The 115343-nt window shown below is 61.2% G+C and carries 105 protein-coding genes, 1 tRNA gene and 2 pseudogenes (2 of these 108 cut by a window edge); 59 read left to right on the top strand and 49 right to left on the bottom strand.

Annotated elements, in window-relative coordinates:
• Positions 1-264, top strand: the 3' portion of a protein-coding gene (locus HNQ36_RS15680; RefSeq protein ID WP_184086626.1) for an HlyC/CorC family transporter. Its footprint begins 1086 nt before the window's first position; the window shows 264 of its 1350 coding nt (coding positions 1087-1350); its start codon lies beyond the left edge, outside the window; the stop codon is at positions 262-264.
• Between the two features lie 107 nt (positions 265-371).
• Here HNQ36_RS15680 and HNQ36_RS15675 read toward each other — a convergent pair whose 3' ends face one another.
• A complete protein-coding gene (locus HNQ36_RS15675) occupies positions 372-647 on the bottom strand; it encodes a BolA family protein (RefSeq protein ID WP_184086624.1) in 276 nt (91 codons plus the stop codon).
• Positions 648-787: 140 nt separating this feature from the next.
• Here HNQ36_RS15675 and HNQ36_RS15670 point away from each other — a divergent pair, with 140 nt between their 5' ends.
• Positions 788-1441, top strand: coding sequence for a J domain-containing protein (locus tag HNQ36_RS15670; RefSeq protein ID WP_184086621.1), 654 nt, complete (start codon positions 788-790; stop codon positions 1439-1441).
• Here the strand turns inward: HNQ36_RS15670 and HNQ36_RS15665 are convergent.
• Positions 1413-1967 carry a DUF1801 domain-containing protein gene (locus HNQ36_RS15665; protein WP_184087116.1) on the bottom strand — a complete coding sequence of 185 codons (555 nt, stop codon included), beginning with the start codon at positions 1965-1967 and terminating at the stop codon, positions 1413-1415. The two genes, HNQ36_RS15670 and HNQ36_RS15665, sit on opposite strands and share 29 nt — an antisense overlap.
• On the bottom strand, positions 1964-2599 hold the full coding sequence (locus tag HNQ36_RS15660) for a VTT domain-containing protein (protein ID WP_184086619.1): 636 nt from the start codon (positions 2597-2599) through the stop codon (positions 1964-1966). The genes HNQ36_RS15665 and HNQ36_RS15660 overlap by 4 nt, the downstream gene beginning before the upstream one ends.
• 276 nt (positions 2600-2875) lie before the next feature.
• Between HNQ36_RS15660 and cobS the strand changes: the two genes are divergently transcribed.
• The 3 genes from cobS (at position 2876) to HNQ36_RS15645 (ending at position 6996) form a co-directional block, all read left to right on the top strand.
• Positions 2876-3871: a cobaltochelatase subunit CobS gene (gene cobS / locus HNQ36_RS15655; RefSeq protein ID WP_046827914.1), complete on the top strand. Its 996-nt coding sequence runs from the start codon at positions 2876-2878 to the stop codon at positions 3869-3871.
• Between the two features lie 38 nt (positions 3872-3909).
• On the top strand, positions 3910-5808 hold the full coding sequence (gene cobT, locus HNQ36_RS15650; RefSeq protein ID WP_184086617.1) for a cobaltochelatase subunit CobT: 1899 nt from the start codon (positions 3910-3912) through the stop codon (positions 5806-5808).
• A 162-nt stretch (positions 5809-5970) separates the two neighbouring features.
• Positions 5971-6996, top strand: a complete 1026-nt coding sequence (locus HNQ36_RS15645) for an esterase-like activity of phytase family protein (protein ID WP_184086609.1) — start codon at positions 5971-5973, stop codon at positions 6994-6996.
• 113 nt (positions 6997-7109) lie between these two features.
• Here HNQ36_RS15645 and rpmB read toward each other — a convergent pair whose 3' ends face one another.
• Positions 7110-7403, bottom strand: coding sequence for a 50S ribosomal protein L28 (gene rpmB, locus HNQ36_RS15640; protein WP_184086607.1), 294 nt, complete (start codon positions 7401-7403; stop codon positions 7110-7112).
• Positions 7404-7776: 373 nt separating this feature from the next.
• Between rpmB and HNQ36_RS15635 the strand changes: the two genes are divergently transcribed.
• From HNQ36_RS15635 to HNQ36_RS26225, 5 genes are all read left to right on the top strand, one after another.
• On the top strand, positions 7777-8643 hold the full coding sequence (locus HNQ36_RS15635) for a DUF3108 domain-containing protein (RefSeq protein WP_184086605.1): 867 nt from the start codon (positions 7777-7779) through the stop codon (positions 8641-8643).
• Positions 8644-8993: 350 nt separating this feature from the next.
• Positions 8994-12344, top strand: a complete 3351-nt coding sequence (locus HNQ36_RS15630) for a helicase-related protein (protein WP_184086596.1) — start codon at positions 8994-8996, stop codon at positions 12342-12344.
• A gap of 1 nt (position 12345) precedes the next feature.
• Entirely contained in the window at positions 12346-12615 is a 270-nt protein-coding gene (locus tag HNQ36_RS15625) for an RNA-binding S4 domain-containing protein (protein WP_184086594.1), read from the top strand.
• A 93-nt stretch (positions 12616-12708) separates the two neighbouring features.
• The gene (gene fdxA, locus HNQ36_RS15620) at positions 12709-13047 is read left to right on the top strand and encodes a ferredoxin FdxA (RefSeq protein ID WP_046827907.1); all 339 of its coding nucleotides are present in this window, start codon (positions 12709-12711) and stop codon (positions 13045-13047) included.
• 409 nt (positions 13048-13456) lie between these two features.
• Positions 13457-14248, top strand: a complete 792-nt coding sequence (locus HNQ36_RS26225) for a CarD family transcriptional regulator (RefSeq protein WP_283809698.1) — start codon at positions 13457-13459, stop codon at positions 14246-14248.
• A gap of 81 nt (positions 14249-14329) precedes the next feature.
• Here the strand turns inward: HNQ36_RS26225 and HNQ36_RS15610 are convergent, their stop codons facing one another.
• Genes HNQ36_RS15610 through HNQ36_RS15595 form a run of 4 tightly spaced genes read right to left on the bottom strand, consistent with a single transcriptional unit; the run spans position 14330 to position 18961 of the window.
• Positions 14330-15817 (bottom strand): M48 family metalloprotease, encoded by a 1488-nt coding sequence (locus tag HNQ36_RS15610; protein ID WP_184086590.1) that lies wholly within the window; start codon positions 15815-15817, stop codon positions 14330-14332.
• 4 nt (positions 15818-15821) lie between these two features.
• Entirely contained in the window at positions 15822-16622 is an 801-nt protein-coding gene (locus HNQ36_RS15605) for a thermonuclease family protein (protein ID WP_246395414.1), read from the bottom strand.
• A gap of 49 nt (positions 16623-16671) precedes the next feature.
• A complete protein-coding gene (locus HNQ36_RS15600) occupies positions 16672-17994 on the bottom strand; it encodes a flavin-containing monooxygenase (RefSeq protein WP_184086587.1) in 1323 nt (440 codons plus the stop codon).
• Entirely contained in the window at positions 17987-18961 is a 975-nt protein-coding gene (locus HNQ36_RS15595; protein WP_184086585.1) for an NAD-dependent epimerase/dehydratase family protein, read from the bottom strand. The genes HNQ36_RS15600 and HNQ36_RS15595 overlap by 8 nt, the downstream gene beginning before the upstream one ends.
• A gap of 239 nt (positions 18962-19200) precedes the next feature.
• Between HNQ36_RS15595 and HNQ36_RS15590 the strand changes: the two genes are divergently transcribed.
• The 5 genes from HNQ36_RS15590 (at position 19201) to HNQ36_RS15570 (ending at position 25117) form a co-directional block, all read left to right on the top strand.
• Positions 19201-20346, top strand: a complete 1146-nt coding sequence (locus HNQ36_RS15590) for an ABC transporter substrate-binding protein (protein WP_430641374.1) — start codon at positions 19201-19203, stop codon at positions 20344-20346.
• 68 nt (positions 20347-20414) lie between these two features.
• Positions 20415-21203: an enoyl-CoA hydratase gene (locus tag HNQ36_RS15585; RefSeq protein ID WP_184086581.1), complete on the top strand. Its 789-nt coding sequence runs from the start codon at positions 20415-20417 to the stop codon at positions 21201-21203.
• Positions 21204-21292: 89 nt separating this feature from the next.
• Positions 21293-22042, top strand: coding sequence for a VOC family protein (locus tag HNQ36_RS15580; protein ID WP_184086579.1), 750 nt, complete (start codon positions 21293-21295; stop codon positions 22040-22042).
• A gap of 8 nt (positions 22043-22050) precedes the next feature.
• Entirely contained in the window at positions 22051-24177 is a 2127-nt protein-coding gene (locus tag HNQ36_RS15575; protein WP_184086577.1) for an acetate--CoA ligase family protein, read from the top strand.
• 136 nt (positions 24178-24313) lie between these two features.
• Positions 24314-25117: an SDR family NAD(P)-dependent oxidoreductase gene (locus tag HNQ36_RS15570; RefSeq protein ID WP_184086575.1), complete on the top strand. Its 804-nt coding sequence runs from the start codon at positions 24314-24316 to the stop codon at positions 25115-25117.
• A gap of 37 nt (positions 25118-25154) precedes the next feature.
• On the opposite strand, the gene HNQ36_RS15565 is transcribed toward HNQ36_RS15570, so the two are convergent.
• Both HNQ36_RS15565 and HNQ36_RS15560 read right to left on the bottom strand, forming a co-directional pair.
• Positions 25155-25427: a GlsB/YeaQ/YmgE family stress response membrane protein gene (locus HNQ36_RS15565; RefSeq protein WP_046827897.1), complete on the bottom strand. Its 273-nt coding sequence runs from the start codon at positions 25425-25427 to the stop codon at positions 25155-25157.
• A gap of 87 nt (positions 25428-25514) precedes the next feature.
• Complete coding sequence (locus HNQ36_RS15560; RefSeq protein WP_184086573.1) at positions 25515-26114, bottom strand: YidB family protein; 600 nt, start codon at positions 26112-26114, stop codon at positions 25515-25517.
• A gap of 321 nt (positions 26115-26435) precedes the next feature.
• On the opposite strand from HNQ36_RS15560, the gene HNQ36_RS15555 reads away from it, so the two are divergent.
• The gene (locus HNQ36_RS15555) at positions 26436-28748 is read left to right on the top strand and encodes a DUF6311 domain-containing protein (protein ID WP_184086571.1); all 2313 of its coding nucleotides are present in this window, start codon (positions 26436-26438) and stop codon (positions 28746-28748) included.
• Positions 28749-28770: 22 nt separating this feature from the next.
• Here HNQ36_RS15555 and HNQ36_RS26455 read toward each other — a convergent pair whose 3' ends face one another.
• From HNQ36_RS26455 to HNQ36_RS26445, 4 genes are read right to left on the bottom strand one after another with little or no spacing between them, the layout of a single operon-like run.
• The gene (locus tag HNQ36_RS26455) at positions 28771-29712 is read right to left on the bottom strand and encodes a WxcM-like domain-containing protein (protein ID WP_184086569.1); all 942 of its coding nucleotides are present in this window, start codon (positions 29710-29712) and stop codon (positions 28771-28773) included.
• Between the two features lie 4 nt (positions 29713-29716).
• The gene (locus HNQ36_RS15545) at positions 29717-30697 is read right to left on the bottom strand and encodes a glycosyltransferase family 2 protein (RefSeq protein ID WP_184086567.1); all 981 of its coding nucleotides are present in this window, start codon (positions 30695-30697) and stop codon (positions 29717-29719) included.
• A gap of 1 nt (position 30698) precedes the next feature.
• Positions 30699-31415, bottom strand: coding sequence for a DegT/DnrJ/EryC1/StrS family aminotransferase (locus HNQ36_RS26450; protein WP_347339978.1), 717 nt, complete (start codon positions 31413-31415; stop codon positions 30699-30701).
• Positions 31363-31878, bottom strand: a complete 516-nt coding sequence (locus HNQ36_RS26445; RefSeq protein WP_210312049.1) for a DegT/DnrJ/EryC1/StrS family aminotransferase — start codon at positions 31876-31878, stop codon at positions 31363-31365. Before HNQ36_RS26445 ends, HNQ36_RS26450 begins: the two co-directional genes overlap by 53 nt.
• A gap of 484 nt (positions 31879-32362) precedes the next feature.
• On the opposite strand from HNQ36_RS26445, the gene HNQ36_RS15535 reads away from it, so the two are divergent.
• The 3 genes from HNQ36_RS15535 to HNQ36_RS15525 all read left to right on the top strand — a co-directional run bounded on the left by HNQ36_RS15535 (position 32363) and on the right by HNQ36_RS15525 (position 34941).
• A tRNA-Arg gene (locus HNQ36_RS15535) sits at positions 32363-32439 on the top strand.
• Between the two features lie 282 nt (positions 32440-32721).
• Positions 32722-33978 carry an Hsp70 family protein gene (locus HNQ36_RS15530; protein ID WP_184086565.1) on the top strand — a complete coding sequence of 419 codons (1257 nt, stop codon included), beginning with the start codon at positions 32722-32724 and terminating at the stop codon, positions 33976-33978.
• A 285-nt stretch (positions 33979-34263) separates the two neighbouring features.
• Positions 34264-34941, top strand: a complete 678-nt coding sequence (locus HNQ36_RS15525) for a nitroreductase (RefSeq protein ID WP_184087093.1) — start codon at positions 34264-34266, stop codon at positions 34939-34941.
• A gap of 107 nt (positions 34942-35048) precedes the next feature.
• On the opposite strand, the gene HNQ36_RS15520 is transcribed toward HNQ36_RS15525, so the two are convergent.
• Together HNQ36_RS15520 and HNQ36_RS15515 are read right to left on the bottom strand one after the other, a co-directional pair.
• Positions 35049-35966 (bottom strand): response regulator transcription factor, encoded by a 918-nt coding sequence (locus HNQ36_RS15520; protein WP_184086563.1) that lies wholly within the window; start codon positions 35964-35966, stop codon positions 35049-35051.
• Complete coding sequence (locus HNQ36_RS15515; RefSeq protein WP_184086561.1) at positions 35956-39342, bottom strand: ATP-binding protein; 3387 nt, start codon at positions 39340-39342, stop codon at positions 35956-35958. Before HNQ36_RS15515 ends, HNQ36_RS15520 begins: the two co-directional genes overlap by 11 nt.
• Positions 39343-39503: 161 nt before the next feature.
• On the opposite strand from HNQ36_RS15515, the gene urtA reads away from it, so the two are divergent.
• From urtA to HNQ36_RS15480, 7 genes are all read left to right on the top strand, one after another.
• Positions 39504-40766 carry an urea ABC transporter substrate-binding protein gene (gene urtA, locus HNQ36_RS15510; protein WP_184086559.1) on the top strand — a complete coding sequence of 421 codons (1263 nt, stop codon included), beginning with the start codon at positions 39504-39506 and terminating at the stop codon, positions 40764-40766.
• A gap of 108 nt (positions 40767-40874) precedes the next feature.
• A complete protein-coding gene (gene urtB / locus HNQ36_RS15505) occupies positions 40875-41801 on the top strand; it encodes an urea ABC transporter permease subunit UrtB (protein ID WP_184086557.1) in 927 nt (308 codons plus the stop codon).
• 12 nt (positions 41802-41813) lie between these two features.
• A complete protein-coding gene (gene urtC / locus HNQ36_RS15500) occupies positions 41814-43010 on the top strand; it encodes an urea ABC transporter permease subunit UrtC (protein WP_246395397.1) in 1197 nt (398 codons plus the stop codon).
• Positions 43011-43019: 9 nt separating this feature from the next.
• Entirely contained in the window at positions 43020-43775 is a 756-nt protein-coding gene (gene urtD, locus HNQ36_RS15495; protein WP_184086555.1) for an urea ABC transporter ATP-binding protein UrtD, read from the top strand.
• A 23-nt stretch (positions 43776-43798) separates the two neighbouring features.
• Positions 43799-44488, top strand: coding sequence for an urea ABC transporter ATP-binding subunit UrtE (gene urtE, locus HNQ36_RS15490; protein WP_184086553.1), 690 nt, complete (start codon positions 43799-43801; stop codon positions 44486-44488).
• A gap of 32 nt (positions 44489-44520) precedes the next feature.
• The gene (gene fmdA, locus HNQ36_RS15485) at positions 44521-45750 is read left to right on the top strand and encodes a formamidase (protein ID WP_046827887.1); all 1230 of its coding nucleotides are present in this window, start codon (positions 44521-44523) and stop codon (positions 45748-45750) included.
• Between the two features lie 88 nt (positions 45751-45838).
• Positions 45839-46177, top strand: coding sequence for an FmdB family zinc ribbon protein (locus HNQ36_RS15480; protein ID WP_184086551.1), 339 nt, complete (start codon positions 45839-45841; stop codon positions 46175-46177).
• Positions 46178-46239: 62 nt separating this feature from the next.
• Here HNQ36_RS15480 and HNQ36_RS15475 read toward each other — a convergent pair whose 3' ends face one another.
• Positions 46240-47037, bottom strand: coding sequence for an enoyl-CoA hydratase/isomerase family protein (locus HNQ36_RS15475; protein ID WP_184086549.1), 798 nt, complete (start codon positions 47035-47037; stop codon positions 46240-46242).
• Between the two features lie 166 nt (positions 47038-47203).
• Between HNQ36_RS15475 and HNQ36_RS15470 the strand changes: the two genes are divergently transcribed.
• The 9 genes and pseudogenes from HNQ36_RS15470 (at position 47204) to HNQ36_RS15430 (ending at position 56170) form a co-directional block, all read left to right on the top strand.
• Positions 47204-47998, top strand: coding sequence for a crotonase/enoyl-CoA hydratase family protein (locus HNQ36_RS15470; protein WP_184086547.1), 795 nt, complete (start codon positions 47204-47206; stop codon positions 47996-47998).
• Positions 47999-48088: 90 nt separating this feature from the next.
• A complete protein-coding gene (locus HNQ36_RS15465) occupies positions 48089-48808 on the top strand; it encodes a TetR/AcrR family transcriptional regulator (protein WP_184086545.1) in 720 nt (239 codons plus the stop codon).
• 88 nt (positions 48809-48896) lie between these two features.
• Positions 48897-50102: an ABC transporter substrate-binding protein gene (locus tag HNQ36_RS15460; protein ID WP_184086542.1), complete on the top strand. Its 1206-nt coding sequence runs from the start codon at positions 48897-48899 to the stop codon at positions 50100-50102.
• A gap of 23 nt (positions 50103-50125) precedes the next feature.
• Positions 50126-51703 (top strand): class I adenylate-forming enzyme family protein, encoded by a 1578-nt coding sequence (locus tag HNQ36_RS15455; protein WP_184086541.1) that lies wholly within the window; start codon positions 50126-50128, stop codon positions 51701-51703.
• A gap of 44 nt (positions 51704-51747) precedes the next feature.
• Positions 51748-52899, top strand: coding sequence for an acyl-CoA dehydrogenase family protein (locus HNQ36_RS15450; protein ID WP_184086539.1), 1152 nt, complete (start codon positions 51748-51750; stop codon positions 52897-52899).
• A gap of 442 nt (positions 52900-53341) precedes the next feature.
• Positions 53342-53726 (top strand): annotated as a pseudogene (locus HNQ36_RS15445) (ABC transporter permease subunit); the annotation flags it as partial.
• Between the two features lie 210 nt (positions 53727-53936).
• On the top strand, positions 53937-54503 hold the full coding sequence (locus tag HNQ36_RS15440) for a hypothetical protein (protein WP_184086537.1): 567 nt from the start codon (positions 53937-53939) through the stop codon (positions 54501-54503).
• A gap of 108 nt (positions 54504-54611) precedes the next feature.
• Entirely contained in the window at positions 54612-54875 is a 264-nt protein-coding gene (locus HNQ36_RS15435; protein ID WP_184086535.1) for a hypothetical protein, read from the top strand.
• A gap of 131 nt (positions 54876-55006) precedes the next feature.
• Positions 55007-56170: an ABC transporter substrate-binding protein gene (locus HNQ36_RS15430; protein WP_246395396.1), complete on the top strand. Its 1164-nt coding sequence runs from the start codon at positions 55007-55009 to the stop codon at positions 56168-56170.
• Positions 56171-56286: 116 nt separating this feature from the next.
• On the opposite strand, the gene HNQ36_RS15425 is transcribed toward HNQ36_RS15430, so the two are convergent.
• Positions 56287-57267: a tripartite tricarboxylate transporter substrate-binding protein gene (locus HNQ36_RS15425; RefSeq protein WP_184086531.1), complete on the bottom strand. Its 981-nt coding sequence runs from the start codon at positions 57265-57267 to the stop codon at positions 56287-56289.
• Between the two features lie 455 nt (positions 57268-57722).
• Between HNQ36_RS15425 and HNQ36_RS15420 the strand changes: the two genes are divergently transcribed.
• The 9 genes from HNQ36_RS15420 to HNQ36_RS15380 all read left to right on the top strand — a co-directional run bounded on the left by HNQ36_RS15420 (position 57723) and on the right by HNQ36_RS15380 (position 69091).
• A complete protein-coding gene (locus tag HNQ36_RS15420) occupies positions 57723-59870 on the top strand; it encodes a TonB-dependent receptor (protein ID WP_184087090.1) in 2148 nt (715 codons plus the stop codon).
• Between the two features lie 63 nt (positions 59871-59933).
• On the top strand, positions 59934-60629 hold the full coding sequence (locus HNQ36_RS15415) for a sulfite exporter TauE/SafE family protein (RefSeq protein ID WP_184086529.1): 696 nt from the start codon (positions 59934-59936) through the stop codon (positions 60627-60629).
• 125 nt (positions 60630-60754) lie between these two features.
• Positions 60755-61516, top strand: coding sequence for an N-acyl homoserine lactonase family protein (locus HNQ36_RS15410; protein ID WP_430641373.1), 762 nt, complete (start codon positions 60755-60757; stop codon positions 61514-61516).
• A 179-nt stretch (positions 61517-61695) separates the two neighbouring features.
• Positions 61696-63186, top strand: a complete 1491-nt coding sequence (gene tcuA, locus HNQ36_RS15405; RefSeq protein WP_184086525.1) for an FAD-dependent tricarballylate dehydrogenase TcuA — start codon at positions 61696-61698, stop codon at positions 63184-63186.
• A 98-nt stretch (positions 63187-63284) separates the two neighbouring features.
• Positions 63285-64430, top strand: coding sequence for an ABC transporter substrate-binding protein (locus HNQ36_RS15400; RefSeq protein ID WP_347339974.1), 1146 nt, complete (start codon positions 63285-63287; stop codon positions 64428-64430).
• 62 nt (positions 64431-64492) lie between these two features.
• Positions 64493-65389, top strand: a complete 897-nt coding sequence (locus HNQ36_RS15395; protein WP_184086523.1) for an NAD(P)-dependent oxidoreductase — start codon at positions 64493-64495, stop codon at positions 65387-65389.
• A 4-nt stretch (positions 65390-65393) separates the two neighbouring features.
• Positions 65394-66137, top strand: coding sequence for an IclR family transcriptional regulator (locus HNQ36_RS15390; protein ID WP_184086521.1), 744 nt, complete (start codon positions 65394-65396; stop codon positions 66135-66137).
• A gap of 154 nt (positions 66138-66291) precedes the next feature.
• Positions 66292-67164 carry a patatin-like phospholipase family protein gene (locus HNQ36_RS15385; RefSeq protein ID WP_184086519.1) on the top strand — a complete coding sequence of 291 codons (873 nt, stop codon included), beginning with the start codon at positions 66292-66294 and terminating at the stop codon, positions 67162-67164.
• A gap of 250 nt (positions 67165-67414) precedes the next feature.
• Complete coding sequence (locus HNQ36_RS15380) at positions 67415-69091, top strand: FMN-binding glutamate synthase family protein (protein ID WP_184087088.1); 1677 nt, start codon at positions 67415-67417, stop codon at positions 69089-69091.
• 2 nt (positions 69092-69093) lie between these two features.
• Here HNQ36_RS15380 and HNQ36_RS15375 read toward each other — a convergent pair whose 3' ends face one another.
• The 3 genes from HNQ36_RS15375 to HNQ36_RS15365 all read right to left on the bottom strand — a co-directional run bounded on the left by HNQ36_RS15375 (position 69094) and on the right by HNQ36_RS15365 (position 72646).
• Positions 69094-71103, bottom strand: a complete 2010-nt coding sequence (locus HNQ36_RS15375; protein WP_184086517.1) for a carbohydrate porin — start codon at positions 71101-71103, stop codon at positions 69094-69096.
• A 314-nt stretch (positions 71104-71417) separates the two neighbouring features.
• On the bottom strand, positions 71418-71690 hold the full coding sequence (locus HNQ36_RS15370; protein WP_184086515.1) for a hypothetical protein: 273 nt from the start codon (positions 71688-71690) through the stop codon (positions 71418-71420).
• A gap of 137 nt (positions 71691-71827) precedes the next feature.
• Positions 71828-72646 (bottom strand): creatininase family protein, encoded by an 819-nt coding sequence (locus tag HNQ36_RS15365; protein ID WP_184086513.1) that lies wholly within the window; start codon positions 72644-72646, stop codon positions 71828-71830.
• Positions 72647-72743: 97 nt separating this feature from the next.
• Here HNQ36_RS15365 and HNQ36_RS15360 point away from each other — a divergent pair, with 97 nt between their 5' ends.
• The 5 genes from HNQ36_RS15360 to HNQ36_RS15340 are packed head-to-tail and all read left to right on the top strand — an operon-like array spanning position 72744 to position 77119.
• Complete coding sequence (locus HNQ36_RS15360) at positions 72744-73772, top strand: ABC transporter substrate-binding protein (RefSeq protein ID WP_184086511.1); 1029 nt, start codon at positions 72744-72746, stop codon at positions 73770-73772.
• A 19-nt stretch (positions 73773-73791) separates the two neighbouring features.
• The gene (locus HNQ36_RS15355; RefSeq protein WP_184086509.1) at positions 73792-74607 is read left to right on the top strand and encodes an ABC transporter ATP-binding protein; all 816 of its coding nucleotides are present in this window, start codon (positions 73792-73794) and stop codon (positions 74605-74607) included.
• On the top strand, positions 74604-75404 hold the full coding sequence (locus HNQ36_RS15350) for an ABC transporter permease (RefSeq protein WP_184086507.1): 801 nt from the start codon (positions 74604-74606) through the stop codon (positions 75402-75404). Before HNQ36_RS15355 ends, HNQ36_RS15350 begins: the two co-directional genes overlap by 4 nt.
• Complete coding sequence (locus HNQ36_RS15345) at positions 75405-76388, top strand: 2-hydroxyacid dehydrogenase (protein WP_184086505.1); 984 nt, start codon at positions 75405-75407, stop codon at positions 76386-76388.
• A 2-nt stretch (positions 76389-76390) separates the two neighbouring features.
• Positions 76391-77119, top strand: coding sequence for an AprI/Inh family metalloprotease inhibitor (locus HNQ36_RS15340; RefSeq protein WP_430641372.1), 729 nt, complete (start codon positions 76391-76393; stop codon positions 77117-77119).
• A 183-nt stretch (positions 77120-77302) separates the two neighbouring features.
• Here the strand turns inward: HNQ36_RS15340 and radC are convergent, their stop codons facing one another.
• From radC to HNQ36_RS15320, 4 genes are all read right to left on the bottom strand, one after another.
• Positions 77303-78022 (bottom strand): RadC family protein, encoded by a 720-nt coding sequence (gene radC / locus HNQ36_RS15335; protein WP_046829640.1) that lies wholly within the window; start codon positions 78020-78022, stop codon positions 77303-77305.
• 136 nt (positions 78023-78158) lie between these two features.
• The gene (map, locus tag HNQ36_RS15330; protein ID WP_184086503.1) at positions 78159-78983 is read right to left on the bottom strand and encodes a type I methionyl aminopeptidase; all 825 of its coding nucleotides are present in this window, start codon (positions 78981-78983) and stop codon (positions 78159-78161) included.
• A gap of 116 nt (positions 78984-79099) precedes the next feature.
• Positions 79100-79846 carry a DNA/RNA nuclease SfsA gene (sfsA, locus tag HNQ36_RS15325; RefSeq protein ID WP_184086501.1) on the bottom strand — a complete coding sequence of 249 codons (747 nt, stop codon included), beginning with the start codon at positions 79844-79846 and terminating at the stop codon, positions 79100-79102.
• 1 nt (position 79847) lies between these two features.
• The gene (locus HNQ36_RS15320) at positions 79848-81161 is read right to left on the bottom strand and encodes a mechanosensitive ion channel family protein (protein ID WP_184086499.1); all 1314 of its coding nucleotides are present in this window, start codon (positions 81159-81161) and stop codon (positions 79848-79850) included.
• Between the two features lie 255 nt (positions 81162-81416).
• Between HNQ36_RS15320 and HNQ36_RS15315 the strand changes: the two genes are divergently transcribed.
• Positions 81417-83213 carry a potassium/proton antiporter gene (locus tag HNQ36_RS15315; protein ID WP_184086497.1) on the top strand — a complete coding sequence of 599 codons (1797 nt, stop codon included), beginning with the start codon at positions 81417-81419 and terminating at the stop codon, positions 83211-83213.
• A gap of 5 nt (positions 83214-83218) precedes the next feature.
• On the opposite strand, the gene HNQ36_RS15310 is transcribed toward HNQ36_RS15315, so the two are convergent.
• Together HNQ36_RS15310 and HNQ36_RS15305 are read right to left on the bottom strand one after the other, a co-directional pair.
• Entirely contained in the window at positions 83219-84004 is a 786-nt protein-coding gene (locus HNQ36_RS15310) for an ABC transporter ATP-binding protein (RefSeq protein WP_184086494.1), read from the bottom strand.
• The gene (locus HNQ36_RS15305) at positions 84001-85023 is read right to left on the bottom strand and encodes a FecCD family ABC transporter permease (RefSeq protein ID WP_184086492.1); all 1023 of its coding nucleotides are present in this window, start codon (positions 85021-85023) and stop codon (positions 84001-84003) included. Before HNQ36_RS15305 ends, HNQ36_RS15310 begins: the two co-directional genes overlap by 4 nt.
• An 80-nt stretch (positions 85024-85103) precedes the next feature.
• Between HNQ36_RS15305 and HNQ36_RS15300 the strand changes: the two genes are divergently transcribed.
• Positions 85104-85976, top strand: a complete 873-nt coding sequence (locus HNQ36_RS15300) for an ABC transporter substrate-binding protein (RefSeq protein ID WP_184086490.1) — start codon at positions 85104-85106, stop codon at positions 85974-85976.
• A gap of 13 nt (positions 85977-85989) precedes the next feature.
• Here HNQ36_RS15300 and modC read toward each other — a convergent pair whose 3' ends face one another.
• The 4 genes from modC to mepA form a co-directional block, all read right to left on the bottom strand.
• A complete protein-coding gene (modC, locus tag HNQ36_RS15295; RefSeq protein ID WP_184087083.1) occupies positions 85990-86661 on the bottom strand; it encodes a molybdenum ABC transporter ATP-binding protein in 672 nt (223 codons plus the stop codon).
• Between the two features lies 1 nt (position 86662).
• The gene (gene modB / locus HNQ36_RS15290; protein WP_184086488.1) at positions 86663-87358 is read right to left on the bottom strand and encodes a molybdate ABC transporter permease subunit; all 696 of its coding nucleotides are present in this window, start codon (positions 87356-87358) and stop codon (positions 86663-86665) included.
• Between the two features lie 6 nt (positions 87359-87364).
• On the bottom strand, positions 87365-88183 hold the full coding sequence (modA, locus tag HNQ36_RS15285; protein WP_184086486.1) for a molybdate ABC transporter substrate-binding protein: 819 nt from the start codon (positions 88181-88183) through the stop codon (positions 87365-87367).
• Between the two features lie 177 nt (positions 88184-88360).
• Positions 88361-89299, bottom strand: a complete 939-nt coding sequence (gene mepA / locus HNQ36_RS15280; protein ID WP_184086484.1) for a penicillin-insensitive murein endopeptidase — start codon at positions 89297-89299, stop codon at positions 88361-88363.
• Between the two features lie 339 nt (positions 89300-89638).
• Between mepA and HNQ36_RS15275 the strand changes: the two genes are divergently transcribed.
• Positions 89639-91849 (top strand): sensor domain-containing protein, encoded by a 2211-nt coding sequence (locus HNQ36_RS15275; protein WP_184086482.1) that lies wholly within the window; start codon positions 89639-89641, stop codon positions 91847-91849.
• Positions 91850-91990: 141 nt separating this feature from the next.
• On the opposite strand, the pseudogene HNQ36_RS15270 reads toward HNQ36_RS15275, so the two are convergent.
• The 4 genes and pseudogenes from HNQ36_RS15270 to lepA form a co-directional block, all read right to left on the bottom strand.
• A pseudogene (locus HNQ36_RS15270) lies at positions 91991-92179 on the bottom strand (YegP family protein); the annotation flags it as partial.
• Between the two features lie 105 nt (positions 92180-92284).
• Entirely contained in the window at positions 92285-92764 is a 480-nt protein-coding gene (locus HNQ36_RS15265; protein WP_184086478.1) for a cupredoxin domain-containing protein, read from the bottom strand.
• 563 nt (positions 92765-93327) lie between these two features.
• Complete coding sequence (locus HNQ36_RS15260; protein WP_184086476.1) at positions 93328-93996, bottom strand: hypothetical protein; 669 nt, start codon at positions 93994-93996, stop codon at positions 93328-93330.
• A gap of 66 nt (positions 93997-94062) precedes the next feature.
• Complete coding sequence (gene lepA, locus HNQ36_RS15255) at positions 94063-95868, bottom strand: translation elongation factor 4 (protein WP_184086474.1); 1806 nt, start codon at positions 95866-95868, stop codon at positions 94063-94065.
• Positions 95869-96161: 293 nt separating this feature from the next.
• On the opposite strand from lepA, the gene HNQ36_RS15250 reads away from it, so the two are divergent.
• Positions 96162-97871: a glycosyltransferase family 39 protein gene (locus HNQ36_RS15250; protein ID WP_184086472.1), complete on the top strand. Its 1710-nt coding sequence runs from the start codon at positions 96162-96164 to the stop codon at positions 97869-97871.
• Between the two features lie 149 nt (positions 97872-98020).
• Here the strand turns inward: HNQ36_RS15250 and HNQ36_RS15245 are convergent, their stop codons facing one another.
• The 5 genes from HNQ36_RS15245 to HNQ36_RS15225 all read right to left on the bottom strand — a co-directional run bounded on the left by HNQ36_RS15245 (position 98021) and on the right by HNQ36_RS15225 (position 102016).
• Positions 98021-98335: an HPr family phosphocarrier protein gene (locus HNQ36_RS15245; protein WP_184086470.1), complete on the bottom strand. Its 315-nt coding sequence runs from the start codon at positions 98333-98335 to the stop codon at positions 98021-98023.
• Positions 98332-98733 carry a PTS sugar transporter subunit IIA gene (locus tag HNQ36_RS15240; protein ID WP_006022367.1) on the bottom strand — a complete coding sequence of 134 codons (402 nt, stop codon included), beginning with the start codon at positions 98731-98733 and terminating at the stop codon, positions 98332-98334. Before HNQ36_RS15240 ends, HNQ36_RS15245 begins: the two co-directional genes overlap by 4 nt.
• Positions 98734-98941: 208 nt before the next feature.
• Complete coding sequence (locus HNQ36_RS15235; protein ID WP_184086468.1) at positions 98942-99388, bottom strand: HPr kinase/phosphorylase; 447 nt, start codon at positions 99386-99388, stop codon at positions 98942-98944.
• Entirely contained in the window at positions 99385-101214 is a 1830-nt protein-coding gene (locus HNQ36_RS15230) for a sensor histidine kinase (RefSeq protein WP_184086466.1), read from the bottom strand. Before HNQ36_RS15230 ends, HNQ36_RS15235 begins: the two co-directional genes overlap by 4 nt.
• Positions 101215-101314: 100 nt before the next feature.
• On the bottom strand, positions 101315-102016 hold the full coding sequence (locus HNQ36_RS15225; protein ID WP_184086464.1) for a response regulator transcription factor: 702 nt from the start codon (positions 102014-102016) through the stop codon (positions 101315-101317).
• Between the two features lie 229 nt (positions 102017-102245).
• Between HNQ36_RS15225 and HNQ36_RS15220 the strand changes: the two genes are divergently transcribed.
• Positions 102246-102986: a HugZ family pyridoxamine 5'-phosphate oxidase gene (locus tag HNQ36_RS15220; RefSeq protein ID WP_184086462.1), complete on the top strand. Its 741-nt coding sequence runs from the start codon at positions 102246-102248 to the stop codon at positions 102984-102986.
• A 32-nt stretch (positions 102987-103018) separates the two neighbouring features.
• Here the strand turns inward: HNQ36_RS15220 and HNQ36_RS15215 are convergent, their stop codons facing one another.
• Positions 103019-103414 carry a RidA family protein gene (locus tag HNQ36_RS15215; protein ID WP_210312047.1) on the bottom strand — a complete coding sequence of 132 codons (396 nt, stop codon included), beginning with the start codon at positions 103412-103414 and terminating at the stop codon, positions 103019-103021.
• 432 nt (positions 103415-103846) lie between these two features.
• Here HNQ36_RS15215 and HNQ36_RS15210 point away from each other — a divergent pair, with 432 nt between their 5' ends.
• Positions 103847-105463, top strand: coding sequence for a phosphoenolpyruvate carboxykinase (locus HNQ36_RS15210; protein ID WP_184086460.1), 1617 nt, complete (start codon positions 103847-103849; stop codon positions 105461-105463).
• A gap of 76 nt (positions 105464-105539) precedes the next feature.
• Here the strand turns inward: HNQ36_RS15210 and HNQ36_RS15205 are convergent, their stop codons facing one another.
• A complete protein-coding gene (locus tag HNQ36_RS15205; RefSeq protein ID WP_347339973.1) occupies positions 105540-105800 on the bottom strand; it encodes an adenylate/guanylate cyclase domain-containing protein in 261 nt (86 codons plus the stop codon).
• 9 nt (positions 105801-105809) lie between these two features.
• Between HNQ36_RS15205 and HNQ36_RS15200 the strand changes: the two genes are divergently transcribed.
• Positions 105810-106724, top strand: coding sequence for an ABC transporter ATP-binding protein (locus tag HNQ36_RS15200; RefSeq protein ID WP_246395395.1), 915 nt, complete (start codon positions 105810-105812; stop codon positions 106722-106724).
• Here HNQ36_RS15200 and HNQ36_RS15195 read toward each other — a convergent pair.
• Entirely contained in the window at positions 106655-107542 is an 888-nt protein-coding gene (locus tag HNQ36_RS15195; protein ID WP_184086458.1) for a hypothetical protein, read from the bottom strand. The genes HNQ36_RS15200 and HNQ36_RS15195 overlap by 70 nt on opposite strands.
• Positions 107543-107722: 180 nt before the next feature.
• On the bottom strand, positions 107723-108565 hold the full coding sequence (locus HNQ36_RS15190; protein WP_184086456.1) for an acyl-CoA thioesterase: 843 nt from the start codon (positions 108563-108565) through the stop codon (positions 107723-107725).
• Positions 108566-108709: 144 nt separating this feature from the next.
• On the opposite strand from HNQ36_RS15190, the gene HNQ36_RS15185 reads away from it, so the two are divergent.
• On the top strand, positions 108710-109159 hold the full coding sequence (locus HNQ36_RS15185) for an SgcJ/EcaC family oxidoreductase (RefSeq protein ID WP_184086454.1): 450 nt from the start codon (positions 108710-108712) through the stop codon (positions 109157-109159).
• Positions 109160-109291: 132 nt separating this feature from the next.
• Positions 109292-109723 carry a hypothetical protein gene (locus HNQ36_RS15180; RefSeq protein ID WP_046827844.1) on the top strand — a complete coding sequence of 144 codons (432 nt, stop codon included), beginning with the start codon at positions 109292-109294 and terminating at the stop codon, positions 109721-109723.
• A gap of 200 nt (positions 109724-109923) precedes the next feature.
• Here HNQ36_RS15180 and HNQ36_RS15175 read toward each other — a convergent pair whose 3' ends face one another.
• The 4 genes from HNQ36_RS15175 to pyrE all read right to left on the bottom strand — a co-directional run bounded on the left by HNQ36_RS15175 (position 109924) and on the right by pyrE (position 113922).
• Complete coding sequence (locus HNQ36_RS15175) at positions 109924-110703, bottom strand: DUF2865 domain-containing protein (RefSeq protein WP_184086446.1); 780 nt, start codon at positions 110701-110703, stop codon at positions 109924-109926.
• A gap of 129 nt (positions 110704-110832) precedes the next feature.
• Positions 110833-111738: a ketopantoate reductase family protein gene (locus tag HNQ36_RS15170; protein ID WP_184087077.1), complete on the bottom strand. Its 906-nt coding sequence runs from the start codon at positions 111736-111738 to the stop codon at positions 110833-110835.
• A 52-nt stretch (positions 111739-111790) separates the two neighbouring features.
• The gene (locus HNQ36_RS15165; protein ID WP_184086444.1) at positions 111791-113200 is read right to left on the bottom strand and encodes a sodium:proton antiporter; all 1410 of its coding nucleotides are present in this window, start codon (positions 113198-113200) and stop codon (positions 111791-111793) included.
• Between the two features lie 158 nt (positions 113201-113358).
• On the bottom strand, positions 113359-113922 hold the full coding sequence (gene pyrE, locus HNQ36_RS15160) for an orotate phosphoribosyltransferase (protein ID WP_046827841.1): 564 nt from the start codon (positions 113920-113922) through the stop codon (positions 113359-113361).
• Positions 113923-114030: 108 nt separating this feature from the next.
• On the opposite strand from pyrE, the gene HNQ36_RS15155 reads away from it, so the two are divergent.
• Positions 114031-114657 (top strand): glutathione S-transferase family protein, encoded by a 627-nt coding sequence (locus HNQ36_RS15155; protein WP_184086442.1) that lies wholly within the window; start codon positions 114031-114033, stop codon positions 114655-114657.
• A gap of 177 nt (positions 114658-114834) precedes the next feature.
• On the opposite strand, the gene polA is transcribed toward HNQ36_RS15155, so the two are convergent.
• On the bottom strand, positions 114835-115343 hold the 3' portion of the coding sequence (gene polA, locus HNQ36_RS15150; protein ID WP_184086440.1) for a DNA polymerase I. 2593 nt of this gene lie beyond the right edge of the window; only the last 509 of its 3102 coding nucleotides appear in the window; its start codon lies off the right edge, out of view — the gene reads right to left on this strand; its stop codon occupies positions 114835-114837.

The following is a 115343-nucleotide window of genomic DNA, read 5'->3' as shown; positions in this document are numbered from 1 at the left end:
GTGGTCGATGGCTCGGTGCCGATCCGCGATCTCAATCGCGCGATGGACTGGCATCTGCCGGATGAGGAAGCCACCACCATCGCCGGCCTCGTCATCCATGAGGCGCGCTCGATTCCCGACCGCGGCCAAAGCTTCACGTTTCACGGATTCCGCTTCAGGGTGCTCCGGCGGGAGCGCAACCGCATCACAGCGCTGCGGATCGTGCCGCTGCCGCGCGACAGCGAGATGCCCGAGAAGAAGCCGCGGGCCGGAACGTCGTTTTAGATCGCTTACGATTCGTTGGAATTAAATCGCACGATTCGTTTGAATTTGCAGGCGCACCGGTGTGACCCGATCGGAAGCCGGTTCCTGCTTGTCCGCGGAGTGCGTCGCTACGCCTTGTTTTCGCCAGGCGCATAGGCCTTGATCGCCAGTGCATGGACCGGGCCGGACAGTTCCGGCGCCAGCAGCGAATTTATCATGCGGTGGCGGTCGATCCGGCTCTTCCCTTCGAACGCTTTCGACACGATATAGAGCCTGAAATGCGTTGCGCCGCCCGGCCTGTGGCCTGCGTGGCCTTCATGCAAGTGGGATTCGTCCACGACGTCGAGACTTTCAGGGATGAAAGCTTCGCTCAACTTTTTTGTGATCTGATCTTTTACGGTCATGATCTGCGCAATATCGCGCGTTATTCGCCAAGGTCAATCACCGTTTCAATTGCGGTTCACCGGCGCGGCGATGTATACTCCGCGCTCGCGAAAATTCGCGTGAAGACTTGCAGCTTCTCACAAGGCGTTATCAGACAGCCATGGCCATCGACTCATCCAAATTCTTCGACAGCATCCGCATCAAGCCCAACAAGCTGAGCGCGAAGCAGCAGGCTGCTGCACGCGAAGAAGCCGTGATGTGCGAGGCGCCCGGCTGCAAGAACAAGGGCGGACATCGTGCGCCCAAGGGCCGCGGTCATGAGAAGGAATACTGGCATTTTTGTCTCAACCACGTTCGCGAATACAATCAGGGCTACAATTTTTTCCAGGGCATGGCGCCGGATGCGGTCGCCAGCTACCAGAAGGATGCGCTGACCGGCCATCGTCCGACCTGGAAGATGGGTGCGAACAGCGGTAAAAAATCAAAGTCCGATCTCGACATGGACGCGGCTTTGGATCCGCTCAAGATGTTCGACGAGATGAACGGGCGCGGCAAGTGGCGTCCCGGTCCGGGCAGTGCCAGGGCGGAGCCGAAGGCGGAAACGCGAAAGATCTTCAACGCCGAGAAGAAGGCGCTGCTGGTCATGGGCCTCGGTCCCGACGCCACGCTGGAAACGGTGAAGGCCAAATACAAGCTGCTGGTGAAGCAGCATCACCCCGACGCCAACGGCGGTGATCGCTCGACCGAAGATCGCCTGATCGAGATCATCAAGGCCTACAACTATCTCAAGACAGTCGTGCGCGGCGCGTCCTGAGCGCCGGCCTTTTCGGCGTGGCGGGTTCACGCTTGTGCTTTGAAACCGTCTTCTTCACCGAAACCGTCTTCTTCGCCGAAACTGATTTGTTTTTTGTGACGCCCTTGCGCGCGTGATAGGTCAGCGCCAGCCCGATGCAGTGGCGCAGCGCCTTTTCAGGAATTTTCGCGGTCGTCTCGAACAGGATGCTGCGGTTGCCGCCGTACTCCATCTGCGCTGGATACAGTTCGCGGAATGTTGCGACCAGATCGGTCTGGCAGTGGAAATACATCGCGACGCGGTCATCGGCTGGTTTCACGCGGTCGATCCGGATCGTGCTGCCGGTGCCGGACTGCGCGGTGAGATAGCTCGGCTGGCCCCATTTCAGCGTTTCCTCGAGCGGGCCGACGCCGTCGAGTTTGGTCGCGGTCTCCAGGATCATCGCGCGCAGTGTCAGCAGCTTTGCGCGAACGGCATCCGGATAGGCGTCAAACACCTTTGCGACATTGCGGTCGGTGAACGCTCTGTGTTCGCTGGCTCGCTTCACCCGACCCTCCCGTTCGCCTCGCGCCGACTGCGCCAGTGATACACGCCCACAGCGATTATCCCGATGGCGATGATGCCGCCCACCAGCGGCAATCCGTAGTGTTCGATTTTCATGCCCCATCGCTCCGCAGCGGAGCCGGCGAGCGCGCCCGACAGCACGTGTGCTGACGCCCACACCAGCACGGCGGCGGCGTTGACCGGATAGAATCGCTGCGGCGGCATGCCGAGCGCGCCGGCGGTGATCGGCACGACGGCGCGGATCGGCGGCACGAAACGCGCAAGAAACACCGCAAGCGTCCCATAGCGATGGAAGAAGGCCTCGCTCTTCGCGACGAGCGCCGGGTAATTCGACAGCGGCCAGGAGGTCAGCACCTTGCGCTGGCTGGCGCGGCCGATCCAGTAGGCTAGCCCGTCACCGAGCAGCGCCCCGGCGATTGCCGCCATCAGCACCGGCGTCAGGTGAAGGCTGCCGGCGGGCACCAGCGCGCTGAGCGCCAGAATCACGGTCGAGCCCGGGATCAGCGAGCCCAGAATGGGGACGGCCTCAAGAAAAGCGGCAAGGAAAATCGCTGCATAGGCCAGCAAGGCATGAAGCGAGACAAACCCGATCAATTGATGGAGATGCGAATTCACCTGAGGCCCACTGCTGGCGCGATTCCGGGAACGCCACCATACACCGGGAAATCCGGGGCCAACCGCCGATTGGGCCCTCCGAATCGGCGTGGTCCCCGGCAATCGCAGGGCAGACCTACCAAAGCTGCGAAAATGGCTTATCTCAATGAAAATACGATGGAACTTTCATTGCGCAGTGGGCTTCTGCCATTGGCATCTGTCTGCTACGTTGCAGCACGCACCCCACCCGCAGCAAGCACGTCTGGTTTCGGGAGCATCCGGGACCACGGAGGATTGATGACCGCCGCCATGACCAAGTCGCAGGAACCCGCAGGCCTCCCAGACATGAAAGTGTCGGTTCGTCAGGTCTTCGGGATCGACAGCGACCTCGAAGTCCCCGCCTATTCCAACGGCGATCCGCATGTGCCCGATGTCGATTCGGATTATCGTTTCGACCGTGCCACCACGCTCGCTATCCTCGCCGGTTTCGCGAAGAACCGCCGCGTCATGGTCACCGGCTTTCATGGCACCGGCAAGTCGACCCATATCGAGCAGGTCGCAGCACGGCTGAACTGGCCCTGCGTGCGCGTCAACCTCGATAGCCACATCAGCCGTATCGATCTCGTCGGCAAGGACTCCATCGTCGTTCGCGACGGCAAGCAGGTCACCGAATTCCGCGACGGCATCTTGCCGTGGGCGCTTCAGCACAACATCGCGCTGGTGTTCGACGAATACGACGCCGGCCGCCCGGACGTGATGTTCGTGATCCAGCGCGTGCTCGAAGTCTCGGGCCGCCTGACGCTGCTCGACCAGAACAAGGTCATCAAGCCGCATCCGGCGTTCCGCCTGTTCTCGACCGCCAATACGATCGGTCTCGGCGACACTTCGGGCCTCTATCACGGCACCCAGCAGATCAACCAGGGCCAGATGGACCGCTGGTCGATCGTGACCACGCTGAATTATCTGCCGCACGACGAGGAAGTGGAGATCGTGCTCGCCAAGGCGAAGCACTATCGCACCGATGCCGGCCGAGACACCGTCAACAAGATGGTCCGCCTCGCGGATCTGACGCGCAACGCGTTCGCCAACGGCGATCTGTCGACGGTGATGTCACCGCGCACCGTCATCACCTGGGCGGAAAACGCCGAAATCTTCGGCGACATCGGTTTTGCCTTCCGCGTCACCTTCCTGAACAAGTGCGACGAGCTTGAGCGTCCGCTGGTGGCGGAGTTCTATCAGCGCTGCTTCAATGCGGAGCTGCCGGAATCCGCGGTCAATGTCGCGTTGAGCTAGGATTTGCCTCTCCCCGTCGCGCGGGGAGGAAAGGTTGCATGAGCACGTCGAATATCAAGTTCAGGACCGGGTCGAAGGAATCGCCGACGGAGCCGTTCAAGCGCGCGGTGACGTCAGCACTGCGCGCCATCGCCAAGCAGCCTGAACTTGAGGTGACATTTGCCGCCGAGCGCCCGGGCCTGTCGCCCGGCAAGGCGCGGCTGCCGGAGCCGGCGCGAAAATTGACCCGCAAGGATGCGGCCATCGTGCGTGGCCATGCCGACTCCATTGCGTTGCGTGTGGCTTGTCACGATCCGAAGGTTCACCGCAAGCTGGCGCCGGGCAATCCGCAGGCTCGCGGTGTGTTCGACGCCGTCGAGCAGGCTCGCGTGGAAGCCATCGGCGCCAAGCGCATGAGCGGCGTCGCCAAAAACCTCACCGCGATGCTCGACGATCATTTCCATCGCGGCAAATTCGACGAGATCACCGACCGCGCCGACGCGCCGCTGGCCGATGCGCTGGCGATGATGGTGCGCGAACGGCTCACCGGCCTCGCGCCGCCGGCCGCGGCGCGCAAGATGGTGGACCTCTGGCGGCCTGTCCTTGAAGACAAGATCGGCACGCGTCTCGATGTGCTGAAGAACTTCACCGAGGATCAGGCCCGCTTCGGCGACGCGCTTCACGACGTGCTGCAGGCGCTCGAACTTGGCGACGACCGCAATGCGGATCAGGACGAGGACGACAATCAGGACGAGAACCGCGACGGCGAAAAAGACCAGTCCGGAGCGGATGGTTCGCCGGAGGGCGAATCCGCCGAGGAGATGAGCGCCGAACAGTCGCAATCCTCCACCGAGGAGATGTCGGAAAACGCCATGGAAAGCGCGCAGGCATCCGCCAGCGACGCCTTCGACGACAGCGAGATGGGCGAGGACGAAACGCCTGGCGAAGCGCATCGGCCGCCCGGCCGCGGCGGCAACGAGCCGCGCGGGCCGGAGTATCACGCCTTCGCGCCGAAGTTCGATGAGGTCGTCTCGGCGGAAGATCTGTGTGAGCACGACGAACTGGAGCGGCTGCGCAGCTATCTCGACAAGCAGCTCGCGCATTTGCAGCACATCGTCGCGCGGCTGGCCAACCGGCTTCAGCGAAAGCTGATGGCGCAGCAGAACCGCGCCTGGGAATTCGATCTCGAGGAAGGCATCCTCGACCCCGCGCGGCTGTCGCGCGTCGTGACCGACCCGTATCATCCGCTCTCGTTCATGCACGAGAAGGAAGCCACCTTCCGCGACACGGTGGTGACGCTGCTGCTCGACAATTCCGGTTCGATGCGCGGGCGGCCGATCACGGTGGCTGCGACCTGCGCGGATATTCTGGCGCGGACGCTGGAGCGCTGCGGCGTCAAGGTCGAGATTCTCGGCTTCACCACGCGGGCGTGGAAGGGCGGTCAGTCGCGCGAGGCGTGGCTGGCGGCGGGCAAGCCCGCCAATCCGGGCCGCCTCAACGATCTGCGCCACATCATCTACAAGTCGGCGGACGCGCCATGGCGGCGCGCGCGCAAGAACCTCGGCCTGATGATGCGCGAGGGCCTGCTCAAGGAAAACATCGATGGCGAGGCGCTCGACTGGGCGCACAAGCGCCTGCTCGGACGCTCCGAGCAGCGCAAGATCCTGATGATGATTTCGGACGGCGCGCCGGTGGACGACTCGACGCTGTCGGTCAATGCGGGCAACTATCTCGAGCGGCACCTGCGCCACATCATCGAGGAAATCGAGACCCGCTCGCCGGTCGAACTGATCGCCATCGGTATCGGCCATGACGTGACGCGCTACTATCGCCGCGCCGTGACCATCGTGGATGCGGAAGAACTCGGCGGCGCCATCACGGAAAAGCTGGCCGAGTTGTTCAGCGAAACCCATGTCGAGACCTCGTCGCCGTCGCGCCGCCGCAGATTGCACTCCTAGTGTCCCGTATCCGACGTTCGCTTTACTCTGTAGCGGCTCCCGAGCGAACGTCGGATACGAAAGGACACTAGCAGACTATAATTCGAGTGATCCTTTGGTTCTGACATTCGTAAAAGGTGCCGGCCGAGAAGTGATACGAATGTCAGAACCGGATCACTCGACATGACCACCGACATCAGCCGCCGGCGGTTTCTGGGGAGCGCCGCGGTTGTGCTGCCCGCGTGCATGGCCGGTCTGGGTGCAACCCCCGCTGCGGCGCAGACCGCCGCCGTCGAGGTCAAGGCGCGCCCGATCGAATCCTTCGATCCGCGCGATCCGACCCACATTCGTTATGGCGCGCTGGAGTTTCGCAGCGGGCTCATCCTCACTTCGTCGTTTCGCGGTTTCGGCGGCCTGTCGGGACTGCGGCTCGACAAGAAGGGCGAGCAGTTCATCGCCATCAGCGACAAGGGCAGCTGGTTTACCGGACGCATCGCCTATCGGGGCAAGCGCATGGCGGGACTGGCCGATGTGAAATCCGCGCCGATGCTGGACAGCGATGGCAAGAAAGTCACTGCGCGTAGCTGGTTCGACAGCGAGTCGCTCGCGCTCGACGGGTCCACGGCTTATGTGGGCTTTGAGCGTGTCAATCAGATCGTGCGGTTCGATTTCAGCAAAGGCGGCATCCGCTCGAGAGGCGAGGTGGTGCCGCTGCCGCCCGGGATGAGCGAGCTGCCCTTTAACAAGGGACTCGAAGCCCTCGTGTTCGTCCCGAAGGGGCAGCCGCTTGCAGGAAGCCTGATTGCGATTTCGGAGCGCGGGCTCGATCCGTCGGGAAATATCCTGAGCTTCCTGATCGGTGGACCGTCGCCCGGTCCGTTCACGGTCAGGCGCACGGACAATTTCGACATCAGCGATGCGGTTCTGTTGCCGTCCGGCGATCTGCTGCTGCTGGAACGAAAGTTTTCACTGCTCGAAGGCGTCGGCATTCGCATCCGCCGCATCCCGGTCAAATCCGTTGTTCCGGATGCGGTGATCGACGGGCCGACGATCTTCGAGGTCGATCTCGGGTACGAGGTCGACAACATGGAGGGCATCGACGCGCACGTCACCGACAAGGGCGAGACCGTACTGACCATGGTGTCGGACGACAATTTCTCGATGATCCAGCGCACCCTGCTGCTGCAATTCACGCTGGTCGGGGAGTGAGTGCCGTCATCCTGAGGTGCGAGTTCGCCCCGTAATGACGGCAGAAGATCTTCAAAACAAAAAAAGGCCGGACAAAAGCCCGGCCTTTTGAAATCCTGTTGCGGATCGAACGATCAGCTCGCGACGGCGAGCTTCTTCTTTTCGATCTGGCGCTTCAGTTCGACCGCCTTCGGCGACAGGTCGTCGGCGCTGGCCTTGATCAGGAATGCGTCGAGGCCACCGCGGTGATCGACCGACTTCAGCGCATTGGTCGAAATACGCAGGCGCACCGAGCGGCCGAGCGTGTCCGAGATCAGGGTGACGTTGCACAGGTTCGGCAGGAACCGGCGCTTGGTCTTGTGGTTCGAGTGGCTGACCTTGTGGCCAACCTGAGGGCCCTTGGCCGTCAATTCGCAGCGCCGAGACATAGCGTAATCCTTTGGCGAAATCTTGTGTCGCCCCGGACCACCGGAACGGGGTCGCGTGGGGGTTTGAAACCGTCCATTTCAGGAACGGCGGAGCTATAAGGGGCTAGCCGCCTAGCGTCAAGGTTGGGAGGCGATTTCAGCAACTTATCTGCGGGTCAGGGCGAGAGGCCGCCGTCGGCAAAAATGACAATTTTCCCCGTTAAACCAGTGATTTCCTAACATATAATCGACGTAATCCCTGACCAGACAAGTTACCACAGGCTTTCGATAGCGACTTTCGCGGCCTACGCGGGATAGCCGTCCCGCCGACGCCGTGCTCCGGGGGCGCCGGTCAATCGCCGGTCATCGTGTGCAAGGATTTTCGTCGGTGGACATGCCCCGGTTCCCAGAATTCGCCCGGAAACGCTTCCGGATCGTCAGGCTAGGGCTTTGCCTGTCGGGGGCGCTGGCTCTCTGCGCGTCGCTGGCCGTGCCTGCGACGGCCCAGGGACGTTTGGACGCCAAGTATGAAGCTTCGCTCGCCGGCCTCCCCATCGGCAAAGGCGCTTGGATCGTCGATGTTTCCGAAGACCAGTATTCGGCCGCCGTCAGCGGCGCCACCACCGGGCTGATGAAATCCATCGGCGGCGGCAATGGCACCGGCACCACACAGGGCCGTATCACGGCGGGTCAATTCGCTCCGCTCAGCTACGTTTCGACCGTCAATTACGGAAAGAAAGCTGAAGTCATCCGCATCGCGCTGGGCGGCGGCAACGTCAAGGACTCCACGATCGAGCCGCAGCCGCCGGAAAGCCCGGATCGTATTCCGGTGACCGACGCGCATCGCCGCAACGTGCTCGATCCGATGACGGGCTCGCTGCTGAAAGTCGCGGGCACCGGCGATCCGGTTGGTCCCGAAGCGTGCCGCAGGACGCTGTCGGTGTTCGACGGCCGGATGCGTTACGATCTGCGGCTTGAGTACAAGCGCATGGAAACGGTCAAGGCCGAAAAGGGCTATCATGGGCCGGTCGTGGTCTGTGCGGTCTATTTTACGCCGATCGCGGGCTACGTTCCGGATCGCGTTTCGATCAAGTACGTCGCGGCCCAGCGCAACATGGAAATCTGGTTCGCGCCGATCGCCGGGACGCGTGTGCTGGCGCCTTTCAGGATCACCATTCCAACGCCGCTCGGCACCGGCATGATCGAAGCGACGGAATTTGTTTCGGCGCAGAAGACCGCCAAGACGAACTCGACGAACTGACCCGGTCGGTCCGGGTCCTGCGGCCGCCGCCGCGCTGATTCAGCCGCGAATCTCACCATGAATCGTGTTGACTCTTCGGCCAATCCGATTCGACTCCGGACTTAACGATTTCATCCCGATCGCGACATGCGCGGAGCATCTTCAAACCCCATATAGTATCGTTGACCGACGAATTGTGCGACATGTTGAGGCCTTCGAGGCAATCACACCGCGAGTCAGCGATTCGGGCTTCTTTCGTTCCTTAACCGTTCCAAATCTTAAGTTGCGGCGTGAATAGCGTCGCATTGTGAGACACTTCCAGTCACTGCCTGCGGCGTCCGCGTCGTGTGCGTTATGCGGACCTTGTGATTATGCCCTTGTCGTCTTCCGCCCCGCTGTTTTCGAATGAGCGTGCTCCTGGCGCCGGTGTCACTGCGGTGCTCGGCCCCACCAACACCGGCAAGACCCATCTGGCGATTGAGCGGATGCTGGCTCATTCGTCGGGAATCATCGGTCTGCCGCTGCGGCTGCTGGCGCGTGAGGTCTACAACAAGATCGCTGCGCGGGCCGGTGCCGATGCCGTGGCGCTGATCACTGGCGAGGAGAAGATCAAGCCGCCCAGGGCGCGGTACTGGGTCTCCACGGTGGAGGCGATGCCGCGCGATCTCGATGTGTCGTTTCTCGCGGTAGATGAAATCCAGATCGCTTCCGATCTGGAGCGCGGTCACGTTTTCACCGACAAGATACTGAACCGGCGCGGGCGCGATGAAACCCTGCTGCTGGGTGCGGCCACCATGCGGCCGATCATCGAGCGGCTATTGCCCGGCGCCAACATCGTCACGCGGCCGCGGCTGTCGCAGCTCGAATTCGCCGGCGACCGCAAGATCACGCGGCAGCCTAGACGTACTGCGATTGTCGCGTTCTCCGCCGACGAAGTTTACGCCATTGCCGAACTGATCCGACGTCAGCATGGCGGCGCCGCCGTGGTGCTGGGCTCGCTGTCGCCGCGCACCCGCAATGCGCAGGTGGAGATGTTCCAGTCCGGCGACGTCGATTATCTCGTTGCCACCGATGCGGTGGGGATGGGTCTCAACCTCGACGTCGATCATGTGGCGTTCGCATCCGACCGCAAATACGACGGCTATCAGTTCCGCCGGCTGACGCCTTCGGAGTTTGCGCAGATCGCGGGCCGCGCCGGCCGCGCCACGCGCGATGGAACATTCGGGACCACGGGGCGCTGCGCGCCGTTCGAGCCCGAACTGGTCAATGCGCTGCAGAATCACACCTTCGACAGCGTCAAGATGCTGCAATGGCGGAACACGCGGCTGGATTTCTCATCGCTGGGCGCGCTTCAGGTGTCGCTCGCGCTGGTGCCGAACCATGAGGTACTGACGCGCGCGCCGATTGCCGAGGATATCCGCGTGCTCGAGCACGCGGCGCGCGACGAGGACGTCCGCGACATGGCCAAGGGCGCCGCCGCCGTCGAGCGGCTGTGGGAGGCCTGCCAGATTCCGGATTACCGCAAGCTCTCGCCAGCTGCGCACGCCGAGCTTGTCACCACGCTGTATGGGTTTTTGATGCGAAAGGGCCGGATTCCGGACAACTGGTTCGAAGCCCAGATCGCGCAAACCGACCGCACCGACGGCGATATCGACACATTATCGGCCAGGATTGCCCAGATCCGGACCTGGACATTCGCGGCAAATCGTCCCGATTGGCTGGTGGACCCCGAACGCTGGCAGGGAATTGCCCGTGGGGTCGAGGATAAATTGTCAGATGCCCTGCATGAACGGCTAACTGAGCGTTTCGTTGATCGCCGGACCAGTGTATTGATGCGGCGCTTACGGGAAAACACGATGCTGAATACTGAGATTGGGAAGACGGGCGAAGTGATCGTAGAGGGCCATATGATTGGCCGTCTCGATGGATTCATGTTCGCGCCGGAGTCGGCGGAAGCGGGCTCCGATGCCAAGGCCTTGCAGGCTGCTGCACTGAAGGCGCTGGCTGGCGAGATCGATGCGCGCGCCGAAAAGCTGTCGAAGGCGCCGGACGATCAGTTCGTGCTGACCTCCGACGGTACGTTGCGCTGGACCGGCGATGCCGTCGCCAAGCTGGTCGCTGCCGACGACGTGCTGCATCCCCGCATCCGGATCATTGCCGATGAGCGCCTGACCGGCCCGTCGCGCGAGGCTGTGCAGACGCGGCTGGATCTATGGCTCAAAACGCATATCGAAAAAATTCTCGGCCCGATGTTCGAACTGTCGAAGGCCGAAGACATCACCGGCATCGCGCGCGGCATCGCCTTCCAGTTGATCGAAGCGCTCGGTGTGCTGGAACGGCCGAAGATCGCCGCGGAGATGAAGGATCTCGACCAGCCGTCGCGCGCATCCTTGCGCAAGTACGGCGTGCGGTTCGGCGCGTATCATATTTTCTTCCCCGCGCTGCTCAAGCCGGCGGCGCGCGGACTGGCGTCGCTGCTCTGGGCGCTGAAGCGCGATGACGTGGACTGGTCGGCGCTGACCGGCGGGCAGCATCTGGCCGCCAGCGGGCGCACGTCCTTCCCTGCAGACAAGGCGCTGGATCAGGAAGCTTACCGCACGCTTGGCTATAAGCTGTGCGGCGACCGTGCGGTGCGCGTCGACATTCTGGAACGCCTCGCCGATCTTATTCGTCCTGCGCTGTCGTGGCGTCCGGGCTCATCGGGTGAGAAGCCTGCGGGCGCATTCGATGGCCGCTCGTTTATCGCCACGCAGGCGATGACATCGCTGACCGGTTCTGCCGGTGATGATTTCGCCTCGATCCTGAAGGCACTCGGCTACCGCATGGAAAAGCGGCCGCCGCTGCCGGTTGAGGTCGCGCCGCCTGTGGCGCCCGCAGAGACGCCCACAGAAGCTGTTGCAGGCTCTGAAGCCGTTCCGACCGTCGCTGTTGCGACGGAAGCGGAAGCGGTTGCTGTTGAGCCGGAGGCGGCTGCGGCAACGGAGTCGGTCGCCGACATCACCAATGACGTTGAAGCTGCTGCCGAGACAGTGGCTGCGGATGCCACAGCAACGCGGTTGCCGGAGGTTGAGTTCGCCCCGGTAACGGAAGCTGCGGAGCTCGCAGTTGAAGCCGCAGCGAGTGACTCTGCCGCAGAACCAGTTGCTGCAACCGAAACTGCGCCCGACGTTGCTGCGGCCGAAGCGACTGAAGCCGTCCCCGCAGAACCGGTGCTGGTTGAAGTCTGGCGGCCGGGCGGGCGTTCCGAGGAACGCCGGCCGCGTCATGATCGCAGCCGCTACAAGGGACCGGACAAATCCGCTGCACCGGCAGCCGAAGGTGAAGCCGCTGCCGAAGGCGACAAGCGCGAACGCCATGGCCGTCATCGCCGCGATCGCAGTAACGAGCATCGCCGTCCGCGCGGTGACGCACCGGTGGTTGCCGCAGAAGGCGCTGATGCCGCACAGGCGCGTCCGCCGCGCGACGACAAGGGCGGCCGGCCGCCGCGTGACCATTTCAAGGGCAAGGACCGCAATCAGGATCGCGGCCAGGACCGCAGCAAAGGCAAGTTCGACAAGCGCCGCGACAACCGCAAGGACGATCGTGATCGCAGCGGCGGTGCGCTTCGGACCTACGCGACCAGCGCCGCTCCGCGCGAACGCGATCGCCCCGCGGATCCGAACTCGCCTTTCGCAAAACTGGCGGCGCTCAAGGAGCAGCTCGCGGGTAACCGCAAGGACTGATTTGGATCGGCAGCGTCTCGACAAGTGGCTGTGGCATGCGCGGGTCGTGAAAACCCGAACCGATGCTGCGGCTCTGGTCGCCAGGGGCCGCGTCCGAATTAATGGAGCGCGTCAGACTTCGCCGGGGCATGCGGTGAAGGCAGGCGAGGTTCTCACCATCGCGCTCGACAGCCGGGTGCGGATTCTGAAGATCACCGGATTTATGGATCGGCGCGGAGATGCCACCGCCGCGCGAACCATTTACCTCGATTTGCAATCGCCTCCGGAATGACTAATTGCCAATGGTGGCCATGACGGCGTCCCTTGCAGCGCCGCACATCCTGCGCTACGCCAAACCAGAAAATGAGACTGTCCGGAGCCTTGGATGACGTACGTCGTCACTGAAAACTGCATCAAGTGCAAGTACATGGACTGCGTGGAAGTTTGCCCCGTGGATTGCTTCTACGAGGGTGAGAACATGCTGGTGATCCATCCGGACGAGTGTATCGACTGCGGCGTGTGCGAGCCGGAATGCCCTGCGGACGCGATCAAGCCCGATACCGAGCCGAGCCTCGAAAAATGGCTCGAGGTGAATGCGGACTACGCCAAGTCCTGGCCCAACATCACCCAGAAAAAGGACGCGCCGGACGACGCCAAGGAATTTGACGGCGTCGAAGGCAAGTTCGACAAATATTTTTCTGCCAATCCGGGTTCCGGCGACTGATTTGACCTGCTGAGGTGTCCGATGTGCGGGTGTCGGCAGTTCCGCAGCGCGGATAACTTTTAACCCTACCGGCGATGAATACCGGCGCCGAGGCCGTCCAAGGCGCGCCGCGGGCCATAAATCATTGATTTTTGCGGGAAATGTGCTATTTTGGGCACATTCTAACGCCGAACCCCTTTTGCCCCGCGTTTAGGGCCCCGATGGGTTCCCGAGAAACCATTAAACAGGGGCGTGGCGGTTTCCACGCATGGGCGCTGTGTCAGACAAATCGCGTCATAAAAAGAACTCCAAAACAAACGACAAGGGTTCCAAGGATAAGGGCACCAAGAAGACGCTCGCGGCGAGCCGCAGCGCGTCCAAGAAGGATGCTCGCGCGTCCGCCACACCCTCAAAAAACAAAAGAAGCACAATGCCGAACAAAAAACCTGCCAAGACGTCCGCGAAGGCCCCCGCAAAGCCCGTTGCGAAGCCTTCGAAGACGGTGACGAAGCCTGTTGCCAAGACCGCTGCACCCAAGGCCCCCGTGAAGACCGTTGCCGGCAAGCCTGCCGCGAAGCCGGTTGCTGCTGCACCGCGCGTGGAGGAGCCGAAGAAGCCGTTGACCCAGCGTCAGGGCTTCAAGACCAATGAATTCGTGGTGTATCCGGCGCATGGCGTCGGCCAGATTCTCGCGATCGAAGAGCAGGAAATCGCAGGCGCACGGCTTGAGCTTTTTGTGATCAACTTCATCAAGGACAAGATGACGTTGCGGGTGCCGACGGCGAAGGTCGCCAATGTCGGCATGCGCAAGCTGTCGGACCCCTCGCTCGTCAAGCGCGCGCTGGAAACCCTCAAGGGCCGCGCGCGCATCAAGCGCACCATGTGGTCGCGCCGCGCGCAGGAATACGAAGCGAAGATCAATTCGGGCGACATCGTCGCGATTGCCGAAGTGGTGCGTGACCTGTTCCGCTCCGAGTCGCAGCCCGAGCAGTCCTACAGCGAACGGCAGCTTTACGAAGCCGCACTCGATCGCCTGTCGCGCGAAATCGCCGTGGTTCAGCACGTCACCGAGACCGAAGCGGTCAAGGAGATCGAAGCCAACCTTGCCAAGAGCCCGCGTCGCGGCGCCAAGGCGGATGCTGACGCAGGTGCGGATGCAGCGGCTGATGAATCGGACGATGGCGACGGCGACGACTCGGTGTCTGCCGACGAAGCCGCCTGATCGGCCTCTAGCAATAATTTGGAATAAGAAAAGCCCGGCCTTTGCGCCGGGCTTTTTGCTGAATGATGCTTGTCCGAAGATTCAGTCGACCACGATCTTCACGCGGTCGCGCGGCTTCAGTGTCGAGCGGGAATCAAGACCGTTCAGGACGCGGAATCGGTCGACCGGGCGATCGACGCCCTGCATCCGGTGGGCCACCGATTCCACGGTATCGCCAGGCTGCACAGTGACGACCTTGATCCGCAGCGGCCGGGCCGCCTGGATCTCGGCCAGCGTCAGTCGCCGGAACGAATTCACCGTGTCGCGGAAGCTGCGATCGCCTTCCGGCGTTTTCTTCTTGGCCGCGAAAATGAAGCGATAGACGTCGCTGCCGAAACGCAGGGCGTAGATTCTGAACTGCCACTGATCGCCGCTGGCCGTCGCAGTCGCGGACGGGAAGCCGTTGATGCTGGTGTCCTCGGTCGACGACTTGTCGACATTCTCCATCCAGCCGGAATTGAGGTAGTCGCCGAGCGTCTGTTCCGCGGGGACCCGCACCACGTCGAAGCGCATCGCCTGTGCGCCGCCTTCGCGCACGCCGACAACGGCCTGCGCCGTGTTCTCAAGCACGAATCCGTCCGGAACCTGGAACGTGAAGCCCAGCTTCGGATGCAGGAAGCGCCGCCCGCGCACAAAGCCTTCGCTCGGGTCTTCGCCGTAAACAAGATTGTCGATTGCGGAGAGATAGGCATCGCGATCACGTTCGCCGCCTTCCGGCGACGAGTACTGACGCGCGCTGGACTGTGCGTTCTGCACACGCTCCGGTGTCGCCGGGTGTGACGACAGGAAGTCCAGCGAACGCGGGTCGGCGGGCGCGCGGCCGGCCTTCAGCGCGGCGTTGCGCTCCATCGCGGTGAGAAAACGGGACGCGCCGAACGGATCGAACTTGGCGCGCGCGGCGATGCCGACGCCAATGCCGTCGGCTTCGAATTCCTGCGAGCGTGAAAAGCTCGCCATGGTCAGTTTGGTCTTCGCCAGCGCTAGCGCATTCATATCGGAATCGCTGCCCATGTCGGCGACCACGCGGGTGACGACGGCGGCCTGCTTGGCCTGATCCTCGCGGATCGCCGCATGCTTGGCCAAGACATGCGCCATCTCATGCGCGAGCACCGACGACAGTTCGGATGTGTCGCTGGCGAGCGCGATCAACCCGCGCGTGACGTAAAGCTGCCCGGTCGGCAGCGCGAAGGCGTTGACCGCGCCGGAATTCAGGATCGTCACCTTGTAGGCGAGATCGGGCCGCTCGGACGCCGCGACGAGGCGATCGACGGTTTTGGTGATCAGGGCTTCCAGCCGCGGATCGTCATAGGATCCGCCATAGGACGCGAGTATGCGGCTATGCTCGCGTTCGGTCGCCGGAGTCTGGGCTGCGGGCTTGTTCGGCTTGATCGGTGCGAAGCTTGCGTTCGATGCGGTCTGGAATCGGCCGAGGTCGCCGCAGGCGCTCAAACCCAACGACGCGCACAGGGCTGCCGCCGCGAAAACGCGGGGGGAGTTCCGTGGGTCTCGTTGGCTTGCAGATACCGCCACGTCTCTATTTACCCTCATCCTCAGGCACAAATTTCTTTACGGCCAGATCACCCGAGATCGTCCTGGCTGCGCCGATCAACTCGAGTTGCCCCGGGTGGGTTATCTCGATCCGCGGCCCGCCGCGCTTCTCGATCCAGCCCCGAACCCGAACTCTCTTGTCCTTCAGGGACTTAAGGTCAATTCCAGCCGCCTCGACAGACGGCATCATGCGCCTTGAAATAGTCACGGCAAAGTCCCGTGTCCATCGGCGTCCGAAATTGACATAAAATGTCGCGCCGGCCAGTCGGGCCGACGAAACCGTCCCCTCCACTATAGTAAAGCGTCCCAATCGAGCCAAAATATCGTCGGTGCTTTCCGCGTTTTTTAAGGCAGCGGAACCGGTCCAGATGCCGCGTCTTGCCGCACGCGCGGCAGCCTCGGCGGCCAGCAGCGCGCGGGAACATGCCGGGTCGCTGACGGTGGGTGACGCCAGGGCTTCGCCACGCGAGAGCATCTCGAACTGGACCTGTGTCCCCGATCCCTTCAGGGCGACAAAAGCCGGTTGGCGCCCGTAGCGATCCGGTGTGTCGTCAGAACCGTGCAGCGAGACGTCGCGGCTTTCGATCAGCGCGGCCAGCATGGCCTTGCCGCGATCCGCGCTGTCTGCAGCAAGCTCGATCCCGGCGAGACGCACCTCGCGTCCGTCCTCAAGCCGAAAGGTCTTCGCGTCAAGCACGCGGCTTACGCGGCCATCGCCCTGCAGCGCGAACGCGCATGCGGCAAGCGCCGGTTGAACGCAAGTACAGATGATCAATGCGACGCTCATCGCAAGTCCTGCGACACGCTCCCCGCGCTTGCTCATCGGCATCTCGCCATCAGAGGCCTGCCTGATTGCGCTCCATGTCCTTGCGAAGCGCGCCAACGTAGCTCTTGAAATCCACTTCCAGAGTGTATCGCGCCGAGTTCAGCCACGTCCGCTGCTTCTGCTCGTGGTGCGATCTGACTTCGCGCGCCATGTCGGCGGCGGAGGGCAGCGCCATTCTATCCGCAAGCGCCGCCGCGATCCATCGCGCCTGCACCTCGACCAGCGGAATTGTTGCACCGATCGGCTGCACCAGGCCGGCGAAATAGAGCCCAGGCAGGCCGGGCGGCGTCATACGGCGATAGAGGTCGACCATTTCGCCGTCGGTCACCGAGAACAGTGACGGCGTCAGAAACGGGAATGTCGTCTTGTATCCCGTCGCATAAATGATGGCGTCGAATGGATTGCGCGACCCGTCCGCGAATTCGACCGCGGCGCCGGCAAGCTTCACGACATTCGGTTTGATGCCGATCCAGCCGTGCCCGAGATAGGGCAGCAGTTCCTGACTGATGGTCGCATGCTCGCGCCACATCGGATGTTTCGGCTTCGGAATTCCGAACCGGCACTGATCGCCCACGGCGAAGAAAGCTAGCCGCGCCATGATCATGCGCGTCAGCAGCGTCGGGAATTTCAGCTTGCGGGAAAAGAACGCCGACCAGCGGTCGGTCGGGATTCCCATCATGTATTTCGGCATCACGTGAGCGCCGGTTCGCGTCGACAGCGTGACGCTCTTTGCGCGCTTGCAAAGGTCGACCGCAATATCGACGGCGGAGTTGCCGATGCCGACCACCAGAACGTTCTTGTCGTCGAACGGCGCGGCGGTGCGGTATTCGCTGGAATGGATGGCGACGCCGTCGAATGTGCCGGGAAATGATGGCCAGCGCGGATTCCACAAATGCCCGTTGGCGACCACGACAGCGCGGTAGTTTCGCGGACGGCCGTCGGCGGTCACAACCCGCCAGCGGCCGTCATCGATTCTCTCAACGGAGGTCACTTCGGTGTTGAATGCGATCGCTGAGCGGACCTTGAAGTGATCGGCATAGGATTCGAGATAGGTCAGCAGCTGCCGATGCGAGAGAAAGTCCGGCTGATCGGCGGGGATGGAAAAATCCGGATAGCCGAGATTGTTACGGCTGGTGTCGATGTGAAGGCTGCGATAGGCGCAGGACACGCCATTGTCGTTCTCGTAGCGCCACATGCCGCCGAGATTCGATCCCTTTTCGAAGCAGTCGAATGACAGTCCCTGGTCGCGCAAGGCCTTGGCGACCGCGACGCCTGACGAGCCGGCGCCGATGATGCAGATGTCCGGTGAAGCCGCCGCCGTCGTGTCATGCATTGCCGAGACTCGCGATGTAATGCCGGGCGATGCTTTCGAAGCTGGCATCGCTTGATATGCCGACGGCGGATGCTGTGCGCGAAACAAAGCCCTTGGGCCAGCTATCGACAATGGCTTCCAGCGTCGCGTCGGGCGCGAAGGTGATTTTCCCCAGGCGAGATGGGTCCACGGTTCTCCTCAGTGCGGCAACGATGTCCGCCATGCTCACCGTCAGCGCCGGAAGGTTGATCGCGGTGATGCCGTTGAGTTTTGCGGATGTGACGTCATGCATAGCCATTAACCCTGCCACGACGGCGGCAACCGACACGACCGGGATGTGTGTCTCGCTTTTCAGCGGCACGGTGACATCGCGTCCGGCGACGGCATCGCGGACGATGGCAGCGACGCGATCCGAGACGGACGATGTCGGCGGGCCTGGATGAACCAGCACGATCGGCAGCCGCAGCGATCTGCCTTCGATCTCGCCGCGCCGGGTGGCATCCGCGAGCATCAGTTCCGCGATCGACTTGTGCGTGCCGTATGACGTTTGCGGATGCTGAACCAGATCGTCGTCCACGACATCAGGCAGAGCGCCGCCAAACACGGCGATCGAACTCGGGAAAATGAACTTCGGCGGCGCCGTCTGCGATCCGACCAGGGCGATGAGTTGCGCCAGCGCCGAGACATTCACATGCAGCGCGCGGTCAGGCTCATTGGCGGCCGCGCTGGTAAGCATGGCGGCGAGGTGGAACACACTGTCCGGCTGCCAATCCGCGATGCGCCGCAGGACGGCGTCATCAGATATGTCGCCCTGGATACGTTCAACCCAGCTCTCGCCTGAGCCGATGGGCAGATATGAATCGACCAGCAACACGCGATCGATCGCGCGCGGGACTCCGTGTCTGTCGATGAGTTGCCCTGTGCTCAGCAGTGCGCGCACAAGTTCGGATCCGATAAATCCACCCGCTCCGGTAATCAAAACCCGCATGTCATTCCGTCTGGCGAAACGCGCGCCCGCGAAACGGGGCTGTCGGTTCGCAAACTTGTAATTTCACCGGCGTGAGTCAAGGGCGAAGGCCGCATGGCCTTGTCGCTGGCGCATCGTTGCGCCATGATGAAATCCAAGGAAGATGCCGCCGGCGAAGGCGCGCATAACGGGAGACTGCATTGAAGAAAATTATCGCAACTCTTATTTCATCCGCTGTCGTGCTCGGCTCAGGCGCGGCCATGGCGCAGGGCAAGCCGCCTCTGAAGCTCGGCGCGATCCTCGACATGTCGGGTTTGTACGCCGACATCACCGGCGTCGGCAGCGAGACTGCAGCGAAGATGGCGGCGGAGGATTTCGGCGGCGAAGTGCTCGGCCGCAAGATCGAGATCATCGCGGCGGATCACCTGAACAAGGCGGACCTGTCGTCGAGCATCGCCCGCGACATGTTCGACAATCAGGGCGTCGAAGCGATTATCGACGTCGCGGCATCGGCGACGGCGCTCGCCGCCAACGAGATCGCCAAGGCGCGTAACAAGATCATCATGTTCAACGGTCCGGGCTCGGTTCGCTTGACGAACGAAGCCTGCGGTCCTTACACAGTGCATTATGTGTTCGATACCTTCGGGCAGGCCAACTCGACCGGCCTTGCTGCCGTGAAGGCGGGTCTCGACACCTGGTACTTCCTTCAGGCCGATTACGCGTTCGGACAGGATCTTGAAAAGGATACGTCCGCTGTTGTGACCAAGATGGGCGGCAAGGTGCTCGGCACCGTCAAGCATCCGCTCAACACCTCGGACTTCTCCTCGTTCCTGCTGCAGGCGCAGGGATCGAAGGCGAAAGTCGTCGGTCTTGCCAACGCCGGCGGCGACACCATCAACGCGATCAAGCAGGGTGCGGAGTTCGGCCTGATGAAGGGCGGACAGAAGATGTCGCCGCTGCTCGCCTTCGTCACCGATATCGACAGCATCGGGCTTGAGACCGCGCAGGGTCTCGTGCTGGCCGAAGCCTGGTACTGGGATTTGAATGACGAGACGCGCGCATTTTCGAAGCGCTTCATGGACAAGATCAAGCGCGTGCCGACCTCCGCGCAGGCAGGCGTGTACTCCTCGGTCACTCACTATCTCAAGGCGGTGAAGGAAGCGGGCACCACCGACCCCGCCGCTGTGATGAAGATCATGAAGTCGACGCCGATCAACGACATGTTCGCCAAGGGCGGCAAGATCCGTGAAGACGGCCGCATGACCCACGACATGTATCTGTTCGAGGTGAAGAAGCCGTCGGAATCGAAGGGGCGTTGGGACAACTACAAGCTGCTCGCGACGATCCCGGGCGACCAGGCCTTCCAGTCGCTGGACGCGTCGCGCTGCCCGCTGATCAAGAAGTAGCTCTATCCTAGTTGCATAAAGCGCCGGCTTCGGCCGGCGCGTTATGCTGTCCAACACAGGAGGTCTCCATGAGCGGCACGGTTCTGCAGAGTCTCGATCGCGGTCTGTTGACGATCACCATGAACCGGCCGGAGCGGCGCAACGCGATCAACGCGGAAATGTCGGCGGATCTCATCGAGGCGGCGCGGCGGGCGGCGGACGACACCGAGGTTCGCGCCGTACTCCTGCGTGGCGCCAACGGTACGTTTTGTGTCGGCGGCGACGTCAAGTCGATGGCCGAGAACAAGTCGGAACTTACATATGAGACGAAGCGCGCCAATCTGCGGCGCGGTATGGAAGTTTCGCGACTGCTGCATGAACTGCCGAAGCCGGTCGTGGCGCAGATCGACGGCGCGGCGGCGGGCGCGGGTCTGTCGATCGCGCTGTCCTGCGATCTGCGCGTCGCCGGCGTATCGGCCAAGATCACGACGGCGTTTGCCAAGGTCGGCTTCTCGGGCGATTACGGCGGCACATATTTCCTGACGCAAATGCTCGGCAGCGCCAAGGCGCGCGAGCTTTATCTGATGTCGCCCGTCCTCACGGCGCAGGAAGCCCTTGCGCTCGGGATGGTCACCAAGGTTGTCCCGGATGCCGATGTGGCCGACGCGGCGACTGAACTTGCCATGTCGCTGGCGCAGGGACCGACTGTGACGCTGGGCTACATCAAGCGCAACATCAACAATGCTGAAACCCTGTCGCTCGAAGCCTGCTTCGACGCCGAGTCCGCGCATCACACCCGCTGCTCGGAAACCGCTGATCATCGCGAAGCCGCGAAGGCCTTCATGGAAAAGCGCAAGGCGGTGTTCAAGGGACATTAAGGCGTGATCGCGAGAGCTCTGGCTTTCGAGGATCGTGCTCGCCGAAAATCTCGCCTATCAATGAATAAGAGCGACATTGGAGCGCCTGCATGACTGACGCGACACGAATGCGGCAAATCTGTCTGGTCGCGCCGCACCTTGAGCCGGTGGTTGGCGACATCGCGGCGATCATGGGGCTGACGGTCCGCTACCGCGATCCCAATGTGGCGCGCTACGGCCTGGAGAATGCGCTGCTCCCGGTCGACACAATCCTGCTTGAGGTCGTCGCCCCGTTTCGTGAGGGCACCGCCGCCGGGCGGTTCATCGACAAGACCGGCGGCCGTGGCGGCTACATGGCGATCCTGTCCTGTCCCGATCCGCGCGAACGGCAGAAGAATGCTGAAGCCATCGGCGTGCGGATTTCTCACGTCATCGATCGTCCACCCTATCTCGGCGTCCAGCTTCATCCGCGCGATTGCCGCGCCGCTTTCATCGAGTTCAATCACACCGCCGACAGCGACAACATTCGCGGCGCCTATCCGCCGGCCGGCCCTGACTGGGACAAGTCGATCCGCGACGATGTGACGACGGCGCTGACGGAGGTCATCCTGACAAGCCCTGATCCGCGCGGACTCGCGGACCACTGGAGCCGCATCATCGGTGCTCCCGCAACCGGCACCGAGATTGTTCTGGTCAATTGCCGGATCCGGTGTGTCGAAGGCGACAGCGAGATCATGAGCGGACTCACTTTTCGTGTTCGCGACCCGGCCGCCGTGTTGCGCGCCGCGCAGGAAAGAGGCCATGCGGTGACCGGAAGTTCGTTCGGCCTCGGCGGCGTCGATTTTCGTATCACCGCGTGAGCCAAGACGTGCCCCAACACCCGCTGGACACATTCTTTTCACCGAAAAGCATCGCCATCATCGGCGCGTCGCGGGACGACAAGAAAATCCCCGGCATGTTGCTGACGTTTCTGCGCAGGAATGGATTTGCCGGAGAGATCTATCCCGTCAACCCCTCCTATGACAGCGTCGGCGATCTTCGGTGTTATCCGTCGATCACGGCGATTGGAGCGCCGGTCGATCTCGCCATCGTGATCATTCCGGCGCGTGCGGTTCTCGGTGCCCTGCAGGAATGCGCGGCAGCGGGGGCGAAGAACGCGATTGTGATTTCCTCAGGCTTCGCGGAGGAGGGCGGTGAGAGCGCCGGCATGCAGGCCGAGATCGCGCTGCTTGCGAAGCGCACCGGCATGCGCATCTCGGGGCCGAACGCCGAAGGCTTCTACAACGAGCCGCAGCGCATCGCCGCCACTTTCAGCCCGACGGTCGATGTCAATCCGGATGCGCCGCGGCTGCTGGCGACACCGCGCCGCGTCGGTATCATCGCCCAAAGCGGTGGCATCGGCTTTGCGATCTACAACCGCGCCAAGGCGATGGGCGTTGCCGTCAGCAATGTCATCAGCACCGGGAACGAGTCCGATCTCGCCGCCGGTGAATTTCTCGACTACATGGCGCAGGACGCGAACACCGACGTGATCCTGATGTTCATCGAGGGCATCCGCGATCCCGGGATGTTTGTCTCGGCCGCACGCCGCGCTGCCGAGGCCGGCAAGCCGGTGATCGTTACCAAGGTCGGGCGCTCGGGCGCAGGCGAGCGCGCCGCCGCGTCCCACACCGCCAGCATGGCAGGCTGGACGGCGGCATACGATGCCGTGTTCGCCAAATACGGTTTCATCGTTTCCAACGATCTCGATGAGGCGGTTGCGATCGCCGCCGCATTCGCCACAGCGCCGCTGCCACGCGGCGACCGTGTTGCCATCGTCACCGTATCGGGCGGCGCGGGCGCGTGGGTGGCGGACACGCTTGCGGCGGAAGGCCTGCAGATTCCGGAGCTTTCGCAAACGCTGCAGACGCAGGTGCGCGCGCTGATCCCGTCCTATGGATCGCCGCGCAATCCCGTCGACATCACGGCGCAGGCGGTTCACAGCGGCGGCCTGCAGAAGGTTGTCGAACTGCTTGAGCAATCCGATGACGTCGACGCGATTGTCGTCGTGGTGTCGCTGGCGAGCGAAACGCGCATCCCGGTCAAGCGCGACGAGATCAAGCCGCTGATTGACGCCCAGCGAAAGCCGATCCTGTTTTTCACCTACACCTTGCCGTCGCAGTTCGCGCGCACGGAACTGGCTGCCTCCGGTATCGTGGCGTTTTCCGGCATCGCCGCGCTCGGCCGGGCGGTCAGCCGCCTTGTGAGCCGGAGCAGGTTTACACTCTCGCCCTGCGCGGAGGCTGCTTCACCGCGTCTGGCGATTCCCGGAGGCACCGTACCGGAGCGCCTCTCGGAGCATGAGAGCAAGGCGCTGCTGCGCGAGGCTGGAATTGCCGTGCCGCAGGAAAGTCTGGTGCGGGATCAGGCCGAACTGGCGGCAGCACTTTCCGGCATGGATTTCCCGGTGGTGATGAAAATCCAGTCGCGTGATATCCCGCACAAGAGCGAAGCCGGCGGCGTGCGGGTCAACGTCCGCGATGCCGATGACGCGGCTGCGACCTTCAGCGATTTGATTGCGAACGCATCGCGGTTCAAGCCGGAGGCCAGTATTCAGGGCGTGCTGGTGGGGCCGATGGCGCGGCAGGGCGTCGAAATGATCGTCGGCACGGTCAATGACGCGACGTTCGGCCCCATCGTGATGGCCGGGCTTGGAGGTATCGCGACCGAGCTATTCAGGGACGTGGTCTATCGGCCGGCGCCGGTCGATCAGTCGGAAGCCGCCGCGATGATCGGTGAGCTCAGATCAGTGGCGCTGCTCCACGGATTCCGCGGGGCCGCGAAAGCCGACACGGTCGCGCTCGCAAGGCTGATCGCGCAGATGTCCGAATTGGCCGTTGCGTTGAAGGATCGTGTGTCGGAGATCGAGATCAATCCGGTCCGCGTGCACGAGGAAGGTGCCGGCATCACTATCGTCGATGCGTTGATTGCCGGAAAGGCCGCAACTCCAGGCTGATTTCGGCGGACGAACATTGGCGCGGCCGTTGCGCATCTGCCATTCGCATGCCGAAGCGGCCGGAAAATCGCTGTCACGGCCGGAATTTGGCCGCTAGATTGCGCGCGCAACGACAGCCTCGCAAGAAGGACATGAGATGGCCAAGGATGGATTGACGGTAATTGTAACAGGCTCCGCATCGGGTCTCGGTGCGGCCTCCGCCGCATTGCTGGCGAAACAGGGCGCACGCGTCGTCATCAACTATTCGTCGAGCCAGAAGGAAGCCGAACAGACCGCGGACGAATGCCGAAGCGCGGGCGCAGAGGTTGTAGTGGTGCAAGGCGACGTGTCGCGCGATGAGGATTGCAGGAAGATCGTGGCCGCGGCGGCCCCATGGGGGCGGCTTGACGGCCTGATCAACAATGCCGGCACGACAAAGCATGTGGATCATGGCGATCTCGAAGGCCTGTCGGCGGAAGACTTCCAGCGCATCTATGGTGTCAACACCATCGGGCCATTTCAGATGGTTCGCGCGGCGCGCGCGCTGCTGGAGGCCGGTGCGAAGCATTCCGGCCGCAGTTCGTCGGTCGTCAACGTCTCGTCGATTGCCGGGATCGCCGGCATCGGATCATCCGTTGCCTATGTCGCAAGCAAGGGCGCGCTGAACAGCATCACCCTTTCATTGTCGCGCGCGCTCGCGCCGCTGATCCGCGTCAATGCAGTTTGTCCCGGTTATATCGATACGCCGTGGTTCACCAAGGGCCGCGGCCCCGAACTCGCCGGGAAGATTCGCCAGATGGTGACGGATCAGTCACCGCTCCAGATGGCGACAACGGCACACGATGTCGCCGAACTCGTTTGTTTTCTTGCGAGCCCCGCGTCGCGCAGCATCACCGGAGAAATCATGCGGATCGATGCGGGCGCGCACCTCGGACCAGCCGTTCTTCCAAGGCGGACCTGATCCGGCGTCATGAGTGCAGGACGAATAATCCTGCTGCTCAGACCTTGTTGCCGGGGTCGGACACGACCCCGCGTGCAACCAGTCTGTTCCAGATAAACAGCACGATCAGCGCGCCGATGGTGGCGGTGATGAAACCCGCGCCCTGGCTGGGGCTGTAGAAGCCGATAGCCTGACCGATGAAGGTTGCCAGGAACGCGCCGGCGATGCCGAGCACCATCGTCAGGATGAAGCCTGTCGGATTGTTCGGACCGGGCGATAAAAGCCGTGCAATGAAACCTGCGACCAATCCGACAAAGAGAACGTAGAGCATTGCTGGTATCCTTCGTGCTTGAATTCAAAGAGACGCTTGCCGGTCAGCGTGGAGCGAAACATTCACTCCACGCTGTCGTGACGCCAATCAAATCCAGCGCGAAGCTTCGCGCTCGGTCGGCAGCCGGCCATCGGGCGTCAGCTGATTGATGACGTCGGGCAGCTGTCTCGCGAGACCCGCAAGCAGTTCGTCGCGCGATAGCCCGGTTTGCGATGTCAGCGTGCTGATCTGGTCCGCACCAAGCGCGGAGGCGAGGTCGTTGGGCGAGATCTGCTTGTTGGGACCGGGGCTGACCCACGAATTCGCGGTCTCGGTCTGGCCCTTTTCCTGAAACTGTTTCAGCAGATCGTTCAGCCCGCCGCTCAGAACGCTGCCCGCTGCGCCGCCTGCCAGCAATCCGCCGAGAGCGCCGCCGAGCGGACCCTTCATCAGGTCGCCGAGCCCGCCGCCAAGTCCGCCGGTGCTGGCCGTTGTCGTTCCGGGTAGCGGCGTCGGTGTGGATGGCGCCGGCACGTTGCCCGCCGGGTTCGCCCCGGACTGGCTCCCGCCAATGTGTTTGACTGCCTTGTAGGCAAGAAGAGCAAGAATCGCCATGGTCATTGGCGACATCCCGCCGCTGCTTTCGCCCGGTGCGCTTGGTCCGCGAGGTCCGTTCTGCATGCCGTTGAGAATATCGAGCAAACCCATCGTTATCTCCTGTCGAACGCCCACCCTGCGGGAAGACTAGTGTTTCGACATGACGGTTACAAGGCAGGGTGGTGGTGGGGCGCGGGCTCTGGTATGGAATCGCGAAAGTTTTAGATGCTCTTGCGGCTATCTCCGCGAGGGATGCGACCGATCCCGTACCTCAGCCGGATAGAGCGGCGGTTTCCTAAGAAAATTTCCCTATGCAGGTTGTTGCTTCGATTCGGCAACGACGAATCCAGAATCCCAGTAAGCTCTTTTATGTGGTGGTGCGACGTGGTCTATAAATAGGAGAACGCTCGAACATTTATGGTTTAAAAATCAATGTCAAATGAGTTTAAGACGAACAGCTTCCGGCTGGAAGATTTTGTAGCAATTGCTCTCGGTATCATTGCAGGGTGGGCGATCGTCCAAAGTCAATATTTTTCCATCAATTCCATATTTTCCCCTTGGCATCACGACGATTTTTCCGGGTTGGCTGAATCATCGACGTATACATTTCGTGCAGTGCGCCTCTTCTCATCAAATTCAATAATATTTTTGGCGCCACTTGGCTCAATAACTTACTATCTCTCGTTTTTTGCAATTTGCCTATCGTATCTGACACTCGTTGCTCTGCTCGTCCAGATTAGTTTCGACATAAAGCTCAGCGGTCGTTTCAATTTTGCTTTCGGTTTTGCTGGTTCAGCAATTTGGTTCGCACAGTCCAGTGCAGCCCAAATGATTCAGTATTTGGGATTGATAACGAATGGGTTATCCGCGTTGCTCGGCTTCGCCGCGATGCTCACGCTTCACGTTTACCTGCGCTCCCGTCATCGCCCGCTGCTCTTAGTACTATTCGTTTTTCTCTGCGCCGGTTCCGCGTTTTCAAAGGAGGACATGAGTCTTTTTCTTTTGTGGGGCATTCTGTTAAATGGCGTCGTTATTTCATTTGAGAGAAATACATCGGCTGCTGTCGCTAAATGTATCATTCCGCTTCTGGTGGTACTGATAGCATACGGGGCAAGCCTTTCTCACGATGTGGTCTATGGCTCTGCATTTCTGACCGGAAAGAGCCAAGCATACGATTTGTCTCATCCGGTCAGAAACATTATCGCCAATTTAGGGTTTTACTTTGCGTGTTCGCGCTCGACTCTTATCCTTTCTTTGTTTTGGACCGCTGCTGGCATTATTGCATTGGTTCAGTTCATCCGAATCCGCGTCTTCACGCCACTCCTTTATGGGACGCTGTTCGTTAGCGGAGCCTATTTTGCTCTGCTCGCGCCATATCTAATTTTGCCAAGGCGCTTTGATTTTTACGCAATGAATTTTCTTCCGTTGCTCTCGTTTGGAATTATACCCTTCGCCTATTTGATTTTGAAAAAGGTGACCGTCAGGGTCGCGCTCCCTTCGGCACTAATGATAGCCCTGATTGTTGGCTATGTTTTTTACAAGACTGACCGCGTAGATCGCGAAGCGGGGCTAGCTTGGCTGAAGATGTTGCGCGAGCGATCGCTAAAGGAGATTCAAGAGACCCAACGTGCAGCAGATCTTGGTCTTGCAACGTGCGACAGTGTTTTGGTTTCGGGCGTATCTGACGAGATAGGCCCGTTTCACGCGGTGTCGACGTCTTACTTTAGAAACAAGCTTGGGCTTTCGACAAACTGGGTGATGAGGGTCGAGCCAGACACTCGGCTTGATACCTGGAGAATGGCAAGACCGTATTTGGCCTCCGATTGGCAATATTTAAAGCCTGATCAGATAGACGAACGCTCATTTACGTGTGGCTTGAAGTTCGATCCGATCACATCGCGAGCTGAGATAACCGCGCCCTTGGAACTATCCTCTGAAGACTGGATATCGTTAGGTCGGACTCATCATCATCTTTCAGTCGTTCCGTCGTTTTCGTGCGATCGCCGCGAAAGTCCCGAGGCTCACGGCATGCAGTTAGTGCTTGCTAAACTAGCTTCTTCACAGGGTATGAGCTTGCAGAATGGCAGAAGAGGCGAAGCATGCTCAGTTCAACGATCTCAAATAGCAGCGGGTCAACTGGAGGTTGGCACGGCATACGTAATAGGAAACAACCTCATTGCCTCATTGCTCCATCATAATCGGGAAATGAAACACTATTGCAGACCGATCGATGGATTCTATCTTTGCAGTGTGGTGGCTGGGAAGCATGGCTTGGACGCATCTGCGGCCAAGAGCTTGGTGCCGACTTATCGTGTTGGATCGAACGTCGATTTCTCACAGCTCTCAAATGACGACGGCATTTTTGGTGAAGGCTGGAGTGGCAACAATGAGCATGGCGGCCGATGGAGCACTGCGAACGAAGCCACATTGATTTTTCACCCAAGCGAACTGCCTTCAAGTGGATTTACGCTCCATATATCGGCAAAGGGACTTGTCGGCGATGGATTGCCAGCGCAGACGGTTGAAGTAACGGATAGGCTTGGGCGAGTTGATGAGTGGAGTTTTGCTGCGGGAGAAACGCGCGAGTTGTCTATCGCCGGGGACGCTGTTGATCAAAACGGGTTTCTAACCCTTAAGCTGAAAATTCCGAATGCAACAAACCCTTCTCAGTTCGGCATTAATGACGATCAAAGAAAGCTAGGGCTGTTTGTGTATAAACTTCGTCTGTCGAGGAAGACCGATTGAGGAGGTTTCTGTTGCACGAATTTCAGCGTTGCACCAACATCTTGAATTCAGAGTAATCTCGTATGTAGTCGTTTGCATCATATGGCAACGACGCGAAAACCAAGAGAACCGCGTCCGAGGAATAGTTGTACTGTGTACCCCAGATCATGGGTGGAACGTGCATGCCCACGACGGGACTATCAAAGATAAATTCGCGCCGGGAAATGCCGTCGTCCACCAATATAGTACACGACCCTGCAATGCAGATCATAAATTGATGGTTTGCGCGATGAGCGTGTTCGCCGCGAGTTTCCCGCGACGGAACGTTATAAACAACGAAATATCGTGCGGGCTGAAACGGAAGATCTTTCGCAAACTCACCAACGGATAGTTCGCCGCGAATATCGGTGAACCGCGGCATGCGGAAAATGCGAACCCCCTTCACTCCCGTGTCGTTCTCCTTCGGCGCGTTAGGCTCGACTTCCCGCGTCGTCACATGCGAGTGCCCCGACTTATCTGCGTCGACATACCCAACAATTCGTGCGGGATTGCCGACAACAGTAGCATTGGGTGGTACTGAGCGTGTTACGACAGCGCCAGCTCCTACCATCGCGCCCGCGCCAATCTCGATGCCAGGCAATATCGTCGCATTCGCTCCGATAGACGCGCCCTTTTTTACAATCGTGCGTAGAAACTTTTCTGGATAGACTTTGCTTCGGGGATAAAGATCGTTTGTAAAAGTCGCATTTGGACCAATAAAGACATCATCCTCAACCGTGGTGCCATCCCACAGTTGAACGCCTGCCTTGATCGTTACTCGATTCCCGATTTGAACGTCATTCTCAATGAAAACACACTCGCAGACATTGCAATCGGAACCTAGGCGAGCGCCAGGAAGGACGTGAGCGAAGGGCCATATCCGAGTGCCCCTTCCAACGTTCTTGCTTTCGCAGATTGCTTTCTCGTGGACGAAAACCTCGCTCATTGATTTAGTCTTCCAACGGTAAGGATGTGTCTGCTCGAGAGTGTGCGCTGAACGAAAATACCTGCGAAACAATGCCTAAAGGCCTGTGTTTCGTGTTCTCATATGTGCGCCATGCGTAATGTCCGACGAGCCCGATACCCAGCGTGTTCAATGCTCCGAAAAAAACTATCACTAACAGTGTGGTAGCATAACCCGTGACCGTTATGTCCCCGAACACCCGAGCGATAAAGACTATCACCCCCATCAACAACGCAAAGGTGATGCCCAGAAGGCCAGCGGCGGTCAAAATCCGGATTGGAAGGTCGGTGAATGAAAACACGCTATCCATCATGTATGCGAGTTTTCTTCGAAACGTCCATGCACTGCGGCCGTACTTTCTAGCAGAGCGGCTGTAGGTAATTTCGCAACGCCGAAATCCGACCCAATACACTAAGCCAACCAAGGAACTATGGGCCTCGCCTAATTTGGAGAGTTCGCGGCGAACTTGATCAGTACAGGCAAAGAGATCGACGCCCCCTTCCGGGATATCTCTAATAATCAAGAGGCGGTAGAGCCACCAAAAAAGACTTGCGAAAAGGCGCGTGGCGGGCGGATCGTCCCGGTTTCGTCGCGTGCCGACGACAATATCTGCAGTGTTGGAGACAAGCTTTTCCAGGAAATCAACAAGCAGAGAAGGGGGCTCTTGAAGATCCGCGGCTATCATACCGAAATAAGGTCCCTGTCCGGCGTTCAAGCCGCTTCGAATAGCAGCGAACGATCCAAAGTTTCGCGTGTGAAGCAACAGTTTTGAGGCGAAAGGCGCCTCTGGAAGTTTTTGCGAAAGCACAGCCGCGCTTTGATCCGGACTCCCGTCCACCACGAAGATGGCTTCGAGTTGAATGTTAAAGCGGGAAGCGATTTCATTTTGAACTAATGACAGAGACTCGATCAGTTCCGGAATTGAGTGCTCATTCTTGTATACGGGAACGATAACCGAATAATTCATGTCAATGCTCGTTCACAGCTCGTATGACAAAGGCAATCTCATCGTCTTCGAGTTCCGGATAGCAGGGCAATGACAGAACCTGTGACGCGAGACTCTCGGTAACTGGAAGATTGACATTGGACGAAGTATCCATCCACGCTTCCTGTAGATGGTCCGGCACGGGATAATGGATCTGACATCCAATATTGCGGGCTATTAAATGATTGCGCAGTCTTTCGCGATCGACGCATCGAACGACAAAAAGATGAGCCACACATGCGTCCCCATATGAATCAATCGGCGGGCAAGTCACTTGTTCGCTCGTGATCAACTCACAGTAACGAGCGGCTATCTTTCTTCGTCTGAGATTCCAAGACTTCAACAACGGCAACTTCACTCGAAGGAACGATGCCTGAATGTCGTCTAATCGACTATTTCGACCGTTTAGCACGGCGGTGTGATATTTTTCCTTCCATCCATACTGCCGAAGCGAGCGCAAGCGATCAGCAAGAGCAACGCTGCTTGTGATCACTGCTCCACCGTCTCCCAGGGCGCCCAAATTCTTTGTTGGATAGAAGCTGAAGCAGCCGGCGGCTCCAAAACTGCCTGCCATTTTACCTTCAATGCTGGCGCCATGCGCTTGCGCGCAATCTTCAATAACTTTGATTTCATTTTCCGCACAAATCTCAAGTACGCGCTTCATGTCCACCATGCAGCCGAAGAGATGTGTTACAATCACCGCCTTCAATCGTTTGGATTGCACTGTCTTTCGTCTGTTCTTCTCTGACGCGAGCCACGCCGCCGCCATAACGCGAGCACCAAAGGCAGGTGCTCGCTAGTATTGATGCGAGTTCATCGAGATTGATTAGTTGCGTGTCAGGTTCAACATCGACAAATAGCGGAAGAGCCCCAATTGCGCGTATCGCGTGAGTGGAATAACCGCCGGCATTGGCGACAGTAGCGACGCTCTCTCCGGCGCGGACTCCTACCGCTCTTAGAGCTAGTTCGAGTGCATCAGATCCATTCGCGACACCGATCGCGAAACTTGAGCCACAAAATGCTGCAAACTCGTCTTCAAACTGTTTGCTTTCAGGGCCCAACACGTACCATCCGCCGGAAATCACCCTTTCTCCGACTGCACTAAGTGCTCCAACAATCGCGGGACTGTTTCTGGAAAGATCGTTAAATGGGATGGGTTTCATAGCAATTCGATTAATCCGTCTAAAACGGCAGAAAGCGGGGGTAAGTACTATCGCTTAGAATTGAGACCGGCCTCAACGAGGCGCCGGATCGCTTCAGGGCGCCCCGGAAGGTCCGTTTGCTTCCTACGCCAATCATCGAGTGCCTTCGCCATATTTGGCTGTATTCTCACCATAACTGGCTCGCCAGTTACAGGAGCACGAGACCTAGGTGATTTCGTGATATCACGAATAGACTTTGCCATGAGCCCATGATATCATGAAATCAAGCTGGGACAAGGTTGCAGCCTTGCGCAGTTTGCGAGTACCTGAGCAGGCCAATAGGCGTGAAGTACGCGCCCAATGCCTTTATCCTGCGCGTTGTGCCAGTTCAAAACTCCCCAACGAACAGGGCTGACAAGGCAGGGTGGCGGTGGGGCGCGGGCTCTGGTATGGAATCGCGAAAGTTTTAGATGCTCTTGCGGCTATCTCCGCGAGGGATGCGACCGGTCCCGTAGCTCAGCCGGATAGAGCGGCGGTTTCCTAAACCGCAGGTCGGAAGTTCGAGTCTTCCCGGGATCGCCAACGCTTTTGATGCGCTTAAGGCAATAAAGGCAGCCACTCAATGGCGTCCGGTATTGGCGCGAAGCGGTCACTCGCGAGCATCCGCTTCTGACCCTAACGGTCATCCGAGCGCCGATCGGCAGGCTGTTGTCACATATGTCTCGAGCGCGATGGGAGTAAACGCCGTACTTGTTGAATTTATCGCAGGGGCGAGTTCGGCCTGCGCGTATGCAAATTCGCGCAAGATAGTGGTGGATCAATAGCTCCGGAATGGGTAGACGGGCGCTCTTTCTGGGAGCAACGATGTCAGCCTGCGGCCTCGATTTCGGCACGTCGAATACGACGCTTGGTACTCTTGTCGGCCGCGCGCCGATGTTAGCAGAGCTGGAGGCTGGTCATGCCACCATCCCGAGCGCGATCTTTTATGAGCGGGATGGCGCCGTCCTGATCGGCCGTAAGGCCATTGAGACATATGTCGACGGCGCGCCCGGCCGCCTGATGCGAAGTCTGAAATCAGTGCTCGGCACGGCGCTGATCGACGAAACCACGAAAGTGGGGCGCGAGCGCGCAAGTTTCCGTGACGTGATCGCTTATTATCTCCGCGTCGTAAAGCGTCGCGCCGAACAGGCCGTTGGTCATGAATTGAGATATGTCGTCCATGGCCGGCCCGTACATTTCATCGATAACGCGTCGGAAGCCGATCGCAGGGCAGAGCAAACATTGCGCGACATCGCGCGAGAGATTGGTTTCGAAGAAGTCACCTTTCAGTTCGAGCCAATTGCCGCTGCACTCGATTACGAGCGCGGAATCTCTCAAGAGCAAATAGCGCTGATCGCGGACATCGGCGGCGGTACGTCCGATTTCTCGATTGTGCGTCTCAGCCCGGAGCGTCACCGAAAGACTGATCGGAAGCCCGATATTCTGGCCAATGATGGCGTGAGGATCGGAGGCACCGATTTCGACCGTCAGCTTAGCCTCGGTGTGATCATGCCGCTGCTGGGCTATGGCAGTGAGATGAAGCGTGCAGGACTAGATGCTCCGTCGAGCTACTTCCACGATCTTGCAACCTGGTCGAGTATCAACAGCGTGTACGATCAGAAGGTCATGACTCAGGTCCGCCAGGTTCGCTACGAGGCCGCGCAGCCTGAATTGTTCGACCGCCTCGTTCGCGTGATCGAGGAACAACGGGGTCATACCCTGGCAATGGAAGTTGAAGATGCGAAGATTTCATTGTCCGATAATCGGCAAACGGAGGTTTCACTTGACTGGGTTGAGCCAAGTCTGGGCGCCGCCATAAAGCGCTCAGATCTCGTCAATCATACCGGGCAACTGGCTATGCGCATCGCTGCGCGGATAAAAACGTGCCTCGAACAGGCGCGGCTTACTTCCAAAAATATTGACGTGATATTCTTGACCGGTGGTTCAGTGCAACTCACTCATGTGCGAAGTGCCATTGTCAAAATGGTCCCGGCCGCCCGGGTGATTGAAGGTGATACTTTCGGGGCTGTGGGCAAGGGACTCACGATCGAAGCTGCACAGCGCTATGGCGTTACTTGTTGAGCTGGTTACGATGCCGGCGTGGTGATCGTTTCGCCGGGGTACGCGGAAGCACGTCGATCGGCGCTGCTAACCGGGATATCGCGGCATCCGTTGGCTGTGCGTGATGCGTTTTCTCGGACACTCAGTGTCTGACTGACAAGGAAATAACCAGAACGCTAAGCGGCTATAGGATCGTTGATGCCGCCCAGATTTCGAGGTTGCTGGGCGGTCATAGGCTTGCGCACAAGCCGAGAAGCCGCGAATATCCAGGCCAGTTCAGGAATCATACTGGGGAATTCCATACAAATGCGATTTGATGATGTTATCCTCGGCCGACGGAGCATCCGCGGTTACAAACCCGATCCAGTCCCAAAGGCACTGATTGAGGAAATCATCGGTTTGGCGATGCGCGCTCCGTCGTCGATGAACACCCAGCCCTGGAATTTCTACATTGTCACGGGCGAACCGCTGGATCGGATCCGCGCCGGCAACACCGAGCGGATGGTGGCTGGCGTACCGCAGTCGCGTGAGTTCCGTACGGGGCAGGCCTTTGTAGGTCCGCACCGCGACAGGCAGGTTGGTGTTGCCAAGCAACTATTCTCCGCAATGGGGATCGAGCGCGATGACAAGGATAAGCGGCAGGACTGGGTCCTGCGCGGCTTCCGTCAATTCGACGCGCCTGTATGCGTGATTGTGACCTATGACCGCGTGCTGGACGGCAGCGACGATACGCCGTTCGATTGCGGCGCTGTGGCGACCGCTCTGGTCAATGCCGCCTGGTCTCGCGGACTGGGCGCAGTGATTAACAGCCAGGGCATCATGCAATCACCGGTGGTGCGTGAGCATGCCGGAATAGCCGACGATCAGGTCATCATGAAAAGTATCGCGTTGGGCTGGCCGGATGAAAGCTTCCCGGCAAATGCGGTCGTGTCCGAACGAAAGTCTGTCGATGAAGCTACGGTGTTCGTCGGTTTCGACAATTAGGCGCGCGCGAAGGCGCTCAGCGTTATCATTCCACTGAAGCTATCGCCCACGACGACGAGGTGATTGAATAGGGCAAAGTCACCTTTCGTGTTGCCTCGTTCATTCCGTCAGAAATTCCGATGACTGGCATTGGTGGCAACGGCTGCCGCGGCGGTGCGGTTTTCGACGCCGAGCTTTGCGTAAATCTGCTCAAGATGCTTGTCGACGGTGCGCGGGCTGAGGCCCAGGATCTGCGCGATGTCGCGGTTGGTCTTGCCCTTGCTCAGCCAGGACAGTACTTCGCCCTCGCGACTGGTCAGTCCGAGCTCTTTGCTGAACTCCGCCGGAGAGTCTGAACTGGTATCCCGTGCCAGCCGGAGCAGGAATTCGTTCGCGCCGAGCCGGCCCATGTATTGCAGGCGAAGCTTCTCGTCACGGAACGAAATCGCTGGCGGCGATTTCGATTCGGCCATTCCACGGTGCATCTGATCGAGCCAGTCGAGCCATGGCTCGGGCAATTCGAACTTCTCGTCGGTGCCTCTCGCGCGCGCCAGTTTCTCCGCCTGCGGGGTCGCCCAGATGATGCGCCCGCGGTGATCGACTGCAAACAGGTAACGCCCTGACACGTCCAGTGCGGCGCGCGCACTTTGAGTCAGCCTTGCATTTGCGAGGTGAACCTTGATCCGCGCCAGCATTTCAACAATGACAATCGGCTTGGTCACGTAGTCGACGCCGCCGGCCTCCAGCCCCCGCACAATGTGTTCGCTCTCGGCCAGACCCGTCATGAAGATGACCGGCACACCGGCAAGCTTGGCCTCGCGCTTGAGACGGCGGCAGGCCTCGAACCCATCCATGCCCGGCATTACTGCATCAAGGAGGATGATATCCGGCACGATCTGTTCGCCGATGCGCAGGGCCGACGCGCCGTCGAGCGCGACCATCACGGTCATGCCGGCGCCATCGAGCGCGTCAGTCAGCATCCGCAGGGTTTCCGGCGAGTCATCGACGATGAGCACGGTGTCGCGTGATTTCGCTTCAATGATCATGGCGCTGCACATTCTGAAGGGTTGCCATGTATTGCCCGAGATCGAACCGTTCGATCAGCGAGCGCATCTGCGACACGAAGGCCGCGTGCTCCGGATGATCCTTGTCGATTTGGTCAAGCTTGAGATGAATGGCCGTGACGTAGCCGATTTGTCCGAGATCAATCAACTCATCCACATACTGCACCGGTGGACTCGGATCCTTGTCCGCGTTCCATGCGGCGGCCGACGCTTCGGTGGTTTGAATTGGTCCCGGCTCGTATGACCATTCGATCTTGAGTAACTGGCCGATCAGTTCAAGCAGGCGCGGAACGTCGATCGGCTTCATCAGGTAGCCGTCGTGGAACGGTTGCGCCAGCGGGGCGCCGTGAGCTTCGAGCGCGCTCGCCGAAATCATCAGGATGCGGGCATTATGATGCCCGGCGGTGCGGAGGCTTTCGGCAACCGACCAACCGTCGATCTCACCCATGGAGATGTCGAGCAGGAACATGTCCGGCTGACAGTGTTGCGCGAGATTGAGACATGTCGCGCCGTCCGGGGCGCTCAGGATGATGAAGCCCAGCGGGGCGAGAACTTCGCGCAGCAAATCGCGGTGAGTTGGATCATCGTCGGTGATGAGGATGGTTTTGCGCGGACCGTGATAGCCGTAGATCGGGGCGTTGATCGTCTTGATGCGGGTCGGGTTGGTGACCTCGGACAACAACATTTTCACCTGGAACGTGCTGCCTTTGCCGACGGTGCTGGTGACACGAATGTCGCCGCCCATGACGCCGGCGAGCAGCTTGCTGATGGTGAGGCCCAATCCGGTACCGGTTTGCGGCTGCGAAATGCCGAGCGCGCCGCGTTCGAACGGCGCGAAAATTCGCTCCAGATCGTCGGAGTGAATGCCGGGGCCGGTGTCGCGCACTTCGAATTCCGCCACGGGGCTGCGGTAATGCACGATGAAATGAACGCTGCCGCTCTGGGTGAACTTGATGGCGTTCGACAGCAGATTGATCAGAATCTGCCGCAGCCGCTTCTCGTCGGCATAGACGACCGGCGGCAGGGTCTCCGGCCGCTGGAATACGAATTCCACGTTCTTCGCCGCGGCCTGCAAGCGGAACATCCCGACAAGCTGATCGAGAAACGCGTGGAGGCGAACTTCGTCGCGCGACAGATGAAGCCGTCCGGCCTCGATCTTGGAAATATCCAGCAGGCCGTCGATCAGTCCCGAGAGATGATCGGCGCTGCGGCGAACCACGCGGATCTGGTCGCGCGGCTTCGGCTGGATGGTCGCGTCCTGTTCGAGCAGCTGCGCATAACCGCTGATGGCGTTGAGCGGCGAGCGCAATTCGTGGCTTAAGCCGACCACGTAGCGGCTCTTGGCGAGGTTGGCGGATTCGGCGACCTCCTTGGCGCGCTGAAGTTCGATGTCGGTCTGCCGGTGGGCGTCGATTTCCTGCATCAGCAGCGTGGTTTGCCGCTTGGTTTCGGCTTCCGCAGCCTGACGGCTTTGCTTGGCGAGAACGAACAGCCACGCCACGACACCGATGATAATCGTCAAGGCGAAGAAGACTTTCCAGAGCACGTCCGAAAGCTGGATATGATCAACCGCAATCACTGTCGAGGACTGCAGGTAGATCAGTCCGAGCGTCAAGCCGACAAGTCCGGCGGACGCGGCAAAGACCCCGAGATAATGTCCCAACTGCGAGTTGATGCGCGCATAAATCGCTTGGGGGAGAAGCTTGCCGAGAGTTTCGGACAGCTGAGACTGAATACGTGCATGGGGTTTGCACAGATCGTGGCAGCGCGCATCGAGTGAACAGCACAGCGAGCAGATCGGACCGGCATAAGCTGGGCAGGAGGCCATGTCTTCGGGCTCGAAGGCGTGTTCGCAGATACAGCACTTGATGGTTTCGAGATTCTGCCAGCTCCGCTTCGGCTTGCGCGCGATGTAGTACCGGCCGCCGGTCGCCCATGCGATCACCGGCGCGGTCAGAAAGGCCACGGTCAGCGCCACGAACGGCGCAAGCGCCTTCGCCGTGGTTCCGAAGAAGCCATAAAACGCGCTGATCGAGACGATGGTGGCGATGGTCATGGCGCCGACGCCGACGGGATTGATGTCGTAGAGATGCGCGCGCTTGAACTCCATGTGCTGCGGGCGCAGGCCGAGCGGCTTGTTGACGATGAGATCGGCGACCAGCGCCCCGACCCAGGCGATGGCGACGTTCGAATAAAGCGCCAGTGTTTGTTCCAGCGCCTTGTAAACGCCGATTTCCATCAGCAGCAGCGCGACCAGCACATTGAACACCAGCCATACCACGCGGCCGGGATGGCTGTGCGTCAGGCGCGAGAAGAAATTCGACCACGCAATTGAACCCGCATAGGCATTGGTGACATTGATCTTGAGCTGCGACAGGATGACGAACGTGCCGGTCAGCGCCAGCGCGAGATCAGGCTGTGCAAGCACATAACGAAACGCCTCGAGATACATATGCGCGGGTTCTGCGGCATACTCCGCCGTCACGCCATGCTTGATGGCGAAGAAGGCAAGGAACGATCCGGCCAGCATCTTGATCGCACCAGGCACGATCCAGCCGGGGCCGGCGCTGATCATGGCGATCCACCATGCGCGCTTCGAGGTTCGCCGATCGCGCGGCAGAAATCGCAGGAAGTCGACCTGCTCGCCGATCTGCGCCACCAGCGCGAACACGACAGAGGCCGCGGTTCCAAACAGCAACAGGTCGAGGTGTCCTGATGGATTGCCATGCTCGCCCGGGAACGCGGTCCACTCCGCAAACGAGCCGGGGCTTTTGATGGCGATGGCCACGAACGGCAGAATGTGGAGCAGGATCCAGAATGGCTGCGTCCATAGCTGGAAGCGGCTGATCAGTGTGATGCCGTGGGTGACCAGCGGGATGATGACGACCGCGCTGATGAGATAGCCGATCGGGCGGGGGATACCGAAACAGAGTTCGAGCGCCATCGCGAGAATGACGGCCTCGATGGCGAAAAAGATGAAGGTGAAGGATGCGTAGATCAGCGACGTGATCGTGGAACCGATGTAGCCGAAGCCGGCCCCGCGCGTGAGCAGGTCGATATCGACGCCATATCTGGCTGCATAATAGGCAATCGGCAGTCCGCAGCAGAAAATGATGACGCTGACCACGAGAATGGCAGCGGTGGCGTTGGTCACGCCGTAGTTCAGGGTGATGGTGCCGCCGATAGCCTCCAGCGCGAGAAATGAGATCGCGCCCAGGGCTGTGTTCGCCACCCGTGCCGCCGACCAGCGCCGCGCGCTCTTGGCCGTGAAGCGAAGCGCGTAGTCCTCAAGGGTCTGGTTGGCAACCCATTGATTATACTGGCGCCTGACGCGGTCTATCCGCTGTCGCCCGGCCACTTTGATCTCCTTCGTCACGCGTCGCGCGTCCCAATCCGGTCCCAAAAAATCTACGTCGCGCTTTTGCGGTGCTGTATGCGCGATTTCGCGTATCCGTGCGCTGCACAATTCGGGCCATCTTTTCCCCATCAAGGCGCGTTGTTCAGCAAAAAGGGGTGGCCATGTCAGACGAAAAACATCAGGGCTTACAGTCCGCGTTCCGGCGAAAATTGCTTATGGGGATGGCGGCGCTGCCCGCCATGTCGCTTGTTTCCCGCCCATCCTTTGGTGCGGGCCCGGCGACATCCGTCGTTAACACCACGGGCCTGGCGGTGACCGACACCGAGGTCACAGTCGGAATCCTGCACTCCGTCACCGGCACCATGGCGATATCCGAGACCGGATCGGTGCAGGCCGAAAAGCTGGCGATCGAGCAGATCAACGCCACGGGCGGCGTGCTTGGGCGCAAGATCAAGTTCATTCAGGAGGACGGTGCATCCGACTGGCCCACCTTCGCCGAGAAGGCGAAAAAGCTGCTCGTCAACGACAAGTGCGCGTCTGTCATGGGCTGCTGGACCTCGGCATCGCGCAAGGCTGTGTTGCCGGTGTTCGAGCAGTACAACGGCATGCTCTACTATCCGACCTTCTATGAAGGCCTCGAGCAGTCGAAGAACGTCATCTACACCGGGCAGGAAGCGACCCAGCAGATCATCGCGGGCCTCGACTGGGTGAACAAGACCAAGGGCGCAAAGAGCTTCTATCTGCTGGGTTCGGACTACATCTGGCCGCGCACGTCGAACAAGATCGCGCGCAAGCACATCGAAGGTCATCTCTCAGGCGCGAAGGTCGTTGGCGAAGAATACTTCCCACTTGGTCACACCCAGTTCAACTCGGTCATCAACAAGATCAAGCTGACCAAGCCGGACGTCATCTACGCGATCATCGTCGGCGGCTCGAACGTCGCGTTCTACAAGCAGCTCAAGGCGGCCGGCATCGACCTGTCGAAGCAGACGTTGCTGACCATCTCCGTCACCGAGGACGAAATCGACGGCATCGGCGGCGAAAACATCGCAGGCGCTTTCGCCTGCATGAAATACTTCCAGTCGCTCGATAACCCGAACAACAAGGAATTCGTCGCCGCCTTCAAGAAGATGTGGGGCGAGAAGACCGTGATCGGAGACGTCACACAGGCTGCCTATCTCGGCCCGTGGCTCTGGAAAATGACGGTCGAGAAAGCGGGCAGTTTCGACGTCGACAAGATCGCCGAAGCTTCTACCGGCATCGAGTTCACCAAGGCGCCGGAGGGTTACGTCAAGATCCACAAGAACCATCATCTGTGGTCGAAGACGCGCGTTGGTCTCGCCGGCCTCGATGGCCAGTTCAAGGTGGTTTACGAGACGCCTGATCTGATCGAACCCGATCCGTTCCCGAAGGGCTACCAGTAAATCTCACTTCGATAGCTGAGCTCCCTGGCGTGGATCGTCAGTCCACGCCCGCAGCCCTCGCGCCGCGGATTCGTTCGCGGCGCGAGACTTCCCCGGCGGAGATCTGAAATGTTCGGCGACTATTCGATTGGCGATCTCGGTGCGATCTTTGCGATGCAAGGCTTCGCTGGCCTCATTCTCTTCTCCGTTTATGTTCTGATGGCGCTTGGGCTTGCGATCATCTTCGGCCAGATGGGCGTCATCAACATGGCGCACGGCGAATTCATGATCCTCGGCGCCTACGTCACCTGGATGACGTCGAATTTCTTTCAGGCCTATCTGCCGTCGCTGTTCAGCGGCTACTTCTTCATTGCGATGGCGCTCGCCTTCCTGGCATCCGGCGCGCTCGGGATGCTGGTGGAATGGGCGCTGATACGGCATCTCTACAAGCGTCCGCTCGATACGCTGCTCGCGACCTGGGGCCTGAGCCTGATCCTGCAGCAGGCCTATCGCTCAATCTTCGGCGCACGTGAAGTCGGCGTCGAGCTGCCGCAGTGGATGCTGGGCTCCAAGCAGATCACCGACACCATCGAAGTTCCGATCAACGGCATCTTCGTGATGTGCCTGACTCTGCTGATCACGATCTCGGTCGCCTACATCATGTACAAGTCCCGTTGGGGCCGTCAGGTCCGCGCCGTGGTGCAGAACCGCGTGATGGCCGGCGCTGTCGGCATCAACACCGAGAAGGTCGACCGTTACACCTTCGGCCTCGGCTGCGGCATCGCGGGCATCGCGGGATCAGCCTTCACCATGATCGGCTCGACGGGCCCGACCTCAGGCCAGCTCTACATCGTCGATACGTTCCTTGTGGTCGTGTTTGGCGGCGCAGCCAGCCTGCTCGGCACCATCGCTTCGGCTTTCACCATCTCCCAGGCGCAGTCCACCATGGAGTTTTTCATGTCGGGCTCGATGGCCAAGGTTCTCACGCTGCTCGCGATTGTCGGAATCCTCATGCTGCGGCCGCAGGGGCTGTTCGCCCTCAAGGTCCGGAAGTGAAAAGGCCAGGAAATGTCCAAGAAAGTCTCTGAGCAAACTGTTGCCGCCAAGGCCGTCAACGACGATCCGGGTTTCGCGAACCGCTCCGAGCTTCTCGGCATCCTGGTGCTGGCGGTGCTGCTGGTCGTCATCCTGCCGCTGACCCTCGACAACTTCCGGCTCAACCTGGTCGCGAAGTATCTGACCTATGCCTTCGTGGCGATCGGCCTGGTGATTTGCTGGGGCTACGGCGGAATTCTCAGCCTCGGGCAGGGTGTGTTCTTCGGCCTCGGCGGCTACTGCATGGCGATGTTTCTCAAGCTGGAAGCATCCAGCGTTGCAAACACCAAGATCCAGTCGACGCCCGGCATCCCGGACTTCATGGACTGGAATCAGATCACGCAGTTGCCGCTGTTCTGGAAGCCGTTCCACAGCCTGACTTTGACGATCATCGCAATCATTGTCGTGCCGGCGATCTTCGCCTTCATCATCGGCGCTGCGATGTTCAAGCGCCGCGTCGGCGGCACCTACTTCGCCATCATCACCCAGGCGATCGCCGCGATCCTGACCATTCTGATCATCGGCCAGCAGGGCTACACCGGCGGCGTCAACGGCATCACCGACCTGCGTACGCTGAAGGGGTGGGATATCCGCACCGACAACGCCAAGTTCATTCTCTACTTCGTGGAAGTGGCGTGCCTGTTCGGCTGCATCGGGATCGCGCAGTTCATCCGTCATTCGAAGCTGGGCCGTATTCTGGTCGCGATGCGCGAGAAGGAGGACCGAGTCCGGTTCTCGGGCTACAGCGTCGCCAACTTCAAGATCTTTGCCTTCTGCGCGGCAGCGGTGTTCGCAGCCATCGGCGGCGCAATGTTCGCCCTTCAGGTCGGTTTCATGTCGCCGTCCTTCGTCGGCATCGTGCCGTCCATCGAGATGGTGATCTATGCCGCGGTCGGCGGGCGTCTCTCCATCCTCGGCGCGGTCTACGGCACGCTGCTGGTCAATTTCGCCAAGACGAGTCTTTCGGAATCGTTTCCCGAGCTTTGGCTCTTCGGCCTCGGCGCGCTGTTCATCGCGGTGGTGCTGGCTTTCCCGAACGGCCTTGCCGGAATTTGGCGCGATCACGTCCAGAGCCGCATCGATCGTCTGATCGCATTTCGCAAGGCAAAGACGGGCGGCAAGAGCGGCTGGACCGGCGGCTCGGTCGCCGACGGCGCCCCGGCGGAATAGGAGAAAGCCATGCTTGTCGGTCATCAACCCAAGGAATTCCTGCTCGCGGTCGAGGCGCTCACGGTCTCGTTCGACGGCTTCAAGGCGGTCAATGATCTGTCGTTCTACGTCGATGAAAACGAAATCCGCGTCATCATCGGCCCTAACGGGGCAGGGAAGACCACCGTACTTGATCTGATTTGCGGAAAGACCAAGGCGACATCGGGTTCGATTCAGTTCCGCAATCAGGAACTAACCAGGATGAAGGAGAACCAGATCGTCCAGGCCGGCGTCGGCCGCAAATTCCAGACGCCGTCGATCTACGACGATCTGACCGTTTTCGAGAATCTCGAAATCTCCTATCCGCGCGGCCGCACGGTGTTCGGCGCGCTAACGTTCCAGCGCGATGCGACGGTGCGCGACCGGGTGGAAGAGGTCGCGGAGATGATCTTCCTGAAAGATCGCCTCGGCATGAGTGCTGAATTGCTCAGCCACGGCCAGAAGCAATGGCTCGAGATCGGAATGCTGCTGATTCAGGATCCCGACCTATTGATGCTCGATGAGCCGGTTGCCGGCATGAGCGTCAGTGAGCGCATCAAGACCGCCGAGCTGCTCAACCGCATCATCAAGGATCGCTCGGTGCTGGTGATCGAGCATGACATGAAATTCGTCGAGGACATCGCGCACAAGGTGACCGTCCTGCATCAGGGGAAAATCCTGTCGGAAGGTTCGATGGAGACGGTCAAGAACGATCCGAAAGTTATCGAAGTTTATCTGGGACACTGACATTACGATTTGAGGAATACGCAATGCTCGCGATCTCGGACCTTCACGTCGCATACGGACAGAGCGAAGTCCTGCACGGTCTCAATGTCTCGGTTGCGCCCAGCGAGATCGTTGCGATCATGGGTCGCAACGGCATGGGCAAGACCACGCTGATGAAGTCGCTGATGGGGATCGTTCCGACCAAGAGCGGTTCGGTCACCATGGAAGGCAGTGAGCTCAGCACGCTCAAGAGCTACGAGCGGGTCGCCAAAGGCCTCGCCTATGTCCCGCAGGGCCGCATGATCTTCTCGACCATGACGGTGAAGGAGAACATCGAAACCGGGCTGGTCACGTCGGGCGAGAAGGAAGTGCCCGGCGATATCTATGAGCTGTTTCCGGTGCTGCTGGAGATGAAGGGCCGGCGCGGCGGAAATCTCTCGGGTGGTCAGCAGCAGCAACTCGCGATTGCGCGAGCGCTCGCCACCAAGCCGAAAGTTCTTCTGCTGGACGAGCCCACTGAGGGCATCCAGCCATCGATTATCCGTGAGATGGCGCGCACGCTGAAGCGCATCCGCGACGAGCGCGGACTGTCGATCATCGTGTCAGAGCAGGTTCTCAGTTTCGCGCTGGATGTGGCCGACCGCGTTCTCGTGATCGAGAACGGCGAGATCGTCCGCGACGAGAAGCGTGACGGCATCGATGCTGCGCAGGTCGCGAAATATCTTTCAGTTTAACGACGACGTTTGTAACCAGGGGAGCATCCTAAATGCCAGATACACTGATCAAGGTCGATCTCAACCAGTCGGCCTACGACAACGACAAGATCCACAATCGCTGGCATCCGGAGATCCCGATGGTGGAATGGGTCAGTCCGGGCGATGATTTCATCATCGAGACCTACGACTGGACCGGCGGCTTCATCAAGAACAACGACTCGGCAGATGACGTTCGCGACATCGACCTGTCGATCGTGCATTTCCTGTCGGGCCCGATCGGCGTCAAGGGCGCGGAGCCCGGCGACCTTCTGGTGGTCGATCTGCTCGATGTCGGACCGATGAAGGAGAGCCTGTGGGGCTTCAACGGCTTCTTCTCCAAACAGAATGGCGGCGGCTTTCTCACCGATCATTTCCCGCTGGCGCAGAAGTCGATCTGGGACTTCAAGGGCATGTACACATCGTCGCGGCACATCCCCGGCGTCAACTTTGCAGGTCTGATTCATCCCGGCCTGATCGGCTGTCTACCCGATCCGAAGATGCTGTCGATGTGGAACGAGCGCGAGACGGCGCTGATCGCGACCAACCCGACCCGGGTGCCGGGTCTTGCCAATCCGCCGTTCGGGCCGACGGCGCATATGGGCCGCATGAAGGGCGACGCTAAGGCGAAGGCTGCGGCTGAAGGTGCGCGCACCGTTCCGCCGCGCGAGCACGGTGGCAACTGCGATATCAAGGATCTGTCGCGCGGTTCGAAGATCTATTTCCCGGTCTACGTCTCAGGTGCGGGTCTCTCGATGGGCGATCTGCATTTCAGCCAGGGCGACGGCGAAATCACCTTCTGCGGCGCCATCGAGATGGCTGGCTGGCTGCACATCAAGGTCGATGTCATCAAGGACGGCATGGCGAAGTACGGCATCAAGAACCCTGTGTTCAAGCCGTCGCCGATGACGCCGAACTACAAGGACTTCCTGATCTTCGAAGGTATCTCGGTCGACGAGGCCGGCAAGCAGCATTATCTCGATGTGACGGTTGCCTATCGTCAGGCCTGTCTCAACGCCATCGAGTATCTCAAGAAGTTCGGGTACTCCGGCGCTCAGGCCTACTCGATCCTCGGAACGGCACCGGTGCAGGGACACATATCGGGTGTCGTGGACGTGCCGAACGCCTGCGCCACGTTGTGGCTGCCGACGGAAATCTTCGACTTCGACATCATGCCGTCGTCGGCGGGTCCGATCAAACACATCAAGGGCGGCATCGACATGCCGCTGTCACAAGACAAGTAGCTCCCGCGCGACGTGGAGGCGGTGCGTAGCTTGCCGCCTCCATCTGTGCGGGTATCGAAACAACAGTACAAACCGAGGGAGACGGGCTGTGCCGGTTTACGAGTATCTTTGCAACGACTGTGGACCATTCACCGATATGCGGCCGATGGCGGAGTTCGAAGAGCCGCAGGACTGCCCGCATTGCGCTGTCCAGGCGCCGCGCGTCATTCTCACCGCGCCGCGCTTCTCGTGCATGCCTGCGGACAAGCGCAAGTCGCATGCGATCAATGAGCGCAGCGCCAACGCGCCGAAAACGCTTGGCGAATACAAAGCCTCGCATCGGCCGGGCTGCGGCTGCTGTTCGACCAAGCCGTCGCGGCTGGTGACGAAGACCCGCAGCGGAGCCAAAAGTTTTCCGACCGCGCGGCCGTGGATGATCAGCCATTAGCATGACCGCGCATATTTCTTCAAGCGATCGCCGTGAGCGCAACGGACTTGCTGACTTCTCAGCTAGAATCCCTTGAAGGTTGCGGGCCGCTTCTCAAGGAATGCCGTTACGCCCTCCACAAAATCGTGGGTAGTCACGCCCGCCAGAAACATGTCGTGTTCGGCAACGAGCTGATCTGCCAACTCCGCAGTCTGTGAACGATGAAGCAGCGCTTTGGCGCGGGCATGAGCTGCGGTTGGCCCCGAGGCAAGTCTTTCGGCCAAAGCCGTGACCTCGGCTGTCAGTGCGTCGCGCGGCACCACGCGATTCACGATGCCTATTGATAGCGCGTAGCTGACGTCGAAACGATCGCCGAGCAGGACAAGTTCGGTCGCCTTCTTCAAGCCGACCGCGCGAGGCAGGAAGTACGTCATGCCGGAATCCGGGCTAATGCCGATGCGGCAAAAGGCCAGCGAGAAGGAAGCATCGTCCGCGGCGATCGCCATGTCGCACGCCGTGACCAGACCGAGCCCGATACCGGCCGCCGCACCGTTTACCGCGGCTATGACAGGTTTGGGCATCCGGCGGATACACAGCATGAGGGCGTGGGTGTGCACCAGGATCTCGGCATAGACACTTCGGCGATCCTCGTCGTTCATCGCCATTGTGGTGCCGAACACCTTCACATCTCCGCCCCCTGAGAAGTTTCGGCCCGCGCCTTCGAGCACGACGCATCGCACCGCGGAATCCAGCTCGGCTTTTCTCGCGTACTGGGCGAGTTGCTTCGCGGTTTCGGCATCGACAGCATTCATGGCATCCGGCCGATTGAGGCGAATAGTCGCTACTCCCCCGGCGACTGAGTATTCTACATTTTCCGCCATGGCTTGTGCCTTTCCCGCCTCGTACGAACGAATTTCGTTCAAATACTACTCTTGAGTTGAGATCATACTTGTGAGTAGGATAGATTGTCCAGAGCAGGCAGCACGACGCTTGCTGTGGCGAAAACGGCAAAAATGCCGTCGCAAAAAGAAACTGGAAGGAAGTCTGATGGGTAAGGAATCCCCCGACGGCGCGATTGCACGCGAGCGCCGAGGCGATATCTTTCTGATCGGGATCAATCGCCCTGCCAAGCGCAATGGCCTGAGCGAGAAGATGATCATCGAGCTCGGTCAGGCATTCGATGAGTTCGAGGGGGATTCGGCGGCGCGTGTGGCGGTATTGCACGCATTCGGAGACCATTTCACCGCGGGTCTTCAGCTCGATCAGCTGGCGGCATGGGTCGAGGCCGGACGTCATCTCGCGCCGGAAGGCTCTGTCGACCCATTCGATCTGCGCGCTCCGCTTCGCACCAAGCCCGTCGTTGCTGCCGTTCAGGGCATTTGTTTCACTGCGGGTATAGAACTGATGCTGGCGGCAGATATTGTTGTATCTGCTGATAATGCCCGGTTTTCGCAGCTTGAGGTCAAGCGTGGAATTATGGCCAATCACGGCGCCACGATCCGGATCGTGGAGCGTGCTGGCTGGGGCAACGCCATGCTGTATCTCCTGACTGGTGATGAGTTTGATGCACAGACAGCGCTGCGTTTCGGTCTCGTGCAGGAGGTCGTGCCTGCGGGCCAGCAGCTCGCGCGCGCCATCGAAATCGCCGAGCGCATTGCGGCGCAGGCGCCGCTGGCAGTGCGTGCGACGATCACGAGCGCGCGTCGCGCTGTTCGTGACGGCGTGGACGCCGCAGCAGCGGAATTTGGTCCGGTTAACCAGCGACTATTGAAGACCGCAGATGCCCAAGAGGGGGTCTTAAGCTTCGTCGAGCGGCGCGTTGCGCAGTTCAAAGGAAGATAGGCGGTTGCTGAATACGTTTGGCGTAAATCTTGTACGTGTCACCTAATAATCGAAATGTTACTGCACGGTAAGCCAGAGAGGCTTTTGACGATGTCCATCCCCGTCTCATCACCCTGGCGGCCCCGCCGCAATCGCGATGCCGAGCGCGAACTGAAGCGTGAGGCTGTGCTGCGTGCAGCCTCGCAGATTTTCAATGAAAAAGGGTTTCAGGCCACAACACTCGATGAGATTGCTGCAAGTCTTCAGGTCAGCAAGCCGACGCTCTACTATTACGTGGAGAGCAAAGACGAGATTTTGTTCGAATGCGTGCGCACCGGTCTGACGATGCTGCAGCAGGCAATTGCGGAGGTCGACGCCAAGGGCGGTCGGGCCATCGACAAGCTGATGGCGGCGATGCGCAAGTATGGCGAGATCGTCACGATGGATTTTGGCATGTGCCTCATCCGCGTCGGCGAAGACCCGTTGCCGAAAGAGAAGCGTGTTCAACTGCGCCGTATGAAGGCGGGGATTGATCATGAATTCCGGCAGTTGATCACAGAGGCGATTGAGGAAGGGTCCATCGCGCCGTGCGATCCGCGGCTTGCGGCTTTCACAGTAGCCGGCGCGTTGAGCTGGATCGGTCGCTGGTACAAGCCCGGCGGTGATCTGCGTCCCGAAGACATCATGACCAGCATGATTCAGCTGCTCACGCAGGGGCTTTTCGTCCGTGAGGCTGCCGCCAGCCCAAAGCCCAAGCGAAGCGGCGGCGTAGCGCGAGAATCGCGGGCGGGAAAAGCTCGCTCGGTCTCCAGGCGCAGCGGATCGAAGTAGGTCGGCGAACAAATCCTCCTCTCGCGACAGTGCGAAAGGGTGTGCAGGACTTTTCCTGAATAAGACCAAAAAGGGTGTGGAGAAAACGATGAGACTTAAGCAAGTAAACGCGGTTCTGATCTCGGCATGGCTGGCACTCGGGCTGGGCTCAGCGCAGGCCAGCGATGTGGTGCGGATCGGCGTACTCACCGATATGGCAGGCCCGCTCTCGGATGCCCAAGGGATGGGATCGGTAGAGGCAGCCAAGATCGCGGTCGAAGAGTTCGGCGGAAAGGTGCTTGGCAAGAAGATCGAAGTGCTGCACGCAGACCATCAGAACAAGGCCGACATCGGCGTGACGACGGCGAAGCGCTGGATCGATACCGCTGATGTCGGGATGATCCTTGATCTTGGCAATTCCGCAGTGGCCATCGGCGTCCAGTCTCTGGTTGAGAAGAACAAGGCGATTTCGATCGCAACGGGCGCCGCGAGCGGCGAATTGACCAACAAGTACTGCAATCCGCACGCGTTTCAGTGGGGCTATGACACCTACCAGTTCGCGAAGGGCTCGACCGGTGCGATGGTGAAGGCTGGTGGCGATAGCTGGTTCTTCATCACGGCTGACTATGCGTTCGGTCACGCCCTGGAGGCGGATTCGAAGAAGACCGTGGAGGCGCTCGGGGGCAAGGTGCTCGGAGCGGTGCGCCACCCGATCAACACGATGGATTTCTCGTCTTATCTGCTTCAGGCAAAGGCTTCCGGAGCCAAGGTGATCGCGGTTGCCAGCGCCGTCGGCGATCTCCAGAACGTCCTGAAGCAAGGAAGCGAATTTCAGATCTTCACGGACAAGCAGAAGGCCAGCGCGATGGCCATGCTGCTGGTGGACGTGCACAGCGTCGGTCTGAAGGCTGCGCAGGGCACGACGCTCAGCTCGATCTACTACTGGGATGCGAACGACGGCTCGCGCGAATTTGCCAAGAAGTTTTCCGCACGTATGGGCCGCCCGCCGAGCGAGACGCATGCGATGAACTACAGCGCGACGCTGCACTATCTCAAGTCAATGGCCGCGGCGAATACGCTGGAAACGGAAGCGGTGATTGCCAAGATGCGCGCAACCCCGGTCAACGACCTGTTCACGAGCAATGCGACCGTTCGTGCTGACGGACGTTTGATGCGGGACATATTTCTCGTGCGCGTGAAGTCGCCTGAGGAATCGTCAAAGCCATGGGACTATTTCAAGGTGCTCGGCGACATCAAGGCCACCGACGCGTTCCGGCCGGTTTCCGAGTCGGTCTGCCCGCTGTTGAAGCCGTAGCAACCTGAGATCGGATGACGGCCATGGCAACCAGCTATTCGCTTGCCGACATCGTTCAACGCAATGCGCTCTCCTCCACAGGAGGAGAGCGTGTCGCGCTGACGAATGAAGGTGCGTCCTTCACCTATCGACAGCTAAATGATCGCTCGCTCAGATTGGCGAATGCGCTTCTGGGACTGGGCGTGCGGAAGGGCGACAGCGTGGCTGTGCTCATGGGAAACAGTCACGAATGGCCGGAAGCGCTGTTCGCGATCTCCTCGATCGGCGCAGTCTGCGTGCCGGTAAATGTCCTGCTTAATGACCGCGAGGTTGAGCATGTCGTGCGTGACAGCGGGGCTATTGCTGTTATTGCCGACAAGGTAGCTGAACGGGCACTGGGGGGCTTGTCGGCGCTTCCCGAACGGCTGATCCGTGTCGGCGATTTCGAAACGCCCGCCGGCGGGACGTGGCACGGATACGAAGATCTTCTGACCCGCGCGGCGGCGAGCGTTCCGGATTATCGGCCTGATCCGTCGGACAAGGTGATGATGTACTATACCTCCGGCACCACAGGTTTGCCGAAGGGGGCCGTGCATTCGCAGGCAGGCGTCTTGTGGAATGCCTATCATCAGATCGGCGATGTCGGACTTTCGCGCGACAATGTTTATCTTCTGATTCCTTCACTGTCCTGGGCTGCGGGATTCCATGACATCATGCTTGCGCTGATGTGGCTTGGCGGCCGCATCGCAATGGTGCCGACGGGAGGGTTGACGATCGACCGTGTGGTGAGCGCGATCGAAAAAGAAGGTGTGACCCATGTCCTCCTTGTGCCGACACTGCTGAAAATGCTTGCGGCGACTCCGGGCGCTTTTGAGCGGCTGCGGCGAACGCGGCTGAAGCGCATTTTCACCGGCGGTGAATTTGTGCCCTCGAGCGTGATCGAGACGGTCAATTCCGAATTGCCGGAATGCCGGGTCATTCCGATCTACGGGATGTCAGAGTTTCCGTTGATGATGACGATCCTGGATGCGGACGACAGCCTTCGTTATCCCGAACGGACAGGCAAGGCGTCGTCGATTGTTACTCTCGCTGTCTGCCGGGCCGATGGAGTCATCGCTGACAGAGGCGAGGGCGAGGTCGTCATCCGATCGCCTGCCAATATGCTCGGCTATCACAATCGTCCCGATGCCACCGCCGAAGCGCAAGCCGACGGCTGGTTCCGGACCGGCGATACTGGCGTTCTCGACGATCAGGGTTTTCTGACGCTGACCGGCCGGGCCAAGGACATGATTATCAGCGGCGGAATGAACATTTACGCGCGCGAGATCGAGGATGTTGTGCATCGGGTCGCGGGCGTTCGGGACGTCGCTGTGGTCGGCGTTCCCGATCCGAAATGGGGTGAGATCCCCGTTGCCATTGTTGTCACCGAAGACGGCGTGCATCCGGAGGCGACGATTCAATCGGCCTGCGAGCAGCAACTCTCGTCCTACAAGCGCCCAAGGATCACGCTGCTGCGCGAGGAACCGCTCCCTCGTACGCCAACCGGGAAAGTGCTTAAGCGACTTCTGCGACCGTGGGCTGAAGAGCAGATGAAGGCGCGACAGGACTCGGTAAAATCCTGAGTCAGATCTCACCAAATGATGAAACGCAGCATTAGAGAAATACCATGAGCAATCTGTTCCCTGCAAAATCCTGGGAAACCGAAGAAATCGCGATGTTTCGCGAGTCGGTCCGTCGGTTCATGAACGATGAGGTGGTTCCGAATGACGAGCGCTGGCGGGCCCAGCGCTTCGTTGATCGCTCGTTCTGGGAGAAAGCCGGTGCTCTCGGTGCGTTGTGCCCGAGCATCTCGGAAGAGTATGGCGGCGGTGGCGGATCATTCGCGCTGGATGCCGTTGTTGCAGAAGAACTGTCATATGCCAACTGCACCAGCGTTGGCCATGCGGTGCACGGAGTTATCTCCGCACACTACATTCAGGCCTACGGCACTGAAGAGCAGAAGCAGCGCTGGTTACCGAAGCTGTGCACCGGTGAATGGATTGCGGCCATCGGCATGACCGAACCGGGAGGCGGATCTGATCTTCAGGCGATCCGCACGACCGCTCGGCGCGAGGGCGAGTATTACATCGTCAACGGCTCAAAGATCTTCATCACAAATGGGTTCATGTGCGATTTGCTCGTGCTTGCCGTCAAAACGGATCCGGGGGCCCGCGCGAAAGGTACAAGCCTGATCGTGGTGGAGACGGCGGATCTTCCGGGCTTCAACCGCGGCCGTAATCTCAAGAAGATCGGTATGCACGGATCGGATACCGCCGAACTCTTCTTCGAGGACATGAAGGTTCCGGTAGTAAACTGTTTGGGCGAGGAAGGCGTTGGTTTCGTCCAGATGATGAAGCAGCTTCCGCAGGAGCGGCTCGCCGTGGCGCTCGCCGCGCAGGCCATGATGGAGAAAGCCATCGAGGTAACGGTCGACTACGTCAAGCAGCGGACAGCCTTCGGGAAACCCCTGCTTGAGTTTCAGAATACACGCTTCAAACTCGCCGAGTGCCTCACGCTGGCCCGCACATCGCGCAGTTTCGTGGACGAGTGTGTCGTGCGCCATCTGAAAGGAGAGCTTTCTGCTTCGGACGCATCGATGGCGAAGTATTGCGCCACGGACAATCAGTGTCGGGTGGTTGACGAATGCCTCCAGCTTCACGGCGGATACGGATTCATGGACGAATTTCCCATCGGACGCATGTATGCGGACGTTCGCATTCAACGCATCTACGGGGGAACCAACGAGATCATGAAAGAGCTTATCGCTCGCACCCTGTAAGAGCGGCTGGATGAACCATGCATCAGGCTGCTGATGTCTTGCCAAAGCTACAGATCTGGCGATTCGCATGGAAGGCCATGCGTCGGTGCCCACTGCCGATTGGCATTTCTTGCTGCAATGGCGTCCGGTATTGACGCAGAGCTAACGTTTCGACGAGGTCAGCTCATGACCCCAAGCGGGCATCACATCTCAATGTCTTGAACGTGCGGCCTCAGCACTGATGCATTGCGCAACATTTCGCGCATGACGCGCCAAATCCGGCGCTCCCACCAACTCGCCGAAGGTGCCGCGCGCCGGCGGCCCGACCACGAACAAGGTCCCGGCGACATGTCCGTCGCGCCTGATGGCGCGGGCCTGCAGATCGACATCGATGCCGAGATTCAGGGGATCGCTGCGGGCGAGACCTGCGTCATTGATTTGCCTGAGAAGAGGATTTGTCCGAAAGCTGTTTCTGGTAGCGCTCGGCGTGTTCTTCCCGATCTATCTGAACACGCTGCACGGCATCAAAACCGTGGATCCGCAATTGATCGAAATGGGCCGCATATAACGGCGAGTTGTTCCGCCGCGTGATCTTTCCCGGCGCGCTGCCGTCGATCTTCGTGGGGCTTCGCTTCGCGCTTGGCATCATGTGGCTGACGCTGATCGTGGCGGAGACCATCGCGGCGTCGTCAGGCCTCGGCTAAATGGCGATGCAGGCGCGCAAATTCATGCTGATCGATGTCGTGGTGCTCAGCATCCTGATTTGCGCGCTGCTCGGAAAGCTCGCCGACTCGCGTGTCCTGGAGCGGTTCACGCTGTCCTGGCACCCCGCATTCCAGAAACATTGAGAGTGAACATGACGCAGGCATTTCGATTCGCCTCGGCCGATACAAAAGCGGTGAACGCCGCCGTCGATCTGATCCGGGAAGCTAAAGTAGCGCGCGATGGAACGCGCGATCCCTCGGCGTCGTGCGTCCGGTCAGAGTTATCATCAGCAGACATATGTGACCCACCCCTGGGTTCTCACTGACGCAAAGGGGACTTGCGTTGCTGTCTTTATGCCGGCGCGCGAACCCCGGCGGGTCGTTGTCACCGCAGAGCAGGCGGCTGCGGTGCAGATCGACGCGAAGCAGACGCTCGATGCGCAACTGATCGGAGGCTGGCTCGCGCTTCAGGGTGGAGTCCGGTTTCCGCTGGGCTGCGACAGCGGCGCGCCGGTTCGTTATTTTGCCGACGGGACCTATGCGGGACCGGGCGCGCGCGGGACGTGGCGATTGCAGGACGGCGAACTGACAGAAGTCGTCACGGAAGTCGATGCGGAAGCAGGCGACGCCTCAGTCAAGATCGGAAAACCTTACAAAGGCAGGATCGTCTGGCAGGGACCGGACACGTTCGTCAGGACATTCGCAGACGGGGCCGACTTGACGTTCTGCCGATGCCCGTCCGCCGAGGCTGCTGCCGTGACCGCCGGGAGGACAAGGAAGTCCAGCGGTGTCTCCGGCGATGCCTCACCGCCGGGAAGGGTAATAGCGATCCCCGCTATCGTTCATGCGTTGAAAACACCTGCACCAAGAAGGAGGCCACGCGTTCCAAGGCTGCCGAACACCTTGTACGCGAACAGATAGCCAGCGCCTGCGAGAAGCAGGAAGGCACTATCGATCCCGCGTCGGTCATCGAGCGCGATCTCAATGGTGACGGCAAGGCGATCTCATTATCCATCACCACGGGATCAAGTGCCCGGCGGCGGGCGCAGCACCTTCTGCGGCATCCAGGCGTGCTCGTTCCAAATCTATGCCCGTCGCGGCGAACTGCTCACGCCGGCCGGCGAGTTTCTCGGCGTCGAAAGTATCACGGTCGACGGCGAGCAGATTCCGACGATCCGCACGGGGGCAAGCCGACGGCGTTGCGGTGAAACGGGCGCGAGTTTCGCTGGCTGCCGCGCGAGCGTCGCTGACGACGTCAGTTTCGACATGCGAAATCGACAGGCTGTCGGATAACGGATTTCGCTGAAGACTTCGTGTTCCATCTGCGTTACCAGAACCAGCCAATGCACGAAGATGCGTTGGTTAGAAAAAATGTGGGAGATGAAATGTTGCGCTTTTGTTTGCGAGTTGTGCCGTTTGCGATAATGGCGACCACGGCAGCGTGGGCCGAAACACCGGTGAAGGTCGGTGTGCTTGCCGATATGTCGGGGCTCTATTCCGATATCGGCGGCCAGGGAGCTGTCGATGCCGTTCGCATGGCAATCGAAGACTTCAAGCCGGCGGCCAATGGATTGAAAGTCGACATCATATCGGCGGATACCCAGAACAAGCCGGATATTGCGACCGGACTGGCACGCAAGTGGTTTGATACTGAAGGTGTCGATGTTCTTGTCGATCTGCCGACAAGTGCGATTTCGCTCGCAGTCGGTTCTCTGGTCAAGGAGAAGAACAAGGTGGCGCTGTTTACTGCGTCGGCCAGTTCTGATCTGTCGGGCAAGGCGTGCACACCCAACACGGTGCATTGGACGTACGACACCTGGGCTCTTTCGCACGGGACCGGCGCTGCGATCACCAAGAACGGCGGCAAGAGCTGGTTTTTCATGGTCGCCGACTATGCCTTCGGACAGGCGCTTGAGCGCGATGCGTCGAGCGTGGTGAAGGCGAATGGCGGCACGGTGCTTGGGTCGGTTCGTCACCCGCTCGACACCAAGGATTTCTCGTCCTTCATCCTGCAGGCCCAGGCGTCGAAAGCCCAGATTATCGGTCTTGCCAACGGCGGCGGCGACACCGTCAACTCGATCAAGACGGCGGCCGAGTTCGGTTTGTTGCAGGGCGGGCAGAAGCTTGCGGGCATGCTGCTCTTCATTTCCGACATTCACACCCTTGGCTTGAAGTCGGCGCAGGGGCTTCTTCTGACCACGGCGTTCTATTGGGACCTCGACGAGAAGACGCGTGCCTTCGGTGAGCGGTTTGCCACACGCAACGGCGGCAAGTATCCGTCGATGACCCAGGCCGGAGCCTATTCGGCGACGCTTGCCTATCTCGCCGCCGTCAAGGCAACCGGCAGCGCAAAGGATGGGGCCGCCGTCGTCAAGGCGATGCGCGACGCCGGGCCGATCAATGATCCGCTGTTTGGCGAAACCACCATCCGGGTAGACGGCCGTGCGGTCCACCGCATGCTGTTGGTCGAAGTCAAAAAGCCGGAAGAGTCCAAGAAGCCGTTTGACTATTACAAGGTGGTCGCCACCATCCCGCCAGCGGAGGCTTTCCGCCCCCTCAACGAAGGTGGCTGCCCGCTCGTCAAGTAGCCGGAAATCGCGGGTCGTTTATCCGCAATTGCCTCATCTCATTGTAGCGGCCGGCAGTCCAGCATCACGCTGGACTGCCGGCCGCTTACGTTTCGTGTGGACTCGTCTCGCTCAGGTCAGTCCAGCTTCACGCCAGCCTCGGTGACGACCTTCTGCCAACGCACGGTTTCTGCAGACACCATCGTGCCGAACGCCGCGCCGGTGACATCCGGAACGTCGGTGCCGTTGCGCTCCCATGCATCCTTGATTGTCGCCGTCTGCATGGCCTTCTGAAGTTCCTTGATCATGCGTTCGACGATCGCCGGCGGCGTTTTCTTCGGTGCGAAGACGCCATACCAGGTGGAGACTTCATATCCCGGCACACCGGCTTCCGCAGCCGTGGGCACATCGGGGAACGCCGGGACCCGTTTTGGCGCCGCGACCGCAAGCGCGCGCAACTGTCCGCCCCTGATTTGCGGTGCGGATGAGCCGAGCCCGTCAAACACGAGCGGTACGTGTCCGGCGACAAGATCAGCCATCGCAGGCCCCGCCCCGCGATAGGGCACGTGAATAATGCGCGTTTTGGTCAGGATCTTGAACAGCTCGCCAGCGAGATGGTGTGTGGTCCCGGCGCCGGCCGAGCCATAGTTCAGTTTGTCGGGATTGGCGCGGAGATAAGTGATGAATTCGGCGAGCGTCTTGGCGGCAACCTTGTCAGGATTGACCACGATGACCTGCGGAGGCCGCGCGATCAGCGCCACCGGCACAAAATCCCGTTCGAGATTGTAGTCGAGATTGGGATAGATCGCCGGAGCGATGGCGTGATGGGCGGCGCCGACGAAGAAGGTATAGCCGTCAGGCGCGGCCTTGGAGGCTTGCGATGCGCCCACGGTGCCGCCCGCACCCGCGCGGTTCTCGATCAGCACGCGCGTTCCGAGCTGCGTGTCGAGCTGGGCGGCAAGCGGTCGCGCGAACGCGTCGGTGCCGCCGCCGGCAGCGAACGGGACGACAAAGGTGATCGGTTTTTCCGGCCATGTTTGAGCCTGGGCCTTGCCGGCCACGGTCAACGAACCGGCCAAAAGAGCGAGTAAAGCGTACCGACTGAATTTCAGAGTCACGTCATGTCCTCCCGGGATATTTGTTTGCGTCACCTTGTGGCGGCGCTTTTCTTTGCCGGATGTTTCCGGATCGCTGATTGAGCGGATGCATCATCATGTAAGGCGCTGTTTCCGGCAACCGGGTATTTAGTCGTTCCCGTCTCCCCCAAGCCGTCGGATGGACGTCGTTTTAATGCGGGTGCCGCCGTCGGATACTCGCTTGTATGATGAATCATTGACATCATCATACTGTGCGTGCCAGCGTGCCCTGCCGGTTCAGATCGACGTGCGGGGGCATTTCAATTCAACGGTTTGGTTCAAGGGGTCGCAAGGTGGCAGAAAATTGCCGTCGCTTGCGATCGCCCGCGCATAGCTTTCGCCGAACATCGGTCGCGATCGGGATCGCGGTTGCAGGATTGATCGTCGCGCCGCAGGACGCGGTTGCGCAAAGCACCGATACGCCAGCCGCAGCATCACTGCCTGCTGTCGACGTGGTGACGCCCCGCGTTCAACACGCGCGTCGAACGGCATCGCATCCAGTAACCGCACCCACGAGCACTGACGCAAGTCAGGATGCCGGGCAGGCGCCGGTCGCGTCCGCCAGCGAGCAGAATTTTACCGGTGAAGAGGTCAACGCGCGGCCGTTTTCGCGGCCCGCCGAGGCACTCGAAGTCGTGCCCGGTCTCATGGTTACGCAGCACAGCGGCGAGGGCAAAGCCAACCAGTACTTTCTGCGCGGCTTCAATCTGGATCACGGAACGGATCTGGCGATCTCGGTCGACGGCATGCCGGTCAACATGCGCACCCACGGCCACGGACAGGGCTATGCCGATCTGAACTTCCTGATCCCGGAACTGATCGGGTCGGTCAATGTGCGCAAGGGACCGTATTTCGCCGATGAGGGCGACTTTTCGTCGGTCGGTTCGGTGCATGTCGGACTGATCGATACCGTTCAAAAATCGATGGCGCTGGCGACCGTCGGCAGCTTCGGCTATCGCCGCGCGCTCGGGATCACCTCGACCAAGGCGGGCGAAGGCAACCTGCTGATCGCCGGAGAGGCCAATACCTACAACGGGCCGTGGGATAATCCCGACAAGCTGCGCAAGCTGAATGCGGTGGTTCGTTATACGGAAGGAACGCTGGCTAACGGATTTTCGCTGACCGGGATGGCTTATTCCAATCGCTGGAATTCGACCGACCAGATACCGCTCCGCGCCATCACATCGGGGCTTGTCGGCCGTTACGGGGCGCTCGATCCGACCGACGGCGGCAACTCCGATCGCTTCTCGCTGTCCGGACGATGGGCGCAGACCGACAGGGACGGGTCGTCGAAGATCAATTTCTATGCGATCAAAAGCTCGCTCGATCTCTATAACAACTTCACTTTCTTTCTGGACAATCCAACTCTCGGCGATCAGTTTCATCAGCGCGACGATCGCGTTCTGGCCGGCGTGAATGCCTCGCACACCTTCAATCACGCGGTCGCCGGTCTGCCGATGCAGACCGAAGTCGGCATCCAGAGCCGCTATGACGACATCAAGGTCGGACTGTCGAAAGCCTATCGGCGGCAATTTCTGGGAGGTACCAGAAGCGACAAGGTGAAGGAGGGCAGCGTCGGGCTCTTCATTCAGAATACCGTTTACTGGACCGACTGGATGCGCACCACGCTCGGCTATCGAGGCGACTTCTACACCACGAATGTCAATTCGCTGCTGAGACCGGTAAATTCCGGCAACGCCAACGCGTCGATCGGCAGTCCCAAACTGAGCGTTGTGTTCGGGCCGTTCGCGAAAACCGAACTGTTCCTTAACGCGGGTGAAGGCTTTCACAGCAACGATGCGCGCGGCGTCACGATCAAGGAGTCGCCGTCCGACGGCTTGCCTGTTGATTCGTCGCCGTTTCTGGTGAAGACGCGCGGCGCCGAAGTCGGCGTCCGGACCCGGTTCATTCCGGGCCTCGATAGTTCGCTCAGCCTGTTCATGTTCGATTCCGCGTCGGAGATTCTGTTCGTCGGCGATGCGGGCGACACCGAAGCGAGCCGCCCGAGCCGCCGCTACGGCGTCGAATGGACCAATCACTACAGGCCGGTGTCATGGTTGCAGATCGACGGCGATCTTGCCGTCACCCATGCGCGGTTCCGCGGCGGCAACTCGGCGCAGGCAGCGGCGTATGCCGAACTGGCGGGTTATCCGGAGGCCCAGATCGGCAACGCGCCGGGCAATTATATTCCCGGTGCGCCGAACATGATTGCCTCTGCGGGGATCAGGCTTGGCGAAAAGACCGGCTGGTTCGGCGCGCTGCGCTATCGCTATTTCGGGCTGCGCCCGCTGACTGAAGACGGTGCCTTCGTGTCGCCGGCGACGGGTCTTCTCAACGGACAGGTCGGTTACCGGTTCGACAACGGCTGGCGCATCCAGCTCGATGCCTACAATCTGACCGACAGCAAGTCCGACCAGATCACCTATGCCTACGGATCGCTGCTGAAGACTGATCCCTTGTACGCGCAATGCAGGTTCGGTGCGCCACCGCCGCCAGCGGCGGTCTGCCAGACCGGCGTGATGGATCGCGTCCTTCATCCCGTCGAGCCGTTCGCTGTTCGGCTCACGGTGGCGGGTCAATTCTGACAAAGTGCTTTGCAGCGGGCCGGTATCGGCTATGGTCGCCCGTCACATGAGATCGTCACACGAATGTTCGGAATTCTAGGCCTCGGCTTTCTTATCGGAATGCAACACGCCCTCGAGGCCGACCACGTCGCAGCAGTGTCCAGCATCGCGGCCCGGCGATCGAGCGTCCGAGACATCGTCAAGCACGGGCTGACCTGGGGACTGGGTCACACCATCACATTGTTCATTTTTGCCGGCGCTGCGATCCTTCTTGGTCATACGATCCCAGAACATCTGGCGGGTCCGCTGGAAACGGCCGTCGGCATCATGCTGGTCGGGCTCGGCGCGCACGTGCTGTGGCGGCTATGGCGCGACCGCGCGCATTTTCATCAGCACCGCCACGCCGATGGCACCGCGCATCTTCATCTTCACAGTCATGGTGCGGACGCTGTTCCGCACCAGCGCAGCGGTCATGACCATCAGCACGGTTTCCGCTGGCGGTCCTTACTGGTCGGGTTGATGCACGGCATGGCGGGCTCGGCCGCGCTGCTGGTGCTGGTTGTTTCGCAGTTCGAAAATCCGCTGCATGGTTTGTTTTACATTCTGCTGTTCGGAATAGGCTCGATGCTCGGGATGGGCGCGCTGTCGACCGTGATCGCGGTGCCGCTGGCTGTTTCCGCAAGGTCGCTGACATGGGCCAATCGCGGGCTTCAGGCGGTGGTCGGCGTTGTCACCATCGGGATCGGTGCGATGACGCTCTATTCCACGGCGCTGGCGTAAGGCAGACCATTCCCTCGCGCGGCTTGTCGTGATGGCGGGCGATGTGCAGAGTGTCGGCAAAACGACAGCCGACGAGGAACGCCTTGGCCCATCACAGCGAGATCTACGCCATCCGTTACGCCACGATGACGGGACGTCAGCCGCATCAGAACTATCTCACTCCGGATGTTCACAACGAAGGCAGCGATCTCGATTATTTCGTCTGGCTGATCCGCGGCAGGGACGGCGACATTCTTGTCGATACCGGCTTCAACGAAGTCGCGGCGCGTGAGCGGTCACGGAGCCTGACCATCAATCCCGCCGAAGCGCTGGAGCAGTTCGGTGTCCGGCCCGACAGCATTCGCGACGTCGTCATCACGCATCTGCACTACGACCATGCGGGCAATCTCGATCGTTTTCCCAATGCGCGGTTTCATTTGCAGGATCGCGAGATGAGTTTCGCGACCGGCCGCTGCATGTGCCACGGGCTGTTGCGCCATCCGTTCTCGGCGGAGGATGTCACGCTGATGGTGCGCCATGTGTTCAGCGACCGCGTCGTGTTTCACGACGGTGACAACGAGATCGCGCCGGGTGTGACGCTGCATCATGTCGGCGGACATTCGGACGGCTTGCAGGTGGTGCGCGTCGAGACCGAACGCGGGCCTGTGGTGCTGGCCTCCGACGCCGCGCACTATTATGGCAACATGCATCGCAGCAATCCGTTTCCGATCGTCTACAACCTCGGCGACATGCTGGAGGGCTGGAAGATCGTCGAGCGTCTTGCCGGTCATCCCGATCGCGTGATCCCTGGTCACGATCCGATGGTGCGTGAGCTTTATCCGCAGGTGAGCGGGAAAGCTGACGCCGTCGCGCTGCACAAAAATCCGAAACGGTCATTCGCGAAATAAGCTTCGGCATGCGGAGTGCTTGAACTCATCCGCGAAAGCGGTGTAAGGAATTTTCGCGTACGCAAATAATAGAATGATGTTCTGTCTAATAGAACATCACGAAGCGATCAGCGAAAGCTGCATTTCAACTTATTCCGGACGGCAATTGCCGCATCCAGCGTGCGGTGACGAGGATGACCATGAGCGAATACGACGTTGTTGTTGTGGGGGCGGGAAACGCCGCGATGTGCGCGGCGCTCGCCGCGCGTGAGCATGGCGTCAGCGTCGCGGTGCTTGAATGCGCGCCGGAAGGCGAGCATGGCGGCAATTCGAGCTTCACGGCCGGGGCGATGCGCGTCGCCTACAACACCGTCGAAGACCTCTATGCGCTGATGCCGGATCTGTCCGACAGCGAAAAGGAAAGCACCGACTTCGGCACCTACAGCGAAGACCAGTTCTTCGACGACATGGCGCGGGTGACGCAGAACCGGACCCATCCCGACATGGTCGAACTGCTGGTGCGCCGCAGCCATGCCACCATGAACTGGATGCGCACCAAGGGCGTGCGCTTCGTCCCGATCTATGGGCGTCAGGCGTTCAAGGTCGATGGCAAGTTCAAGTTCTGGGGCGGCTTGACCGTCGAGGCCTGGGGCGGCGGCCCGGGGTTGGTCGAGGCCTTGCACAAGTCGGCGGCGCGCGAAGGCATCGACGTGATGTTCGAGACGCGCGCGCTGTCGCTGATCGCCGACGATGACGGCGTGCAAGGCGTTCGCGTGAAGCAGAACGGCAAGACCCGCGACATCCGCGCCAAGACGGTGATCCTCGCCAGCGGCGGCTTTCAGGCCAATGCCGAATGGCGCACACGCTATCTCGGCCCGTCATGGGATCTCGCCAAGGTGCGCGGCTCGCGGTTCAACACCGGCAGCGGCATTCAAATGGCGCTCGACATCGGTGCACGGCCGACGGGCAACTGGTCGGGCTGTCACGCCGTCGGCTGGGACCGCAATGCGCCGGAACACGGCGACCTCGCGGTCGGCGACGGGTTCCAGAAGCACTCCTATCCGTTCGGCATCATGGTCAATGCGACGGGCGAACGCTTCGTCGACGAGGGTGCGGATTTCCGCAATTACACCTACGCCAAATACGGCCGTGTGATCCTGAACCAGCCCGGACAGTTTGCCTGGCAGATCTTCGATCAGAAGGTCGCGCATCTGTTGCGCGACGAGTACCGCATCCGGCAGGTCACGAAAGTTCAGGCCGATACGCTGGAAGAGTTGTCGAAGAAGCTCGACGACGTCGATCCGGCAGGCTTCATGCGCACCGTGACCGACTGGAACAACGCCGTGAAGACGGATGTGCCGTTCAATCCGAACGTCAAGGATGGTCGCGGCACCAACGGACTTGCTGTGCCGAAAAGCAACTGGGCCAACACGCTCGACAAGCCGCCCTATCTCGCTTTCGCGGTCACCTGCGGCATCACCTTCACCTTCGGCGGATTGAAGATCACGCAGGCTGGTGAAGTCGTCAGCCTCGATGAGGCGCCGATTTCGAATCTTTACGCCGCCGGCGAACTGGTCGGCGGGCTGTTCTATTTCAACTATCCCGGCGGCACCGGACTGATGGCGGGTGCGGTGTTCGGGCGCATCGCGGGGGATTCCGCCGGCGCACAGGTCAAGGCTGCAAGAAAATAGAAAATTCATTCTGCATAGGGGGAAACAAATAATCATGAAAACATCGATTGTTATGACACTTCTGCTCACCGTCTCATTGCTGACGTCGACCGCCGCCCGTGCCGCGGACGACACGATCAAGATCGGCATTCTCAACGATCAGGCCGGTCCCTTCGCCAGACAATGGCGGGCGCGGGTCGGTTGCGGCAGCGCGGCTGGCCGCGGAGGATTTCGGCAACCAGATCATCGGCAAGAAAATCGAAATCATCAGCGCCGACCATCAGAACAAGCCGGACATCGCGTCCGCCACCGCCCGCAAATGGTTCGACAGTGAAGGCGTCGATGTGATTGCCGATGGCGCGGCCTCATCCGCCGGCTTTGCGATCCTCGAGATCGCCCGTCAGAAAAACAAGATCTTCCTTATCAGCGGGCCGGGATCGTCCGATTTCACCGGCAAGGCCTGCTCGCCGGTCAGCTTTCATTTCAATTACGATACCTACGCGCTGTCGCGGATGACCAGTGAGGCCGTCACCAAGGCCGGCGGCACAAGCTGGTTCTTTATCTCGGCGGACTACGCATTCGGTCATGCGCTTCAGCGCGACGCGACCAAGTTCATCGAAGCCGCCGGCGGCAAGGTCATCGGCTCCGCCGCGCATCCGCTCGGAACAGCGGATTTTGCCTCGTTCCTGCTGCAGGCGCAGGCGTCCAAGGCCAAGGTGGTCGGACTGGCGACGTCCGGCGCGGATGTTCAGACCGCCATCAAGCAGGCAGGCGAGTTCGGCACTGTCGAGCGCGGTCAAAGTCTCGCCGGTCTCCTTGTGTTCATCACCGACGTCAACGCGCTGGGGCTCAAGGTGACTCAGGGTCTGCAGGTCACGACGTCGTTCTACTGGGACATGAATGACAGCACGCGTGCCTGGTCGAAGCGCTATTTCGCGGCGATGGAAGGCCGCGTGCCGAGCATGGTTCAGGCCGGTGTCTACAGCGGCGTTCATCACTACCTTGCGGCGGTCAAGGCAGCGGGGACGAAAGATCCAACCGTCGTCGCGGCCAAGATGCGCGAGATGAAGGTCAACGACATGTACAACAAGGATGTGGCGATCAGGCCGGACGGACGCGTGCTGCACACGATGCACCTTGTGCAGGTCAAGAAGCCTGAGGAGTCGAAGTACAAGTACGACTACTACAAGATCCTGACCTCGCAGCCCGGTGACCGCGTGTTTCGTCCGCTCAGCGAAGGCAACTGTCCGCTGGTGAAATCCTAAGACTGAAAATCAATCCGGGGCACGACGCTGTCGTGCCCCGGGTGTTGAAGCAGGAGTTACGTATGTCGGGTGCTATCGGCTTTGTCGGCCTCGGAGTGATGGGAGAGCCGATCTGCCGCAATCTTCTTCGCAAGAGCGGGAAGCCGCTTGTCGTCTATGATCTCGCGCCGGAGCCGCTCGCGAGGCTCGGTGAGGAGGGGGCTGCGATTGCGGCTTCGGTCGCCGACGTCGTGTCGCGGTGCGACGTCCTGTTTCTGTGCCTGCCCAGCGCCAAACACGTGCGCGCGGCCTTTGAGGGCGACGCAGGAATTCTGCAAACCATCAAGCCGAGCCAGATCGTGGTCGATCTCGGCACATCGTCGGTCGAACTCACGCGCGATTTCGCGCGCCAGCTCGAAGGCAAGGGCGCAGCGTGGATCGATGCGCCGATCGCGCGAACACGTCAGGCGGCGCAGGATGGCACCCTGAGCGTCATGGTCGGCGCGTCGCCGCAACTGTTCGAAACGGTTGTGCCGCTGATCCGGTGTTTCGCCACCGAGGTGACGCTGTGCGGCGGCACCGGCGCTGGACAGGTAACAAAAATTCTCAACAACATGGTGCTGTTCCAGACGGTCAATGCGCTCGCCGAAGCCGTTGCGATCGCCTGGCACAGCGGCGTTGAGCCGAAATTGCTGCTGGAAACCTTGTCGAAGGGATCGGCGGACAGCTTCGCGCTCCGCAATCACGGCCTGAAAGCCATCGTGCCGGACGACTTTCCGCTGCGCGCGTTCTCGACCGAATACGCGCTGAAGGACATGTCCTATGCGCTCGAGCTTGCGTCGCAGGGCGGCCTTCGGCCGCGCGGCGCGGCTCTGGTTGGTGAGATTCTTCAGGAAGCCATCGAATGTGGATTGGGGGATGCATATTTCCCCGTGATCGCCAGAATTGCCGACCGGTCCGGATCGTCCAACAAGGATTAAGCGAATGTCGTCTCCTGGCGTTGCTGCCGTGAATCGTGCGTTGACCATTCTTTCCGCGTTCGAGGGCGAGACCGAGGCGATGACCCTTGCCGCGCTCGCCCGCCGCACCGGATTGTACAAAAGCACGCTGTTGAGATTGATGACCTCGCTTCAGGAATTCGGTTATCTCGGCCAGCTTCCCGACGGGCGTTATCATCTCGGGCCGACACCGTTTCGTCTGGGAGCTGTCTATCAGCGCACGAACCGGCTGCATGATCATGTCATGCCGGTGCTGCGCAATCTCGTTGTTGCAGGAACCGAGAGCCCGTCATTTCACGTCCGGCACGATGCCAAATCGCGGCTGTGTGTGTTTCGGGTCGATTCGCAGCATTCGACGCTGGATCGTGTCGAGGCCGGCGCGCTGCTGCCGCTGGATCGCGGCGCCGCGGGCAAGGTGATTTTGGCCTTTGGCGGCGAAAGCGGCGAGGCGTTCGATCGGATTCGCGCGGAGTTCATCGCGGCCTCTTTCGGAGAGCGCGATCCCGATTGCGCCGGCATCGCCTGTCCGGTGTTCGGGCCGGACGGCGCACTGGCCGGGGCGCTGTCGGTCTCGGGGCCTAAGCCGCGATTCACCCGGGATAGCTCCCGGCGCATGTCCGATCTTCTGCTGGAGAGTGCGCTGCACCTGACCCGTGTGCTGGGAGGCCGCAACGACGCGATGACCAGGGTTGTTGAGGTGCGAAAAAAGAAGGTGCTGCGAACGGCCTGAGCCGACGCCTGGACGCCAGACATCTTTGTCCGTCAACGAGGACAAGCAATCTTGATTGCCTGTCTCGTCGGCGCGTTGGTATAAGTCCAGCGCACCCGCACGGATGTCGCCCGCGGATTGCGACGTGAAGTGAATCGAAAGCTTTGTAGGCTCGATGCACGGTAAAGACGGTCATACCGGAACAAAGACAGCGTTCGTTTTCGCAGGCGGCGGAAGTTTTGGTGCGATTCAAGTCGGAATGATGCAGGCTCTTGCGGCCCATGGCGTCACGGCCGACCTTGTGGTCGGATCGAGCGTAGGGGCGATGAACGGCGCCTACTATGCCGGCTCACCGACGCTGGACGGCGTCAAGAAACTGGCGGACATCTGGCGCGAGCTGACACGGCACGATGTGTTTCCGGTGTCGCTGTATTCGTTTGCCTCGTTCTTGTGGCGGCGGGATTTTCTGATCTCGCACGACGGCGTTCGCAGGTTGATCGAGGATCATCTTCCGTACAAGAAACTGGAAGAAGCTGTTGTTCCGGTTCATATCGTGACAACCGATATCGTATCCGGCGAAACCGTGGTGCTTTCCGAAGGATCCGCAGCCGAAGCCATCGTGGCCAGCACGGCGATTCCGGGAGCTTTCGCGCCGGTCAAATACAAGGATCGATTTCTGGCCGACGGGGCGATTTCCAGCAACACACCGATCCGCGTCGCGATCCAGAAGGGCGCGCAGCGGCTCATCATCATGCCGACCGGGTTCGCCTGCGCGGGGCAGGACCCGCCGGTGGGGGCTGTCGCAACGGCACTTCATGCCCTGACGCTGTTGATTTCGCGGCAGATGACCACCGAACTGGAATATCTAGAGTCCAGCATTGAATACTGCGTGGTGCCGCCGCTGTGTCCGCTGGTCGGCTCGCCCTATGACTTTACCCGCACGGACGACCACATCGCGCGGGCCATCAAGAACACCGAGACATGGATCGCCGACGGCGGCCTTGAGAAGAGCGGCGTCCCCGGCGAGATGCGTCCCCATCAGCACTGACCGCGCATGGTGCCATCGGCGGGGCTGAAATATTGCTCTGCAGCAAGCAGTGGGCGTCAGTTCTATGCGCGTGATATGACGGGATCACGTCAGTCCCTCCGCGCATCCACGCCACGTTGATGTCGATGGCCCGTGGATTGGTGTATAGTCACATCTATCGTAGATGATGGTGCTATCGACCCGGGCCGGGAAACGCGCCAACATGCGGCGGGTGTCGGAGCACTTTGCCAGTCTCGTCAGCGAGGTTTTTATGCAAAATTTGACGCTGCTGTTATCGCCTCGTTTCATCATCCTGACGCTTTGCATTTGTATCACCGCGCTTCTGGTCTGCGCCGCGGTCTACTACGATTTCAAACACATCTTTCTGTTTGCAATTCCGATCACGATTTTCGGCTCGCTGTCGGTGCTTGGCATTCACGACATGCTCCAGAAGAGCCACGCCGTTCTGCGCAACTATCCGATCTCCGCGCATATCCGCTTTCTGCTGGAGGAAATCCGGCCCGAGATGCGGCAATACTTCTTCGAGAGCGAGAAGGACGGCAAGCCGTTCAGCCGCGATACGCGCGCAGTGGTCTACCAGCGTGCGAAGATGGTGCTCGACAAGCGCCCGTTCGGCACCCAGGAAGATGTCTATGCGCAAGGCTACGAATGGATGAACCATTCGGTCTCGCCGAAGCCGCTGGCCGACGCACCTTTTCGCGTCATGATCGGCGGGCCGGATTGCACCAAGCCGTACTCGGCCTCGGTGTTCAACATTTCCGCCATGAGCTTCGGCGCGCTCAGCCCCAACGCCGTGCGTGCGCTCAATGCCGGTGCAAAAAAAGGAAACTTCGCCCATGACACCGGTGAAGGCGGTGTCAGTCCCTATCATCGCGAAAACGGCGGCGACCTGATCTGGGAAATCGGATCGGGATATTTTGGCTGCCGCAATCCCGACGGAACCTTTAATCCTGAACTTTTCGCGAAGGTTGCGAGCGACGATCAGATCAAGATGATTGAACTGAAAGTCAGCCAGGGCGCGAAGCCGGGCCACGGTGGCGTGCTGCCGGCCGCGAAGGTGTCCGAGGAGATTTCACGCATTCGCGGCGTCGCGGTGGGCGAGGATTGCATTTCGCCGGCCTATCACCGCGCGTTTTCGACGCCGATCGAGATGATGCAGTTCATCGCCGAGATGCGCCGGCTCTCGGGCGGCAAGCCGGTGGGCTTCAAGCTCTGTATCGGCCATCGCTGGGAGTTCCTTGCGATCTGCAAGGCGATGGTCAAGACCGGAATCTATCCTGACTTCATCGTGGTCGACGGCAATGAAGGCGGCACCGGCGCAGCCCCGGCAGAGTTCATGGACCACCTTGGAATGCCGATGCGCGAGGGCGTTAGCTTCGTGCACAATGCCTTGATCGGGATTAACGCGCGAGATCGCATCCGAATCGGCGCAGCCGGCAAGATCGCGACGGGTTTCGACGTGGCGCGCGCCATGGCGCTCGGCGCGGACTGGTGCAATTCGGCGCGGGGCTTCATGTTCGCTTTGGGTTGCATTCAATCGCTGAGTTGTCACACAGATCGCTGCCCGACCGGCGTAACGACGCAGGATCCGTCACGTAACCGTGCATTGGTGGTGCCGGACAAGACCATGCGCGTTTACAATTATCATCGCGCGACCCTGCATGCTCTGGCGGAATTGATCGCGGCATCCGGCCTCAGCCATCCGCAGGAAATCCGGCCGATCCACTTCTCACATCGCCTCTCGGGAACGGAGGTGTTGTCGTTCGCGCGGCTTTATCCGCAGATTCGTCCCGGCGAACTGCTGGAAGGCCACGTCGAGAACCCGCGTTTCCATGCCTGGGCATTCGCGCAGGCAGAGTCCTTTGCGCCGGTTGCCGCTGCGGCGCCTCCCGCGGCAGTTGTCACGCCGGTCGCGGCGCGCGGATGATCTCAGAACTCGCCGTGCAGCCTGCCTGAGAAGATCGAGACCGGTCCCCGGTCGGCGTTGTAGGCCGGGTTGGTGATCAGCTGGTAGTCGGCGGTGAAGGTGAAGGCCTTGCTGAGCGCGAGTGCGTAGTAGGTCTCCAGAATCCGTTCTGTGCCGTAGTTCAGCCGGCCGTCGCCGATCAGGAGGCCCTTGCCGCCGGCCGCGAGGAAATCGCGATGCGCGCCGGACAGGCCGTTGATGGCTCCGCCCAGTGCAAATGTATCGGCGGGCCGACCCCAATAGCTGCCCTTGATCGAGAGGCCGCTGGACACGCTGCGGTCGATGTCGGTGAACGACAGAATCTCGTTCTGGCCGTCGTTCCAGCTCGCTCGCGCAAAGATGCCGACGTCGGTGGCGATCTGCTGTTCGGCGTTGACGTAGAAGCCGTATTTCGACCGCTCGCGACGCGTTCCCGGCGCGATGTCATTGATATCGATCCCGGGATTTGCGGCGCTGATGCCGAGCGCGTTGCGATAATTGGCGGTGTTGCCGCGGTTGGCGAACACGCCCACGCGCAGTTTGCCGGGCTGGTTCAGGATCGTGTGGCGTTCCTCGAATTCGACCACCGCGCCGCCGGTCTTGAAGGTGAGCACATCGCTGTTGGGCTGCGACGGCACCTGAAAAAATCCGGCCCGGATCGCCCAGTCCTTGCGGTTGAGCTCGACGACTGCGCCGCGGGTGAAGCCCGGCAGGTCGGCCGGGAAATCATAGGCCGCGGACGACCACATCGCCCAGTTCATGAAATCGGCGCGCGGATCTTTCGCATAGGAGTTGCCGTCGAAATAATCGCCCACGGCGAAACGCCCGACGGTGACGGTGACGCGGTTGATGTCGCGCTTGCCCGGCAACTGATTGGCAGCATCGGCGACGTCTTCCTGCTCGCCGCCGAGGCCGAAGGTCTGGCGGAAGAAATAGCGCTGGGCGCGAAACTCGGGATACTCCGCGCCGCCCTTTTGCGCTTCGCCGTTGGAAAATCCCGCGAGCCCCAATGTGCCGCCAATACCGAATCCCTGGGCGAGTTCGGGATTGAAATACAGTTCGCCGCCGTCCCACAGCCGCCATCCCAGGAATGCGCCGACGGTCCACGTCTGCCGCGTGCGACCAATGCCGGGGAGGCTGTTCGGGCCCTGATACGGTGCGCGGAAGGAAGGATAGCCTTGCGTGATCAGTGTGGTCTGGCCGTGGACGTTCCAGTTGGTCGATTCCGGAAGGGCCAGCGGCTTGATCGCGGTGTTGCCAATCCAGGGCGGCGTGTCCCATAGCCGATAGTTAAGACCGACCTTGACTGTGTGAATCGTGGGGTCAACGGCGACATCGGGCAGCGGCGCGTCGCCCAGCCCATACGTCCGCGCGCCGAGATCGATGTAATTGTATTCGACCTTGCCGGTCCAGTTGCCGCCCACGGCGACTTCGACGCCCGCACCCGCGACCCAGCCGAGATGCATGCGCGACTTGTTGCCGACGATGTCGCCGGTCGCGTCGTTCAGATCGACACGGGTCCGCCCCCAGGCTGCGCCGCCGGTCACGTAAGGCAGCACTGTTCCGAATGCGTAGCCGATGCGGCCCCGCGCCGTGCCGAAGTGGTCGAACGTCGTGTTGAACGGTGCAGGTACGAGCTTCGGCCGATCGAGCGTGCTCGTGAACGAAATATCGGCCTCCACCCCAAGCACCCACTTGCTTGGAAGCTGAAGATTGTAGCCCGCCTGATAGCCGCCGATCAGGCCGGTGATGGTGGACGGGAAAAAGATGCCCTGCTGCGGCAGCGGGTTGGTGCCGGGACCAAAGCTGCCGCCGCCGTAGCCGACGTGCCCGCCGATGTAGAGACCGCTCCAGTCGAAAACCGGCGCAACGCGTGGTGCCTTGACGGGGACGACGGCGTCAGCAGCCCGCGCGAGATCAAGCGGCGGCGCTCCCAGCGCAAGTCCGGCAACTGCGACTTTCACAATGGTTATGCGGCGTATGGTCTGTGTCATGAAACGGCCAGCGCGCGGGATCGCATCTTCGGGTACCAGAAAGAACCAGGCTTCCTGGCATTTGGCTGTATTTGCGAATGGCCCTCAAGCGCTTGTTTTGCTTATGAGCAGCCGATTAGAGCGGCTGAAATCCGCCTGCGCGAGCCATGACATTGCCGCGTGACAAGCAGACGACACAGCGCCCGTGGCTTAGTTGCGCCTGTCGGATCGTGCAAGAAAAAACAAATGACCCGCCCGGGGGGACAACCGGGCGGGTCTTTGGGTCGGCGCGGCGTGGATGAGGCGTCGCGCCGAACTCAACTCGGATTTTTCGATCAGTAGCAGCTGCGAACGCGGCCGATGTAGTTGCCGTAGGCGTCGAACTGGCGGACCCAGCCGCAGCGGCGATAGCCGTAATAGTCGTTGGCGTAAGTGTTGCTGGCAGCGGCGGCGAATAGTGCGCCTGCGGCGAGGCCAACACCGATGCCGACGCCATGGTGATGATGATGAAATTTGCCGGCGTGAGCTTCCTGGGTGGTGGCGGCGATGCCACCGGTCAGGGTCAGAGCAGCAACAGCGAGGGCGGCAATCTTGGTCTTGATCGACATGATACTCTCCATCCTTGTTTGGGGCGGGCCGTGTGGACCGCATGCCAATTGGTGGTGAGCTGTCTGGATTCGGTTCGAAGATTCTTTTCGAAATATCGAAATCAATAAAAATATAGTAATTTCAGTGGTTTAATTGGCTATTTCGGAATCTGCGGTCGGTTCGACAATCTCGCCAGATCGAATTTGTCGACATCCTGCAGCAACTCGACGAAAGCCCGCGCGCCGTAATCCAGCAGCGCATTGCCTTTCTCCGCAGTCGCCATCGTCGCATCGCCGACCGCGCCCTGCGGATTGAGATCCTGCATCGCCCACGCGAACGGCGCAGGACGGCCCGCCGAAAGCCAGCGGAATTCCTTGACCATCTGCTTTTCCGCAGACTCGAAATTCGCAATCCGGTTCTCTCTCACCTGATCGGGAAACGCCGCAAGCATGATCGAGGTCTCGACGGCGCCGCCGTGAATTCCGAAGCGAAGCTCATCTGCGGAAAACAAGCCATCCGGCGCACCGAACCGGCTCCAACTCGTGGTGACCGCCAGCATCTCGTGTTTCGCGCGCAGATCCTGCGCGATCAGCGCCATTGCCGCGCTGTTGCCGCCGTGGCTGGTGACGATGACGAGCTTGCGGATACCTGCCTGCGCCACGGCATCGCAGAGCGTCATCCACTTGTTCAGCGCGACGTCGGTCGGCAGCGTCTGTGTACCCGGGTAGGCCGTATGCTCGGTCGAAATTCCGACCGGCTCGACGGGCAGAAACGTCACTGGCAGATCGCCCGGCAGCGCGGCGCGGACGCGCGCCAGATAGGCCTGCGCGATCAGCGTGTCGGTCTCGAACGGCAAATGCGGCCCGTGCTGCTCGGTCGCCGCCAGCGGCAGCACGGCGATCCAGCGGGAGGCCTCGACCTTATCGATGGCGGACAGGCTCAACGCAGTCCAGTCGTGCGGCGGTTTCGGGGTCATCGTGCGCGGGTTTCTTCGAACAGGCGTTTCTTTGAATCAATTAGCAGAGTAGCTTTGCGATGCCCATCATGGGCAAAACGCCCAACGGAGTCCAATCATGCCACCCAGCCGCTTGCTGCGCGCGTTCGTTGTCGGGATCGCTCTGTGGTCGGTGACCGGAGTACCGGCGCATGCGCAGACCCCCGGCGAACTGGACAAGGTTTCGTTCGGTACCAACTGGGTCGCGCAAGCCGAACATGGCGGATTTTATCAGGCCGTGGCGGACGGCACCTACGCGCGTTACGGCCTCGACGTCAGGATCGTTCCCGGTGGCCCCAACGTCAACAACCGCATCCAGCTCATCGCGGGCAAGCTCGATTTCTTCATGAGCGCGAACACGCTGCAATCGTTCGACGCGGTGGCGAACAACGTGCCCGTCGTCGCCGTCGCGGCGATCTTCCAGAAGGATCCGCAGGTGTTCCTCGCGCATCCAGAGTCCAAGGTCACCAAGCTCGAAGACCTCAAGCCGCTGACGCTGTTCGTGTCCAAGGAAGGCATGCCGACCTATTTCCAGTGGCTGAAATCCGAATACGGGTTCAGCGACGAAAACGTAAAGCCTTATACGTTCAACGCGCAGCCGTTCCTCGCCGACAAGAAAAGCGCGATGCAGGGCTATGTCACGTCCGAACCGTTCGCGGTGGAGAAGCAGGCGAAGTTCAAGCCGACTGTCATTCTGCTGGCGGACTATGGCTTCAACGCCTATTCGACGTTGATCGAAACACGCACCGCCTATGCTGAAAAGAAAGCCGATCTGGTGCAGCGCTTCGTCGATGCCTCGGTGACCGGCTGGTACACGTATCTCTATGGCGATAACCGATCTGGCAACGCGCTCATCAAGAAGGCCAATCCGGAGATGACCGACGATCTGCTCGCCTATTCCGTCGATAAGATGAAGCAGTATGGCATCGTCGATTCCGGCGATACACTGAACGATGGCATCGGCGCGATGAGCGACGAGCGTATGGTGGCGTTCTTCGGCAAGATGGTTCGCGCCGGAGTGACTCGGCGCGACATCGACTATCGCAAGGCTTACACCCTGCGGTTCGTCAACAAGGCCGTGGGTGTCAACCTGCGGCCGAAAAACTGACGATGGCGGATTCTCCGGCATGACTGTTCTTGAAGCCGATGATGCGCGAGACGGATTGCCGGGCGGTGCGGCGGTGTCGCTACGTGATGTCACCAAGGTTTACGATAACGGCGTTGCCGCGCTCGGCCCGCTGGATCTGACCGTGCGTACCGGAGAGTTTGTCTCATTGCTCGGGCCGTCCGGCTGCGGCAAGTCGACCGCTTTGCGCATCATTGCGGGACTCAATGAGGCGACCGCCGGCCGCGTACGTGTTGCGGGACGCGATCCGCAGGATCGTTCGCGCCACAACATCGGGTTTGTGTTTCAGGAGCCGACCCTGATGCCGTGGGCGACGGTGCGCGATAACGTCCAGCTTCCCCTCGATCTCACACATATGCCCCACAGCGAATCCAGCGCGCGCGTCAATCAGGCGCTTGCGCAGGTCGGGCTCCTGGAGTTTGCGGATGTCTATCCGCGCGAACTGTCTGGCGGCATGAAGATGCGGGTCTCGCTGGCGCGGGCGCTGGTGACCGATCCGGACATTCTGTTGCTGGACGAGCCGTTTGCCGCGCTCGATGAAATCACACGTTTCAAGCTGAACAACGATCTGCTGACGCTGTGGCGCAAGCTGCGCAAGACCGTTGTGTTCGTCACGCACTCGGTGTTCGAGTCGGTGTATCTGTCGCAGCGCGTGCTGATCATGACACCGCGACCGGGGCGCATCGCGCGTGACGTTCGCATCGATGCGTCCGAGCCGCGGGCTGAGGATTTTCGCACGTCGCCGGAATATGCAGCGCATTGTCGTGATGTCTCCGCAGCACTTGCGAAGGCCAGCGCGGCCGGGGCCGCCGCATGACCGCACGCGACACATCGCCGGTCCGGTTTCTGAAGTTCGTCCTGCCGCTGGTGGCGCTCGCCGCCGGCGCCGCCGTCTGGGAGATTGTGGTTCGCGTCAACAATCTTCCGGCTTATGTGCTGCCTGCGCCGAGTGTGGTGTTCTCGACCCTCGTTCAGGACTGGCCGATCCTGTTTGGATCGTTGCTGACGACGCTTTCGACCACGGTTCAGGGTTTCATCGCGGCAGCCGTCGGCGGCATCGCGCTTGCGGTGTTGTTCAGCCGCTCGAAATGGCTGGAATATGCCCTGTTGCCTTATGCGGTGATCCTTCAGGTAACGCCGGTGATCGCGATCGCACCGCTGCTGCTGATCTATCTGCCGCAGCATGCGGCGGTCGTGGCCTGCGCCTGGATCGTCGCGTTTTTTCCGGTGCTGTCCAACACCACGCTGGGGCTGAATTCAGTCGATCGCAACCTGCTTGGCCTGTTCGAATTGTATGGCGCTTCGCGGACGCAAACCCTGCGCCGCCTGAAACTGCCTTCGGCGCTGCCGCATATTCTCGGCGGTCTGCGGATTGCCGGAGGATTGTCGCTGATCGGCGCGGTGGTCGCCGAAATCGCGGCGGGCTCGGCCGGGGCCGGTTCCGGACTGGCTTACCGGATTGCGGAGGCCGGTTACCGGCTCAACATTCCCCGGATGTTCGCGGCGCTGTTGTTGCTCTCGATTGCCGGAATTGTCATCTATTTGGGCCTCTCGCTGGCCTCGTATCTTGTGCTACGACGCTGGCACGAAAGTGCGCTTGGAAAGGAAAGCTAAATGGCTGCGAACGGTTCTCAGGAAAAGGTCGATGTGCTGGTTTATGGACCGTCGAAGCCAGTGATCGATGGCGGTTTTCCCGCGAACTTCGTGCTTCACAAATTTGAGAACCAGCACGATCTGAGCCGCATGACCCCGGACATTGCCGCGCGCATTCGCGGCGTTGCGGTCACCGGCCTGGTGCAGGCCGATGCAGTCATGCTGGCGCGACTTCCGAAGACCGAAATCGTATCGAGCTTCGGCGTCGGATACGACCATATCGATTTCAAGTATGCCGCCGGGCACAACATCATTGTCACCAACACGCCGGACGTGCTGACCGAAGAAGTCGCGGACACCGCGCTCGGACTTCTGATCGCAACGGTGCGCGAATTCATCAAGGCGGACCGCTATCTGCGCGCGGGACACTGGACCACGCAGAGCTTCCCGCTAAGCCCCGGATCTCTGCGTGACCGCAAGGTCGGCATGGTCGGCATGGGCCGCATCGGCCAGGCTATCGCGCGGCGTCTCGATGCGTCGCTGGTGCCGGTGGTGTATCATTCGCGCAATCCGGCCAAGGGCGTCACCTACAAACACTATCCAAATCTGATCGAGATGGCGAAGGACGTCGATACGCTGATCGCCATCACGCCCGGCGGTGCGTCCACCGCGAAAATGATCAACGCCGAGGTGCTCAAGGCGCTCGGCCCGCGCGGTGTTCTGATCAATGTCGCCCGCGGATCGGTGGTGGACGAGGAGGCGCTGATCGCCGCGCTCAAGGACGGCACCATCATGGCCGCGGGCCTCGACGTGTTCGCGGCTGAGCCGCAGGTGCCGGATGTATTGAAGACGATGCAGAACGTGGTGCTGCTGCCGCACATCGCCTCCGCATCCGTGACCACGCGCAATGCGATGGATCAACTCGTGGTGGATAATCTCAAACTGTGGTTCGCGGGCAAGCCGCCGTTGACGCCGATCGCCGAGACACCGGTGAAGGGCCGCTGACCGTGACCCGCGCCGCGATGTTCGCGCTCACGAGATCGTGGCTGAGCAGGCAGGCTTGCCTGCTTGCTCTGGCGACGGTCACCCTCGGCGCGCCATACGCTGTGGCGCAGGACGCCCGATCGCTCGCCAAGGAGATGATCGGAGAATGGGAGCTGTCGACTGCGGGCCGCGACAAGACCTGCGTGATCACGCTCAAGGGCGATGCCGGTCCGCAGGGCTCAAAGCTCGAACTCGACAAGGGGTGCAGCGCCACGTTGCCGTTCACCAAGAGCATTGTGGCGTGGAGCGTGAAGGGTCTTGATATCGTGCGGCTGCAGGATGCGGCGGGACAATCGGTCATCGATGTGACCGAGGTCGAGAGCGGCATTTTCGAAGGTCTGCGCCAGGGAGAGGGCGTCTATCTGCTGCAAAATCTCGCGGCCGCCCGCGCTCTGTCGAAATCGGCGGATCAGTTGATCGGCGACTGGGCGATGGTGCGCGGAAGCGGGAAGTCGATCTGCGGATTAACGCTGACCAATACCGAAACCTCGCCGGAAAATTTCGCGGTGTTTCTGAAGCCGCGGTGCGACCCGATGGTGACTGCTTTCGCACCCACGATGTGGCGCATCGAGCGCGGCGAATTGCTGCTGCGGTCGGCGAAGGGCGAGATCTGGCGTTTTGAGGCCGACGACAATGCCCAGTGGCGGCGGGTCCCCGACAGTGCCGATCCGCTGATCCTGATGCGGCAGTAAAAACCTCTTTCTCCAACCTCAGTCGTCATCCCGGCCAAGCGCAGCGCGGTGTCGCTCTTTTTGAGGATGCAAGGGTGATGCAAGGGTGATGCAAGGGTGATGCAAGGGTGATGCAAGGGTGATGGGTCCCAGCGTTCGCCGGGACGACGATGAAGCGTCCGGAACGACACCCTCACTTTACGCTCACATCAGCCGCAGCCCTTTCAGGCTGGCGTGGCCGTTCTTGCCGACAATGATATGATCGTGCACCGAAATCCCGAGTGGGCTTGCGATCGACATGATCGATTTCGTCATCTGGACGTCGGCGGTCGACGGCGTCGGATCGCCGGACGGATGATTGTGCACGAGGATGATCGCGGTGGCTGATAGTTCAAGGGCACGCTTGACCACCTCGCGCGGATAGACCGGCGTATGGTCGATAGTGCCGACCTGCTGCAATTCGTCCGCGATCAACTGGTTGCGCTTGTCGAGAAACAGGATCCGGAATTGCTCCTTGTCGGCGAAGGCCATGGCCGCGCGGCAATACTCGATCACCGACGACCATGACGACAGCACGGTCTTCTGCTTGTTGATCTGTCCTCTGGCGACCCGGCTTGCGGTCGCCGCGATCAGCTTGATCTCGGTGATTGCCGAATCGCCAAGCCCGCTGACTTCCTTCAGGCGCAATTCCGGCGCGTGAACCACCTCGGCGAACGATCCGAACTTTGCGATCAGCGCCTTGGCCAGCGGTTTGACGTCGCGCCGCGGCAGGGCGCGAAACAACACCATTTCGAGCAATTCGTAGTCGCTCAGCGCATCAGGGCCAGCATCGCGAAAACGGTCGCGCAGCCGCTCGCGATGGCCATGATAGTGCGGCGCTTCGGAGAAGCCGGATGGATCGGGCTCTTTGGACCTGGTTGGCATGGCGCAATGCGTGCTCAAGTATGCTGCGAGCATCGCTGCGCCCGGCTGCATTTGCAACCGGCTTTATGCTGGTATCAAAAGACAATGGCCTTCGCCGAAGGTACAGATATGTACATTCGGTCAGCAAGCCAAGGCATCATACCTTGTAAGGCGGCTTGTCCAGTTTGCCGGGCGAGAGCGTGAAGATTTCCACGCCGTCCTGGGTCACGCCGACCGAGTGCTCGAACTGCGCCGACAGCGAACGGTCGCGCGTCACAGCGGTCCAGCCGTCGGACAGGACCTTCACATGCGGCTTGCCGAGATTGATCATCGGCTCGATGGTGAAGAACATGCCTGGCCGCAGGACGACGCCTTCGCCGGGGCGGCCGACATGGATGATGTTCGGCTCGTCGTGAAACATCCGTCCGAGGCCGTGGCCGCAGAAATCGCGCACCACGCTCATCTGCTGCGGCTCGACGAAGCTCTGGATCGCGTGACCGATATCGCCGGTGGTGGCGCCGGGCTTCACGGCAGCAATGCCGCGCATCATTGCTTCATAGGTGACGTCGATCAGCCGCTCCGCGCGGCGCGAAATCTCGCCGACGGCGTACATCCGGCTGGAATCGCCATACCATCCGTCGACGATCATCGTCACGTCCACGTTGACGATGTCGCCTTCTTTCAGCGGACGGTCGCCGGGCATGCCGTGGCAGACCACATGGTTGATCGAGGTGCAGGTCGAATAGCGGTAGCCGCGATACATCAGCGTCGCGGGGTAGGACTTGTTGTCGAAGGCGAACTTCCGGACGAAGTCGTCAATCTGCGACGTGAAGATGCCTGGCCTGACGATCGCTGCAAGCTCGTCGAGGCATTGCGCCACCAGCGCGCCCGCCTTGCGCATCCCGGCGAATGCAGCCGGACCGTGCAGCTTGATCTGTCCGGTCTTTCGCAGCGAGGTTTCGGTGGCTTCGACGTAATTCATGGGGAATCTGGCTTCAAATTGAGGAACTTGCTGATTTCCCCTCCAATTTAATGGATGCAGCCCCCAGCGCAAGCGATGGTTCGGCCGGGCTGCCAATCCTTATTCGGGGCTTGTTTTCAGGGCTTATTTCCAGCTTCAGGCTCGATCGGAACTGGACGTCCGAGGCTGATGTCGTCGCGGGTGAGGTTGCAGGTCCAGGCCAGGGCCTCGACGCCGGACAGGCGCGCCTTGTCGAAGGCGCGGGCATAGGCCGGATCGATGTCGCGGGCCAAGGCAAACGAGCGCGCCGAGCCGATCTGAATCACGAACAGCATCACCGCACGGGCCCCCGTAGCGACCATTTCGGACAGCTCATCGAGATGCTTCGCGCCACGCGCCGTCACCGAATCCGGAAATTCGGCGACGCCTGCGCGGCGCATCAGGTGCACGTTCTTGACTTCGACATAGCAGGGCGGACGCGAGGGATCTTCCAGCAGGAAATCGACCCGTGAGCCTTTGCCGTTGATGGTGCGGCCGTACTTCACTTCGCGGCGAATGGTGGCGTAGCCGGTTAGTTCAGGGATCGCGCCAGCCGCGAGCGCCTCTGCCACGATGGGATTCGGATGCATGGTGTTGACGCCGGTCAATTCACCGCCGCCGCCGAAATCCACCTCGATCAGTTCCCACGAGTAGGGCAGCTTGCGCGTCGCGCTCGGAGACTTCGACAGCCAGACCCGCGCGCCTTCGGCCTGAAGGCCGGTCATGGCGCCGGGATTGGCGACGTGCGCGGTGATCACCGTGCCATCGCCGAGTTCGACATCGGCCAGAAACCGCTTGTAGCGGCGGATCAGGATCGCCGGGACCAGTTCGCTGGCAAAGCGCATGTCAGTTTTGCACGTCGAGGACGGTTCCCGCCGGCAGCGCGTTGCCACGCACGCGGATTTCGCGGACCGGATACGGCACGCGGATGTTCTCGCGCTTGAAGGCATCCCACAGCTTCAGCATCACTTCGCTGCGGACGTTGTCCGCGCCAACGTCGAGATCTGCGACCCAGAATGTCAGCGTGAATTTCATGCAGGTTTCCGCGAACTCCACCAGCAGGCAGTTCGGCGGTTTAAAACTGGCGACGCTGGCCGTCTTGCTTGCGATGTCGATGGCCAGCTTGCAGACGACGTTCGGATCGGCGTCGTAATTGGTCGCGAAGTTGACCTTCACCAGCATGTTTTTGTTGGTGTAGGTCCAGTTGACCACGCGCTGGGTCACCAGATCCTCGTTCGGGATCAGGATTTCGCGGCCGTCACCCGCTGCGACGGAAATATAGCGCGTGTTCATCGCGCTGATTTTCCCCGAACTGTCGCCGATGGTGATGAGATCGCCGGGCTTCACCGACTTGTCCGCCAGCAGGATCACGCCGCTGATGAAATTGGCGACGATCTTCTGCAAGCCGAAGCCGAGGCCGACGCCGATGGCGCCGGAAAACAACGCAAAGGCGGATAGATCGATGCCCGCAGCGCTCATCACGACCGCAAAGGCGCCCACCATCAGCAGGAGGCGGACCATCTTGACCAGGAGAACCTGAACCGACGGCGTGAGGTCGCGCGAGCGGGTGATCCGCGATTCAAGGAAATTGCCGAGAATGCCGACCAGCCACAGCGCGATGCCCAGCGACACCGCAACCTTCAGGACCAGCAGGGGCGTCACCCGCAACGCACCGAGCGGGACTGCGACGGAGTCCAGCGCCGCCGCCACATCGTCCAGCTTGCCGACAATGCTCAGCGCCGCCACGATCCAGGCTGTCACCGAGACCGCGCGGACCACGAATTCATTGCGGATCAATCCCGTCGCCAGCCGGATGATGACCCAGGCTGTCGCGAGGCTCGCTGCGGTCGAAAGCAGGTAGCCGTGCCGCATGACTTCGGCCTGCACGATGACGGCGCGGGTGATGCTGATCAGCAGCGCGAAGATGATCGTTCCCGCACGATTCATCAAAACCCGGATCAGCACACGCAGCGGCGCCGGAAGTCCCATCGCCAGCGACGCTGGGTCGACCCGCGCCCGGAGGAAACTCGCGGCGGCAAGCGAGAGGCCGGCGGCGACAAGGATGATGCCGGCCTGCATGTAGAACCAGGGCGATACGAGATAGGCCTCCGCGGACTTGATGCTGGCCTGCAACGCCCGTTGGATATCATCCCAGTCCATGGGCAACTCACCTTGCAAAGAGGCAGGCCGGTCCGGCCGCCTTGGTCTGATCTTGGGTTCGACCTTGGATTCGATTCGGTCGTTCGCCAGATTTCCACATTCTGCGGCTGAAGGTGCGTGAGAATCCCGCGTGCGAGCGACTTAACACCAGCAAATCCTGCACAATGGTGATCAACTGACAAATGAGTTGGCGTCGGGCGGCTGCGACGATATTCATGCAAATGCAGGCATTTTGGACCGGAGACCACACAGCTAATGGCATCCCTCGACTCGGTCAGCATTGCCATTCTGCTCGGCTCGGTTCTCGTGATGGCGGGCATTCTCTCCAGCCTGCTCGCGCTGCGGTTCGGCGCCCCGCTGCTGCTGGTCTTCCTTTTTGTCGGTATCCTCGCGGGCGACAGCGGACCCGGCGGCCTTCGCTTCGACGACGTGCAGACGACCTATCTGGTCGGCTCGGTGGCGCTGGCGCTGATCCTGTTTGACGGCGGGCTGAAGACCCGGTTCCAGAGCATCCGGGCGGTGCTGGCGCCGTCGGCGGCTTTGGCGACCGTCGGTGTGCTGCTGACGGCGCTGATCACGGCGCCGGTCGCCAAGTATGCGCTCGGGATCGGCTGGACCGAGGCGCTGCTGGTCGGCGCGGTGGTGGGCTCCACCGATGCCGCCGCGGTGTTCCTTCTGGTCCATAGCCAGGGTCTTCGCCTGCGCCCGCGCGTCGGCGCGACCCTCGAGGTGGAATCCGGCACCAACGATCCGTTCGCGATCTTTCTGACGCTGATGCTGGTGGAATTCCTGTCGATCGGGCAGAGCTCGTGGGCGCATGTCGCGCTTCAGTTCGCGCGCGAGAGCGTGCTGGGCGTGGTGTTCGGAGCTGCCGGCGGCTGGCTTGTCGTGTTCGCGCTGAACCGCGTCGCCCTGCCACAGGGTCTGCACGCGCCCTTCGTGGCGACGGCGGCGCTGGTGATTTTCGGGTTGGCCCAGATCTCGCACGCGTCGGGATTCCTCGCGGTCTATCTCGCCGGCATGATCATCGGCAATCGTCCGACCCGCGCGCACAATTCCGTCGTCGCTTTTCTCGACGCGGCGACATGGCTGGCGCAGATCGTGATGTTCGTTTTGCTTGGCCTGCTGGTCTCGCCCGAGCGGACATTGACGACCGTGTTGCCGGCCGTCGCGGTGGCGCTGGTGCTGATGCTGGTGGCGCGGCCCATCGCGGTGTTTCTTTGCCTGGCTCCATTCCGATTCAACTGGCGGGAGCGGACCTTCATCGCCTGGGTCGGGCTGCGGGGCGCGGTCGCGATCTTTCTGGCCTCTATTCCATTGCTGGTCGGGCTGCCCAACGCGCAGGTCTATTTCGACGTCGCCTTCGTTGTCGTCATCATCTCGCTGCTGCTGCAGGGCTGGACACTCGGCGCCGCCGCGCGGCGTCTGCACGTGGCGCTGCCGCGGGCGGATCGCGGGCCCCGCCGCGTCGAACTCGATCTGCCGGGACAGCTCGAGCAGCAACTCGTCGGCTATCCGGTTCGCGCCAACAGCCTGTTCCTGAAACGTGGGCTGATCCCGTCATGGTCGAAGCCCACGCTGGTGATCCGCGACGAGCGGATTCTCTCGCCTGTCGAAGCCGAGCCGGTGGTCAAGGGCGACTATCTCTATTTGCTGGCGCCGCCGGAAAAAGCCGAGGCGCTGGATCGCTTCTTCGTCGATATGCCCGTGGTGCCCGCGCCGGACCCGCATCTGCTCGGCGACTTCATGATGCCGGGCGACGTGACCTTGAAGGACGTGGCCGACATCTACGGCGTCACCATTGCCCCCGGCGATGCGCACCTGACGCTGGCGGACTACTTCGATATCCATCTCGATCATGCGCCGCGTGTCGGTGCGACCTTGCCGCTCGATTCCATTGTGCTGGTGGCGCGAAGCATCGGCGGCGCGCGCGTCAACATCGTTGGTTTGCGGTTGCCGGAGGACGAGGAATCGCCGGCACCCCCGCTGACTCGCACCGCTGCCGCGAGGCGCAAGCTATCGCGGATCGGGACCCGGCTGCTCGGGAGCTGAGCCGGTTAAAGCGCGCGGGACGGCAGCAGCAGCGGTCCGTCCGGCGTCTCGACGCGGTTCACCGAAATGCCGAAGATCTCCGCGATACGATCGGGCGTCAGCGCCAGCGGCGGCGTGTCGTTGGCGACGATGCGGCCCTCGTTCATGACGACGACGCGGTCCGCGAACCGCATTGCCAGCGCGAGATCGTGGATGATGGCAAGCACCGCCGTTCCCTGATGCGCAATGCGCTGAAGCAGATCCATGACGATGAGCTGATGCCGCTCGTCGAGCGACGCAGTCGGTTCGTCCGCGATCAGAACCGAGGCTTCGGTCGCCAGCGCCCTCGCGATGGCGACACGGGCGCGTTCGCCGCCCGACAGCGTCGTGATCAGCCGCGAGGAGAATTCGCCGACCGCTGTCGCCTCGATGGCGCGCTCGATGGCGATCCGGTCCTTGACGGAGGTCTGCGAGAATGGATCGGCATGCGGCTCGCGTCCGAGCGCCACGATGCTGTCGACCCGCATCGGCCAGTGAAATTCGTGCCCCTGTGGCAGATAGGAGATGGCGCGGGCGCGGACACGCGGCGCGAGATCGCGCAGGTTGGCGCCGTCGAACGTGACGGAGCCCTCGGCCCTCATCACGCCGGCCATGGCGCGGGCCAGCGTGGTCTTGCCGGCGCCGTTGGGTCCAGCGAGAATCGTGAATTCGCCGGCGTTCAGGGTCAGGCTGGTGGTGTCGACAATCCGGCGCGTGCCACGGGTGACCGTGACATCCGTGGCGACAAGGCGCGGGTTCTCGTTGGGTTTCATTGCTTGCTGTCCTCCAGCGCGCGGCGCTCGTGGAAGATCATCGCCAGGAAGAACGGCACGCCGATCAGCGCCGTCACCACGCCGATCTTGATTTCGATGACGGCGGGGATCAGGCGCACGGCGATATCAGCGGCCATCAGCAGCGCCGCGCCCGCAAGTGACGCGGGCAACAACACGCGCGCCGGATCGGAGCCATAAAACCGCCGCACCAGATGCGGCGCGACCAGTCCGACGAATGAAATCGCGCCAGCAACCGAGACGGCGGCACCGACGCCGAGCGCGACGCCGATCACCACCAGCACACGGGTGCGCTCGACATTGACGCCGAGCGACGCAGCTGCGTCTTCACCGAGCGTCAGCGCGCGGAACGCGCCGGCGTTGATCGCCAGCACGAACCAGCTCACGATCATGAAAGGCGCTGCGAGCCACACATGCTCCATGCTACGGTCGCGCAGCGAGCCGAGTAGCCAGAATGCGATCTCCAGCGCGATGTAGGGATTGGGCGCGAGATTGAGGATGAGCGCGATGGCCGCGCCTGCGAGACTTGCAAGTGCGAGGCCCGCCAGCAGCGTCACCGTCAGCGAGGCGCGGCGTCCGGCGATCGCGACCAGCGCGCCGACCGATAGCAGCGCACCGGCGATGCCGCCGAGCGGGACCGCCAGCGACAGCGCGCCGGCGAATCCGAAGGCCATGATCGCCGCCGCTGCTGCGGCGGCCGCTTGCGGCGCACCGAACAGCGACGGTTCGGCGAGCGGATTGCGCAACAGGCCCTGCAACGCGGCACCGGCCAGTCCGAACGTCGCGCCGATCAGCAACGCCAACAGCGTTCGCGGCAGCCGAATGTCGCGCACGATGATCGAGGCCACACCCTGATCGGAAAACAGCGTCGCGATGACTGTACGCGGCGAAAATTGCGCAGGCCCGGTCATCAGCGATAGCACGAACAGCACGGCCACCAGCACGACGAGCATCGCGGTCAGCAAGGTGCCCTGACTATGTCCCTGAGGGTCGCTGGTCATTCCGTTCCGATTGTTTCGGCGTGTCCTCGCAGCAGAACAGCCGCTGACGCAACACAATGGACGTGGCATAACAGGCTGTCATGATCAAGAAAACCATATTCGCGGCCATGCTTGTTTCGGCCACGTTCTCGGCGTTGTGCGGGACTGCGCCTGTCGCGCGCGCGGACGGCCCGCCAAAGCGTATTGTATCGTTCAATCTTTGTGCCGATCAGTTGCTGCTTGCGCTGGCCGACCCGGCCCAGATCGCGGGGCTGTCGCCCTATGCGGTCGATCCGCTTCTGTCTGTCATGACCGACAAGGCTGCCTCGTTTCCCCGTCTGGACTGGGACGCTGAATCTGTCGTGAATCTCGCGCCCGATCTGGTGCTGGGCGGTCCGAGCCATCGCCCGATTCATGCCATGCTGAGTGCGATGGGCATCCGCGTTGTGGACGTCGAACTCATTCGCAATCTCGCCGATGCGCGCCGCCAGGCCGTCGAGGTGGGAAAGCTTGTCGGTCATCCCGAGCGCGGCGAAGTATTGGCGCGCCAACTCGAACAGGCCGAAGCGAGATTGTCAGCCGTCGCTTTGAAGCCTTCGTTGACGGCGCTGGTCATTCAGCGCGAAGGCTATCGGGAAGGCCCGGCCAGTCTGGCGTCGGGCATGCTGTCGATTGCCGGATTGCGGCCGCCGGGGCCAGCGCCGGCAGGCGCCGGTGGTTTCAAGTCGGCGGAGCAAGGCGGGTTCGTGTCGCTCGAACACTTGCTGACCAATGGGCCGGACGTGCTGGTGTTGCAGGACCCGCCGCGCGAAGCGCGCGATCAGGGTGCGCTGTTCATTACGCATCCGGCACTGCTGTCGCGCTATGGCGCGAACCGGCGGATCGACCTGCCCGAACGCTATACGGTTTGCGGCGGCCCGCCGCTGGTGCAGGGACTGGATTATCTCGCGAAGGCGATCACTGCGCTGAAGTAGAGATCATGCTCACCTAAATGACATGCGGCAAAACTTCGACGCCGCCGCTGGCGACAACCTTGCCGCGCTTGAGTATCACCACATTCGTCGCCAGCCGCCGCATTTCGCCGGCATCGTGGCTGACAAAGACCATCGGCACGCTGGCGTCGTCGCGCAGCCGGATGAAGTAGGGAAGGATTTCCGCCTTCCGCTCCTCGTCCAGCGATCCCAGCGGCTCATCCAGCAACAGCAGGCGCGGCTTCGCGAGCAAAGCGCGGCCGAGCGCCACACGCTGACGCTCGCCACCTGACAATTGCGCTGGACGGCGATCGAGCAGGTGTCCGATGTCGAGCAGATCGATCGTGTGTTTCTCCGCCGCGGCGTCGTGACCCAATCTGTTCATGCGCCTGCCGTAATCGAGATTCTGTTGGACGCTGAGGTGCGGAAACAGCCGGGCGTCCTGAAACACGTAGCCGATCCGCCGCCGATGCGGCGGAACATGCAGGCCTGATGCGCTGTCGTCGAGGACATCGCCGCCAAGCGAAATCCGCCCGCGGTCTGGTTTGGTCAGCCCGGCGATCATGTTGACGATCGAGGTCTTGCCGGCGCCGGAATTGCCGAACAGGCCGGTGACGAGACCATCGCTGGTGAAGGATATGGCGAGTTCGAAATCGCCGAGTTTTTTTTCAACGTCCACCGACAGCATCTTAATAGCCATGCAAACGCCGCGTGGCACGCCGTGCCAGAATCTCCGACGCGATCAGTGCGGCCATGGCGATGGCAATCGATACGATCACCAGCCGCAGCGCGGCGGTGTCGCCGTCCGGCGTCTGGGTCAGTGAATAGATCGCAGCCGAAATGGTCTGGGTTTCGCCCGGGATGTTGGACACGAAGGTAATGGTCGCACCGAATTCGCCGATAGCCTTGGCGAAGCCAAGCACCATCCCGGCGACGATGCCGGGCAGCGCGAGCGGCAGCGTCACGGTGAGAAACACGCGCCAGGGTGCCGCGCCGAGCGTGCTGGCGGCCTGCTCGAGTTTGCGGTCCACCGCTTCGATGGACAGCCGGATCGGGCGCACCAGCAGCGGAAAGGACATCACCCCGCACGCCAGCGCGGCGCCGGTCCAGCGGAACGCGAACACGATGCCAAGCGTATCGGCGAGCCACGCGCCGACCAGACCTTTGCGCCCGAATGTCAGCAGCAGCAGATAGCCGGTGACAACCGGCGGCAGCACCAGCGGCAGATAGACCAGTGCATCGAGCGCGGCCTTGCCCCAGAACTCGCGCCGCGCCAGCAGCCACGCCACGGCGATGCCGAGCGGCGTGGCAACCAATGTGGCAACGGCGGCGACCCGCAATGAAAGCAGGATCGCCGTCCAGTCCTCGGGAGAGAGATCGAACATGCGGCCTTAGGAGATAGGCTTGATCAGGAATGTGAAGCCGTACTTCTCGAAGATTGCTTTGGCGGCCGCCGAACGTAGAAATGCGAGATAGCCGTTAGCGTCGGCTTTCGCGTTCGTTGTCGCTGCGACCGGATAGATGATCGCAGGATGCGAATCCGCAGGGAAGGCGCCGACGATCTTCACGCCGGAATCGACCTTGGCGTCGGTCTCATAGACGATGCCAAGCGCGGCCTCGCCGCGCGACACCAGTGCAAGCGCAGCGCGCACGCTCTCGGCCATGGCGAATTTCGGCTCCGCCGTCTGCCACGCACCGAGCTTTTCCAGCGCCGCCTTGGCGTATTTGCCGACCGGCACGGCCTTGACGTCCCCGGTTGCAATCCTGCCGTCGCCCGCGAGCTTGGCGAGATCGAAGCCCGGTCCGATCAGGACGTTCGCGATCTTGGAATCTTTCGGCGCGATCAGCACGATCGTGTTGCCGAGCAGATTGACCCGCGACGGATCGCTGATGGTCTTCTTTCCGGCGGAATAGTCCATCCAGTCGGTGTCGGCGGAGATGAAGATGTCAGCGGGCGCGCCCTGTTCGAGCTGCTTGGCGAGCGCCGAACTGGCGGCGTAACTTGAGACCGCTTTGATGCCAGTCTTGGCGGTGTAGGCAGCATTGGCTTCGTCGAGCGCGTTCTTCATGGAAGCTGCTGCAAAGACCGTGAGGGCCTTGTTCTGCACGGCCACAGGCGGCGCGCCTGCAGGTTTTGCGTCCTGCGCGTGCGCAAACAGCGGCGCGCACACAAGCGCGGTCAGCACGAAAAAACGGGGCATAAAAGTCATGGGGCGCTCCATACCGCGCGCGAGGTGCACGTGTTCGTCAACCTGGATTGTTCATGACGACAAGCGGAAGCGCCGTTCCGGCAACCCCGACAGCGCGCAGCATGACGGAGCATCGTTGGCCGCGACCATATCAGGCGTGGCTTTGGCGTAAAGTCCTGGAATCGGCTTTCTGAGACGCTAAGGCGCCAGCAGAACCTGCCGGCATTCGGCGGGCAGATTTGCAAGCGTCATCGGAGGCTTCGGCTTGGGCGGCTTCACCGGCGGCTTGGGATGCAGCACCGCGTCGCTGAACCAGTAGGCGAGGTCACCCGTGCTGCAGCCTTCGCCGTCGTTCGGCGGCGTCTGCGCCTCGCAGTTGCTGCTGCCCGGCGGACATTTCATGCGAATGTGGAAATGGTAATCGTGTCCGTACATCGGTCGCACTTTCGACAGCCAGCTCCGGTTGCCGTTCGCTTCCCGGCACAATGCCTTCTTGATCGCGGCGTTGACGAAGATGCGCTCCACCTGCGGCTCCTGCGCGGCGGCGCGGATCACCGGAAGATGCGTCGGCGTCCACGTGGCTGGATCGATATCGAGACGATCCTTACGCACCATCATCACCGCGGAAGTTTCCTCGCGTTCCTCGCGCGAAAGCTGCCGGTTAGGCATCGGCGTCAGCCAGATGTCGGCGTCGAGGCCAATCTGATGACTGGCATGGCCGGTCAGCATCGGCCCGCCGCGCGGTTGCGACATGTCGCCGACGAGAAGTCCCGGCCAGCCTGCCGTCTTCTGAGCCTTGGTGGCGACTCGTTCCAGCAAAGCAATCAGATCCGGATGTCCCCAGTTGCGATTGCGCGACAGCCGCATCACCTGCCACGCTGGTCCGTTGATCGGCAATGCGACAGCGCCCGCAATGCACCCTTTGGCGTAAAAGCCGATCGGCTGCGGCGCGAGTTTTGCGGGCAGCGGCTTGCGGCCGAACAACTCCTTGGCGGCGACATTGGGATCGTTGGGATTGGCGAGCGGCGGAAGCGGCTTGGGACTGACGCTTCCCTTGTCCTGCGCTGATGCCGGACTTGCCATCGACACGACGGCTGACATCAGGGCGAGCGCGAGAATCAGACGGTGTCGCTTCATGGCGCCTCTTATAGCGGAAGGCCGCACCGGCGACGAGACGGCGCGATCCTTAACACGATGTTAGCCATGCCGGAGAGTGACGCAAATTGGTGCGGAACGCCGTTTCCGGACGCATTGTTGAGCGTTCAGCGTGCGATGGCCGCGGTAACCCGGTAGCAAATGGCGGCATCTGGTGCTGCAAGCCGATAATCCGATCCCGGCAAAGCCTTGCAATTGAGCATTTTTGTTTCCCCGGTATGCATCAATTCCGGCCGAAGGCTGAGGCCGGCGCCGAGAGATACCATTTTTTCAGACACTTATAGCAAGACTGCTGCCCGCAGAATGCGAGGGTGCGAGGAAATGCCGATCAATCGGCCAAAATCAAAAACCAGGACCGGAAAGTCAGCACATACTCGGGGTAGGTTGTCGGTTCGCCGGCCAAAAGCCGTGCCGAAGCTGTTGAGCAAGGGCCGCAAGATTTCCGAAATCGGCGAGATCGTGCGCACGCGCGCGGAAGCCGAAGCGGCGATCGCGGATGCTGCGCGATCCAATGAGCGCCTGCGCGAAGCGATCGATATCCTGCCGCAGGGCATCGTGTTTCTCGACGCCGATGGCCGCTACATTCTCTGGAACAAGAAATACGCCGAGATCTACAGCAAGAGCGCCGACCTTTTCGAGGAAGGCGCGATGCTGCGCGATACGCTGAAGGTCGGCGTTGCGCGAGGCGATTATCCCGAAGCCGTCGGCCGCGAAGACGAGTGGATCACCGAGCGGCTCGAAAAGCTCTATCATCCCGGTCACCGCCACGAGCAGACGCTGTCCGACGGCCGCTGCATCCTGATCGAGGAACGTCTCACCGGCGACGGCGGTGTGATCGGACTGCGCGTCGACATTACCGAGCTGAAACAGCGCGAAGCCTCGTTCCGTTTGCTGTTCGACGGCAATCCGGTGCCGATGATCGTCTGCTCCCAGGACACCGAGCGCATCATCAGCGTCAACGACGCGGCGATCGCGCATTACGGCTACTCGCGGGAAGACTTCGAGAAGCTGAGAATCTCGGACGTGCAGGCCTTCGATCAGGCCGCGCCATGGACCGGCGACCAGACCACCGAGGAGCGCGCGGCGCGAACCTGGAAGCACGTCAAGGCCGACGGCTCGCTGATCGACGTCGCGATCTACTCGCGCCTTCTGGTCTTCGATGGCCAGCCGGCGATGCTGCTGGCGCTGATGGACATCACCGAGCGCAAGCGCGCCGAGGCGCGGCTCGCCTTCATGGCGCAGCACGACGGCCTGACCGGACTGCCGAACCGCATCCTGTTGCGCCAGCGGCTGGACGAATTGCTGGCACACACGCGCCGCAGCGGTGACAAGGTCGCGGTGCTGTTTCTCGATCTCGACAACTTCAAGGGCATCAACGATACGCTGGGCCATGCCATCGGCGACAAGCTGCTGAAGGGTGTGACCAAACGCCTGCGCTCGTCACTGCGCGAGGAGGACGCCATCGCGCGCCTCGGCTCCGACGAATTCGCCATCGTTCAGGCCGGTGTGAGCCGCCCTGAGGAAGTGGCGTTCCTCGCGCGGCGCCTGATCGACGCCATCAGCGAACCCTATCTGCTCGACGGCCACACCATCATCAGCGGCGCCTGCATCGGCATTGCAATCGCGCCCGGCGACGGCGACGACGCCGAGAAGCTGCTCAAGAACGCCGACATGGCGCTGTCGCGCGCCAAAAGCGAGGGCCACGGCACGTTCGGCTTCTTCGAGTCGGAAATGGACGCCCGCGCGCAGGCGCGCCGCCGCATCGAGATCGATCTGCGCGCCGCCATCGAGAACAACGTGCTTCAGCCGCATTATCAGCCGCTGGTCGACCTCAAGAGCGGATCGATCACCGGATTCGAGGCGCTGGTGCGCTGGCCGGACAACGAACGCGGCATGATTCCGCCATCGGAATTCATCCCGGTCGCGGAAGAAACCGGCCTGATCAACGCGGTCGGCGGATTGATGCTGCGGCGTGCCTGTATGGACGCCGCGCAATGGCCTGACGACGTGCGTGTTGCGGTCAACCTGTCGCCGCTGCAATTCCGCGTCGGCAATCTGTTGTCGGTGGTGATGGACGCGCTGAAGACATCCGGCCTGTCGCCGAAACGGCTCGAACTGGAAATCACCGAAACCGTGCTGCTGGACAAGAGCGATCAGGTGCTGGCGACGCTGCATGCGCTGCGCGCGCTTGGCGTGCGGATTTCGATGGACGATTTCGGTACTGGATACTCGTCGCTGAGCTATCTGCGCAGCTTTCCATTCGACAAGATCAAGATCGACCGCTCGTTTGTGCAGGATCTCGATTCCAATCAAGACGGGCAGGCGATCATGCGCTCGATCATCTCGCTCGGCATCGGTCTCGGCGTCACCATCACGGCGGAAGGCGTCGAAACCGAAGCCGAACTGAGCTGCCTGCGCGCCGAAGGCTGCCATGAAGGACAAGGTTTCCTGTTCAGCCGCGCGCGGCCGAATGCCGAGATCACCGCGCTGCTGCAGGCGCAGCGCAACGCGAGCGAAGCTCGCGTGGCGTAACGCCGCCGACCCGATGTCCGCCACAAAACAAAAACCCCGGCTTTGAACCGGGGTTTTGCTTTTGCGGCCGGGCCGCAGACATCACTTCTTCTTTTTGGACTTCGCCTTTTTCGCCTTTTTGGCTTTTGGTGCGGCCTTCACGGCCTTGGAGACGTCATCGATCTCGGCCTTGCCGACATTCTTGATGACCGACTTGATGGTGCTCTTGGCGGACGCCTTGCTGGAATAGCCTTCCGAGGCGAACATCTTCTCGCCGTTCGGCGCGCGGAAGCGGAAACGGAATTCGCCGGACTTGTCTTTGTAGATTTCAAATTTGTAGGACGTTGCCATCATTGTCTCCGATGATTGAATAGGACAAACGCACGTTATGCGTGCGGCGCACCGGAGACAAGTGCAGGTTGTGCGTTACCCTCAATGTGTTCGTTTCGGTTCGAATCATTCAATGACGATTTCGCCCGTCATGCCGTGATCGGCATGGCTTCTGCCGTCGCTCGCAGTGATGCCGCAACGCAGATCGTTGACGCGGCCAGCCGCGACCGGCACGAACCACCATTCGGCGGATTGTCCCGGATAAACTTCGACCTCGCGAATTGCGCCCTTGAACTCCGCAAGCGTGATCGTCTTGCCGTCGCGGCTCTGCGTCACCTGTACCTTGCGCGTCCAGATCATTTGCGAGAAGCCATGCGAGGTGAAGTAGTGCGGATCGTTGCTCGCATTGCGCAGCACCAGCTTGTAAAGTTTTCCGGTCTCGAAGCGCAGCTTGTTCGGCGTGAATTCGTGCTTGCCGGGTGAGCCGAGATCGATCGTCACTTCAACCGGCGTCTGCTTCGACATGTCGCCCGCGGCGAGCGCTGCGCCTGAGATGAGCCCAAGCGCCACGGCCGCACTGAGCGCGAAGCGATACGATGCCAGCATGATGTGTCTCTCCTGTTGTGATGCGTCCGCGCGGCTTGGCCGCAAACAATCTGTCCGAATTTATGCAAATGCGAATGAATTGCAAGAACGAAGCTGAAAGCTGCGGTGAAACGGCGCGGAAGGTCAGTGATTGCTGGCAGTGTTGAGATGAGGCGAGCAGACGCGTCAGGATTTTCGAAGGTGGGCCTATTTCGGCGCGGGTCTGCATCCGCTTCACCGAGGGCGCGGACGGCCCGGTCCCGTTTTCATTTCCCCTTCAAGAAGAAATGGAGCGCCGGGAGGCGCCAGGAGTCTGCAAAACGAGTTTGCGAGACCCCTCATGACGAACCTTGGCGAGAGGTTCGTCCGCGTGCCGCAACGAGAACGGGTTGCGAGTCCGTCTCGCGAGGCGCGCGCGCCACGACATCGATGGGGTTGCGAAGCCCACCGCGCGGACGCTGCGCCTCCCGGCGCTCCACCAGCCGCGCCCTGAAGTATGGGGTAGCGGCTGCGGCGTTCATCCCTCCGCGTCATGAGCGCGGGAGGGAATAGGAATATAATCAATAAGCGGGCCAGTCAAGATATTATTTTTTATCACGCGCTGAGAGCTGACGGAACGTTGAACCGAACAGGTCTTCGTTATCCTGCAAGTCCTCGTAACGCTCTCTCTTGAGATTTGGAAATTGCGCAAGGACAATCGTTTCATTCCAAATATCAAGATTAAACAAATCCTGAAATTTCATATCCGCGAGTTTGGGAAAGGCAGCATCAAATACCGGGCGATCGGTTTTCATTACGAAACTATTTGGCGCGACAATTTTTGCAAAATTAAAAAGAAGTCTCATGTGGTCAGTCCACCCGTCAAACAATGAGTGGTAGTTGGCACAAGCGACTCCGAGTTGGAGAATATTGCTCTCGGCGATAGCTCCAACGTGTAACGTTTCAGTATGATCGGTGTCTGCATGTTTCAGAAAGTTATAAGTTTCCCTAAACACAGTCATAAGCGGCCGACGATATTCCTCCTTGATGCTTTCGGACCATTCGAGCGTAAGGGGTTTGCGAAGTTTCTTAGACAAATCGATTAATAGCTTGTCAGCCGATTGCACGACTAAATGAATTGCAAAGGGATCTTCGCGGGCGGCTGTCATTCGAACTGCCGAATGGATGAGATGTCGAAGTGCTTGTTGCTTGGTCATGCGGCGACGTGGTTGCGCACGCTTTATTCCACCGATTTCCGTGGGAATCTTTGACAACTAGCCAAGCTCCGCATTTTTTCATGAAAATCGCATTCATCATGTTTGAACGCGAGTTTGTAGCCCTCAGCTATCCACCTTCAGCGCGGCAATGAAAGCTTCCTGCGGGATGTCGACCTTGCCGAACTGCCGCATCTTCTTCTTGCCTTCCTTCTGCTTCTCCAGAAGTTTGCGCTTGCGGCTGATGTCGCCGCCGTAGCACTTCGCGGTGACGTCCTTGCGCAGCGCGCGGACGGTTTCGCGCGCGATCACCTTGCCGCCGATCGCCGCCTGGATCGGAATCACGAACATGTGCGGCGGGATCAATTCCTTCATCTTCTCGACCATGGCGCGGCCGCGGCCTTCGGCGCGGGTGCGATGCACCAGCATCGACAATGCGTCCACCGGCTCGCTGTTGACGAGAATCTGCATCTTGACCAGATCCGCCGGCTTGTAGTCGGTCAGGTGGTAATCGAACGAGGCGTAGCCCTTCGAGACCGACTTGAGGCGGTCGTAGAAATCGAACACCACCTCGTTAAGCGGCAGTTCGTATTTCACCATGGCGCGGGCGCCGACGTAGGTCAGCTCCTTCTGGTTGCCGCGCCGCTCCTGACACAGCTTCAGCACGCTGCCGAGATACTCGTCCGGGGTCAGGATCGTGGCTTCGATCCACGGCTCGTGAATCTCGGCGATCTTCACCACGTCCGGCATGTCGATCGGATTGTGAATCTCGATCTCCTGTCCGTCGTTGAGGTGCATCTTGTAGATCACCGACGGGGCGGTCGCGATCAGGTTGAGATTGAACTCGCGCGACAGGCGCTCCTGAATGATTTCCAGATGCAGCAGGCCGAGGAAGCCGCAGCGGAAGCCGAAGCCCAGCGCGGCGGAGGTTTCCATTTCGAACGAGAAGCTTGCGTCGTTCAGCCGCAGCTTGCCCATGGCGGCGCGCAGCGTCTCGAAGTCGTCGGCATCGACCGGGAACAGGCCGCAGAAGACGACAGGGACGGCCGGCTTGAAGCCCGGCAGCATTTCGGTGACCGGCTTGCGGTCGTCGGTGATGGTATCGCCGACGCGCGTATCAGCGACTTCCTTGATCGCGGCGGTGATGAAGCCGATTTCGCCGGGGCCGAGTTCGTCCACCTGCGTCATCTTGGGAGTAAAAAATCCGACGCGTTCGACGTCGTAAGCAGCGCCCGTGCCCATCATGCGGATGCGCTGGCCCTTCTTCATTACGCCGTCGACGACGCGGATCAGAACAACGACGCCGAGATAGACGTCGTACCAGCTATCGACCAGCAGCGCCTTCAGTGTCGCGTCGCGGTCGCCCTTCGGCGGCGGCAGGCGGGTGACGATGGCTTCCAGCACGTCGGGAATGCCGAGTCCGGTTTTGGCCGAGATCATCACTGCTTCGGAGGCGTCGATGCCGATCACGTCCTCGATCTGCTGGCGCACCTGTTCGGGCTCGGCGGCCGGAAGATCAACCTTGTTGAGCACCGGCACGATTTCGAGGCCTGCGTCGAGCGCGTGATAGACGTTGGCGAGCGTCTGCGCTTCCACGCCCTGTGACGCATCCACCACCAGCAGCGCGCCTTCGCACGCGGCCAGCGAGCGCGAGACCTCGTAGGCGAAATCGACGTGGCCGGGCGTGTCCATCAGGTTGAAGATGTAGGTCTTGCCGTCCTTCGCCTTGTAATTGAGGCGGACGGTCTGCGCCTTGATGGTGATGCCGCGCTCGCGCTCGATGTCCATCGAATCGAGCACCTGCTCCTTCATCTCGCGCGCCTCCAGTCCGCCGGTGGTCTGGATCAGCCGGTCGGCGAGGGTGGACTTGCCATGGTCGATATGGGCGACGATGGAGAAGTTGCGGACGTTGGAAATAGGGGTGGTTGTCATGGGCGCGGGATAGCACCCGCGCTGCAAAGCGGCAACAAAATTGGGCGTGCAGGCGTGGACTTAGCGCCGTTTGGCGCGGATTTCCTGTTGCCCGCGATCGTTTGGCGCTGTTAGAGCATGAGGCCATTGGCTTGAAGAGACGGGCAGGTTCGGAACCGTCATCCTGAGGTGCGAGTTCTTGCGAGCCTCGAAGGATGGCGGGCGTGATGCGCCGTCGCCCTTCGAGGCCTCCGCTTCGCTTCGGCACCTCAGGGTGACGGCGTACACCGAGTTTCCGACACAGGTTGACCGCAATGTCCGACGCTTCATCGACCGAGACAGGACGCAGAACCGGAAAAAATCCCGGCCCGCGCACCGGATTGCGGTCCCGGCAAAAGGCGCGCCTGCGCCATGTGCCCGTCACCCGCCGCGTGGCGGCGTGGGTCGCCGCAGTCGCGCACGATCCCGGCACCAGCCTCAGATTCGTGATCGGCTTCGCGGTGGCGCATGCGCTGCTGTGGACCATCATCCTCACCGCGCTGAAGAGCGCGCAGGACGTCCATATGGATGTCGCCGAGGCTTATGCGTGGGGTCAGAAATTTCTTCTTGGCTACGGCAAGCATCCGCCGCTCGCGGGCTGGATCGCGGGCGTCTGGTTCCGGATCTTTCCGGTTACCGACTGGGCGACCTATGCGCTGGCGATGACGGTCACAGGTTTTGGCCTGGTGATCTGCTGGCTGATCGCGGTGCGCGTGGTCGATCACCGCCGCGCGATGTTTTCGGTGGCGATGCTGGCGCTCTATCCGATCTTCACCTTCAAGGGCTTCAAGTACAATCCCGATCTCCTGCAGCTCGTGACGCTGCCGCTGTTCGTGCTGGCCTATCTCAACGCTTTCGAGAAACGTAGCGTGCGCTCGGGCATCTGGCTTGGCCTTGCCGCGGCGCTGGCGCTGATGACGAAATACTGGGTGCTGACCATGATCGGCGCTGCGGGCCTTGCAGCGCTGATTCATCCGGACCGGATGCGCTTTCTGCGCTCGCCCGCGCCGTGGGTGGCTTTCGCCGCATGCTTTGCCGGCATGCTGCCGCATCTGTGGTGGCTGAAGCAGGCGGATTTTCTGCCGCTGATCTATGCCGACGATGTCTATGGCGGGCGGACGCTCGGCGCCACGCTTAGGCTGGCGTGGATTTATCTCGCGCACAATATTGGACTGCTGCTGATTCCCGTGGCCTTCGCCTGCATCGCGCTGGCGTGGAAGCTGCAGTGGTGGAAGTCGTTGCGGAGGAGGGGGCTGGTCCGCGAGTTCATCGCGTCGGCGAAGCGCCCGTGGGTGCGCGGTCCCAATCCCGGCGTGTACCTCACCCAGGCGCGCAACATCTGGGTCATCCAGATCATCGTCGGCCTGGTGCCGCCGCTCGCCGCTGTGGTGTTCGGCATCTACATGAAAACCGACTGGGGCATCTCGCTGTTCTTCCTGGTGCCACTGGCGCTGGTCGCGTTGCCCACGCTGCGCGTGACGCAGATGGCGCTGATTCGTCTGCTGCTCATGTGGCTCGCGTTCACGCTGGTCATGCTGCTGATCTCGCCGATCATCGCGGCACAGACCGTGCGGCGTGACGGTGAGGCCGGCGTGCCGTTCGCACCGAAGTCCGAGTTCGCGCTGCAACTGACGGAAGCGTGGCGCGCGCGCTTCAACACGCGCTGGGCCGTGGTCGCGGGCACCACCGAGGTCGGCGAGCCGCTGACGTTCTACAGTCCCGATCATCCGGCGCCGCTCACACCGCGCGAAGTCTGGGCCTCGGGCCTGACCAGTCTCGATGCGGCGAAGCAGTCCGGGTTCATCGGCATCTGCGACACCAAGGATCTCGAACTGCACAAGTGCGAGGCGTGGATGGCCGAGAACGCGCCGAACGCGGAGCGCGTCGATCTCACCTCACGGCGCTACTTCCACGGCAAAGCGGGACCTGCGGTGAAGTGGAAAATCTGGATCGTGGGACCGGCGCGGCCGGACGACGAGAAGTAAACTACGTCATCCTGAGGTGCGAGCGCGGTAGCGCGAGCCTCGAAGGATGGCGTGCAAGAAATCGAAAGCTGTCATGCGCCGTCGTCCTTCGAGGCTCGCAAGGGCTCGCGCCTCAGGATGACGGCGGCGGCATCTTCGGTTGAGAGAGATCAGCCCGCTTCTTCTTCGCCGAACTTGTTGGCGAGCAGTTCGGTGATGGCGTCCATCGCGGCCTGCGCTTCACGGCCGCTGGCGGCCACGCTGATCGTGGTGCCGATCCCGGCGGAGAGCATCATCAATCCCATGATTGAGGTGCCGCCGACGCTCTCGCCGTTGCGCGTGACGGTAAGTTCGGCGTCGAACTTCTCTGCCGTCTGCACGAATTTCGCGGAGGCGCGTGCGTGAAGGCCGCGCTTGTTGATGATGGGAAGTTCTCGGACGATAACGCCGGCGGACGAAGACTGCTGCTCCGGCGCGGTGCTCATTTGCCGGCGAGGACCCGACTGGCGATCGTCACATACTTGCGGCCGGCTTCCTGAGCGGCGGCGATCGCGTCGGGCAACGGTTTGTCGTCGCGGACCTTGGCGAGCTTGACCAGCATCGGCAGGTTGATGCCGGCCAGCACTTCGACCTTCGGGCGGCTCATACAGGAGATCGCAAGGTTCGACGGCGTCCCGCCGAACATGTCGGTGAGAATCGCTACGCCGTCACCGCTGTCCACGCGCTTGACGGCTTCAATGATATCGCTGCGACACAGATCGGCATCGTCTTCGGCGCCAATCGTGATCGACTCGATTTGTTTTTGTGGACCCATCACGTGCTCAAGCGCAGCCTTGAACTCGTCGGCAAGACGCCCGTGGGTCACCAGTACTAGACCAATCATCCAAAACTCCTCGCGGGCGCTTTTGATGCACCGCACGAAAGGGCCACATGTTGACCATCCAGAGCCCCGGCGCAAGGGGGGATCTTGCCGCGTACCCTCTTAAAAAAGGTGTCCGCGCTGGCCGTCATCAGTGACGAAGGTACGGCTTATATGGCGAGCAGGTGCCGTCCAGCAATCAGCAGAAGGTCGCGGGTTCGCTTTTGAAACCTTAAACTGTCGTAAGGAAGGCCAAAACCAGGGGCAGGGCGGCATACCCCCGGCCGACCGGGATTCGCGGGATTTCCAGCCCCGAAACCTGTGTTTTCAGGGTTTGCGGCGGCGGAAGGCGCTCCGCGTCGGCGGCATCGAGGTCGATCACCACCGCCACGGAGGCTTCGGCGGCGTGGCTGATGGTCCTGATCCCGAGCCCGCGGATTTCGATCATTCCGGCCAGTTCAGGCACGCCCTGCACGACGAGCCTGCCATTGGCGACCGTCAGGCGAACGCGGTCATCGCCGATCAGGGTTACAGCCGGGATCTGTCCTGCACCCCCCGCGAGGATCAGATCGAACGCCAGCCGGGATTTTCCGGACCCCGAGGGGCCGCGAATCAGGATGCCCCGATCGCCGACCAGCACCGCCGAGGCATGGATGCTTGCGTCACCGCCTGTGCTCATATGGCGGGCAGCCGGACCGTGAAGCGCGCGCCGGCGATGCGCGCGTCGCCTTCGGCGTCGATCGGACCGGGACGATTTTCCGCCCAGATGCGTCCGCCATGGGCCTCGACAATCTGCTTGGAGATCGACAGTCCGAGGCCGGAGTTCTGTCCGAAGCCCTGCGCCGGACGATCGGTGTAAAAGCGCTCGAAAATTTTCTCGAGCGCGCCGGGCCGGATGCCGGCGCCGTCATCGTCGATCACGATTTCGATCTCGGATTTCAGGCGGCGGCAGACGATGCGCACCTTGCTGCCCGGATGTGAGAACGACTGCGCGTTGCTCAGGAGATTCGCAATCACCTGACCGAGCCGCGAGTCATGTCCGGGCACCGAGAACGTATCGTTCGGGCGGCCCTCGAACCGGACCTCCACCGTAACGTCGGTGCCGTGCTGGGTTTCGTTGGCGACCGAGACCAGCGTGTTGAGCAGGCGGCGCACGTCCACCGGCTCCATGTCCTGCCGCTGCAACTCGGCGTCGAGGCGGCTGGCATCGGAAATATCGGAGATCAGCCGATCGAGCCTGCGCACGTCGTGTTCGATGACGGCCAGTAGCCGCGAACGGCTGTCGTCGGATCGCGCCAGCGGCAGCGTCTCGACGGCGGAGCGCATCGACGTCAGCGGGTTCTTCAGTTCATGCGCGACGTCGGCGGCGAAGCGCTCGATGCCTTCGATGCGGTTGTAGAGCGCGCCGGTCATGTCACGCAGCGCGCGCGACAGATGGCCGATCTCGTCGCCGCGCGACGAGAAGTCCGGAATTTCCACGCGGGTCTTGGTGCGGCGGCGGACCCGCTCGGCGCTGTCGGCGAGGCGGCGCATCGGGCCGGCGATGGTGCTTGCGAGCAGCAGCGACAGCAGGATCATCACGCCCGACGCGATGCCGAACACCTTGAGGATCGCGAGCCGCTCGGCGGTCACCATCTGGTCGATGTCGTCGCCCTGGGTCGACAGCATCAGCGCGCCGTGGACCGCGCGGAAACGCTGCACCGGCACCGACACCGACACGATGACTTCGCCGCGGTCGTTGATCCGCACCATGCTGGCCTTGCGGCCGTCCAGCGCCTGCTGGACTTCCTGATAGCCGTTGCCGTTCTCCGGTCCCAGTTCGCGATACGGTGGCAGGTCGCCGCGATTGAGCCAGGTGCGGATCGCGATCATGGTTCTTTCGGCGAAGCCCGGCTTTTCGGCGTTGGGCGGCGCCAGTTCGAAGCGCATCACATCGCCGCGGCCGTAAAGATTACGGCTGTCGAGGGTGAGCACGCCGTCGCGATCGTAAATCCGCGCGCGGGTCTTGGTCGGCGAGATCAGCCGCCGCAGCACCGGCGCGACGCGCTCGGGATTGATCGGGAAGTCGATGTTGCTGAGGATTTCATCGCTTGGGCCGTAGGTCTCGCCGGGCTTCAGATCGAGCAGCCGTTCTGGATCGACGGTGATGGCGTTGGTCTCGACGGTGGCCGAGGCCGCGATTGCACCCGCAATGATTTCGGCCTGCACCAGCAAGCTCTGCGCGCGCGCGTCGATCAGTCCGGCGCGGAACTGCGACAGATACAGGATGCCCGCCAGCATCGCGAACAGGCCGATCAGGTTGAGGACGACGATGCGGCGCGTGAGGCTCGAAAACGTCAGTGCGGCGAGATAGCGCCCGGCGCGCCTGACCAGTTCGACAGGGCTGCTCCAGCCCCGCCTCGCGGTTCCGGCGTCCGATGCGGACGGCGCATCGGTGACCGGAGCGAGCGGCGGTGCGCCAACGTCGGCATCGTCGTCGTGATCGTGTTGCGTTCGATCAAGCAATGGCTAAACGCCCGATTGTTGGTTCGCGGTCGGCTTCTTATAGCACCAACCGGCATGCGGGTGACCCGTCGGGCCCTAGACCGTGGCGCATGCCGAACGGTCAGGTTTCCTTGAACCGGTAACCGACGCCGTACAAGGTTTCGATCATCTCGAAATCGTCGTCGGCCGCCTTGAACTTCTTGCGCAGGCGCTTGATGTGGCTGTCGATGGTCCGGTCATCGACATAGACCTGATCGTCATAGGCCGCGTCCATCAGCGCATTGCGGCTTTTCACCACGCCGGGGCGGGTGGCCAGCGCCTGCAGGATCAGGAACTCGGTGACCGTCAGCGTCACCGGCTCGTTCTTCCAGGTGCAGGTGTGACGTTCCGGGTCCATGCGCAGCAGGCCGCGCTCCAGCGCCTTGGCGTCCAGTTCCTTCGGCGCGGCGGCCGGATCTTTCGGCACTGCGCGCCGCAGCACGGCCTTGACGCGCTCGACTAGCAGGCGCTGCGAGAACGGTTTGCGGATGAAATCGTCCGCACCCATTTTCAGGCCGAACAGTTCGTCGATTTCCTCATCCTTCGAGGTGAGAAAGATCACCGGCAGATCGGACTTCTGGCGCAGGCGGCGCAGCGTTTCCATGCCGTCCATGCGCGGCATCTTGATGTCGAGGATCGCGAGATCCGGCGGGCTCGTCTTGAACCCGTCGAGAGCCGACGCGCCATCCGTATAGGTCATGATCCGGTAGCCTTCGGCTTCCAGCGCGATCGAGACCGACGTGAGAATGTTGCGGTCGTCATCGACCAGGGCGATTGTGGGCATGAGCCTGCTTTCCAAATCGAGTGTTGTGGGCGTACTGACCGGCAAATCGGATGCCGTGAAATAAGGCGGTGGTCCGCATGCCAACGAGCAATGCAAGCTGGGCTGAAATGTGACCGAGTTCCTGATCCGGATACCGACTGGAACTTGACGGTTATATAAGGCGATTGTTCCGGGTTATAACCCTTTTTGGCGTAAAAAAGCCCGTTAACCAATGAAATCAGGAAGATAAATGGACCCCTCCGCTACCGTCAAACCGGCTGACCTGACCCGCTCGCTGCTCGCGCGCTCCCGTCAGGGGGCGCTGGCGACGCTTATGCCGCAGAGTGGAGATCCCTATTGCTCGCTGGTCGCCATCGCCTCGCTGCCGGATGGAATGCCGATCCTGCTGATCTCGCGGCTGGCGGTTCACACCAAAAATATCCTGAACGATCCGCGCGTCTCGCTGATGCTGGACGAACGCGCGCCGGGCGATCCGCTGGAGGGTGCGCGCATCATGCTCGCGGGGACCGCCGAAGAAGCAAAGGACGATGCTGAACTCCTGAAGCGGCGCTATCTCGCGGCGCATCCGTCAGCCGAGGACTTCGCGGGCTTTCGCGATTTTTCGTTTTTCCGGATCAGGCCATGCGGCGTGCATCTGGTGGCGGGGTTCGGCCGCATCGTCGATCTCGCGCCGCGCGATTTCCTCACCGATCTGGCCGGCGCGGAGGCGCTCCTTGAAGCCGAGCCGGATATCGTCGCGCACATGAATGCGGATCACACGGACACGATGAATCTTTACGCGAAATTGCTTGGCGCCACGGAAGGCACTCGAGAAAGTTCTTGGCGCTGCACCGGCTGTGATCCGCAGGGCCTCGACCTGCAGGACGACCGGCGCACGCTTCGGCTCGATTTTCCCGAGCGGATCGTCACGCCGGGCGCATTGCGGCAAGCCCTGAAGACCCTGGCCGACCGGGCGCGGGCAGGCGTGTAACAAGAAGCCTGCCCGAGCGGTGCAGCAGTCGGCTACGGATGCACGGCGATGGCGGAAATTTCGACACGCGCATCCAGCGGCAGCCGCGCGACCTCGACTGTGGCGCGGGCTGGCGGCGCATTCTTGAAATACGTGCCATAGACCCCGTTCATCTTTCCGAACTCGTTCAGGTCTTTCAGAAACACGCCGGTCGAGACGACGTGATCCATCGTCAGGCCGTCGGCCGCGAGCACGGCTTTCAGATTGTCGAGCGCCATTTTGGTCTGTTCTTCGATGGTGCCGTTGACGAACTGCTTGGTCTTCGGATCGATCGAAACCTGTCCGGCCAGATACACGGTCTTGCCGGCGCGAATGGCCTGCGAATACGGCCCGATCGCTGGCGGCGCATCCGGCGTTGCAATCACTTTCTTCTCTTGGGCGTGGGCCATCCCTGCCATCGCCAACATCATAACGCTCGACACAATGCTCAAACACTTGCGCATCAGACGCTCCCCGTGCTGCCGTTCCCGCGCGCGAACACGCGCAGTTATGGCCTGATTACATCGACGCGCGGCGACGGGAACAAGGTCGCCCTCCAGCGGCATCGCGCCGCGCCGTCCGCCAGTGCTGCGCTGCGGCAAGCCTAGGGGTGATGGCCGGGCCACGCAAAGGGGGCAGCCAAGCCAGTGAAATCCAACCTGTTTTCGCCGGTCCCGGCGATCTTTACCGCTTTATGACGGATCGACTTGGCAAGCCGGGCGTTGCCCACTAATAAGTCGCCGGATTGAGGCCCGGGAGCTATGATCCCCGGCATCCGCGACAGGGGCGTTTGGCGATAAGCCGCGCGAAACGATACGCGGTCTTTGTGGGAGATTCTGAAAGTGCAAGAGACGGGTGTGCGCAACGGTGCTTTCGGCACCGATAAATTCGGTTTTAAAAATCTCAAACAGGTGAACTGGAATCTCGGCACCGCGCCGCTTTATGAGCATTCGCTGCGCAACAATGAAGCCGAACTATCAGCCGGCGGTGCGCTTGTCGCAGAGACCGGCGTGTTCACCGGCCGCTCCCCGAAAGACAAGTTCACGGTGCGCGACGCGCTGACCGACAAGACCATGTGGTGGGGCGGCAACCAGTCGATCACCTCCGAACAGTTCGAAGCGCTGTATCAGGATTTCCTCAAGCATTGCGAAGGCAAGAGCCTGTTCGCGCAGGATCTCTACGGCGGCGCCGATCCGAAATTCCAGATCAAGACGCGCGTGTTCACCGAAATGGCGTGGCACTCGCTGTTCATCCGCACGCTGCTGCGCCGTCCCGAGATGGCCGAGCTTGCGAGCTTTGCGCCTGAACTGACCATCGTCGATCTGCCGAGCTTCCGCGCCGATCCGAAGCGTCATGGCTGCAAGTCCGAGAACGTCGTCGCGATCGATTTTACCCGCAAGATCGTGCTGATCGCGGGCAGCCAGTACGCCGGTGAAATGAAGAAGTCGGTGTTCACGACGCTGAACTACTTCCTGCCCGCGCAGGGCGTGATGCCGATGCACTGCTCGGCCAATGTCGGCCCGAACGGTGACAGCGCGATTTTCTTCGGCCTCTCCGGCACCGGAAAGACCACGCTCTCGGCCGATCCCAACCGCACGCTGATCGGCGACGATGAGACGGGCTGGGGTCCCGATGGCATCTTCAATTTCGAAGGCGGCTGCTACGCCAAGACCATCAAGCTGTCGCGCGAAGCAGAACCGGCGATCTATGACGCCAGCATCTGTTTCGGTGCCGTGCTCGAGAACGTCGTGCTCGATCCGGTCACGCGCGAGCCTGATTTCGACGACGGCTCCAAGACCGAGAACACCCGTTCGGCGTATCCGCTGGAGGCGATCCCGAACGCGTCGCTGACCGGCCGCGCCGGTCATCCGAAGAATCTGGTGATGCTCGCCGCCGACGCGTTCGGCGTGATGCCGCCGATCGCCAAGCTGACGCCGGCGCAGGCGATGTATCACTTCCTGTCGGGCTATACCGCGAAGGTCGCGGGCACCGAGCGCGGTCTCGGCAACGAGCCGGTGCCGGAATTCTCGGCCTGCTTCGGCTCGCCGTTCCTGCCGCGCGATCCGGCCGAATACGGCAAGCTGCTGAAAGAGCTGATCGCCAAGCACAACGTCGATTGCTGGGTGGTCAACACCGGCTGGACCGGCGGCAAGTACGGCACCGGCAGCCGCATGCCGATCAAGGTGACCCGCGCGCTGCTGACCGCGGCGCTGAACGGTTCGCTGCGCAACGCCCAGTTCCGCACCGACAAGTATTTCGGCTTCGCGGTGCCGACGGCGCTGGACGGCGTGCCGAGCGACATTCTCGACCCGGTCAACACCTGGAAGGACAAGGCCGAGTTCGACAAGACCGCACGTGCGCTGGTCGGCATGTTCCAGAAGAATTTCGAACAGTTCGAAAAGCAGGTCGACGCGGAAGTCCGCGCCGCCGCCCCCGAGGTCAAGCTCGCGGCGGAGTGATCGCTTCGACTAGCATATGTGAATCAGAAAGGGCGGCTCATCGGGCCGCCCTTTTTGTTGGATCGCGCGTTGCCTTTCAGGCGGAGAAAAGCCTCACCGGCTGCTGGAAGCCTTTCAGCGCATAATTATTTCCGTCGCCGGACACCATGTCGCCGACGCGGTCGCGCACCGCGCCGGTCACAAGAATCTCGCCGGCTTTCGCGGCGGCCTGCGCCCGGGCCGCGCGGTTCACCACGGTGCCGATCGCCGTCAGATCGCGGTGGGCGTGGCCGAATTCGCCGAAGTTGGTCTGGCCGCAATCGATGCCGATGCCAATGCCGATATCAGCATTCTTCACCCCGATGTGATGCGCCTCACAGCCCACGATCTCGCATTCGGGTATCCCGAGCGGCCGGTGGGGACTGGTCTGAATCTGAGCATTGAGGTCGGCGAAGTGCTGTGTCTGCTGGGGCCGAACGGGTGCGGCAAGACCACGCTGTTCAAGACGCTGCTTGGCCTGCTGCGGCCGCAGGGCGGCGGCGTTACGCTCGGCGGCGATGCGCTGGCCGGTTTGCCGCGCGCGGAAATCGCGCGCCGCATCGCCTATGTGCCGCAGGCGCAGGACACGGCGTTTCCCTACACAGTGTCCGATCTGGTTCTGATGGGCCGCGTTGCGCATCGCGGCGTGTTCGCTGCGCCGACAGTTGAAGACAGGACCATCGCGCAGGAGTCACTTGCCGAACTTGGCATTGCCGAGCTGGCGGCGCGCGAGGTGACGACGCTGTCGGGCGGGCAGCGCCAGCTGGTGATCGTGGCGCGGGCGATGGCGCAGGCCGCCCGCCTGATTGTGATGGATGAACCGACAGCGAGCCTCGACTTCGGCAATCAGGTCGCGGTGCTGGCGGAAATCCGCAAGCTTGCGGCGCGCGGCACCGGCGTCATTCTCTCGACCCACGATCCCGATCAGGCCTTTGCCGTGGCGAGCCAGGTCGCGCTGATGCAGGACGGGGTGATCGTCGCGCAGGGAACACCGTCCGAGGTGCTCACCGCCGCGCGGCTCAAGGCGGTTTTACGTTACCGTCGAGCGCCTTGCCGGTGGACAGACGGTTTGCGCGCCGGTCTATCCGCGCTGACCGGACGTTGCTTGAATTGGAAAGGGCGGCTCATCGAGCCGCCCTTACTATTTGCGAGACGTGTCGAGACGCCTGAAACTCAGCGCGCGGTCGCGGTGGTGGTGCCCGTGGTTTTGCCGCTGGCGACGTTCAGGATCGCACCGTTCTGAAGGTCGATGCGGTAGACTTCGCGCAGCACGTTTCCGGCAAAGCCCAGCTCGACAATGGAGATGGTCTTGAACGAGACCGGGATGCCGTCGGGCAGGATCTGGTTGAACTCGGTTGCGGTTTGATCCATGTCCTTCTGCAGGTCCGGCGAGAATTTCACGTTGCTGTAGACCATCGTGTTGTGCGGATTGTGCGAGCGCAGCTCCTTGCCGTCCTTCACCACGTTGACGCCGCTGACGCCGACCGTCTTCACAAGGTCCTTGGCGGCGTCGCTCATGGCGGCGTAAACCGGTCCCGTGCAGCGCGGCAGCGGGCCGTCGCGCAGCGGCGCGAGCGCGGCGGTGGCGGTGGTGTTGAACGCCATCATGGCTTCAAAGTCCGCACCTTCCTTGACGATGCCGAGATCGAGCCACCACGGCTGACCAGCGCCCTTGGCGGCTTCGGTGGTGTAGAACTTCTTCAGGGTGACGTTGAGAACGCCCGGCAGCTTGGGCAGCGCCTTCAGCATTTTGTCAGGCGTGGTGGCGTCGGCGTTGTGGATATGCACCACCGTCACGTGCGGAATGTTGTGCCGTGCGGCCTCGTCTTCGAGCTTTGCGTTGAGCAGCTTTTCGCGCAGCATGCCCTTGGTGGTCAGGTCGAGGGTGTCGTTCACGTCTTTGGGCAGCGTGTAGACCAGACCGAAGGTGCGCACATGCGGACGGAAGCCCGGCGCGGACAGCGAGCTGTTGTCGATTTCGGCGTGCGCGGTGAAGGCAACCATGGATGCTGCGACGGCGACGGCAACCGTCGCGAGACGATGGGACAATTTCTGGATCATGGAAAATCTCCGGTTGGGCTGGTGAGCGTGCCCGTCAGAACCGGAAATCGCGGTGGGACCGCAGTCACAAATGCCGGATCGCGAGCAGGTGGCCGGACCATGCACGCGTAATGTGACAGTCAGATTGTCGCCGCGGCACGCTGCGGCAATTCGTCCCTCATCGGCAGACGGGACGGACTTCTAAGCCTTGAAATACACGGCCTGCGAGGTGGTCGCGAGCAGGCGTCCGCTCGGGCTCCACAACTGGCCGATCTGGTCGGCGAAGCTCTTGTGAAAGACATTTGCGTCGGCGGCGCCGAGCACCATCGTGATGTCCTCGGCGGCCAGATCGGCGGCGTCGGCATGAAATGCTGTCGTCATCGACACAGTGCCGATCGGCACGATCGTGCCGCGAACATGGAAAATGCGCGCGAAGAAGGTGTCGGACATCGACAGCAGCGACAGGAAATCGATCTGCCGGGGCGTGGTGTCGCTGAGCCACATCCTGGAATAGGCGCTCGCCGGCACATCGTGCGGTGTCTTGTTGTAACTTGGCATCCCCTCCACGAAGCGAAACTGATACTGCCGCACCCAATTTGCGATGCCGCTGTCCGGTAACGGTTTGATAGTGTCGAACGCAGGGGCCTCCGGCATCGTCGCTGACTGATGTGACCATGAGGGGCGGCGAACCGCGAACACAGCAGTTATGAAGGCCGCGACCTCACCGTCTTGCAACAGTTCGACCATCCAGTGCTGCGTCGAGCGGGTCGCCTTCATCAGCCGGACGCTGAGATCGAAGCCGCCAGCGGCCACCGGCGCGCACAGATTCACGGTGACCGACAGCGGATCGCCGATCCGTTCCGGCTGCACCATGATCGCGCGCAGCATGGTCGCGGCGGTGGCGCCGCCGAACAGACCGACAAACGCGAAATAGTCTTCACTGGCAGTGCCGCGCCAGCGGCCGTCCACGGCGGTGACCTGCGTGGCGCGGTCGAACGGATGGGCGGTATCGTTCACGTGTGTCTCAGGCGTCTTCTCAAGCATCGATGGCTCCCACATGCGGGTCGAACTGTGCGCAGGACCGGCGCTGAATTCAATGACGTGCGAGGTAATGGCGGTTATGCGCGTGGATGCCGCCCGTCACCGCCTGTGCTAGATTGACGCGGTATGTCGAACAGGGAGGTCAGGATGATGGCTTTCGCGCGCGTACTCTTCGCAATACTGGTGATCATGGCTCCGGGCTTGGTCATTGCCGGCCCGGCTGAGGAGGCGAATGCGGTGATCGACCGCTGGTCGGCAACCTACAGTGCCAACGACCGCGATGCGCTGGTGAAGCTTTACACGCCGGATGCCATTTTGCTCGGCACCACCAGCCCGATCGTTTCGAAAGGAACCGAAGGGCTTCAGAAATACTTCGAGGCGCTGCCGGGCAGCGGACGAAAGAACGTCATCACCGAGCGCTATACGATTGTGCTCAACGACGACGCTGTGGTCGGCACCGGCCTCTATACGTTTAGCCGGGCGGCGGAGAACGATACGCCGCGGCCGTCGCGCTTCACCATGCTGGTGGTCAGACGCGAGGGCAAATGGATGATCGCGCATCACCATTCCTCGCCGCGCGCGGAGACGCGGCAGTAGCAGTTTGGGCCCGGCTGCTTCGTCTTGCATTCAGAACAAATTAAGAACACTTTAGCAAGTCATTGATATATCATTGTGATTCGGCGCGTTGCGCCACCACATCTAGGGTCTGTCATTGGTCTTGAGGACTACATGTCCAATATCGCTTTCGACAACACGGCGCTGACGCGCATCGCGGACTTCGCCCGGACGCTCTCCCGTCTCCATACCGCCGCCCGGACGCGGCTGGTGGACGACGATCATATCGACCGCGAGTTCAATGCGGTCTGCATGTCGGTATGGGGCTACACCACCGACGATTTCAGCGACGACCTGTTCTCGCTGAAGGATCATGAATTCCTCGATTCACTGGACGAGGCGCGCGCGCGGATCTTCGCCGCGGAGCACGGCTACGATCTGATCGACGACACCGGCATCCTGACCGACTGGTGGGGCTATTGCTGGATGATCCTGGCCGAACATCGCGGCCTGCTGACGCCGGAGATCAAGGCGCGGGCGCGCATGGAGATGGAAGAAAAATATCTCGCCGCACCGAACGTGATCGGCGTCATCGTCGGGCGGTGAAGAGTCTCATCGACTTACAGTCTCAGCGATTGCGTTTATCTGCTGTGTCGCCCCCGCGAAAGCGGGGATCCATACTCGCTGAATTCTCAAATCTTAAGGGATGTTTGCCTCGACATCGTCCCCACAACACGAGGCCGGTGGTTATGGGTCCCCGCTTACGCGGGGACGACAGCTGAGGCGTTCGCGATTCGTTTCTCGTATTACATCCGCGCGCGGGGTTTCGGCGCGGCGATCTTCGGCGACGGCACAACGGCGGCCTGCGGCGCTTCGGGCTGCGCGAGCGATCCGGTGATGTCCTGCGACGAATAGGTATCCTCAGGAAGTTCGGCGGCCACCGGCGCGACCTTCATCTCGCCAAGCCGCGCGCGCAGCGCCGGCGTCAGGCCCGGATAGTTGTTGACCGGCGTGAACTGGGCGGTCTGGCCGTTGGCGGAAGTCGTGCCGGAATAAGCGACAAGCCCGTCCGAAGTTGCAACGATGTCGCCGGGGCGCAGCGTGGTGTCGAGCGACAGGTCGACCGGCGCGAGGCCCGCCGGGTCGCGGCCGTTGCAGGTGCAGTCCGCCTTCAGCGCCTTGCGGTAGGCAAAGGCATTCGGCGTATCGACATAGCGCTCGCCCATGTTGCCGACTGCATAATCGATGCTGTTGCCGGAGAACACCTTGGTCTGGCTGGCTGGGCAGAACGACTGGCACATCTGCGCGGGCGTGCCGCCGCCGCGCGAGGTCAGCGGAAAATACCGGCCGTCGCAGCTCCGCACGCAATAGGTGGTGAAGCGTCCGCCGGATGAAGCCGACGGCGCGGGTGCTGGATCGGAATTGAACAGGCCGAACGGATCGGCGAAGGCATTGCTTGGCGCCTGCTTCGGCGCTTGCCGCTCCGGCTTGTCGCCGCCGAACAGGAAATCGAAAATGCCTGCGGACGCCGCGCGTGGCGCAAGCGCCACGGGCATCGCCAGCATGAGGGTGAGAACAAGCGTCATGCGGCGCCGCACGCGCGAAGTACGCAACTGTTTACGCAACACCGACGGCCCCACTCACGCAACGCTGACACCCGCGGCAGGCTTATGCCGCAGCGTCAATGACCTTAAGACGCGATGGTAAACGCGAGGTTAGGAATGCGAATGTTGCAGGTGCGCTTCGCGCAACTTGACCATGACGTGCAACGTGAGATTGGTAGGCGTCGCGATGCCGAGCTCTTTTCCCTTTTTCACCACGTACCCGTTCAGATAGTCGATCTCGGTGAGTTTGCCGCGCGCCAGATCCTGGGCGGTGGAGGAATGCTGCGCCGGCATCGCGGCAGCGAGCGCCAGCGTCGCATCGCGCAGAGTTTCGGGAAGCGGGATATTGAGCGCCCGTGCGACGGCGGTGCATTCGTCGATGACATTGTGCATCACGCCGGTGACACCCTCGACCTTGAGCAACGGCCCGTAAGGCAGATCCGCAACCGCCGACAGGGCATTGTAGGCGCAGTTCGTGATCAGCTTGACCCACAGCTCGCTGATCACGTTGTCCGAGACCGTTGTCGGTATCGCAGCGTCGCTGAACTGCCGCGCGATGTCCGCGCTAGCCGGTGAGGCGCCGACAATCAGCTCGCCGCGCCCGTGGTGTTTGACATGGCCCGGGCCCGCCATCTCGGTGGCGACGTAAACAACGGCGGGAACCGCGATTTGCCGGATTGTTGCCTGCAGCCGCTCGGCATTGTCCACGCCGTTCTGAAGACAGAGGACCGTCGCGTTCGGCTTCAGGAAGGGAGCGATCGACTGTCCAGCGGATTCGGTGTCTGCCGACTTCACGCAGAACAGCACGATGTCTGCGTCGTCGACGCCGGAAGCCTCGGTTGTGGCCTGCACCGGAATTGCGCCGTTGAAGCTGCGGCTCTCGAACATCAGGCCATGCTGCCTGATGGCTTCGACATGTTGCGGCCGCGCGATCAGGGTTACGTCGTGCCCGGCCCGCGCCAGCATCGCGCCGAAGTAGCAGCCGACCGCTCCGGCTCCCATTACCGCAACTTTCATCAGGACTTCTCCGCCAGCGGATTTCTTCGTCATGTCCGAAGCCGAGGCGCGCCTACGGCTTGAAGAACAGGAACGTCGTCAGTACGAAGGTCGGAACCAGCACCAGCATCGACCAGACCATGTAGCCGAAGAAGCTCGGCATCTTCACCCCGGCCTGCCGCGCGATGGCGTAGACCATGAAGTTCGGTGCGTTGCCGATATAGGTGTTGGCGCCCATGTAGACCGCGCCGGACGAGATCGCGGCCAGCGTCGCGGCCTTCGCTCCCATCAGCACCTGCGGATCGCCGCCCGCGAGCTGGAAGAACACGAGGTAAGTCGGCGCGTTGTCGAGGAACGACGACAGGATGCCGGTCAGCCAGAAATAGGCGGCGGCGTTGTTGCTGCCGTCGGCATTGGTGACGAGACCGAGCAGGGCGGCGAACGGCCCCTGCGCGCCCGCCTGCAACATCGCCATCACCGGCACGATGCAGATGAAGATGCCGGCGAACAGGATCGCCACTTCCTGGATCGGTCCCCACGAAAACCCGTTGGCCTCGCGATCCGATTTCCTGGTCCACGCAAGCGATGCGAACACCACCACAACGAAGATAGCATCGCGCAGCAGGTCCTGAATTCGCAGTTCGACGCCCGCGACGTTGAAGGCAATGCCGGGCTTCCACTGCGCGCTCATCAGGATGGCGGCGATGACGACCGCAATCAGCGCGAGGTTGATTTTGCCGTGCAGCTTGAGCGGTGAGTCGGGTGTCGGATCTTTCTTCTTCGAGAAACGGCCCTCGCGGTGGTGCATGTAAAGATCGATCACCATGAAGACCGTCAGCACAACGCCGCCCACGAACAGCGTTTCCTGCCAGAGGTACTTCGTGGTCCAGAAGAAATCGACGCCCTTGAGGAAGCCGATGAACAGTGGCGGATCGCCAAGCGGGGACAACGCGCCGCCGATATTGGCGACGAGGAAGATGAAGAACACCACGACGTGCGCGTTATATCTGCGGCTGTCGTTGCAGCGGATCAGCGGGCGGATCAGGATCATCGCAGCACCCGTGGTGCCGACGATGCTGGCCATCACCGAACCGACCGCGAGCAGCACGGTGTTGGTGAAGACGCTGTCGCGCAGGTTGCCTTCGAGATAGATGCCGCCGGCCACCACAAACAGCGCCAGCAGCAGCAGGATGAACGGCATGTATTCCAGCAGCGCGGTGTGCGCGAGCGTGGTCGTCACAGTGGACACGTCGACGGTCGCGAACAGCGGGATGACGATCAGCGCCGCCCAGAACGCGGTAAACTTGCCATAGTGATGCTCCCAGACGTGAGGATAGAACACCGGACCTGTGGCGATACACAAAAGGATGCCGACGAACGGCAGCGCCCACAGGATCGACAGCTTCGCGCCGTCCAGTCCTTCGGCGGCAAACGCGGGTGCGGGGAGAAGCAAAAGCAGGACGCAGGCGAGGATGCTTTTCACGGTCGTCCCGGCGAAAGCCGGGACCAATAACCCCCGAAGTCGGTGGGGACGGGGAGATATCTGCATTCTCTATTCCGTGGTTATGGATTCCGGCTCGCGCTCGCTTTGCTCGCTTGGCCGGAACGACCGAGAATTTTCAGTGGTGAGGAGGAGCGGCATCAGCCTTTCAGAAATTCGCCCGCCTTGTAGAGCGCGCGGAACGGAATGCCGGCTTCGGTGAACGCTTCGGTGGCACCTTCGTCCCGGTCGACCATGGTGAACACCATCACGACCTCGCCGCCGGCGTCCTTCACCGCGTCCACCGCCTTGATCGCGGATCCGCCGGTGGTGGTGACGTCCTCGACGATAACGATGCGTTTGCCGCTCAGGCTTTCGCCCTTGGCGAGGCCTTCGACCGCGAGCCGCGCGCCGTGTTCCTTCGGCTTCTTGCGCACGAAGAAGGCTGCAATGGGATGCCCCTTGAGCCACGACAGTTGCGCGATGGCGCCGGCAATCGGCACCGCGCCCATCTCCAGTCCACCGATGTAATCGACCTGATCGTCCTTCAGCGCGTCGAGCGACAGTTCCGCAAGAAGAGCGGCGCCTTCCGGATCGAGCATGGTGGGCTTCAGGTTGAAGTAGAAATCGCTCTTGCGGCCGGACGCCAGCGTGATTTCGCCGCGCCCGAACGAGCGTTTGCGGATGATGTCGGCAAGGCGGGCGCGGGACGCTGATTTGGACAAGGCGATCTCTTCAAGCTACGGGGAATTGCGGGAATTTATCCTCTGCGGCGTGGACATTCCACAGCGGATCGCCCACCGTCAACAGCGCAAGATCAATAAAGGCAGCAAATGACCATCGACCTTTACACCTGGAATACGCCGAACGGCCGCAAGATCAGCATCGCGCTGGAGGAAATGGGCCTGCCCTACAAGGTGCATCCCATCAACATATCGAAGGACGAGCAGTTCGCGCCGGACTTCCTCAAGATCAGCCCGAACAACAAGATTCCCGCCATCGTCGATCCGGACGGTCCGCACGGCAAGCCGGTCAGCATCTTCGAATCTGGCGCGATCCTCCTGTACCTCGGCGAGAAGACCGGAAAATTCCTGCCCAGGGATCTGGGCGAACGCATTCCGGTGCTGGAATGGCTGATGTGGCAGATGGGCGGCTTCGGGCCGATGCCCGGCCAGGTGCATCATTTCATCGCACTCGAGAACGAGCAGGACCGCCGCTACGGCCTCGAGCGCTTCATGAAGGAAACGCGAAGGCTCTATGCCGTGCTGGACCGGCGTCTTGAGGGGCGCGAATTTGTCGCGGACAAAACCTCGGTGGCCGACTTCGCCATTCTCGGCTGGGCGTGGCGGCACGAGCGTCACAAGGTCGCGCTCGCCGATTTCCCCAACGTGAAGCGCTGGTACGCAACGATGATGGCACGGCCGGGCGTGACGAAGGGGTTTGAGGTGAAACTGGGTTGAGCTTTTCTCTCTCCCCTTGTGGGAGAGGGAAGAAAGAAGATCACGTCGTCCCCGCGAAAGCGGGGACCCATACTCTCTAAGCCAACGGCTCTTTCGACGATCCTCACCACCTTCGGTGGTTATGGGTTCCCGCCCTTCGTGGGGACGACATTTGCAAATAATACGGTGACAGAGGCTCTAATGCGCCTCGTCCCAGTTGTTCGCCGCCCGCGCATCGACCTGCAACGGCACCGACAGCGACACCGCCGGAAACGGCGCGTCCTGCATCACATGCTGGACCACCGGCAAGGTCTTGGCGACTTCATCGTCCGGCACTTCGAAAATCAGTTCGTCGTGCACCTGCAGCAGCATCTGTGCTGACAGTTTCTTCTCGGCGAGCGCGTCTTCCATCCGGATCATGGCGCGGCGGATGATATCGGCGGCGGAGCCTTGCAGGCGCGCGTTGATCGCGGCGCGCTCGTTGAACGAGCGGATCGACGGATTGCTCGCCTTGATGTCCGGGTAGTGGCATTTGCGGCCGAAGATGGTTTCGACATAGCCATGCTCGCGGCAGAAATCGCGCGTCGCATCCATGTAGGCGCGGATACCGGGGAAGCGCTCGAAGTATTTCTTGATATACGCGCCGGCTTCCTCGCGCGGAATGCCGAGCTGGTTGGCGAGGCCGAATGCCGAGATGCCGTAGATGA

It is taken from the genome of Afipia massiliensis (assembly GCF_014203115.1).
Taxonomy (GTDB): domain Bacteria; phylum Pseudomonadota; class Alphaproteobacteria; order Rhizobiales; family Xanthobacteraceae; genus Afipia; species Afipia massiliensis.
The sequence above is the reverse complement of the archived record's forward strand: the minus strand, read 5'-3'. Positions and strand labels throughout refer to the sequence as shown.

Excerpts from the sequence above, each read along its gene's own strand:
- HNQ36_RS15675 (WP_184086624.1), bottom strand. The coding sequence starts at position 647 with ATGACCGTAAAAGATCAGATCACAAAAAAGTTGAGCGAAGCTTTCATC.
- HNQ36_RS15670 (WP_184086621.1), top strand. The coding sequence starts at position 788 with ATGGCCATCGACTCATCCAAATTCTTCGACAGCATCCGCATCAAGCCC.
- cobS (WP_046827914.1), top strand. The coding sequence starts at position 2,876 with ATGACCGCCGCCATGACCAAGTCGCAGGAACCCGCAGGCCTCCCAGAC.
- cobT (WP_184086617.1), top strand. The coding sequence starts at position 3,910 with ATGAGCACGTCGAATATCAAGTTCAGGACCGGGTCGAAGGAATCGCCG.
- HNQ36_RS15645 (WP_184086609.1), top strand. The coding sequence starts at position 5,971 with ATGACCACCGACATCAGCCGCCGGCGGTTTCTGGGGAGCGCCGCGGTT.
- rpmB (WP_184086607.1), bottom strand. The coding sequence starts at position 7,403 with ATGTCTCGGCGCTGCGAATTGACGGCCAAGGGCCCTCAGGTTGGCCAC.
- HNQ36_RS15635 (WP_184086605.1), top strand. The coding sequence starts at position 7,777 with ATGCCCCGGTTCCCAGAATTCGCCCGGAAACGCTTCCGGATCGTCAGG.
- HNQ36_RS15630 (WP_184086596.1), top strand. The coding sequence starts at position 8,994 with ATGCCCTTGTCGTCTTCCGCCCCGCTGTTTTCGAATGAGCGTGCTCCT.
- fdxA (WP_046827907.1), top strand. The coding sequence starts at position 12,709 with ATGACGTACGTCGTCACTGAAAACTGCATCAAGTGCAAGTACATGGAC.
- HNQ36_RS26225 (WP_283809698.1), top strand. The coding sequence starts at position 13,457 with ATGCCGAACAAAAAACCTGCCAAGACGTCCGCGAAGGCCCCCGCAAAG.
- HNQ36_RS15605 (WP_246395414.1), bottom strand. The coding sequence starts at position 16,622 with ATGAGCGTCGCATTGATCATCTGTACTTGCGTTCAACCGGCGCTTGCC.
- HNQ36_RS15600 (WP_184086587.1), bottom strand. The coding sequence starts at position 17,994 with ATGCATGACACGACGGCGGCGGCTTCACCGGACATCTGCATCATCGGC.
- HNQ36_RS15595 (WP_184086585.1), bottom strand. The coding sequence starts at position 18,961 with ATGCGGGTTTTGATTACCGGAGCGGGTGGATTTATCGGATCCGAACTT.
- HNQ36_RS15590 (WP_430641374.1), top strand. The coding sequence starts at position 19,201 with ATGGCGCAGGGCAAGCCGCCTCTGAAGCTCGGCGCGATCCTCGACATG.
- HNQ36_RS15585 (WP_184086581.1), top strand. The coding sequence starts at position 20,415 with ATGAGCGGCACGGTTCTGCAGAGTCTCGATCGCGGTCTGTTGACGATC.
- HNQ36_RS15580 (WP_184086579.1), top strand. The coding sequence starts at position 21,293 with ATGACTGACGCGACACGAATGCGGCAAATCTGTCTGGTCGCGCCGCAC.
- HNQ36_RS15570 (WP_184086575.1), top strand. The coding sequence starts at position 24,314 with ATGGCCAAGGATGGATTGACGGTAATTGTAACAGGCTCCGCATCGGGT.
- HNQ36_RS15565 (WP_046827897.1), bottom strand. The coding sequence starts at position 25,427 with ATGCTCTACGTTCTCTTTGTCGGATTGGTCGCAGGTTTCATTGCACGG.
- HNQ36_RS15560 (WP_184086573.1), bottom strand. The coding sequence starts at position 26,114 with ATGGGTTTGCTCGATATTCTCAACGGCATGCAGAACGGACCTCGCGGA.
- HNQ36_RS15555 (WP_184086571.1), top strand. The coding sequence starts at position 26,436 with ATGTCAAATGAGTTTAAGACGAACAGCTTCCGGCTGGAAGATTTTGTA.
- HNQ36_RS26455 (WP_184086569.1), bottom strand. The coding sequence starts at position 29,712 with ATGAGCGAGGTTTTCGTCCACGAGAAAGCAATCTGCGAAAGCAAGAAC.
- HNQ36_RS15545 (WP_184086567.1), bottom strand. The coding sequence starts at position 30,697 with ATGAATTATTCGGTTATCGTTCCCGTATACAAGAATGAGCACTCAATT.
- HNQ36_RS26445 (WP_210312049.1), bottom strand. The coding sequence starts at position 31,878 with ATGAAACCCATCCCATTTAACGATCTTTCCAGAAACAGTCCCGCGATT.
- HNQ36_RS15530 (WP_184086565.1), top strand. The coding sequence starts at position 32,722 with ATGTCAGCCTGCGGCCTCGATTTCGGCACGTCGAATACGACGCTTGGT.
- HNQ36_RS15525 (WP_184087093.1), top strand. The coding sequence starts at position 34,264 with ATGCGATTTGATGATGTTATCCTCGGCCGACGGAGCATCCGCGGTTAC.
- HNQ36_RS15520 (WP_184086563.1), bottom strand. The coding sequence starts at position 35,966 with ATGATCATTGAAGCGAAATCACGCGACACCGTGCTCATCGTCGATGAC.
- urtA (WP_184086559.1), top strand. The coding sequence starts at position 39,504 with ATGTCAGACGAAAAACATCAGGGCTTACAGTCCGCGTTCCGGCGAAAA.
- urtB (WP_184086557.1), top strand. The coding sequence starts at position 40,875 with ATGTTCGGCGACTATTCGATTGGCGATCTCGGTGCGATCTTTGCGATG.
- urtC (WP_246395397.1), top strand. The coding sequence starts at position 41,814 with ATGTCCAAGAAAGTCTCTGAGCAAACTGTTGCCGCCAAGGCCGTCAAC.
- urtD (WP_184086555.1), top strand. The coding sequence starts at position 43,020 with ATGCTTGTCGGTCATCAACCCAAGGAATTCCTGCTCGCGGTCGAGGCG.
- urtE (WP_184086553.1), top strand. The coding sequence starts at position 43,799 with ATGCTCGCGATCTCGGACCTTCACGTCGCATACGGACAGAGCGAAGTC.
- fmdA (WP_046827887.1), top strand. The coding sequence starts at position 44,521 with ATGCCAGATACACTGATCAAGGTCGATCTCAACCAGTCGGCCTACGAC.
- HNQ36_RS15475 (WP_184086549.1), bottom strand. The coding sequence starts at position 47,037 with ATGGCGGAAAATGTAGAATACTCAGTCGCCGGGGGAGTAGCGACTATT.
- HNQ36_RS15470 (WP_184086547.1), top strand. The coding sequence starts at position 47,204 with ATGGGTAAGGAATCCCCCGACGGCGCGATTGCACGCGAGCGCCGAGGC.
- HNQ36_RS15465 (WP_184086545.1), top strand. The coding sequence starts at position 48,089 with ATGTCCATCCCCGTCTCATCACCCTGGCGGCCCCGCCGCAATCGCGAT.
- HNQ36_RS15460 (WP_184086542.1), top strand. The coding sequence starts at position 48,897 with ATGAGACTTAAGCAAGTAAACGCGGTTCTGATCTCGGCATGGCTGGCA.
- HNQ36_RS15455 (WP_184086541.1), top strand. The coding sequence starts at position 50,126 with ATGGCAACCAGCTATTCGCTTGCCGACATCGTTCAACGCAATGCGCTC.
- HNQ36_RS15450 (WP_184086539.1), top strand. The coding sequence starts at position 51,748 with ATGAGCAATCTGTTCCCTGCAAAATCCTGGGAAACCGAAGAAATCGCG.
- HNQ36_RS15440 (WP_184086537.1), top strand. The coding sequence starts at position 53,937 with ATGCCGGCGCGCGAACCCCGGCGGGTCGTTGTCACCGCAGAGCAGGCG.
- HNQ36_RS15430 (WP_246395396.1), top strand. The coding sequence starts at position 55,007 with ATGGCGACCACGGCAGCGTGGGCCGAAACACCGGTGAAGGTCGGTGTG.
- HNQ36_RS15415 (WP_184086529.1), top strand. The coding sequence starts at position 59,934 with ATGTTCGGAATTCTAGGCCTCGGCTTTCTTATCGGAATGCAACACGCC.
- HNQ36_RS15410 (WP_430641373.1), top strand. The coding sequence starts at position 60,755 with ATGACGGGACGTCAGCCGCATCAGAACTATCTCACTCCGGATGTTCAC.
- tcuA (WP_184086525.1), top strand. The coding sequence starts at position 61,696 with ATGAGCGAATACGACGTTGTTGTTGTGGGGGCGGGAAACGCCGCGATG.
- HNQ36_RS15395 (WP_184086523.1), top strand. The coding sequence starts at position 64,493 with ATGTCGGGTGCTATCGGCTTTGTCGGCCTCGGAGTGATGGGAGAGCCG.
- HNQ36_RS15390 (WP_184086521.1), top strand. The coding sequence starts at position 65,394 with ATGTCGTCTCCTGGCGTTGCTGCCGTGAATCGTGCGTTGACCATTCTT.
- HNQ36_RS15385 (WP_184086519.1), top strand. The coding sequence starts at position 66,292 with ATGCACGGTAAAGACGGTCATACCGGAACAAAGACAGCGTTCGTTTTC.
- HNQ36_RS15380 (WP_184087088.1), top strand. The coding sequence starts at position 67,415 with ATGCAAAATTTGACGCTGCTGTTATCGCCTCGTTTCATCATCCTGACG.
- HNQ36_RS15375 (WP_184086517.1), bottom strand. The coding sequence starts at position 71,103 with ATGACACAGACCATACGCCGCATAACCATTGTGAAAGTCGCAGTTGCC.
- HNQ36_RS15370 (WP_184086515.1), bottom strand. The coding sequence starts at position 71,690 with ATGTCGATCAAGACCAAGATTGCCGCCCTCGCTGTTGCTGCTCTGACC.
- HNQ36_RS15365 (WP_184086513.1), bottom strand. The coding sequence starts at position 72,646 with ATGACCCCGAAACCGCCGCACGACTGGACTGCGTTGAGCCTGTCCGCC.
- HNQ36_RS15360 (WP_184086511.1), top strand. The coding sequence starts at position 72,744 with ATGCCACCCAGCCGCTTGCTGCGCGCGTTCGTTGTCGGGATCGCTCTG.
- HNQ36_RS15355 (WP_184086509.1), top strand. The coding sequence starts at position 73,792 with ATGACTGTTCTTGAAGCCGATGATGCGCGAGACGGATTGCCGGGCGGT.
- HNQ36_RS15350 (WP_184086507.1), top strand. The coding sequence starts at position 74,604 with ATGACCGCACGCGACACATCGCCGGTCCGGTTTCTGAAGTTCGTCCTG.
- HNQ36_RS15345 (WP_184086505.1), top strand. The coding sequence starts at position 75,405 with ATGGCTGCGAACGGTTCTCAGGAAAAGGTCGATGTGCTGGTTTATGGA.
- radC (WP_046829640.1), bottom strand. The coding sequence starts at position 78,022 with ATGCCAACCAGGTCCAAAGAGCCCGATCCATCCGGCTTCTCCGAAGCG.
- map (WP_184086503.1), bottom strand. The coding sequence starts at position 78,983 with ATGAATTACGTCGAAGCCACCGAAACCTCGCTGCGAAAGACCGGACAG.
- sfsA (WP_184086501.1), bottom strand. The coding sequence starts at position 79,846 with ATGCGCTTTGCCAGCGAACTGGTCCCGGCGATCCTGATCCGCCGCTAC.
- HNQ36_RS15320 (WP_184086499.1), bottom strand. The coding sequence starts at position 81,161 with ATGGACTGGGATGATATCCAACGGGCGTTGCAGGCCAGCATCAAGTCC.
- HNQ36_RS15315 (WP_184086497.1), top strand. The coding sequence starts at position 81,417 with ATGGCATCCCTCGACTCGGTCAGCATTGCCATTCTGCTCGGCTCGGTT.
- HNQ36_RS15310 (WP_184086494.1), bottom strand. The coding sequence starts at position 84,004 with ATGAAACCCAACGAGAACCCGCGCCTTGTCGCCACGGATGTCACGGTC.
- HNQ36_RS15305 (WP_184086492.1), bottom strand. The coding sequence starts at position 85,023 with ATGACCAGCGACCCTCAGGGACATAGTCAGGGCACCTTGCTGACCGCG.
- HNQ36_RS15300 (WP_184086490.1), top strand. The coding sequence starts at position 85,104 with ATGATCAAGAAAACCATATTCGCGGCCATGCTTGTTTCGGCCACGTTC.
- modC (WP_184087083.1), bottom strand. The coding sequence starts at position 86,661 with ATGCTGTCGGTGGACGTTGAAAAAAAACTCGGCGATTTCGAACTCGCC.
- modB (WP_184086488.1), bottom strand. The coding sequence starts at position 87,358 with ATGTTCGATCTCTCTCCCGAGGACTGGACGGCGATCCTGCTTTCATTG.
- modA (WP_184086486.1), bottom strand. The coding sequence starts at position 88,183 with ATGACTTTTATGCCCCGTTTTTTCGTGCTGACCGCGCTTGTGTGCGCG.
- mepA (WP_184086484.1), bottom strand. The coding sequence starts at position 89,299 with ATGAAGCGACACCGTCTGATTCTCGCGCTCGCCCTGATGTCAGCCGTC.
- HNQ36_RS15275 (WP_184086482.1), top strand. The coding sequence starts at position 89,639 with ATGCCGATCAATCGGCCAAAATCAAAAACCAGGACCGGAAAGTCAGCA.
- HNQ36_RS15265 (WP_184086478.1), bottom strand. The coding sequence starts at position 92,764 with ATGCTGGCATCGTATCGCTTCGCGCTCAGTGCGGCCGTGGCGCTTGGG.
- lepA (WP_184086474.1), bottom strand. The coding sequence starts at position 95,868 with ATGACAACCACCCCTATTTCCAACGTCCGCAACTTCTCCATCGTCGCC.
- HNQ36_RS15250 (WP_184086472.1), top strand. The coding sequence starts at position 96,162 with ATGTCCGACGCTTCATCGACCGAGACAGGACGCAGAACCGGAAAAAAT.
- HNQ36_RS15245 (WP_184086470.1), bottom strand. The coding sequence starts at position 98,335 with ATGAGCACCGCGCCGGAGCAGCAGTCTTCGTCCGCCGGCGTTATCGTC.
- HNQ36_RS15240 (WP_006022367.1), bottom strand. The coding sequence starts at position 98,733 with ATGATTGGTCTAGTACTGGTGACCCACGGGCGTCTTGCCGACGAGTTC.
- HNQ36_RS15235 (WP_184086468.1), bottom strand. The coding sequence starts at position 99,388 with ATGAGCACAGGCGGTGACGCAAGCATCCATGCCTCGGCGGTGCTGGTC.
- HNQ36_RS15225 (WP_184086464.1), bottom strand. The coding sequence starts at position 102,016 with ATGCCCACAATCGCCCTGGTCGATGACGACCGCAACATTCTCACGTCG.
- HNQ36_RS15220 (WP_184086462.1), top strand. The coding sequence starts at position 102,246 with ATGGACCCCTCCGCTACCGTCAAACCGGCTGACCTGACCCGCTCGCTG.
- HNQ36_RS15215 (WP_210312047.1), bottom strand. The coding sequence starts at position 103,414 with ATGGCCCACGCCCAAGAGAAGAAAGTGATTGCAACGCCGGATGCGCCG.
- HNQ36_RS15200 (WP_246395395.1), top strand. The coding sequence starts at position 105,810 with ATGCGCCTCACAGCCCACGATCTCGCATTCGGGTATCCCGAGCGGCCG.
- HNQ36_RS15195 (WP_184086458.1), bottom strand. The coding sequence starts at position 107,542 with ATGATCCAGAAATTGTCCCATCGTCTCGCGACGGTTGCCGTCGCCGTC.
- HNQ36_RS15190 (WP_184086456.1), bottom strand. The coding sequence starts at position 108,565 with ATGCTTGAGAAGACGCCTGAGACACACGTGAACGATACCGCCCATCCG.
- HNQ36_RS15185 (WP_184086454.1), top strand. The coding sequence starts at position 108,710 with ATGATGGCTTTCGCGCGCGTACTCTTCGCAATACTGGTGATCATGGCT.
- HNQ36_RS15180 (WP_046827844.1), top strand. The coding sequence starts at position 109,292 with ATGTCCAATATCGCTTTCGACAACACGGCGCTGACGCGCATCGCGGAC.
- HNQ36_RS15175 (WP_184086446.1), bottom strand. The coding sequence starts at position 110,703 with ATGACGCTTGTTCTCACCCTCATGCTGGCGATGCCCGTGGCGCTTGCG.
- HNQ36_RS15170 (WP_184087077.1), bottom strand. The coding sequence starts at position 111,738 with ATGAAAGTTGCGGTAATGGGAGCCGGAGCGGTCGGCTGCTACTTCGGC.
- HNQ36_RS15155 (WP_184086442.1), top strand. The coding sequence starts at position 114,031 with ATGACCATCGACCTTTACACCTGGAATACGCCGAACGGCCGCAAGATC.